This is a genomic window from Rhizobium sp. RM (assembly GCF_013390595.1).
Lineage (GTDB): Bacteria > Pseudomonadota > Alphaproteobacteria > Rhizobiales > Rhizobiaceae > Agrobacterium.
Window position 1 is genome coordinate 229,608 of sequence record NZ_JACAWV010000023.1, and the last position, 115,343, is coordinate 344,950.

104 protein-coding genes and 1 riboswitch (1 of these 105 only partly in view) are annotated in these 115,343 nt (G+C 57.0%); of the genes, 40 read left to right on the forward strand and 64 right to left on the reverse strand.

The window, feature by feature from the left end:
• From HWX89_RS23705 to HWX89_RS23715, 3 genes are all read left to right on the forward strand, one after another.
• A protein-coding gene (locus HWX89_RS23705) for a membrane-bound PQQ-dependent dehydrogenase, glucose/quinate/shikimate family (protein WP_210271519.1) crosses the window boundary here: on the forward strand, positions 1-631 show its end. 2,000 nt of this gene lie to the left of the window's left edge; only the last 631 of its 2,631 coding nucleotides appear in the window; its start codon lies off the left edge, out of view; its stop codon occupies positions 629-631.
• Between the two features lie 228 nt (positions 632-859).
• Entirely contained in the window at positions 860-2,035 is a 1,176-nt protein-coding gene (locus HWX89_RS23710; protein ID WP_138792767.1) for a S41 family peptidase, read from the forward strand.
• 304 nt (positions 2,036-2,339) lie between these two features.
• Entirely contained in the window at positions 2,340-3,194 is an 855-nt protein-coding gene (locus HWX89_RS23715) for an alpha/beta hydrolase (RefSeq protein WP_138792768.1), read from the forward strand.
• A gap of 75 nt (positions 3,195-3,269) precedes the next feature.
• On the opposite strand, the gene HWX89_RS23720 is transcribed toward HWX89_RS23715, so the two are convergent.
• On the reverse strand, positions 3,270-5,426 hold the full coding sequence (locus HWX89_RS23720) for a TonB-dependent siderophore receptor (RefSeq protein WP_138792769.1): 2,157 nt from the start codon (positions 5,424-5,426) through the stop codon (positions 3,270-3,272).
• Between the two features lie 175 nt (positions 5,427-5,601).
• Between HWX89_RS23720 and HWX89_RS26580 the strand changes: the two genes are divergently transcribed.
• From HWX89_RS26580 to HWX89_RS23740, 4 genes are all read left to right on the forward strand, one after another.
• Positions 5,602-6,627 (forward strand): AraC family transcriptional regulator, encoded by a 1,026-nt coding sequence (locus tag HWX89_RS26580; RefSeq protein ID WP_178340912.1) that lies wholly within the window; start codon positions 5,602-5,604, stop codon positions 6,625-6,627.
• A gap of 146 nt (positions 6,628-6,773) precedes the next feature.
• On the forward strand, positions 6,774-7,724 hold the full coding sequence (gene fepB / locus HWX89_RS23730) for a Fe2+-enterobactin ABC transporter substrate-binding protein (protein ID WP_138792771.1): 951 nt from the start codon (positions 6,774-6,776) through the stop codon (positions 7,722-7,724).
• A 5-nt stretch (positions 7,725-7,729) separates the two neighbouring features.
• Positions 7,730-8,770 carry a FecCD family ABC transporter permease gene (locus HWX89_RS23735; RefSeq protein WP_138792772.1) on the forward strand — a complete coding sequence of 347 codons (1,041 nt, stop codon included), beginning with the start codon at positions 7,730-7,732 and terminating at the stop codon, positions 8,768-8,770.
• Positions 8,767-9,828, forward strand: a complete 1,062-nt coding sequence (locus HWX89_RS23740) for a FecCD family ABC transporter permease (RefSeq protein WP_353505719.1) — start codon at positions 8,767-8,769, stop codon at positions 9,826-9,828. The genes HWX89_RS23735 and HWX89_RS23740 overlap by 4 nt, the downstream gene beginning before the upstream one ends.
• Before the next feature lie 7 nt (positions 9,829-9,835).
• Here the strand turns inward: HWX89_RS23740 and HWX89_RS23745 are convergent, their stop codons facing one another.
• The 3 genes from HWX89_RS23745 to HWX89_RS23755 form a co-directional block, all read right to left on the reverse strand.
• Positions 9,836-10,669, reverse strand: coding sequence for an ABC transporter ATP-binding protein (locus HWX89_RS23745; protein ID WP_138792773.1), 834 nt, complete (start codon positions 10,667-10,669; stop codon positions 9,836-9,838).
• Between the two features lie 147 nt (positions 10,670-10,816).
• The gene (locus HWX89_RS23750) at positions 10,817-12,208 is read right to left on the reverse strand and encodes an amidohydrolase (protein ID WP_138792774.1); all 1,392 of its coding nucleotides are present in this window, start codon (positions 12,206-12,208) and stop codon (positions 10,817-10,819) included.
• A gap of 9 nt (positions 12,209-12,217) precedes the next feature.
• Positions 12,218-13,441 (reverse strand): MFS transporter, encoded by a 1,224-nt coding sequence (locus tag HWX89_RS23755; protein WP_138792775.1) that lies wholly within the window; start codon positions 13,439-13,441, stop codon positions 12,218-12,220.
• Positions 13,442-13,558: 117 nt separating this feature from the next.
• Here HWX89_RS23755 and HWX89_RS23760 point away from each other — a divergent pair, with 117 nt between their 5' ends.
• Positions 13,559-15,481 carry a GAF domain-containing protein gene (locus HWX89_RS23760; protein WP_178340913.1) on the forward strand — a complete coding sequence of 641 codons (1,923 nt, stop codon included), beginning with the start codon at positions 13,559-13,561 and terminating at the stop codon, positions 15,479-15,481.
• Positions 15,482-15,490: 9 nt separating this feature from the next.
• Here the strand turns inward: HWX89_RS23760 and HWX89_RS23765 are convergent, their stop codons facing one another.
• The 11 genes from HWX89_RS23765 to HWX89_RS23815 all read right to left on the reverse strand — a co-directional run bounded on the left by HWX89_RS23765 (position 15,491) and on the right by HWX89_RS23815 (position 27,795).
• Complete coding sequence (locus tag HWX89_RS23765) at positions 15,491-16,201, reverse strand: HpcH/HpaI aldolase family protein (protein ID WP_138792777.1); 711 nt, start codon at positions 16,199-16,201, stop codon at positions 15,491-15,493.
• Positions 16,201-17,013, reverse strand: a complete 813-nt coding sequence (locus HWX89_RS23770) for an SDR family NAD(P)-dependent oxidoreductase (RefSeq protein ID WP_138792778.1) — start codon at positions 17,011-17,013, stop codon at positions 16,201-16,203. The genes HWX89_RS23765 and HWX89_RS23770 overlap by 1 nt, the downstream gene beginning before the upstream one ends.
• A gap of 9 nt (positions 17,014-17,022) precedes the next feature.
• Positions 17,023-18,699 carry a hydantoinase B/oxoprolinase family protein gene (locus tag HWX89_RS23775; protein WP_138792779.1) on the reverse strand — a complete coding sequence of 559 codons (1,677 nt, stop codon included), beginning with the start codon at positions 18,697-18,699 and terminating at the stop codon, positions 17,023-17,025.
• Positions 18,700-18,709: 10 nt separating this feature from the next.
• Positions 18,710-20,773, reverse strand: a complete 2,064-nt coding sequence (locus tag HWX89_RS23780) for a hydantoinase/oxoprolinase family protein (protein WP_138792780.1) — start codon at positions 20,771-20,773, stop codon at positions 18,710-18,712.
• 150 nt (positions 20,774-20,923) lie between these two features.
• Positions 20,924-21,862, reverse strand: coding sequence for a nitrogen assimilation transcriptional regulator NAC (gene nac, locus HWX89_RS23785; protein ID WP_138792781.1), 939 nt, complete (start codon positions 21,860-21,862; stop codon positions 20,924-20,926).
• Positions 21,863-21,937: 75 nt separating this feature from the next.
• Positions 21,938-23,146, reverse strand: a complete 1,209-nt coding sequence (locus HWX89_RS23790) for an aspartate transaminase (RefSeq protein WP_138792782.1) — start codon at positions 23,144-23,146, stop codon at positions 21,938-21,940.
• A gap of 41 nt (positions 23,147-23,187) precedes the next feature.
• Positions 23,188-23,931, reverse strand: coding sequence for a branched-chain amino acid ABC transporter ATP-binding protein (locus HWX89_RS23795; RefSeq protein WP_138792783.1), 744 nt, complete (start codon positions 23,929-23,931; stop codon positions 23,188-23,190).
• Positions 23,921-24,694 (reverse strand): ABC transporter ATP-binding protein, encoded by a 774-nt coding sequence (locus tag HWX89_RS23800; protein WP_138792784.1) that lies wholly within the window; start codon positions 24,692-24,694, stop codon positions 23,921-23,923. The genes HWX89_RS23795 and HWX89_RS23800 overlap by 11 nt, the downstream gene beginning before the upstream one ends.
• A complete protein-coding gene (locus HWX89_RS23805; RefSeq protein WP_138792785.1) occupies positions 24,691-25,677 on the reverse strand; it encodes a branched-chain amino acid ABC transporter permease in 987 nt (328 codons plus the stop codon). Before HWX89_RS23805 ends, HWX89_RS23800 begins: the two co-directional genes overlap by 4 nt.
• 42 nt (positions 25,678-25,719) lie before the next feature.
• Complete coding sequence (locus tag HWX89_RS23810; RefSeq protein WP_138792786.1) at positions 25,720-26,592, reverse strand: branched-chain amino acid ABC transporter permease; 873 nt, start codon at positions 26,590-26,592, stop codon at positions 25,720-25,722.
• Between the two features lie 21 nt (positions 26,593-26,613).
• Positions 26,614-27,795, reverse strand: a complete 1,182-nt coding sequence (locus tag HWX89_RS23815; protein WP_138792787.1) for an ABC transporter substrate-binding protein — start codon at positions 27,793-27,795, stop codon at positions 26,614-26,616.
• 300 nt (positions 27,796-28,095) lie between these two features.
• Here HWX89_RS23815 and HWX89_RS23820 point away from each other — a divergent pair, with 300 nt between their 5' ends.
• On the forward strand, positions 28,096-28,236 hold the full coding sequence (locus HWX89_RS23820) for a DUF1127 domain-containing protein (RefSeq protein ID WP_138792788.1): 141 nt from the start codon (positions 28,096-28,098) through the stop codon (positions 28,234-28,236).
• Between the two features lie 176 nt (positions 28,237-28,412).
• Here HWX89_RS23820 and HWX89_RS23825 read toward each other — a convergent pair whose 3' ends face one another.
• The 10 genes from HWX89_RS23825 to HWX89_RS23870 all read right to left on the reverse strand — a co-directional run bounded on the left by HWX89_RS23825 (position 28,413) and on the right by HWX89_RS23870 (position 39,946).
• Positions 28,413-29,243 (reverse strand): carbohydrate ABC transporter permease, encoded by an 831-nt coding sequence (locus HWX89_RS23825; protein WP_138792789.1) that lies wholly within the window; start codon positions 29,241-29,243, stop codon positions 28,413-28,415.
• On the reverse strand, positions 29,240-30,118 hold the full coding sequence (locus HWX89_RS23830; protein ID WP_138792929.1) for a carbohydrate ABC transporter permease: 879 nt from the start codon (positions 30,116-30,118) through the stop codon (positions 29,240-29,242). Before HWX89_RS23830 ends, HWX89_RS23825 begins: the two co-directional genes overlap by 4 nt.
• Positions 30,119-30,182: 64 nt before the next feature.
• Positions 30,183-31,451 (reverse strand): extracellular solute-binding protein, encoded by a 1,269-nt coding sequence (locus HWX89_RS23835; RefSeq protein ID WP_138792790.1) that lies wholly within the window; start codon positions 31,449-31,451, stop codon positions 30,183-30,185.
• Positions 31,452-31,519: 68 nt separating this feature from the next.
• Positions 31,520-32,590 (reverse strand): ABC transporter ATP-binding protein, encoded by a 1,071-nt coding sequence (locus tag HWX89_RS23840; RefSeq protein ID WP_138792791.1) that lies wholly within the window; start codon positions 32,588-32,590, stop codon positions 31,520-31,522.
• Positions 32,591-32,598: 8 nt separating this feature from the next.
• Entirely contained in the window at positions 32,599-34,110 is a 1,512-nt protein-coding gene (arfA, locus tag HWX89_RS23845) for an arabinosylfuranosidase ArfA (RefSeq protein WP_138792792.1), read from the reverse strand.
• A gap of 136 nt (positions 34,111-34,246) precedes the next feature.
• Positions 34,247-35,179, reverse strand: coding sequence for an ArsR/SmtB family transcription factor (locus HWX89_RS23850; protein WP_138792793.1), 933 nt, complete (start codon positions 35,177-35,179; stop codon positions 34,247-34,249).
• A gap of 147 nt (positions 35,180-35,326) precedes the next feature.
• Positions 35,327-36,460, reverse strand: coding sequence for an NAD(P)/FAD-dependent oxidoreductase (locus tag HWX89_RS23855; protein WP_138792794.1), 1,134 nt, complete (start codon positions 36,458-36,460; stop codon positions 35,327-35,329).
• Positions 36,461-36,504: 44 nt separating this feature from the next.
• Positions 36,505-37,512, reverse strand: a complete 1,008-nt coding sequence (locus HWX89_RS23860; protein ID WP_138792795.1) for a Gfo/Idh/MocA family protein — start codon at positions 37,510-37,512, stop codon at positions 36,505-36,507.
• A gap of 22 nt (positions 37,513-37,534) precedes the next feature.
• Positions 37,535-39,043: an amino acid ABC transporter permease/ATP-binding protein gene (locus tag HWX89_RS26490; RefSeq protein ID WP_138792796.1), complete on the reverse strand. Its 1,509-nt coding sequence runs from the start codon at positions 39,041-39,043 to the stop codon at positions 37,535-37,537.
• A 63-nt stretch (positions 39,044-39,106) separates the two neighbouring features.
• Positions 39,107-39,946 (reverse strand): ABC transporter substrate-binding protein, encoded by an 840-nt coding sequence (locus HWX89_RS23870; protein WP_138792797.1) that lies wholly within the window; start codon positions 39,944-39,946, stop codon positions 39,107-39,109.
• 228 nt (positions 39,947-40,174) lie between these two features.
• Between HWX89_RS23870 and HWX89_RS23875 the strand changes: the two genes are divergently transcribed.
• Positions 40,175-41,260 carry a LacI family DNA-binding transcriptional regulator gene (locus HWX89_RS23875; protein WP_138792798.1) on the forward strand — a complete coding sequence of 362 codons (1,086 nt, stop codon included), beginning with the start codon at positions 40,175-40,177 and terminating at the stop codon, positions 41,258-41,260.
• Between the two features lie 42 nt (positions 41,261-41,302).
• On the opposite strand, the gene HWX89_RS23880 is transcribed toward HWX89_RS23875, so the two are convergent.
• The gene (locus tag HWX89_RS23880) at positions 41,303-41,770 is read right to left on the reverse strand and encodes a BA14K family protein (protein WP_138792799.1); all 468 of its coding nucleotides are present in this window, start codon (positions 41,768-41,770) and stop codon (positions 41,303-41,305) included.
• 342 nt (positions 41,771-42,112) lie between these two features.
• On the opposite strand from HWX89_RS23880, the gene HWX89_RS23885 reads away from it, so the two are divergent.
• Positions 42,113-42,379, forward strand: coding sequence for an acyl carrier protein (locus tag HWX89_RS23885; RefSeq protein ID WP_138792800.1), 267 nt, complete (start codon positions 42,113-42,115; stop codon positions 42,377-42,379).
• A gap of 22 nt (positions 42,380-42,401) precedes the next feature.
• On the opposite strand, the gene HWX89_RS23890 is transcribed toward HWX89_RS23885, so the two are convergent.
• Positions 42,402-43,307, reverse strand: coding sequence for a helix-turn-helix domain-containing protein (locus tag HWX89_RS23890; protein ID WP_138792801.1), 906 nt, complete (start codon positions 43,305-43,307; stop codon positions 42,402-42,404).
• Between the two features lie 116 nt (positions 43,308-43,423).
• On the opposite strand from HWX89_RS23890, the gene pobA reads away from it, so the two are divergent.
• Positions 43,424-44,596, forward strand: a complete 1,173-nt coding sequence (pobA, locus tag HWX89_RS23895) for a 4-hydroxybenzoate 3-monooxygenase (RefSeq protein WP_138792802.1) — start codon at positions 43,424-43,426, stop codon at positions 44,594-44,596.
• On the opposite strand, the gene pcaQ is transcribed toward pobA, so the two are convergent.
• Complete coding sequence (gene pcaQ, locus HWX89_RS23900; protein ID WP_138792803.1) at positions 44,575-45,525, reverse strand: pca operon transcription factor PcaQ; 951 nt, start codon at positions 45,523-45,525, stop codon at positions 44,575-44,577. The two genes, pobA and pcaQ, sit on opposite strands and share 22 nt — an antisense overlap.
• Positions 45,526-45,617: 92 nt before the next feature.
• Here pcaQ and pcaD point away from each other — a divergent pair, with 92 nt between their 5' ends.
• The 11 genes from pcaD to aroQ all read left to right on the forward strand — a co-directional run bounded on the left by pcaD (position 45,618) and on the right by aroQ (position 54,032).
• Complete coding sequence (gene pcaD / locus HWX89_RS23905; RefSeq protein ID WP_138792804.1) at positions 45,618-46,415, forward strand: 3-oxoadipate enol-lactonase; 798 nt, start codon at positions 45,618-45,620, stop codon at positions 46,413-46,415.
• Positions 46,416-46,418: 3 nt separating this feature from the next.
• Complete coding sequence (gene pcaC / locus HWX89_RS23910) at positions 46,419-46,829, forward strand: 4-carboxymuconolactone decarboxylase (RefSeq protein ID WP_138792805.1); 411 nt, start codon at positions 46,419-46,421, stop codon at positions 46,827-46,829.
• Entirely contained in the window at positions 46,826-47,566 is a 741-nt protein-coding gene (pcaH, locus tag HWX89_RS23915) for a protocatechuate 3,4-dioxygenase subunit beta (protein ID WP_138792806.1), read from the forward strand. The genes pcaC and pcaH overlap by 4 nt, the downstream gene beginning before the upstream one ends.
• Before the next feature lie 2 nt (positions 47,567-47,568).
• Complete coding sequence (gene pcaG / locus HWX89_RS23920) at positions 47,569-48,189, forward strand: protocatechuate 3,4-dioxygenase subunit alpha (RefSeq protein ID WP_138792807.1); 621 nt, start codon at positions 47,569-47,571, stop codon at positions 48,187-48,189.
• Positions 48,190-48,210: 21 nt separating this feature from the next.
• The gene (locus tag HWX89_RS23925; protein ID WP_138792808.1) at positions 48,211-49,272 is read left to right on the forward strand and encodes a 3-carboxy-cis,cis-muconate cycloisomerase; all 1,062 of its coding nucleotides are present in this window, start codon (positions 48,211-48,213) and stop codon (positions 49,270-49,272) included.
• Positions 49,273-49,639: 367 nt separating this feature from the next.
• Positions 49,640-50,308, forward strand: coding sequence for an amino acid ABC transporter permease (locus HWX89_RS23930; protein ID WP_138792809.1), 669 nt, complete (start codon positions 49,640-49,642; stop codon positions 50,306-50,308).
• 10 nt (positions 50,309-50,318) lie between these two features.
• Positions 50,319-50,969 carry an amino acid ABC transporter permease gene (locus tag HWX89_RS23935; protein ID WP_138792810.1) on the forward strand — a complete coding sequence of 217 codons (651 nt, stop codon included), beginning with the start codon at positions 50,319-50,321 and terminating at the stop codon, positions 50,967-50,969.
• Between the two features lie 70 nt (positions 50,970-51,039).
• On the forward strand, positions 51,040-51,879 hold the full coding sequence (locus HWX89_RS23940; protein ID WP_138792811.1) for a transporter substrate-binding domain-containing protein: 840 nt from the start codon (positions 51,040-51,042) through the stop codon (positions 51,877-51,879).
• Between the two features lie 13 nt (positions 51,880-51,892).
• Positions 51,893-52,654, forward strand: a complete 762-nt coding sequence (locus tag HWX89_RS23945; RefSeq protein ID WP_138792812.1) for an amino acid ABC transporter ATP-binding protein — start codon at positions 51,893-51,895, stop codon at positions 52,652-52,654.
• A 68-nt stretch (positions 52,655-52,722) separates the two neighbouring features.
• Positions 52,723-53,592 carry a shikimate dehydrogenase gene (locus tag HWX89_RS23950; protein ID WP_138792813.1) on the forward strand — a complete coding sequence of 290 codons (870 nt, stop codon included), beginning with the start codon at positions 52,723-52,725 and terminating at the stop codon, positions 53,590-53,592.
• Positions 53,589-54,032, forward strand: a complete 444-nt coding sequence (gene aroQ / locus HWX89_RS23955) for a type II 3-dehydroquinate dehydratase (protein WP_138792814.1) — start codon at positions 53,589-53,591, stop codon at positions 54,030-54,032. Before HWX89_RS23950 ends, aroQ begins: the two co-directional genes overlap by 4 nt.
• Here aroQ and HWX89_RS23960 read toward each other — a convergent pair.
• Positions 54,004-54,690 carry a TetR/AcrR family transcriptional regulator gene (locus HWX89_RS23960; protein WP_138792815.1) on the reverse strand — a complete coding sequence of 229 codons (687 nt, stop codon included), beginning with the start codon at positions 54,688-54,690 and terminating at the stop codon, positions 54,004-54,006. The two genes, aroQ and HWX89_RS23960, sit on opposite strands and share 29 nt — an antisense overlap.
• A gap of 81 nt (positions 54,691-54,771) precedes the next feature.
• Here HWX89_RS23960 and HWX89_RS23965 point away from each other — a divergent pair, with 81 nt between their 5' ends.
• From HWX89_RS23965 to HWX89_RS24020, 12 genes are all read left to right on the forward strand, one after another.
• Positions 54,772-56,709, forward strand: coding sequence for a bifunctional sugar phosphate isomerase/epimerase/4-hydroxyphenylpyruvate dioxygenase family protein (locus tag HWX89_RS23965; RefSeq protein ID WP_246705267.1), 1,938 nt, complete (start codon positions 54,772-54,774; stop codon positions 56,707-56,709).
• A 159-nt stretch (positions 56,710-56,868) separates the two neighbouring features.
• Complete coding sequence (locus HWX89_RS23970; RefSeq protein WP_138792816.1) at positions 56,869-58,041, forward strand: ABC transporter substrate-binding protein; 1,173 nt, start codon at positions 56,869-56,871, stop codon at positions 58,039-58,041.
• An 83-nt stretch (positions 58,042-58,124) separates the two neighbouring features.
• Positions 58,125-58,988, forward strand: a complete 864-nt coding sequence (locus HWX89_RS23975) for a branched-chain amino acid ABC transporter permease (protein WP_138792817.1) — start codon at positions 58,125-58,127, stop codon at positions 58,986-58,988.
• Between the two features lies 1 nt (position 58,989).
• Complete coding sequence (locus tag HWX89_RS23980; protein WP_138792818.1) at positions 58,990-59,997, forward strand: branched-chain amino acid ABC transporter permease; 1,008 nt, start codon at positions 58,990-58,992, stop codon at positions 59,995-59,997.
• Positions 59,994-60,758: an ABC transporter ATP-binding protein gene (locus HWX89_RS23985; RefSeq protein WP_138792819.1), complete on the forward strand. Its 765-nt coding sequence runs from the start codon at positions 59,994-59,996 to the stop codon at positions 60,756-60,758. Before HWX89_RS23980 ends, HWX89_RS23985 begins: the two co-directional genes overlap by 4 nt.
• Positions 60,739-61,455, forward strand: coding sequence for an ABC transporter ATP-binding protein (locus HWX89_RS23990; protein ID WP_138792820.1), 717 nt, complete (start codon positions 60,739-60,741; stop codon positions 61,453-61,455). The genes HWX89_RS23985 and HWX89_RS23990 overlap by 20 nt, the downstream gene beginning before the upstream one ends.
• A 121-nt stretch (positions 61,456-61,576) precedes the next feature.
• A complete protein-coding gene (locus HWX89_RS23995; RefSeq protein ID WP_138792821.1) occupies positions 61,577-62,392 on the forward strand; it encodes a MurR/RpiR family transcriptional regulator in 816 nt (271 codons plus the stop codon).
• Positions 62,393-62,561: 169 nt separating this feature from the next.
• The gene (locus HWX89_RS24000) at positions 62,562-64,478 is read left to right on the forward strand and encodes a bifunctional 5-dehydro-2-deoxygluconokinase/5-dehydro-2-deoxyphosphogluconate aldolase (protein ID WP_138792822.1); all 1,917 of its coding nucleotides are present in this window, start codon (positions 62,562-62,564) and stop codon (positions 64,476-64,478) included.
• Positions 64,475-66,295, forward strand: a complete 1,821-nt coding sequence (gene iolD, locus HWX89_RS24005; protein ID WP_138792823.1) for a 3D-(3,5/4)-trihydroxycyclohexane-1,2-dione acylhydrolase (decyclizing) — start codon at positions 64,475-64,477, stop codon at positions 66,293-66,295. Before HWX89_RS24000 ends, iolD begins: the two co-directional genes overlap by 4 nt.
• A gap of 1 nt (position 66,296) precedes the next feature.
• Positions 66,297-67,205 carry a myo-inosose-2 dehydratase gene (iolE, locus tag HWX89_RS24010; RefSeq protein WP_138792824.1) on the forward strand — a complete coding sequence of 303 codons (909 nt, stop codon included), beginning with the start codon at positions 66,297-66,299 and terminating at the stop codon, positions 67,203-67,205.
• Positions 67,206-67,320: 115 nt separating this feature from the next.
• Positions 67,321-68,133 (forward strand): 5-deoxy-glucuronate isomerase, encoded by an 813-nt coding sequence (gene iolB, locus HWX89_RS24015; RefSeq protein WP_138792825.1) that lies wholly within the window; start codon positions 67,321-67,323, stop codon positions 68,131-68,133.
• Positions 68,134-68,174: 41 nt separating this feature from the next.
• Positions 68,175-69,302, forward strand: coding sequence for a Gfo/Idh/MocA family protein (locus HWX89_RS24020; protein WP_138792826.1), 1,128 nt, complete (start codon positions 68,175-68,177; stop codon positions 69,300-69,302).
• A gap of 56 nt (positions 69,303-69,358) precedes the next feature.
• On the opposite strand, the gene HWX89_RS24025 is transcribed toward HWX89_RS24020, so the two are convergent.
• From HWX89_RS24025 to HWX89_RS24040, 4 genes are all read right to left on the reverse strand, one after another.
• Entirely contained in the window at positions 69,359-70,183 is an 825-nt protein-coding gene (locus HWX89_RS24025; RefSeq protein WP_138792827.1) for a TIM barrel protein, read from the reverse strand.
• Between the two features lie 56 nt (positions 70,184-70,239).
• Positions 70,240-71,271, reverse strand: a complete 1,032-nt coding sequence (locus tag HWX89_RS24030; protein ID WP_138792828.1) for an ABC transporter permease — start codon at positions 71,269-71,271, stop codon at positions 70,240-70,242.
• A gap of 30 nt (positions 71,272-71,301) precedes the next feature.
• Complete coding sequence (locus tag HWX89_RS24035) at positions 71,302-72,843, reverse strand: sugar ABC transporter ATP-binding protein (RefSeq protein ID WP_138792829.1); 1,542 nt, start codon at positions 72,841-72,843, stop codon at positions 71,302-71,304.
• A 73-nt stretch (positions 72,844-72,916) separates the two neighbouring features.
• Positions 72,917-73,846: a sugar ABC transporter substrate-binding protein gene (locus tag HWX89_RS24040; RefSeq protein ID WP_138792830.1), complete on the reverse strand. Its 930-nt coding sequence runs from the start codon at positions 73,844-73,846 to the stop codon at positions 72,917-72,919.
• A 347-nt stretch (positions 73,847-74,193) separates the two neighbouring features.
• Here HWX89_RS24040 and recQ point away from each other — a divergent pair, with 347 nt between their 5' ends.
• The gene (gene recQ, locus HWX89_RS24045; protein WP_138792831.1) at positions 74,194-76,065 is read left to right on the forward strand and encodes a DNA helicase RecQ; all 1,872 of its coding nucleotides are present in this window, start codon (positions 74,194-74,196) and stop codon (positions 76,063-76,065) included.
• Positions 76,066-76,177: 112 nt separating this feature from the next.
• The gene (rpsU, locus tag HWX89_RS24050) at positions 76,178-76,408 is read left to right on the forward strand and encodes a 30S ribosomal protein S21 (protein ID WP_138792832.1); all 231 of its coding nucleotides are present in this window, start codon (positions 76,178-76,180) and stop codon (positions 76,406-76,408) included.
• A gap of 93 nt (positions 76,409-76,501) precedes the next feature.
• On the opposite strand, the gene HWX89_RS24055 is transcribed toward rpsU, so the two are convergent.
• From HWX89_RS24055 to HWX89_RS24130, 16 genes are all read right to left on the reverse strand, one after another.
• Positions 76,502-77,944: a M20 family metallopeptidase gene (locus HWX89_RS24055; protein ID WP_138792833.1), complete on the reverse strand. Its 1,443-nt coding sequence runs from the start codon at positions 77,942-77,944 to the stop codon at positions 76,502-76,504.
• A gap of 119 nt (positions 77,945-78,063) precedes the next feature.
• Complete coding sequence (locus HWX89_RS24060) at positions 78,064-79,608, reverse strand: ABC transporter substrate-binding protein (RefSeq protein ID WP_138792834.1); 1,545 nt, start codon at positions 79,606-79,608, stop codon at positions 78,064-78,066.
• Between the two features lie 30 nt (positions 79,609-79,638).
• On the reverse strand, positions 79,639-80,481 hold the full coding sequence (locus HWX89_RS24065; RefSeq protein ID WP_178340914.1) for a serine hydrolase: 843 nt from the start codon (positions 80,479-80,481) through the stop codon (positions 79,639-79,641).
• A 13-nt stretch (positions 80,482-80,494) separates the two neighbouring features.
• On the reverse strand, positions 80,495-82,129 hold the full coding sequence (locus tag HWX89_RS24070; protein WP_138792835.1) for a dipeptide ABC transporter ATP-binding protein: 1,635 nt from the start codon (positions 82,127-82,129) through the stop codon (positions 80,495-80,497).
• Positions 82,126-82,944: an ABC transporter permease gene (locus tag HWX89_RS24075; RefSeq protein WP_138792836.1), complete on the reverse strand. Its 819-nt coding sequence runs from the start codon at positions 82,942-82,944 to the stop codon at positions 82,126-82,128. The genes HWX89_RS24070 and HWX89_RS24075 overlap by 4 nt, the downstream gene beginning before the upstream one ends.
• A complete protein-coding gene (locus tag HWX89_RS24080; protein ID WP_138792837.1) occupies positions 82,941-83,885 on the reverse strand; it encodes an ABC transporter permease in 945 nt (314 codons plus the stop codon). The genes HWX89_RS24075 and HWX89_RS24080 overlap by 4 nt, the downstream gene beginning before the upstream one ends.
• A 181-nt stretch (positions 83,886-84,066) precedes the next feature.
• Entirely contained in the window at positions 84,067-84,972 is a 906-nt protein-coding gene (locus tag HWX89_RS24085) for a LysR family transcriptional regulator (protein ID WP_138792838.1), read from the reverse strand.
• A 172-nt stretch (positions 84,973-85,144) separates the two neighbouring features.
• Complete coding sequence (locus HWX89_RS24090; RefSeq protein WP_138792839.1) at positions 85,145-86,089, reverse strand: isoaspartyl peptidase/L-asparaginase family protein; 945 nt, start codon at positions 86,087-86,089, stop codon at positions 85,145-85,147.
• Positions 86,090-86,122: 33 nt separating this feature from the next.
• Positions 86,123-87,661 (reverse strand): hydantoinase/oxoprolinase N-terminal domain-containing protein, encoded by a 1,539-nt coding sequence (locus HWX89_RS24095; RefSeq protein WP_138792840.1) that lies wholly within the window; start codon positions 87,659-87,661, stop codon positions 86,123-86,125.
• Positions 87,658-88,734, reverse strand: a complete 1,077-nt coding sequence (locus HWX89_RS24100; protein ID WP_138792841.1) for an S-methyl thiohydantoin desulfurase family protein — start codon at positions 88,732-88,734, stop codon at positions 87,658-87,660. The genes HWX89_RS24095 and HWX89_RS24100 overlap by 4 nt, the downstream gene beginning before the upstream one ends.
• A 151-nt stretch (positions 88,735-88,885) precedes the next feature.
• Entirely contained in the window at positions 88,886-90,481 is a 1,596-nt protein-coding gene (locus tag HWX89_RS24105; RefSeq protein WP_178340915.1) for an ABC transporter substrate-binding protein, read from the reverse strand.
• A gap of 39 nt (positions 90,482-90,520) precedes the next feature.
• On the reverse strand, positions 90,521-91,654 hold the full coding sequence (locus HWX89_RS24110; RefSeq protein WP_138792843.1) for an S-methyl thiohydantoin desulfurase family protein: 1,134 nt from the start codon (positions 91,652-91,654) through the stop codon (positions 90,521-90,523).
• The gene (locus tag HWX89_RS24115; RefSeq protein ID WP_138792844.1) at positions 91,647-93,203 is read right to left on the reverse strand and encodes a hydantoinase/oxoprolinase N-terminal domain-containing protein; all 1,557 of its coding nucleotides are present in this window, start codon (positions 93,201-93,203) and stop codon (positions 91,647-91,649) included. Before HWX89_RS24115 ends, HWX89_RS24110 begins: the two co-directional genes overlap by 8 nt.
• A 17-nt stretch (positions 93,204-93,220) precedes the next feature.
• Positions 93,221-94,867 carry an ATP-binding cassette domain-containing protein gene (locus HWX89_RS24120; protein WP_138792845.1) on the reverse strand — a complete coding sequence of 549 codons (1,647 nt, stop codon included), beginning with the start codon at positions 94,865-94,867 and terminating at the stop codon, positions 93,221-93,223.
• 3 nt (positions 94,868-94,870) lie between these two features.
• Entirely contained in the window at positions 94,871-95,752 is an 882-nt protein-coding gene (locus HWX89_RS24125; protein ID WP_138792846.1) for an ABC transporter permease, read from the reverse strand.
• The gene (locus HWX89_RS24130) at positions 95,752-96,780 is read right to left on the reverse strand and encodes an ABC transporter permease (protein ID WP_138792847.1); all 1,029 of its coding nucleotides are present in this window, start codon (positions 96,778-96,780) and stop codon (positions 95,752-95,754) included. Before HWX89_RS24130 ends, HWX89_RS24125 begins: the two co-directional genes overlap by 1 nt.
• Before the next feature lie 132 nt (positions 96,781-96,912).
• On the opposite strand from HWX89_RS24130, the gene HWX89_RS24135 reads away from it, so the two are divergent.
• Positions 96,913-99,267, forward strand: coding sequence for a helix-turn-helix transcriptional regulator (locus tag HWX89_RS24135; RefSeq protein WP_178340916.1), 2,355 nt, complete (start codon positions 96,913-96,915; stop codon positions 99,265-99,267).
• A gap of 11 nt (positions 99,268-99,278) precedes the next feature.
• Here HWX89_RS24135 and HWX89_RS24140 read toward each other — a convergent pair whose 3' ends face one another.
• The 4 genes from HWX89_RS24140 to HWX89_RS24155 form a co-directional block, all read right to left on the reverse strand.
• Positions 99,279-100,037, reverse strand: a complete 759-nt coding sequence (locus HWX89_RS24140; protein ID WP_138792848.1) for an ABC transporter ATP-binding protein — start codon at positions 100,035-100,037, stop codon at positions 99,279-99,281.
• A complete protein-coding gene (locus HWX89_RS24145) occupies positions 100,031-101,098 on the reverse strand; it encodes a FecCD family ABC transporter permease (RefSeq protein WP_138792849.1) in 1,068 nt (355 codons plus the stop codon). The genes HWX89_RS24140 and HWX89_RS24145 overlap by 7 nt, the downstream gene beginning before the upstream one ends.
• The gene (locus HWX89_RS24150; RefSeq protein ID WP_138792850.1) at positions 101,099-102,235 is read right to left on the reverse strand and encodes an ABC transporter substrate-binding protein; all 1,137 of its coding nucleotides are present in this window, start codon (positions 102,233-102,235) and stop codon (positions 101,099-101,101) included.
• Between the two features lie 100 nt (positions 102,236-102,335).
• On the reverse strand, positions 102,336-103,469 hold the full coding sequence (locus HWX89_RS24155) for an ABC transporter substrate-binding protein (protein WP_138792851.1): 1,134 nt from the start codon (positions 103,467-103,469) through the stop codon (positions 102,336-102,338).
• A gap of 110 nt (positions 103,470-103,579) precedes the next feature.
• On the opposite strand from HWX89_RS24155, the gene HWX89_RS24160 reads away from it, so the two are divergent.
• Entirely contained in the window at positions 103,580-104,395 is an 816-nt protein-coding gene (locus HWX89_RS24160) for a class I SAM-dependent methyltransferase (protein ID WP_138792852.1), read from the forward strand.
• A 56-nt stretch (positions 104,396-104,451) separates the two neighbouring features.
• On the opposite strand, the gene HWX89_RS24165 is transcribed toward HWX89_RS24160, so the two are convergent.
• The 5 genes from HWX89_RS24165 to HWX89_RS24185 are packed head-to-tail and all read right to left on the reverse strand — an operon-like array spanning position 104,452 to position 108,491.
• Positions 104,452-105,234: a class I SAM-dependent methyltransferase gene (locus HWX89_RS24165; protein WP_138792853.1), complete on the reverse strand. Its 783-nt coding sequence runs from the start codon at positions 105,232-105,234 to the stop codon at positions 104,452-104,454.
• Positions 105,231-105,674, reverse strand: coding sequence for a pseudoazurin (locus HWX89_RS24170; protein ID WP_138792854.1), 444 nt, complete (start codon positions 105,672-105,674; stop codon positions 105,231-105,233). The genes HWX89_RS24165 and HWX89_RS24170 overlap by 4 nt, the downstream gene beginning before the upstream one ends.
• A complete protein-coding gene (locus tag HWX89_RS24175) occupies positions 105,671-106,471 on the reverse strand; it encodes an ABC transporter ATP-binding protein (protein ID WP_138792855.1) in 801 nt (266 codons plus the stop codon). The genes HWX89_RS24170 and HWX89_RS24175 overlap by 4 nt, the downstream gene beginning before the upstream one ends.
• Entirely contained in the window at positions 106,468-107,496 is a 1,029-nt protein-coding gene (locus HWX89_RS24180) for a FecCD family ABC transporter permease (RefSeq protein WP_502707616.1), read from the reverse strand. Before HWX89_RS24180 ends, HWX89_RS24175 begins: the two co-directional genes overlap by 4 nt.
• Positions 107,493-108,491, reverse strand: a complete 999-nt coding sequence (locus tag HWX89_RS24185; RefSeq protein ID WP_502707618.1) for an ABC transporter substrate-binding protein — start codon at positions 108,489-108,491, stop codon at positions 107,493-107,495. Before HWX89_RS24185 ends, HWX89_RS24180 begins: the two co-directional genes overlap by 4 nt.
• Positions 108,492-108,699: 208 nt before the next feature.
• Positions 108,700-108,935, reverse strand: a riboswitch (cobalamin riboswitch).
• Between the two features lie 251 nt (positions 108,936-109,186).
• Between HWX89_RS24185 and HWX89_RS24190 the strand changes: the two genes are divergently transcribed.
• Positions 109,187-109,636, forward strand: coding sequence for an RrF2 family transcriptional regulator (locus HWX89_RS24190; protein ID WP_138792857.1), 450 nt, complete (start codon positions 109,187-109,189; stop codon positions 109,634-109,636).
• 13 nt (positions 109,637-109,649) lie between these two features.
• Here HWX89_RS24190 and HWX89_RS24195 read toward each other — a convergent pair whose 3' ends face one another.
• The 6 genes from HWX89_RS24195 to HWX89_RS24220 all read right to left on the reverse strand — a co-directional run bounded on the left by HWX89_RS24195 (position 109,650) and on the right by HWX89_RS24220 (position 115,311).
• Positions 109,650-110,591, reverse strand: coding sequence for an acyl-CoA dehydrogenase family protein (locus HWX89_RS24195; protein WP_138792858.1), 942 nt, complete (start codon positions 110,589-110,591; stop codon positions 109,650-109,652).
• Positions 110,592-110,660: 69 nt separating this feature from the next.
• A complete protein-coding gene (locus HWX89_RS24200; RefSeq protein WP_138792859.1) occupies positions 110,661-111,206 on the reverse strand; it encodes a flavin reductase family protein in 546 nt (181 codons plus the stop codon).
• A gap of 179 nt (positions 111,207-111,385) precedes the next feature.
• On the reverse strand, positions 111,386-112,552 hold the full coding sequence (ssuD, locus tag HWX89_RS24205) for an FMNH2-dependent alkanesulfonate monooxygenase (RefSeq protein ID WP_138792860.1): 1,167 nt from the start codon (positions 112,550-112,552) through the stop codon (positions 111,386-111,388).
• A 194-nt stretch (positions 112,553-112,746) separates the two neighbouring features.
• Positions 112,747-112,944: a hypothetical protein gene (locus HWX89_RS24210; RefSeq protein WP_138792861.1), complete on the reverse strand. Its 198-nt coding sequence runs from the start codon at positions 112,942-112,944 to the stop codon at positions 112,747-112,749.
• 172 nt (positions 112,945-113,116) lie between these two features.
• A complete protein-coding gene (locus tag HWX89_RS24215; RefSeq protein WP_138792862.1) occupies positions 113,117-114,298 on the reverse strand; it encodes a YeeE/YedE family protein in 1,182 nt (393 codons plus the stop codon).
• 83 nt (positions 114,299-114,381) lie between these two features.
• A complete protein-coding gene (locus HWX89_RS24220) occupies positions 114,382-115,311 on the reverse strand; it encodes a sulfurtransferase (protein WP_138792863.1) in 930 nt (309 codons plus the stop codon).
• Positions 115,312-115,343 lie beyond the last annotated feature (32 nt).

The following is a 115,343-nucleotide window of genomic DNA, read 5'->3' on the forward strand; positions in this document are numbered from 1 at the left end:
CTACCCGGGCTATTATGGTGGTTTCAACTGGGGTGGGGGCGCGATCGATGCCTCGACGGGCACGCTTATCGTCAATGATATCCGCATGGCGCAGTGGGGCCGGTTTATCAAGCAGGACGAAGCCAAACGGATCGGTCTAAAGCCCTCCACCGAAGGTGAATACTCCGAACAGCTCGGGACACCCTGGGGCGTAGAGCGTTCGATGTTCGTCTCCCCACTCGGTATTCCCTGCTTCAAACCACCTTTCGGCTCGATGACAGCCATCGATCTCGCCACCGGCAAGACGAAATGGCAGGTGCCGATGGGTTCGATCCAGGACGCACCGGTTCGCGGCGTCGTTCCAGGCGTCGTCATCCCACTGGGCATGCCCACCATGGGTGGCCCGCTGGTGACAAAGGGCGGGCTGACGTTCTTCCACGGCACGCTCGACTACTACACCCGCGCACTCGACAGCGACACGGGTGAGGAACTGTGGCGTGGACGCCTGCCTGTTGGTGGCCAGGGCGCTCCGATGAGCTACGTCGGCAAGGATGGCAAGCAGTACATCGTGGTCGTAGCCGGTGGTGCAACCCGCACCGGCACGAACGACAATCGCGGTGACTACGTGATCGCCTATTCACTGCCGAACTAAAGTCACACAAGGACTATGCCGGCCTGTCACACGCAGGCCGGCATATACCGAGGTCCCAATTATGCCGCACCGAGCCTTGCACCGGTGTCCCTGACGAGGCGAATGGCAAAAGGTACCGGCTGAGAATGAAGCTTTAAAACGCGGCCGCTCACATCCTGCGCGGCGATTTCGGGCAATCAGCCCATATTGGAGGTTGCGTCATCCACGAATACACGTTTTCATACTTCGATGATCGAAGACCTACAGCAAATAGTGAAAACGGTCCTGCCGGTTGACCCCAGCTTCCGATCGATTGGACGCGAGGAACTGGATCGTCACATCAACGAGGCCCGTGAGAGAGCGCTCGCGAACTCGAAGGATGATTTCCTGCTTTCGCTGATGCGCCTTCTCGCACTTCCGGCGAACGGGCATACACGACTGATCCCAAACGATGCCATTTCGGTTCTCCCCCTGCGGTTCGTGGCAATCGGCACCGCTACACGCCTGCTCGATGCCACGTCAGAGTATTCAGAAGCGATAGGGGGCGAGTTGATATCCATCAATGGCGTTCCCGCAGGCGAGATCGAACGATCTGCAGAGACATATCTGGCGGGGACACCGCAACGAAAACGCGTTATCGGCGCCATCCTTTTCGCCTGGCCAGGCGCATTGCAGCGCCTGGGCGTTTCTTCGGGTAGCGACAAAATCACGTACAAGATACGCGACATTGCCGGACGGATGAGCGAGCTGTCTCTCGACGCCGCAAATCTGGTTCGTACATCCACATTCTACCCGCGAAATGAGCATGGGAAAGCCGAGGCAACCTGGCTGCCCAGGCCCTATTGCAGGGTCAAAGACTTTGGCCAACCCGGGATGCTCATGATCCTCCCGAGTTTTTTCGATCCCGGAGAAACTGAACTTTCGGGTGCGATGGCCGAGGCGGCAGAACGCGTCAGTTCGCGCCCAGGCAGCCCCCTGCTCATTGACATTCGCGGAAATACCGGCGGCGACTTTCTTCGCACCATGCCTTTGATCGACGCGATCTCGCGCGGGTCTGAAGATCGCCGGGTCGGTTTGCTTGTCGACAAATTCACCTTCTCCGCCGCGGTCGTCTTTGCCGCTATCTTGAAGGACCGTCTGGGAGAGCGTCTCGTGCTTATCGGGGAAGAGATGGGGGACGGGCTGACATTCTTTGCAGAAGGTGGAACAATCGACCTGCCTTCAAGTGGAGCGGTCGTTCGATATTCTACAGCCTTTCATGATTGGGCGAGTGGTCGCATTGACGAGACGACTCCGGCCGACATCGCTCAACGAATTGTCTCTATCGGAGACCTAAAACTGGACCATCCCTGGGTCGCGAATTCGGATGATACTGAAACGCTCGAGCGGTTCTGCCTGAAGGTTTTCGACGGTCTGAACACCTGAACGGCCGCTTGATCCAGCATTGCTTCCGCCCGTCCCCCGGCATTATTTGCGTCATTCCGACATCGGCATAACGCACAGAGTCGGTACACGGTCTGGATGCGCGAAGAGTAACAGGGAGGTGACACCAAAGGGCGTTTCAGACGCTTTGCCTCGCTCTCAATCCGCAGTGTAAAACTGCTAACTTCGATAAACAGAAAGATATCATAACCCACTGATCTCTGATAGGTTTTGGCCAAAACCGGCTCGGTCGGACTTTGTCTGCCTGGGCCAGTCTAGGACACCAGATCGGACGAAGATTAGCGCGATGATGCAAGACATGGGCGAATGGCAACCGGTTCAGCTTCCGGCTGCACGAACCTTCGAAATCCGCTCGCGGCGCACCGGTGAAACCTATCGCGTGCTTGTGCGCCTTCCATCCGAGCCACCTCCCCCATCCGGCTATCCCACTTTGTGGATGCTTGACGGCGACGCAAGCTTCCCGCTCATCTTCAGCCAACCGGCGCACGGCCTGTTTCCCAAAACGTCAGCCGGCGACAGGCGCGGTCTTACAGTTGCAATCGGCTTTCCCGGAGGCGCGCCCTTCGACGCCCCGGCAAGATCGCGCAATTACACGCCGAAACCTGATCAAGAGACGGGCGATCTTGTCTCGAGCGGATTTGGTGGCGCCGATGATTTCCTGCATTTCCTTACAGAAGAGCTCAGACCTGCCCTTTGCGAGCACTATCCGCTGGATCCAGCGCGGCACACGCTGTTCGGATTTTCCTACGGTGGGCTGTTCACCGTCCATACGCTGCTCCACTGTCCATTCTATTTCCAGCGTTATTGGGCAGCCAGTCCATCGCTCTGGTTCAGCGATGCGATGATGATGCGCCGTTTAAGGCAAGATGCAGGATCGTTGACAGCAGAGCGCGTGGTTCTCACTGTAGGCAAGGACGAGCAATATGCGACACATGCCTTGCCGGCGGGAAGGCAGGATCACCTGTCCAAACGGGCCATGGTCGACAATATTTCTGAGGCTGCCGAGCTGATCCGCAAGGCCAACCCCGCCTTGAAAGTTGAGCTTACCGTTGCTGCCGATCACGACCATTTCGACATGCTCTTGCACGGCGTCAGGCGCGTAAAGGCGATGGCATTCGGCGAAAGCGAGATCGACGGATAAAGTTTGGATATTGAAAGCAAACGACCCGAAACCTTGGTTCCGGGTCGCTTTATTTCAGCTTCGCTTCTGATGAAATCAGAAGGTCGTACCGATCTTGAAGACGAAGCTGCGCGGTTCACCGTAGAAGTTGAACACCGAGGTACCGCCGACACGTTCGTAATAGGTCTTGTTGAAGACGTTATTGACCGTCAAGCTCGCCGTGACATGGTCGTTGAACTTGTATCCGGCCTGCAGATCAACCACGCCATAGCCCGGAGCATTGATGGTGGTTGCGCCGCCTGCAGCAGTTCGCGACACGTTTTTGAATGACGAGAAGAGCTTCACACCACCGCCAACAAAGAAACCATCTGTCCAGTTACCCGTGCCTTCAAATGTGTATTTGGTGAAGAGCTGTACCATGTGCTCAGGTGTGTAATATTCGGAACCTGCTGCGCGTGTCGTGTTCTTGTATTCTGTATCCGTATAGGTGTAACCGGCCATCGCTTCCCAATTCGGAAGGATTTCGCCATTGACCTCGAATTCGATGCCGCGCATGTGCGCTTTACCGAGGGCGAGGTAATAGTTGGTATTGTTCGGATCGGTGACGGCACGGTTTTCATCCGTCAGATCGAACCAGGCAAGCGAAGCATTCAGACCATCGGTCAGTTCTGCCTTCAGGCCGACTTCATACTGTTCGCCGGTACGGGGATCGATGATCGCACCGGACGCGTCGACTGCCGACTGTGGCTGGAAGATCTGGGTATAGCTCGCATAGGCCGACAGACGGTCGGTCAGATCGTAGACAATACCGGCATAAGGTGTGAACTCGCCGTTGACCTTGACCTCGCTGCTACCAGACTGCGCGTCATACCAGCTAAAGCGACCGCCACCGATCAAAGTCAGCCTGTCGATTGGCTTGATACGCCATTGGCCGTAAATGCCGTACTGATCGCTCTCGGTTTCCGTCGCGCTGCCGAACGTGACTGTCGGCTTGGCCAGATGGGTGTTCCAGTTATAAAGGTTTTGAGCGCCGGCAATCACGCCTGTCGCTGATCGCAGGCTGTCATCGCTGCCGCGATAGTCAACACCGGCAATGATGTTGTTTTCCAGACCAAAGACTTCGAATGGGCGGCTGATGTGGGCGTCGAGCGAAACCGAATCCTGCTCATAATCGCGTGCCAGCCAGCGCGTGCCGGTGCTGACGACGCCAGATGCGTTTGCTGCACCGGCCGCATAGGCATAAAGGAAATCGACATCGACGTGCGAATAAAGGGCTGAAACCTTTGCATGGCCGCCATCTTCAAAGCGGTGTTCGATTTCAGCGATGTACTGCGTGACGTTGTTTTCGAAGGTGTTCCAATCCGCTCCGGTGTAGGTCGAGCGCGGCAAATCGAGCAGTGTGCCGTTCGCCAGTGTCGGCAATCCGTTAAACGGCGAGATGTCACGTTGCGTATGATTGATACTGAGCGTTGCTGTCGTATTTTCCGTCAGATCGGCCTGGATCGTGCCGTAGAGGACACCAACCTTGTTATCGACGCCATCGACAAAGCTGTCCTTGCCCGAGAGCACGCCGACGAGGCGACCGCGGACACGGCCGGACTTCGTCAGGGGTCCGGTGATGTCACCTTCGACGCGTTTGCCGTCCCATGAGCTCATGATCGTATTGATGCTTGCCTTGTACTCGTCCGACGCCTGTTTCAGACGCATATTGACGGCACCGGCCGGTTCGCCTGCACCACCAAACAGACCCGAGGGGCCACGCAGGATCTCGATGTGATCAACAACCGCCATGTCAGGCTGCGTGCCATAGATCGAAGAAACCGGTGTCGACAGGCCGTTCATGTAGAGCGTGTCAAATTCGAAACCACGCGAATAGAGGCTGGAACGGCCGTCATCGTTGGTCAGAACGACGACGCCGGGCGTCTTGCGCATGACAGTATCGAGCGAAGAGAAGTTTCCATCATCCAGGCGCTCACGGGTGAGGACCGTTGTTGATTGCGGAACCTCGCGCAGGGTGCGGGTATCCTTGTCGCCGACGCTGATCTGTTTGGTCGTATAGCTGTTCGTGCCTTCAGTCTCGTATGTCGCACCCTCGAGCACAATCGGCGCAAGTTCGGTGGTGTCGCTCTGGCTGCTCGTGGCATCCTGCGCACTCGCACCTGCTGCCATTCCCGTTAGCACGGTGGTTGCCATGAGAATGTGTGCCAGCCGCTTCATGGTTGGCCGTTGCACGCTGATCTTAGTTCCGTTCATTTCATACCCCTGGACGACTGGCTATTTCCACACGATTGTCGCGCCTGGAGCGCCAAAGAGTACCGGACGTCCCCCGTCGCGGCTATTCTTGAGTGTGTATTTCATGTATTCGTATAGGCGGTTTTGAAAGTGCCCGCTTTCGTTAACCGCGCATAAACTTATGCAGGAGACCTCTGTGAACAGAGCCATTGCCCCTCTTCCGCCCGTAGCAGCAGATCCAAACCCCATCCTGACGCGACGCGAATTGCGCAAAAACGGCGTACGCGTGCTTGATGGCGGCGACCAGGGTGACGCCGTTGTTGCTTGCGGCCTCGTTGGAAAGGTGCGGATGGACGGCATTCATGCCAATTTCGGGCGTCGTATGCAGGTCGATGACCTGGAGATGGAAGTTGCAGTTGATGCGCAGGTTTCGATCAAGATATTCCTCGAAGGCTTTGTCGAGGCATCGTTGAACGGTGTGCCTATGCCAATGCCGCAACGGACCGAACAGGGCCGGTGGCAGTCCTCTGCAATTATCGTTTCCCATGGAAATGGAGCGAGGCTGCGCCGGCGTGCACGCAAGGGCCAATATCTTGACAAGATGGTCATCGGAATGTCGCGCGAATGGTTGCAGCGGTTTTCCGAAAGTGCTGAAACGCCGGAAAATTTCAGGGCCCTTCTGTGCGGAGAACCTGGCTTCTGGCAGTGGCAGCCGAACCGAAAGGTCGAGTTTCTGGCCCGGCAGATGTTTGATATTGCCGCACGCAAGCCGCCGTTTTCATCCGTACTTCTGGAGAGCCATACTCTTGCCATTGTCTACGAGGCCTTGACGACCGCGTTTGGCACAAGCCCGGAGGCAGTGATGCCACCGACCAATCTGACTGCTGCGGAGCAACAGCGGATCTATGCACTGGTGCGCTACATTGACCGCCATTCGGCACAGGAGCTCTCCGTGACGGACATGGCAAGCGAACTCGGCGCCAGTCAGGCAACATTACAGCGGCTGGTGCGCAAAGCGCATAATTGCTCTCTCAACGAGTTCATCCGCAATCGTTGGCTTGATGAAGCGCGTCAGGCGCTTCTCTTCAGCAGCCGCAGTATTTCCGACATCGCCTTCGAAGCCGGATATGTTCACCTTTCGAATTTCACCGCAGCCTTTCGCAAGCGCTTCGGCTATCCACCGTCGTCGCTTCGCAGGCACGCGGGTCCAGCCGAAGGCTGAGGCGCGCCATCGGATTTATCCTGCCGGTCGCACTCATATTTTTGTTGGCGAGCCTCTGTCAGCGATGCTAATGCTGCCGCCCGCACGGGCCAGGAGCAGACGGTAAAGCCCCTGCCCCTTTTACGCCGTCAGCGGAGAATTCAGCCATGGGCATTGCGAAATCAGGCCGTCTCGCAGCGAAATTCATCACCGCGGCGATTGCATGCCTCCTGTTTTGCTCAGTTGCCACGGCAGCCGAAAGCTGGCCGCGCAGCTTTACCAATGTCGATGGCAGCAAGACGGAAATTCCTGCGAAACCGCAAAAAATCCTCTCAACCTCGGTATCGCTGACGGGAACGCTTCTCGCGATCCATGCACCCGTCGCTGCCAGTGGTTCGGCAGCAAACGGCAAGTTTTTTGCACAATGGGCAGACGTGGCCCGCGAACGCAAGGTCGAGAACGCATGGCCGGCCGGCAAGGTCGATCTCGAAGCCGTCTATGCGGCACAACCCGATCTGATCGTTGTGACGGCAAGTGGTGCCGGTTCGGTCAAGGACCAACTAGACGCATTCCGTCAGATCGCCCCGACCATACTCGTCGACGACGGTGCACTCTCCTGGCAGGATCTGGCGACCGAGCTCGGGCGCGCGACCGGCCTTGAAGCGGATGCGGCCGCATCGATCGCAGATTTCGACGCTTACGTCGGATCAGCACGCGCAAAGATCAAAATCCCTGCCGGAAAGGCCAACATCATCAGCTTCAATGGTGCCGGCCAGAGCAACCCTATTGGCCGCGTCACGGGTCCGCACGCAGCCCTTCTTGCCTCGCTCGGCTTTGACATCGAAGACCCAAATCCGGCGTGGCATACGCAGGCAGAAAGCCGCGACGATTTTGTCTGGGCAAATTACGAACATCTGGTCGATCTCAAAGCCGAGACCACCTTTATCCTGCGTGTGGATGACGCCAAGGCCGCCGCCTTCCGCAATGATCCGGTTCTTGCCAACGTCCCCTCGGTAAAAAGCGGCCGCGTCTACGGACTTGGTGCCAACTCCTTCCGCATCGACTACTACAGCGGCAAGGAAATCGTCGATGGCGTTGTTGCCAATTTTGGACACTGACGCCGTTGCAGGACCAGGTGGATGCCAGAGCGACACTGAACCGCACAACCGGGCGTAACCGGTTGATCGGGCTTGGGACGCTTTTCCTTTTGCTTGGTTTGGCCATCATTCTTGGCATCGCCGCCGGAGCGCGACCGATCCCTCTTGCGACCACATGGGATGCGATCACCAATTTCAATCCGTCAAACAGCGATCATCTCCTGGTGCGCCTGCTGCGCATCCCGCGCACACTGCTCGCCATCGTGGTCGGCGCAGCACTTGGCGTTGCCGGCACCATCATGCAGGCCCTGACGCGCAATCCGCTTTCCGATCCAGGGATCCTCGGCATCAATGCTGGAGCGGCGGTGGCAATCACCTGTGCTATCGCTCTTTTCGGGATCACGTCAGTCACGGCCTATATGGCGCTTGGCATGGCCGGTGCTGCTTTTGTCGGTGCGGCCGTTTACCTGCTTGGAAATCTTTCACGCGGCGGCAATCCGGTCCGCGTCGTGCTTGCCGGTGCAGCCCTTTCCGTCGTGTTGATGTCGCTGACGCAGATCGTGCTGGTGAACAGCGAGGAGCATGTCTTCGACCAGTTTCGCAACTGGTCGGTCGGTTCGCTGCAAGGTCGTGGCTACGGGGTATTGTTCCCGGTCCTAGCGGTCGCATCACTTGGCATTGCCATTGCGTTCACACTCACAAAGGCGCTCGATACGGCAGCCCTTGGAGCCGATCTGGCCAAGGCACTGGGTGGCAATCCACTTCGCATCTGGGGTCTATCGGCGCTCGCCGTCATCATCCTTTCGGGGGCCGCGACGGCAGGGGCTGGGCCGATCGGTTTCGTCGGGTTGACAGCACCGCACATTGCCCGCCTGATAACCGGCCCCGGCCATCGCTGGCTGTTACCCTATGCGATGCTGATCGCGGCCCTTCTTACTGTAAGTGCCGATGCGCTGGGGCGCATTATAGCGCCGCCCGGTGAAGTCAGCGTTGGCATCATGCTGGCACTCATCGGTGGTCCGTTCTTCATAGCACTTGTTCGCCACCACCGGATATCAAAGCTGTGACCCGCCCTGCACGCCTTGCGTCCTCTCGTCCACGGCGCCTTGTCTGGCGCAGCCAGCGCATGTCATTTGCGCTTGAGACGCGTCCCGTCACGGTCTGCCTGCTCCTTCTCGTAGCAACGCTTGTCGCAGCCGTTTTCGCGATGACCCTTGGACGTGTTCCAGTCCCCTTCGTGGACGTCATCGGCGCGGTGCTGGGAAATGGAGAAGGTGGTATGCGCCAGCAGATCGTCTTTAACCTGCGTCTGCCTCGGGTACTCGTTGCTCTGTTTGCTGGAGCCTCGCTTGGTGTTTCAGGCTCAGTGTTCCAGTCCGTGTCGCGCAATGCGCTTGGTTCCCCCGATGTTATCGGTTTTACCACCGGCGCTGCGACGGGTGCGTTGGCACAGATCGTGATCTTCGGCGGCGGGCCGCTTGCGGTTGCTTTGTCTGCGATGCTCGGCGGACTGATAACGGCAACACTCGTCTACCTCCTGTCGTTCAAGCAGGGCGTCACGGGTGGTTATCGGCTGGTTCTGACCGGTATTGGTGCTGGAGCAACGCTCAACGCGCTCAACGGCCTGATGCTGGTCAAGGGTAGTCTCGACAACGCCATCTCCGCCAATCTCTGGCTTGCCGGTTCACTTGATGCACGCAGCTGGGATCACGCCTTGACCGTCATGGCTGGCGCATCATTCCTGATCCCGATTTCCGCTTTTGCAGTAAACAGGCTCAGGATGATCGAGATGGGCGACGATATTGCCCGCCAGCTCGGTGTCCAGGTCGAACGGACAAGATTTGGGATGATTGCCTGTGCGGTGCTGCTTGCTGGTGTCGCGACCGGTGCGGCTGGGCCGATCGCCTTCCTGGCACTCGCCGCTCCGCAACTTGCAAGCCGGCTGACATCAACCCGTGGCATACCGGTTTTGAGCTCGGCGATCATGGGCGCCTTCCTGCTGGTTTCAGCAGATCTGCTCACCCAGCTCTTTGCCAATGATCTGGTGCTACCGATCGGCCGGACGACGGGTCTCGTCGGCGGTCTCTATCTTCTCTGGCTATTGACCCGCTCGAAACAAAAATGATGCGGCTTCAAGCGGATGGAGCGGGATCGTCAAGCGGTACGACCATGGGATCGCCGGTCACCGGATCGTCAATCACGACGGCCGCAAGCCCGAAGACTGTCTGCACGAGATCAGCCGTCATCACGCTGCGCGGATCTCCCTCCGTGATGATACGTCCATCGCGCATTGCAACGATATGATCGGCGTAGCGGCACGCCTGATTGAGGTCGTGCAGCACGGCAACAACGGTATTGCCCTGGCGCCGGTTGAGGTCTCTGAGCAGGTTAAGCAGCTCAATCTGATGCGCGATATCGAGAAATGTGGTTGGCTCATCGAGAAGGAGAAGCGGCGTTTCCTGTGCCAGGACCATCGCAATCCAGACACGTTGGCGCTGCCCGCCCGAAAGTTCGTCAACCGCCCGCGATGCGATTTCTTCCACCCGAGCCGTTTTCATAGCCCAGGCGACGGCGTCTTCATCCGCCTGGCTCCAGCGCTGCAGGAACGACTGGTGTGGATAGCGACCGCGAGCAACCAGATCGGCTACGGTAATGCCGTCGGGTGCGACCGAACTTTGCGGAAGAAGGCCAAGTGTGCGCGCAACTTCGCGCGCCGGTATGCGCTCGATCTGCTTGCCATCGAGAACGACATGACCGTTATTGGGCCGGATGATACGTGCAAGCGCCCTCAAGAGCGTGGATTTTCCGCAGGCATTGGGACCGACAATCACGGTGAAGAGGCCATCAGGCACCTTGAAGGTCAGATCACGGGAAATCGTCCGTTCGCCGTAGACCAGCGTCACGTCCCGCGCTTCGAGCCGCGCTTGCTCGCCTTGCGGCACTGATTTTGAAACAGGCGCGACCATGAAACCTCCAGCTTTGCGTCGGCTCCTTTTGGCCGAGTGGCCGAAACATCGTCAAGTACAAATGCCGGTTTCAGAAAAATCTGCCGGACGCAATCGGACCGGCGACAGATGTCAAAAAAGGGCGAGGCTCTAGCCTCGCCCTTCAATTCAACGGAGACGTTGCGGGAGAGTGTCCGCCGGTATCAGCGGTATGTAACTCTCGCCACCAAGCTGCTCCAGGTGTTCTTTCCTCGCGACAGCAATCAGCTCCGGGTCCGTCAGTGCCCTCACCGCGGATGCCGCCAGCACCTTTCCGGCCTGCAGCATGCCCTTGTGGGCATAACCCGATGTGCCCTGAGACACCATCTGCCAGGTGTGCGGCGGCGTTCCATAGGCCTCTGTTGCGACATAGACCTGACCGGTCGGCACGAGCCAGCTCACATCACCGACATCGGTGGATCCGTGCAAGAACGTCGGCACCTCTTCAAACGCATTCAGGTCTTCGGAGAGGATTTTTCCGCGCTTGGCGATCCTCGCCTGCACTTCACTTGAGAACGTCTTCTGAATACTTCCTGCGAAGTCCTTCTCACTGTTGGAGAAATTGGCAACGCCGAACTTCTCGAACTCCTGGTGCATCATGCGAGCAAGGGTGACATTGGGAACGAGGTCGGCGGAAGCCGCATCGAAGGTAATTTCGAGTTCCGTCCCGGTCATCAGGGCCGCACCTCGGGCAACATCCTTCACCCGCTCGGTAATGTCACGAACCTGATCCATTCTGGGGGCTCGCACCTTGTAGAGCACCTGCGCCTGCGACTGCACGACATTGGGCGCTCGACCACCGGTATCGGTGATCGCATAGTGGATGCGGCCATCCTGGATGATGTGCTCACGCAAGTAATTGCAGCCCACATTGGTCAGTTCGACGGCATCGAGTGCCGAGCGTCCAAGGTGCGGTTCAAACCCTGCATGGGCGCTTGTCCCCTTGAAGGTGAAATAGAGCTGGTTGGTAGCCAACATCCGGGCATTATAGGCAAGGTTCTCATCCCAGGGGTGCCACGTGAAGGCAACGTCGACATCCGAAAACAGACCTTCGCGGGCCATGTACGCCTTGCCACCACCGCCTTCTTCGGCTGGGCAGCCGTAAAAGCGGATCGTGCCGGTAAGACCCAGTTCATCCTTGCATGCCTTCAGCGCCAGAATGGCGGCAAGTGCGCCTGTTCCAAGGAGGTTGTGGCCACAGCCATGGCCGTTACCGCCAGCAACAATTGGATCGTGTTGGGTTACACCACTCTTCTGGCTCAACCCTGTCAGCGCATCGAATTCACCAAGGATTGCAACGACGGGCTGGCCTTCTCCGTAGCTTGCGACGAAGGCGGTTTCGATGTTGCCGGCATTGCGCGTGACATCAAAGCCGGCCTTTTCCAGTTCATCGGCCAGAAGGGCTGCAGACTGCGTTTCTTCATAGCGGATTTCGGCAAATGACCAGATTGCGTCGGAGACCGATTTCAGATTGTCGGATTGGGACGCGACTGTCCGTTCGATGATATCGAGATAAGTCATAATATTCCTTCAGGCGGTCTGTTCGACAGGCTTTTTGCCGTGGACGGCGGGAAAGGTTGTGGCGATGGCGCAGACAATGACAGCGCAGCCGACGATCACGGAAAACGCGATACCGTAATTCTGGTTGGTTGCCGAAAGGACAGCACCGATCAGCATCGGAGATGCGAAGGAACCGAGCTGTGCAAGCGAGTTGATCAGGCCGGTCGCGGTTCCAACCGTATTCTGCGGGAAATGCTTCATGATGCTGACGAAGACGCTGATCGAGATCGCATTCAGGAAGACGTTTGAGACGGAGAGATAGGCGAAGGCGAGCGGAATGGATTCCTCATTGGCCATGAGGTAGATGAAAACAGCCGAGACAGCCGAGCCAATGCAGATGAGGTATTTTTCCTTCTGGTGGAAAAATCGGTCGAGCAGCCAGCCGCAGGTCAGGAACGAAATGAAGCCAAGGGCCGGCGGGATCATCGAATAGGCTCCCATCTGCACCATGCTCATACCCTTCACCTTCACCCAGTAAGATGGCAGCCAGGACTGAAGACCCCAGAAGACGATATTGGTGAAGAAGTAGACCAGCGTGATTTTCCAGGTCAGCGAATTCTTGAGCAGTGCGCCGATGCGCTTCTTTTCTGAGACCTTTTCGACCTTTTCCTTGACGACAGGCTGATCGTTCGTCGGTTTCATGACGTAGAAGAGAGCAACCGAGAGCAGCAGTCCCACTGCGCCGAGGACATAGAACATCATTTGCCAGCTATGAGCGGCGATCAGCGCGGTGATGACGATCGAGCCGACGGCAAAGCCCACGGAGGCACCCGATTGCAGGACTGACTTGGCGCGGGCCATCTGCGATTTTTCGAAGTGCTCGGTAATGGCCACGGATCCACCGGCAGGAAAGACTGCCTCACCTGCACCAGTGACAGCACGTGCGGCTGCCAGCCCAACGGCATTGCTGACGGCGCCCGAGACGGCGGTCCCCAACGACCAGACGGCAACTGCAGAGCTCAGGACGCGACGGGCACCAAAACGGTCTACCAGATAACCACCGATAAGCTGTGTCATCGAATAGGCGAGAAAGAAGGCGCTGATGATCATGCCCTGATGGTCGGGGCTAAGACCAAACTCTTCACTGATCGGGATGATTGCGATGTTGATTGCCGTCTTGTCGATAAAGCCGACGACCCAGCATATGAATAGCATTCCTATGATGACGTGGCGACGTTGTATGTTTGAAAACATGTCGGAAGTTCCCCTTGTTTAGACTTTCCTCTTTTGTCGCACCGCTTCCGAAGAATGATATGGTGATTGCCACATCTTTGATTGAATTTTTATATGCGTTGCCACATAGTTTCTAACATGAAGATTGATTTCTTTTCGAATTCTGCGTTTCGCGAGTTGGCCCAGTCTGGCGTTGTCAGTTGGGAGGACCGGCAGATCGCACCAACTGGATCGACAGGCGAGATTGGCCACACGATCGTCAGCTATGATCACAGCCTGCAGCTTATCGTCGATCATTCGCATTTCACGGCTCACCAGAGCGAATTCCGCATTCGGGGCGATGATCGGCAGAGCGTGGCTGATCTGGTGTTGCGATCGGTCGAGGCCTCGATCATCGCACTGCAGTCCCGTACCATTACGAAACTTGGATCGGTCAATGCGGCCGTCATCAACTCTCTCGATGACAACGAGATCGTCCATAACGTTTTGCGCGAAGTCATGAACGTCCTACCGCATTCGGACGCTGGCGTGTTCAGGCTTTTTGACGAAAAGACTGGCCTTCTGATCCCCGTCTCCTATGACGGACTGCCAGAGGATTATGCGCATTATCGGCTTCAACCGAACGAATCCGTATCAGGCGAGGTGTTTTCGACTGGTCAGCCTGCCATCCATAACGGACGGCAGAACATCATTGATGCTCACAGGGTCATGCGGCCCGAAAGCCAATCCTTCATGGAGCGGTCCAATATTGCCAATGCCCTGCTCTGTGTGCCCGTGATGGCAGAGGGACGGCGTCTTGGAACATTGACCACGCTGTCCTTTTCGCCTGACGGGGCCTTCTCGTTGTTCGATCAGACCATTCTCGAACTTCTGGCGAGCCAGGTGGCCGTCGCATACCAGCGTTCACTGACCTATCAGAACACCCTTGCCGCATCCCGCCGGCTCGAGCAGATGCGCAGTGATCTTGCCGACAAGAATAGAGAGCTCGATCGCGCAGTCGATCTACATGAGAGCCTGTTGCGCATCTTCTCGACCGGTAGCAGCCAGAGCGAGCAGCTTGAGGCCGTATCCAGACTTTACCACGCCGAATTCATATTCGAGAACGTGCTCGGCCAGGATCATCGTTCATCTGGCTGGAATGAAGACGGCGATGTCGTGCGACAAGCCGTAGAGGTTGCAGAAGTCAGCGTCGGGCACTTCCGTTATGATGGCTCCGTCGACACCGCCTTCCGGCGCGCACTCTTTGGAACACTTGCCGCCTTTGTCGCCCTCGACTTTGTTCGCGACATGTCCCGGATTGATGCCATGAATGTCCGGAAAAAGGCCTATTTCGACACGCTTTTCTCAGCGGGAGACACCAGAGACCGCCGCGCCAATTATGGCTTCCGACCAGACAGGTTCAACCAGATCTTCGTCGCATTGACGCCTGGGGGTGAAGCAACTGCGAATGCCAGCCTCACCCGCCAGAAGACAATTCTTGATCTGCAGAAGGTGATGACACTCCCCAATGCCCTGATCTTCCACGAAGATGATGAGATCGTTGTCCTTGTTTCCGCTCCGACCTCTGCAGCACTCGAGCGCAATCGTCAGGTTATGGCAGAGGCCATATCACGACTGGATATTCGCGTCGGCGCAAGCAACCCCTACGAAGAGGCGGCAAGCCATCAGCAGGCGCGAGCCAAGGCAAAACAGGCTGCAGAGGCGCTCCAGCGCCGTGGGAAGGCCGGCCTGCTTCAACATGCGCAGATGGGGCTCGACCTGCTTTTAGGCGGACAGGGTCGCGATGAGGTGCTTGATTTCGCGACGCAGGTCCTTCAACCGCTGCTTCAGGACCCGAAACATCTCGTTCTATTCGAGACGTTCGCACACTATATGCTCGCAGGAAAATCACCTGCAAAAACGGCTGACGCACTGAGTATCCACCCGAATACCCTCTATCAGCGTCTCGCAAAGGTGGAGAAGCTGACCGGCCGCGATCTTGACGATGCGGCCGATTACACGTTGCTCTGCGTCGCAAGCCAACTCTACCGCACCTATACGTCTGGCAAGCCGGACGGCTAGAGCGGGCGCTCACGCGTGGTGCGCGACAAGCGTCTGTTTCACACTCGCAATACCGCGGCGCAGGAACGGGTCTGTGTGAATGTAAAAATACTGCACCCCCTTCTCGAGCCAATAGGGAAGTTCGTCAGCCGTCACCAATGTGCCGGCAATCTTGCCTGCTGCACGTATTTTCTCCACGGCAACGGCCACCTTCTCCATCACTACGGCCGGGCGCGGTTCGCCGAACGGCGGCGCAGGCGGATAGCCCATGTCCTGCGAGAGGTCGCCAGGGCCGATGAAGAACACATCGATACCTTCGACCTTCAGCATATCTTCCAGCCGGTCGATGGCATCAGCCGTCTCGATCATTGCAACAACAAGGCGTTTTTCGTAATCGGCCGGCAGCGCATAACGCACGGCATCGACAACCGCCCGTGCCTGATCGGCATTGTCGATCATCGGCACCATGATGCCGTCAGCACCGGCGTTCAGATAACGGATAATCACCGGCCGTTCGTGAGAATGGGGGCGCACGATTGCAGCGCCGCCGACGGAGCGAACGATCTGACCGGTTTCCCGGACATCTTCAAAACTCCAGGTGCCATGTTCGCAATCGACGAAGACGCAGTCACCGCCAAGTTCGATCAGGCGCCCGGCGAGACCTGATGAAACATGATGCGTGTTGTACATGGTGACAGCCTCGCCAGCCAAAAGCCGAGCGCGTAGCTTCGTTCCGTTCATCACTTCCTCCTATGTTCCGGCAGATCCGGAGTATCAGCAGGCGCTCCCACCCAGCGTGCGATCTCGATGTCAGCGGACGTATCGCGCATGTAGGTCGGGCAGATATGGAGCTCCGGGATGACGGCGCTCTTGTTGAGGCTTGCGCAGAGCGCTATGGCACGTGCGACGTCAATCGGGTCCATCATCACCGCACGCTCCTCCTCAAGTGGCGGGCGGGCACGGTTATCCATGATGGGCGTGTTGGTTTCGCCAGGCAAAATGGTGGTCGCGCGAATGCCCTGATTGCGATAGGTGTTGTGCAGGAACGTCATGAAGTTCTTCACGCCTGCCTTGGCCGCCCCGTAAGCGGCTCCCCCTAAGAGATTGGGATTGACCGCGGCGAGTGACGACACGGTGATAACGGTGCCATCACCTCTGGCGATCATGTCTGGAAGAACCGCCTGGGTCAGGTTGAACACGGCTGTCAGGTTGACATTGAGGGTAGAGTTCCACTCTTCCTCGCTAAGAAAACGGGCATTCAGCACCTTGCTGGCGCTCCCGGCATTGTTGACGAGGATGTCAACAGGACCAATACCGTCCTTGATCCACTTCACCGTTTCGAAGATGTCATCGCGCTCTTCGATATTCAGAGCGCGGGCAAATGCCCGCCCTTTTGCCTTTTCGATCAGTTTTGCAACATCACGAAGCGGCTCCAAGCGACGCCCCGTCAGGACGACGGTCGCGCCGTCCCTGGCCAGAAGCAGCGCGGTCTCGCGGCCAATGCCCGAACCCGCGCCCGTGACCAATGCGATCTTTCCTTCAAGACGTCCCATGTCTCTTCCCTATTCCGCTGCAACTGCCGGTGATCCGGTATAGCCATAGATATCCTTGGCTGCCTTCGCCGTAACCAGATTTTCCGACAGATCGTGCGTTATGAGCTCTTGAGCGCGCTCGGACGCACGGCCCCAGCCGCCGCCGCCGGGCGTTTCGACTTCCAGCTTTTCACCGGTTTTCAGGACAACCTTGCCCTTGGGGAAATGCGGTTTGCCTTCCTTGAGGACCTTGCCGGCCGATCCACTCTGACCTTCGACGACACCGAAGCAGGGATGGCGAACACGTTCGGAGGCAAGGTAGATATTCATCGGGTTCTTGCCGAGATTGCGCAGGATGACCCGCTGGCCGAGACCACCGCGATATTTGCCCGCACCGCCGGAATCGGCGATCAGTTCCTTGCATTCGGTGAGCGCCGGAACAGCAACTTCGAACATTTCGATCGCAGTAACCTTGCAGTTTGACGGGAAGCTCAACGTGTCGAGCCCGTCGAATTCCGCGCGTGCACCCTGCCCGCCGTGGAAATTCTGCACCGAACCATATTGAGAACCGTCGTTCCTCTGGCCGACGCAGTTTGCGGCCCAGATCGGAGCTCCACCGCTGTCCCCCATCACCTTGTCAGGCACAACACCTTCAAGAGCCTTGAAGATCAATGAGGGAATGACGTGACCGATCAGGTTGCGCGAATTTCCTGCCGTCCATTGTTGCGGATTGAGGATCGATCCGAGTGGCGCTTCATCGGTGATCGGAATGATGCAGCCTTCATTGTTGGGGGTTTCAGGATCAAGAAGGCACTTCAGCGCATAGACAGAATGCGCATAGCGATAGTTGGTGCGGCAATTGATCGAATGCAGGACCTGATCCGATGTCCCGGTATAATCCACATGGACCGAGTCATCCTTGACGATGACAGATGCCTTCAGGGTCACGTCGACATCGTAGCCATCAAGCAGAACCTCGGCGCTATAGGTGCCATTTGGCCACTCACGAATCGCATTACGGGTCTGCGCTTCCGAGCGAGAATGGATCGCCTCAGCCAGCCCTTCAACATCGTCCAAGCCGTATTCATCGAGGAATTTGACGAGCTCTCGCCCCATGACATTGTTGGCAGCAATCATCGATTCCAGATCGCCGCGAACTTCGGTTGGGAGGCGGACCGATGCTTCTATGATGTCGAAGACGTCCTCGTTCGGAACGCCCGCGTTCAACAATTTGACGATTGGGAAGCGGATACCTTCTGCGAAGATGTCGCTTGCTTCCGAATGCAGTGGCGCACCACCAATATCAGGCAGGTGGGCGATGGAGCCAGCATAGGCAACAACCTTGCCGTTCTTGAAGATCGGGGTGATCATTGTGACGTCTGGCAGGTGACCCGTGCCGATTTCCGGGTCGTTGGTCGCCAGGACATCGCCCTCCACCAGCTTTTCCGCCGGGAATTTCGGCAGAAAATACTTCTGGGCCGCAGCCGGAAGAGAGGTGATGAATACCGGTATGGACCAAGTGCATTGCGCGAGCGCTTGGCCCTTGGCATCCAGGAGCACCGTCACATAGTCGTGGTTTTCCCGAACAATCGGCGAAAAGGCGGTTTTTCCGAGAACGTTATCTGCCTGATCAGCGATGAAAATCAGGCGATTCCACATGACCTGCAGATTGATCGGGTCGTTGAAATCGGTAGCGGGTTTCGACATCGTAGAGCCCTCAGAGAATGTTGATGACGAGATTGCCATGGGCGTCCACATGGAAGACGCCACTTGGGCCGACCACTGCGGTCGATTCGCGCTGTTCGACGATTGCGGGGCCCTTCACAGCCTCGCCGACGGGAAGCTTGTAGTGATCGTAGACCGATGTCTCCACGTAGCCACCGGCTTCCTGGAAAAACACCTGCCGGCTTCCCTTACGGGCATCGGCAACCACGGTTTCATGCGGGCGCGTGACCTGATCCTTGTCGCCACTGGCGCGCAGGCGCCAAGTGATGACTTCAAGGGGCGCCGCAACCGTACGGCCGAAGAGCTCGCGGTAAAGCTTGAAAAAGGCATCACGTAGTTCCTGAAGGAACGTCTCCTTCGGCAAGGAGCGATCCGGCAGGACAACCGTGATTTCGTGGCCCTGACCGACATGGCGCATGTCGACGGTGTAACGGTTGGTGATTGTGTCCTTCGGCACGCCTGCAGCAGACACAACCTCCGCACCCTGTGCGGCGAGGTCATCGAGCAGGCGGTTCATGGCATCGATATCCCAGCTCTCAAGTCCCATCGGATGACTTGCGGAGAGATCGACCGCAACCGGCGCGATCAGCAGACCGATTGCCGAGCTGACGCCTGCGCCTGTCGGGCAGATGATGCGATTGATGCCGAGCTTGCGAGCGATGCCGTAGGCGTGAACCGGACCTGCTCCACCGAAGGCAACCATAGGCAGGGACCGTGGATCGACGCCAAGGTCGGTCGCATGCATGGCCGCAGCCTTGCTCATCGATTCATTGACGAGATCGTGGATGCCCCAGGCGCATCGTTCGACAGAAACGTCGAGCGATGTCGCGAGTTTGGCCATGGCATCGCGTGCGGCATCCTTGGAGACCTTGAATGAACCGCCAACGAAGGAGCCCGTTCCCATGTAGCCGAGAAGGATATCCGCGTCGGTCACGGTCGGCTGGGTGCCGCCACGCTGGTAGGCCGCAGGTCCTGGCATGGCACCGGCAGAATGTGGACCGACGTCAAGCAGACCAAGCGGGTTCTTGGCGGCAATGGAACCGCCGCCAGCACCGATCTCAATCATCTGGATTGACTGAATTTTCAGAGGGAAGCCGGAGCCCTTGCGGAAACGCTGGTAATGGGCGACCTCGAGGTCCGTTCCGACATTCGGCTCACCATTCGGGATCAGGCAAAGCTTGGCGGTTGTTCCACCCATATCGAACGAAAGAACACTGTTTTCACCGGCGGTCCGTCCAAATTCCGCAGCAGCGACCGCGCCGGCCGCAGGACCTGATTCAATCAGACGCACCGGCAATTCAGCGGCGCGACGGCTCGGTACAAGGCCACCCGACGAGGTCATCCACAGGACCTGGCGATCAATGCCCTTGGCCGAGAATTCGCGCTGCAAATGCGCCACGTGACCCGCCATTTGCGGGCGGGTATAGGCATTTACCACAGTGGTCGACGCACGGTCGAACTCCCGCATTTCCGGGCACACTTCAGAAGACAGCGAAACGAAGACGTCGGGATATTCTTCGCGAAGCAACGCGGCAACGCGCTGTTCGTGCTGTGGGTACTTGTAGGCGTGCAAGAGGCACACGGCCACTGAGCGGATACCCTTTTCCTTCAATCGCACGGCGATATCTCGAACTGTCTCTTCCTTGAGTTCGGTCATGACCGATCCGTCGGCGGCGATACGCTCTCTCGCACCATAGCTGTTGGCACGCGACACCAGTGGATCGGGGTATTTGATGTTGAGGTCGTAGAGGTCGTAACGGCCTTCGTTGCGGATGCGCAGCATGTCCTGAAAGCCATCCGTGGTGACGAAACCGGTTTCCACACCCTTCCGCTCAAGGACTGCGTTGGTGACAACGGTGGTTGCACCAAGCACCTGGAGGTTTTCGATCGAAATGGTGTCTGCAAATTTTTTCAGCAGTTCGGAAACACCCTGTACGACGGCTTCGGCCGGATTTTTCGGGGTGCTCAAGACCTTGTGCAGGTGAAGATCGCCCTTGTCGTCCAGGAGCGCGAAATCGGTAAAGGTACCGCCGGTGTCGAAAGCAAGTTTTGCCATGTTTCCCTCAGTGCGACGTGACCAGCGGCTATCCCGCTGTGAAGGGGCCGATCTGTTGCGACCCTTTGTCTGTCATGAGGTTAGGCGACGGCTGGCTGCATTGGCCAACACAACTACGGTCTGCCGCCATATGGTTTGCTTATGACGAAGTCAGATTGAGCGTATGCCCGGATGATGGCTGCCAAGCAGTTTGCCGACGATTTCGACAAGGATGGAGCGCGCTGCCAGAGCGGGTTCTGAAAGCGGCAGATGATCCGAGACGCAGAGTGAAACAGTCGCGTCGATCACCGGCGTTGTCAGAGGCCGAACCTGGGCACCTGCAAAGCTGGAAGTTTCCGAGACCACAGAGGCCGGCAGGATCGTCGAGCCGAGGCCATCGAGCACCGCAGCACCAAGTGCCGGAATGGATTCGATTTCCGACAACACGTCTGGGACCGAGCGGGCCCGGTTCAGGGCATCGTCAATCAACCGGCGCAGAAAGTGGTTCTTGCTGGGCAGCAACAAGGGGTGGCCATTGAGCGCGGAGAGTGGAAGCGGCTGTCCGGCCTCACCTGGAAGCTCCATGTCGGCTGGAGACACCAGGAACATTTCTTCGCGGAACAGCGGCTGCAGCGTCACGCCCTTGATCGGGTTGGACGTATAGATCAGCGCCATGTCCATCTTGCCGGTCATCACGAGCTCGCTCAGGATATGACCGAAACTGTCGTTGATGTGGACGATGATCTGCGGGTACTTCGCACGGATTTCCTTGAGGATCGGCAGGGACAGAGCACTCGACGACGAATAGGTGGCAAGCCCGATCGATACGCGCCCTGCGACCGATTTGGCCGATTGTTCAATGTCGGTCTGTGCCTGGTCGATCTGACGCAGCATGATCTGTGCGTGGCGATAAAGGATCATGCCTGCTTCTGTCGGTGTAATACCAACATTGCTACGGATCAGAAGCTGGTGGCGAAAATGGGCTTCAAGGGAGGCGATCTGTTGCGACAGAGCCGGTTGGGCAATACGCAACAGACTTGCCGCTCTCGATACGCTACCGGTATCGACGATCTTGACGAAGCTTTTCAGTTTTTTGAAATCGACGCTCATGGTTCCCAAGCCTTTGGCCGGAACCTAAGGCCAGCAGGACGCAAATTGCAAGGCCTCCTGCCGGCGTAGCAGCAACTACTGGAGTTGCGTCACAGCCCGCTCGATACGGCTGCAAGCCTCCTGAATAACCTCCATGGAGGTTGCAAATGACAGGCGGAAATGCGGAGAGAGCCCATAGGCTGCCCCTTGCAGTGCGGCAACGCCCACGCCATCGAGAAGGTAGAGGACGAAATCGAGATCGTTCTCGATCACCTTGCCATCCGGTGTCTTTTTCCCGATGACGCCGCTGCAGTTTGGATAGAGATAGAATGCTCCATCTGGCACGGCGCAGGAAAGTCCTGGAATAGCGTTGAGCTTGGCGCAGGCATAATCGCGCCTTTCCTTGTAGACATCGGTGCTGTCAGCAATAAACCGCTGGTCGTCGGACAAGGCATGAGCGGCTGCCGCCTGACTGATGGATGAGGGGCAAGATGACATTTGTGACTGAAGTTTGTTGATGGCAGCAACGAGTGGCGCCGGTCCTGCTGCGTAGCCGATACGCCAGCCCGTCATGGCGTAGGATTTGGAGACACCGTTCGCCAGAAGCACTCGGTCCTTGAGCGCAGGCACGGCCGCCACAAGTGTGGTCATCGGCTCATCCTTGAACCAGACCTGATCGTAGATGTCGTCGCAAAGCACAAAGACGTGGGGGTGGCGCAACAACACGGCACCGAGCGCCTCAAGTTCACGTCTGGTATAGGCAGCCCCCGTCGGATTGGAGGGTGCGTTGAGGATGAGCCAGAGCGTTTTCGGCGTAATTGCCATTTCGAGCGCTTCCGGCGTCAGCTTGAAACCCTTGTCCTGCGGGCACTCGACGATGACAGGCTTTCCTTCATTGGCGATGACCATGTCGGGATAAGACACCCAGTAGGGTGCCGGGATGATGACTTCAGCATCGTTTTCGACACTCGCCATCAGGGCGAGAAACAGGATCTGCTTGGCACCTCCACCAACACAAATCTCGTTGTCGGCATAGGTCACACCAAGACGGCGCGCAAAATCACCGATGATCGCCTTGCGCAGCGCCGGCGTTCCGTTGACGGCGGTATATTTCGTCTCACCGCGATCGATTGCGGCGTGCGCTGCGGCCTTGACGTTTTCCGGGGTGTCGAAGTCCGGCTCTCCAACCGTGAGATCAACGATATCTCGGCCAGCGGCCTTCAATTCCCGGGCGCGTGCTGCAGCCGCCGTACTGGGCGATACTTTTATCCTGGACACGCGTGTTGCAGGCACGAATGTGCTCATTGGAACTTCCTCAGTCTTGTTGGTCAGGGAGTTACGAAGCGTCAGTGGACAGCTTCGGTTTCACCGCGCATTTTTCCGGTCAGGAACAATTCGCCGAGTTCATCGTGGGTGATGTCTTTGGGAAGGCCATCCCAGATCACCTTGCCGAGACGCAGAATGACAGCGCGTTCAGCGACTTCCATCGCCTTCTTCGTGTTCTGCTCGACCAAAAGGATCGTCATGCCATCGGCATGCAGCCGCAGCAATTCGTCAAAAACGACCCCGATGGCTGCCGGTGACAGGCCCACCGACGGCTCGTCGACGAGCAGGACCTTCGGCCGCTGGAGAACGGCCATCGCCACTTCCAGAAGCTGCTGCTCGCCACCCGACATGTTGCCGGCAAGCGTGGAGCGACGGGTCTTCAGGATCGGGAAAAGATCATAGACGTAGTCACGATCCGCCTTCACCTTGGCATCACGGATCGTATAGGCCGCCATTTGCAGGTTTTCATCGACGGTCATCACCGGGAAATTACAACGTCCCTGGGGAACGAAGGAGATACCCTCCCCCAGAATGGCACGAGACTTTGCACCTGCGATATCCTTGCCGCGCCAGTCAATGCCGCCACCCTTGACGGTCGTCATTCCATAGAGGGTTTTGAGAAGCGTCGATTTCCCGGCGCCATTCGGACCCATCAAGGCAACGAACTGGCCTGCCGGAATATCGAGATCGACCCCGTTCAGAATATCGAGGTTGCCGTAGCCTGCACGCAAGTCACGGATGAGGAGATTGGAGTTAGCCACCAAGATAGGCCTCCCTGACACGCTGGTCCTGAATGATGTCGTGTGGTACCCCCTCGACAAGCTTCGTGCCCTGATCGAGGACAATCACCCGCTGACAAATGCTCGTCACCACATCGATATTGTGTTCGATGACAAGGAAGCTGACGCCCAGCGACTTGTTGGCATAGAGGATCGTGTCGACGACGCGCTCGATAATCTTCGGATTGATGCCTGCCATCGGCTCGTCCAGCAGGATGAGTTTCGGCTCAGGCATCAACATCGAGGCAAACTGGATGAGCTTCTGCTGACCGCCCGACAGATTGCCGGCCGGCTGGTGACGGACGTCCCAAAGGCCTGCCATCCTGATCAGTTCCCGTGCACGCTCCCGCAGTCCGTCGATACGGCTTTTCGAAAGCTTGCCAAGCCCGAAGGTCGAAGCAAGAGTGGGAAACGTAAACATCTGGCCGGCGATGATCAGATTTTCTTCCACATCGAGCGACTTGAATGTCACCGTCTTCTGGAAGGAGCGCAACATGCGCCCCTCGCGGGCAATCCGGTTGAGCGACCAGCCGGTGATATCCTGGCCATCGAGAATGACCGTGCCGGAATCAGGCCGGGCAAGACCCGAGCTGCAGTCGAAGAATGTCGATTTTCCTGAACCGTTCGGCCCGATCAGACCGGCAATCTCGCCCCGGTTGATATGGATAGAGACATCGTTGACCGCGCGGATGGCGCCATAGGATTTGCAGAGATTGCGGATTTCCAGGATCGGCAGATGACTGGTCATTTTGCACCTCCGATCATATTCCAGAAGCGGTTGATGAGCGGCGCACAGCCATTCTTGAACCAGAACACGAGAACCAGAAGGCAACCGCCATAGGCAATCATGCGCAACTCAGGGGTAATGCGAAGTGCCTCGGTCAATCCGACGAACAAGAGGCTGCCGAACACCGTACCTGAGATCATTCCGGCACCTCCACCGAGCACAATGATCAGCATGGTGGTGGAGTAGTACATCTGAAAGGTCAAAGGGCTGACAACCGTAAGGTAATAGGCATAGAGGCAACCGCCGATACCGGCAAAGACAGCACTGATCATGAAGACGATCAGTTTGTAGCGCCAGGTGGGCACTCCGAGAGATTCGGCCAGCGTTTCGTTTTCACGGATCGCCACCATGTTGCGCCCTGCCGGAGAGCGGACAAGGGCCCAAGCAGCAAGCGTTGCCAGAACACCGATTGCCAGAGCGAGGTAATAGAAGTTCGTCGTGCCGCTGACGGTGAACGACCACGGGCCGAGCTCAAAGTAGGGCTTCGGAATACCGGACAGTCCCATGTCGCCACGCGTGACCGATACCCAGTTCTTTGAAATTGCCTGACCGATAATGACAAATCCAAGCGTACACATGACGAAAGAGGTCGAGCGAAGGCGCAAAGCCGGGATGCCAAGCGGGAGGGCAAGGGCGCCGGAGACGACACCTGCGGCAATCAGATTGACGTAGAACGGTGTTTCGAAATTGACGGCGAGCAAGCCTGCCGTATAGGCGCCGATGCCGAAGAATGCCGCCTGAGCAAGCGAAAGAAGACCCGTATAGCCAACCAGCAGGTTAAGACCATGCGCGGGGAGCATGAAGATCAACGCGATAATAAGAGCGTGGGTGACGTATCGTGTTCCGATGAAGGGAAACACGAGGGCCAGAACGACCAGGAGAACGGCAAGCGGGATACGAAGATCGCGCCGGCGCAGCTTGCCTGCTGTGTCTGTGAGTGACATGTCTAGTCCTCAAAGTTCGAGTACATGCGGCGGGCGCGGCTATCAGAAGCGCGCCTGCGTCGAGAAAAGACCGTGCGGACGCCACATCAGCATCAGGATCAGCGTTGCAAAACCAACGGTGTCTCTGAATTGCAGGCCGATATAGGTCGCGACAAGGCTTTCGGCGATGCCGAGGATCATGGCGGCAAACAACGTGCCGCGAACGTTTCCAAGACCGCCCATGATGATGATCGGAAGCGTCTTGAAGGTGATGAGTTCGCCCATGCCACCGTAGACACTGACATTGACAGGTGCGGTCAGCACACCGGAAAGTGCTGCCAGTGCGGCACCGAGAATGAAGGTGCGCAAGACGACCTGCGGCACATCGATACCGACAACCCCGCAACATTCAACGTTCTGCGACACGGCGCGCATCGCCATTCCGAGACGGCTATAGGTCACCATGAGTTCGAGGCCGATGAAGACCATGATACAGACGATGAGAATGAGAATGCGTTGCTGGGCGAGGCTGAAACCGAGGATCGAGATTGGCTCGATGTAGCCGCCGGAGAAGAACTTGTAGCCGCCACCGAACACGAAGATCACCGTGTTCTGCAGGATCAGCGCGATGCCGAGGGTGGCAAGCACCCCCGATTCCGGAGGTGCGCCAACCATGCGCCGCATGACCAACTGGCCAACGACATAGGCAACGACGATCGTCGCAAGGACCCCAACGACGATCGACGCTTCGTAGGACAGACCAAGATAGTCGATCGCAAACCAAGCTCCGAACGTGCCGAGCATGTAATATTCGCCATGGGCGAAGTTGATGGCCCTCAGCACGCCAAAGATCATGGTCATGCCAACGGCAACGATCGCATAGACGGAACCGGTGACAATCCCGTTTACGACCTGCTCGAGAATGGTCGAGAGCATAGTTTCATTCCTCCCAGCGACTTAGTTGGCAGGATACTGGATGTCCGCCGAGTATGCGCCTTTGATACTCGGTACGCCATTTTCGATCTGCAGGAGGATCATCGGCAAGCGAGCCTGGTTGTGGTCGTCAAAGGTCACCTCACCGACAGGGCTTTCGTATTTGATCCTGGAAAGCGCGTCGCGAACTGCAACCTTGTCGGCGCTTCCGGCCTGCTTGATCGCCTGGGACAGCAAATTGACGGTGTCCCAATGCACGTAAGCGTGGTTGTTCGGGGCTTCGCTATAGGTCGTGGTGAACTTTTCGACAAAGGCCTTGCTGGCGGCGGAGTCATATTGCGGAAGCCATGCAGCCGCCTCGACGGCACCTTCCATCGCCTTCGGCGCGGCCTTGATTGTCTTTTCCGTATTGAATTCGCCATTGCCGATCAGTGTGACCTTACCGGCCATCCCAAGCTCAAGCATCTGGCGGGCAATGATTGGCGTGGTGTCTGCAAGGCCGTACATGATGATGGCCTGCGCGCCATTGTCGCGGATCTTTGCGAGGACACTGCGGAAGTCGACTTCGCCTTCCTTGTAATAATCTTCGCTCAGGATCTCGCCCTTGTAGTCGGGCAGATATTTCTTGGTAAAGGTGATCGCGGAGCGACCGTAGTCGCTATCAACAGACAGGACAGCGAACTTGGTGAAACCACGCTGTTCTGCCGCATATTTGGTGATGACGAGGGCTCGGTTCTCATCTGTCGGATAGTTGCGATAGGTCCATTTGAAGCCACCGACACCCGCCTGATAGGTGATCTTCGGGTTGGAAGAAGCAGCGTTCAGGAGGAGGACTTCCGCATCTTCCGCGACCGGTTGCATGGCAAGGGTAACAGAGCTCGATACGTCGCCGATGACGAAATCAACGCCGTCCTGATCGATCAGGCGACGGATCGCCGAAACGCCTTCTACAGGCGTCCCCTGGCTATCGGCATTGAACAGTTCGATCTGCATGCCATTGACGCCGCCGGCAGCATTGATGTCTTTCACAGCAAGTTCGGCACCATGCATGGAAAACGCGCCATAGCGGGCGTTCGGGCCGCTCATCGGTGCAACAATTCCAAGCTTGATGGTGTCTGCAGCCTGAACCGGAGCTGCAAAAGCACCGGCGACAGATAGGATCGCGGTCGAGATGCAGAGCATCCTGCGAGTAAACTTGTATGTCATGTTCCCACTCCGTGTGTCGGATGACGTCGTCCGGCTCCATGCCGTGCGCGAAATGCCGCTTTTGCGGTTCTTCTTAGCCAGTCTTCATCCCGGCTTATGTCACAGTAGGTTCATGCAGGCTTGCTTGGCCAACACAACTCCTTTCTGCCGCCATAGCGTTTCGTTATAGCGAATTGTCGTATCGGGAGTGTCCAAAGGTCGACCTGCGTCAAAAGCATGCCTGCCGTGAAAGCAAATGCATTCATTTTCAGCATCGATAAGACTAAATAATGCGCATCACACAAACACATGGACAAGATGATGCGTATCGGCAGAAAACTGAAGACCTACCTGGAAAATCGTCGCGCTATCCGCGAACTGTCGGAACTTGACGACCGCGCACTGAGCGACCTCGGCGTTTCCCGCCACAACCTTCGCGCAGCCGTCGAAGGCCGCCGCTAAAGGCCAGATGAACGTTGCCGCACAAGACATGACGGCACGCTCACCCACTACGGTTCGTAGAGAAATCTTCGAAACGAAAAATGGCAAGCGCTCTTCTGGAACGCTCACCGTTAAAAGCCTGACGCAGCCTTACTATGGAACAGGCTGCGCCAATGGCTTCAAGAGATTGTTGTCTCTTATCCTTTGACGCCCGAGGAAATCATAACAGCCTCGGTAACCTTCTTCTGAAAGATCAGATAGGCGATCGCGACCGGCATAGCGCCCAGTAGCGCGACCGACATCAGCCGTGCGTAAAAGACGCCGAAGGCATCGTTCACCTGGGTAATCCCGACAGGAATGGTCATTTTGCTTTCGCTTGTCACGGCAAGGAAAGGCCAGAAGAACTGGTTCCACGCCATGATGAAGGTGATGATCGCGAGCGCCGTCGTGATACCCCAGTTCAGCGGCAGATAGACCTTGAAGAGCAGCGTGTAGTCGCCGCCACCATCCAGCACCACCGCCTCGCGCATCTCCTTCGGCACAGCATCGAAGAACTGTTTGTAGACGATGATGACGACAGGTACGATCAGCTGCGGCAGGATGATACCGGCCCAGGTGTTGATCAGCCCAAGATCATTGATGAGGATGAACTGCGTCACCACAAGCGCCTGTGACGGAACCATGAAGCTTGCCAGCACGACACCATAAAGAATGCGCCGGCCCGGAAAACGAAGCTGGGAAATTGCGTAGGCGCACATCATTCCCGAGACAATCACCGTGGCGGTGATGATTACGGCCGTACCGATCGAATTGATGTACCAGTTGACGATGTTGGTATTCCAGAGAATATCGACATAGGCCCCGAGATTGAATTCGTCCGGCATGACACCGGCGGCATCCGAGACAACCCGCTCTTCCGAACGGACAGACGTGATGAAAGCCCAGTAGAGCGGGAATATCCAGATCGCCGCGGCCAGGAACGTGCCGAGCGTCAGCACCCAGTTTTCAAAGAACCTTGCGGATTTCATCGACGCCCTCCGGCACGCAGAAGCTGGAACTGCAACACTGAAAACACGGCGATCACGACAAACAGCACAAGTGCGATTGCAGAGGCGTATCCGCCGTGATTGAGCTGGAAGGCTTCACGATAGACCATCAGCAGCAGGACATAGGATGAATTGAATGGCCCACCGCTGCTGAGCAGGTAAACCTGGTCGAATATCTTCAGCTGCAGGATCAGTTGCAGTGTCAGAACGAGGCCCGTGACCGGCCATAATAGCGGCCAGGTCACCCTGGTAAATTTCTGTATCCGTGTCGCACCGTCGAGTGCGGCGGCCTCATAATAATCCTTGGAAATGTTTCTGAGCCCGGCAATGAACAGCAGCACATTAAAGCCGTTGGTCCACCAGATTGTCACGGCCGCAACAGTCGGCATTACCCAATAGGGGTTCTTGAAGACCGGGACGGGTTTGCCGTTGAAAAATGCGATGACCGGCTGGAGGACACCGAACTGGAAGTCGAGCATCCACATCCAGATCTGCGTTACGACCGAGACGGGCAGGATGTATGGCAGAAAGAATATCGCCAGTGCCAGTGCCTGCAACGAGCCCCGAAGGCGCGTGATCAGCAAGGCGATGCCGAGCGCGAGCGCCGTCGTCGGCACAACCGTCAAAAGCACGAAATATCCGTTGTTCTTCAGAGACGTCAGAAACAGCTTGTCAGATAAAAGCCGCTTGAAGTTATCGAGCCCCACCCATTCCCCCGGACCAATCAGGGGTGAGTTTGTCAGGCTCAATTCAACGAGCCTTATCGTCGGGTAGAGAAACACCAGCACGAAAGTCACGACGAACGGCGCCACGAGGGTCGCAGCCACGGCAACTTCCTTGCGCCGGTTTGTGAGCATTGCCACGTCACCAACCTCCCAGAAAAAGACAGGCCGCGCTTAAACGCGCGGCCTTCGCATCGGCTTACTTGAGCTTGTCCTGCAGATCCTGCTTGATCTGTTCTGCTGCAGCCATCGGCTCGGCATAACCGTGAATGGCTGGCGAGATGATGTTGATGGCCGCGTCATAGGCGGGCGATGCCACACCTGCGATCGGTGAGCGAGGATCATAGGAGGCCGTATTGGCGAGCGCCGAATAGGTCGCATTCGGCTCCATCTTCTTGAATGCTTCGCCCTCCGCGACTTCCTTGTAGGCCGGAATATGGCCGGCCTCGGCCCATGAGAGCGAGTTCTTTTCCATCCAGCCGATCACCGTCATGACGGCCTTACGTTTTTCTGGCGTCATCTTGTTGTTTGCCGGGATCGCAAAGGCATGGGAATCCGCCCATGTGGTTTGTGTTCCCATCAGGTTCGGCACCTGAACAGCACCCCACTCGTATCCGAGCGATCCTTTTTTCGCGAGGTCGATCATGGTGGGCACTTCCCACACGCCGTTCAGCGAAAAGGCAGACTTGCCAGATGTAAAGAGCGCCACGGACGCTTCGTACTCCGCCTGCTCGGGCTGCCAGCCCTTGTCGGCCCAGGTCGTCATGACTTCAATTGCCTTGGCGGCCTTTTCCAGATTATCGCCTGCAAGGACCTCTTTGCCGGTGATCAGCTCACCGCCCTGTTGGCGCAGCAGTGTATAGAACACACGGAAAGTGCCGCCATCGTCGCCGGTCGCATATGACACCGGCGCGGCGGCACCCTTCTCCTTGGCGAGCGCCAGAGCTTCCTCAAAATCCTTGAGATTATTGATGCCGGTCAACTTGCCATCGGCGTCGAGGAACTTCGAACCTTCCAGATAGGACTTGTTGTAATAGAGGACGATGGAGTGAATATCGAAAGGCATGGCATGCAGCTTGCCATCATCGGAGCTAGCTGCCTTGACAGACGCCGGGAAGAAACTTTCCTTCGTGACGCCTGCATTTTTCAGATCTTCGTCGGTGATCTCATCAAGCACGCCCTCTTCCAGACCAAGCGGGAGGCGTGAAAGATGGTAGGTCATCACATCGGGCCCCTGCCCGACAGCCACGGATGTGCGAACCTTGGTGTAAAAGGGAATACCCCACTCCAGCGTCGTGCCGGTGATCTTGATGTCTGGGTGTTCTTCATTAAAGCGCGTGATCAGCGCTTTCATACGCACACCGTCACCACCACTCAGGAAATCCCACCATGTGACATTTTCCTGGGCCATTGCGGGTATCGCCATCAGGGCCATAGCCGTCGCTGCAAGCAGACTTCTGTATCGCATGCCCATTTCCTCCTCCTGAAAGCCACCCTTCTCCCGTCGGTGGCGGTTGAACCAATTCACTGCGACGCTCAGCGAAGCCGTTGCCCGTCCTCTGCAAAAACAAGGATGTCACCGGGCGCCACGCCAAGAGAGATTGTCTGGCCGTCGAGGCTATCGCGGCGCCCGCGCGTCTCGACAACAATTGGCCGTCCGTCTGCAAGCCGCGTATGCAGGTAGGAGACACCACCGAGGTCCTCCTCCATGTCGACGGTTACAGGAATACCGTTATCCACCGTATGCAGGTGTTCCGGCCGAAGCCCGACCCTGACGCGGGTTCCATCAGCGACATCGTTGGTGATCTCAGCTGTAAGCTCCCTGTCTGTTCCATCGATACCAATCCGCAAACTACCGTCCGTGCGACCGAGCACCCTGCCCGACAGGAAGTTCATCGCGGGCGAGCCGATAAAACCGCCGACGAACTGGTTGTCGGGATTGTCGTAAAGCTGCAAGGGTTTGCCAGCCTGCTGGACCACCCCGCCTTTGAGGACGAATATCCGGTCCGCCAGGGTCATCGCTTCCACCTGGTCGTGCGTGACATAGATCATCGTCGCGCCGATCTGCTTGTGAAGCTTGGCCAATTCGAGCCGCATCTGTACACGAAGCTCAGCATCCAGATTGGACAGCGGCTCATCAAACAGAAACACCTTCGGCTGGCGAACGATCGCCCGCCCGATCGCGACGCGCTGGCGCTGACCACCCGAAAGTTCGGATGGCCGTTTCTTGAGGTGATCTTCGAGGTGAAGGATGCGTGCTGCCTCGTTCACCATCTCATCCACCTTCGTCTTGGCCGTCTTCTTCAGCCTCAGGGAAAAGGCCATGTTTTCGAAGACTGTCAGGTGCGGGTAGAGTGCGTAGGACTGGAACACCATCGCGACCTCGCGCTTGGCTGGCTCCACGTCCGTAACATCCCTGCCCTCGATGGTGATCTTGCCCGCCGTTGTGTCTTCCAGTCCTGCAATCATGCGCAAAAGCGTGGACTTGCCACAGCCGGAAGGTCCGACAAAGACTGCGAAGTCACCGGTGGGTATTTCCATGCTCACGTCATGAATGACATCCACCGCGCCGAAGCTCTTTTTGACATTGCTGAGTGTGATGCCCATGCCAGGCCTCAATTCAGCTTGAGACGGAAGACGTGGTAGGAAAGCGGTGCAATTGCGCCCTTGAGCTTGCCGTCTTCCACACCAACACCCGAACCAGCCTTTGGAACTACATGATCTGGCCGGTCAGGGCCGTTGGTCTCGTTCAGACCGTAACCTTCCATTGCATGGTGCTCTGCAAGAGAGAGATCGGAAAAGCCGGTCAACCCGACGTCAAGCTCGGCCTTCTCCGTCAGGTGACGGTTGACGACGAACAACGTCAACATGCCCTCGTCCCTGTTGTAGACGGCGGAAACATCGAGGTAGGAGACATCGTCCGCAACACTGCAGTCGTAGGTCGGTGCATCAACAGCGACGTTCAAAGCCTGACCGCGGCCATAGATCGAAGCAAAGCGATAGGGATGATAAATCGTCTGGCGCCATGCGGGGCCATTCTTTTCAGCGCGGATTGGAGCAATGACGTTCACAAGCTGCGCGATGCAGGCAATACGAACACGGTCCGAGCGACGGATGAATTCATTGAGGAGACCCGCAACAAACAGCGCATCTTCGAAATTGTAGGTTTCCTCGAGAAGTGCCGGCGCTTCCGGCCAGTCCCAGGTGCGCCAGCGATGGCTGTCCTCGTCGCGAATGTGATACCAGACGTTCCACTCGTCAAAGCAGATATAGACGTCGTTCTTGGCTCGTTTCTTCGCCTTCACGTAGTCGATCGCACCGGCAATCGTCTGAATGTATCGGCCGGTCTCCTCGATCTTGCCGAAGTAGTTCAGCGTGTCCTTGCTCTTGTTGCCGAAATATTTGTGCAGCGAGATGTAGTCGACATTCTCATAGCACTCCTCGAGAACCTCGCGTTCCCACTCGGGATAGGTCGCCATTCCGTCGTTGGAGCTGCCGCAGACGATCGCCTCAATGTCCTTGTCGAAGCCCTTGAAGGCCTTTGCGGTCTCATTGGCCAAGCGGCCATATTCGGTTGCGACCTTGTGTCCGATCTGCCAGGGACCATCCATTTCATTGCCCAGGCACCACATCTTGACATCATGGCCATTCGGCTTGCCATGCGAATGACGCAGATCACTCCACGTCGTACCGCCCGGGAAGTTGACATATTCAAGGAAATTGCGGGCGTCTTCCAGTCCGCGCGAACCGAGATTGACCGCAAGCATCATTTCGATGCCGGCCATTTTGGACCAGTCGGCAAACTCGTTGATGCCAATCTGGTTGGTCTCCTTCGAACGCCACGCGAGATCGAGACGAACAGGACGGTTCTCGCGCGGACCGATACCGTCTTCCCAGCGGTAGGCCGATACGAAATTACCACCGGGATAACGAATGGCGGGGATTTTCAGATCCTGCACGAATTTCAGAACATCCTTGCGGAAACCCTGGGCGTCAGCCTGCGGGTGACCCGGCTCATAGATACCACCGTAGATCGCCCGTCCCATGTGTTCGATGAAGGCCGAATACAGCCTTTCATCGATGTCGCTGATCTTGAAGTCGCGATGGACGGCTATACGAGCCTTCATGAATGTCTCCTCCATAACAATCAATTATTGCGATATGCATCGTAATTTTCGATATACTTCGACAGAGGCGGACGCGTTGTCAATGGGGATATTGTGCTGCACTGCGAAGCGAGACCTGAAAGAGGTCTCGCTCCCGTTACTCGCTCAGAGTTTTCAGCCGAAGGAGAATGTCCTGATCGTAGTTGCCGAAGCCGCGACCAAAAATGTTGATGCCGCCTGGATGCTTGCTGTCTGCCTTGACTTCCACACGCAACCGCACGGATCTGTGCTCGTTGAGCCCGAGATCGCTTGCCTTGATATCGGAAATCTTGTGCCCATCGACAAAAGTGCCGCCAGGTCCGACGGACCAGGTCTTGAGCATGCCGTATTGGGACCCCTGGAGCTTCCACCATGCCGGGGTGTATGTGCCGCGCCGATCTCCGAAATCGCCCGGAGAGGTCCATACACCGATTTCAACACCGTTGATCGACAAGACGATGTCGGAAGGCCAGTTCGCAAGCGTCCCGGGCACCTCCGAACTGACCTCCATCACGACATCAACGGATTCGATCAACTCCCCGCGAAGCTTGGCATTATTGGGAAACTGGTATTCAACAAATCCGCTCGTGAACCACAACAGGCTGGTTTTCATGCGCTCCGGGTCCATGTAGGTTTCCGGAACGTCGAGGAGGCCGATTATCCCTTCCGTCGAACAAATGCCGCAAGGTGCGGTCACCGCGTTGCTGGTGTAAAGCCCAAGCGGCATTGAAACTTCGATGACATTGTCGCGAATTGCTTCGGGAGCAGGCTGCAGCGTCACGATCAATTCGTCATAGACGGCAAAACAGACCTTCTGATTTCCCTTTTTTGCCCGTCTCGATTCGGTACGAATAAGACCGGCTTCTTCCAGGATCTTGAGGTGGGACGAGACGGATGATTGCGGAAGCTCGGAAACTTCGGCAAGTTCATTGACGTTGATGCCGGGATGATTTGCGATTTCCTGCAAAAGCTGGATGCGAGGAAGAGCAAATATCCCCTTCAAAGCACCCAGGTCCTTGCGAGGATCAATCACCAAGAATTTCGAACTCATCATAGCTCCCAACATCAGAATATGGGATCTATATCAGTTTTTCCGATAAATATGTAGATGTCTTTTGTCGTAGAATTTCGCTGCGGCGGCAGGGAAGACCGGAGAGACGTGCAGGACAGCCTCTCCGGGTAGGAGAACGTCGGGCGTTTAACCGCGCTGCTCGAAACGTTCCGGCCGGAAGGTGGCCAGCATGGGGTGTTCTTTACCGGTGGCGATTTCATAGGCCAGCAATTCACCAATGATCAGGCCAAGCGTCGCACCGCTGTGACTGAAAGCAACATAATAACCAGGGATACGTTTTAGCGCCCCAACGACCGGCTCACCGTCGCCTGGGATAGGTTTGCCACCAACACCGATGGACGCCACCTCGAGCTCCGGATTGCCTTCCAAGACCTTGGACGCTTCCCTGAGCAAGGCCTCGACGACCGAATGGTCGATCTCGTGACTTCCATCTGCCTTGATCTTGACGCCTTCATCGGCAGCCCAATCCGCATCAATCGAAAACGTCCCGCCTGGCGCTGGCCGTACGGCGACACGCGGCGTGTTCAACACCGCCGCAAGGGGGTGGTCGAGCGGCTTTGTCTGTACCAGAAGGGCAATCGGGGTATCGTCACCGATTGTCAAACCTGATTCCGCCGCCATTTTTGGCACGTCAGGCCCCGTCGCCAGAACAACCACATCCGCGCTGAACCGGCTGCCCGACGTTGTCACCACGCCAACGGCACGCCCTTCCTCGACTATGACGCTCGCCTTTCCCTGATCAGTGACGAGCACGCCGCCAAGAGCGGAAAATTCCTCCAGAAGATGACCGATCAGTCGCGGCAGATCGACCCAGCCTTCGCCAGGATTAAAGATCGCCCCCGGCGCCGTCACCGCCCGCGTATCAACACCTGGCGTCGAGTTTGCAATGGCCTGAGAAGACAGGTGCCTGGCGTCATAGCCGATCGAGGTTTCATATGCGAAGGCGCGTTCTATGCCGTTGCCTTCGCCTTCTGCATCCCAGGTGAGACCACCTTCGAAACGCAACCAGTCCGCATCCTGATGACGGGCAGCAAGCGTGCGATAGCGATCGATCCCTGCCATCCGCAAGAGATGATAAGGCTCGGAGCGCATTCTGGCCGAGTTCAACCAGGAGAGTGAACGGCCAGATGCACCGTTTGCCGGTGGCCCATCATTGACGATGGTGACCTTCACGCCGCGACGGGCGAGCTGCAAACCGGTGGAAACGCCAAAGATGCCGGCGCCGATGATGATGGCTGAAGTGATGATGGTGTCGCTCATTATCGTGTCTTTCGATGGTTGTTCGTCAAGATCGGTAAAAATGATCAGGGGCTTTCCCAGCGTCCGCTCGTCGTCGAGCGCATCAGCGCGTCTATCGCCTTCATGTTGGCGACAGCGTCGTCGAGGCCTTCGGAAAGCGGCGTTCCTGTCAAAATGGCAGATGCGAAGGCATCGACCTGTTCGCGATACTGGTCGACGGGATCGATAATGATCTCCTCGCATCCGCCGCCGGAGAGATCACGCCCGTCATCAATCGCGATCACCGTCACCTCATCTGCCGGGGCGTTGAACGGCACCTTTATCTCGATACGACCGCGGGTCCCCAGGATCGTTACTTTCTGGGTCAGCGCCAGTTGCGTCGCGCAGGTGAAAACAAGCTGGCGCGCGCCTGGAAACTCCATCAGCCCGCTCGTCAGCCTATCTGTGCCGAACGCCGGATCACGCTCCATCAAGGCGATGGCGCGCAACGGCTCGGCATCAAACAGAAAACGCGCTGTATTGATGGCGTAACAACCGACGTCGAACAGCCCACCGCCACCAATCGATGCCTGGTTTCGAACATTCGCTGGATCATCGAGATAATAGGAAAAGATCGTCTGGATCGCCCTGAACTCTCCGATGCGCCCCTCCGCAATGAGAGCTTTCGCCCGTTTCCACTGCGGATGGTGACGCACCATAAACGCTTCAGCGACAGGAAGCTGCGCCTTAGCCTGCGCTTTTGCCAACACCGCGGCTTCTTCTGCATTGAGTGCGATCGGCTTTTCGCAAAGCACAGGTTTGCCACGCTCCAGCGCCTTGAGGGTCATGGGCACGTGAAGGTGATTGGGGAGCGGATTATAAATGGCATCCACCTCTGGATCGGCGAGCAACTCCTCGTAGCTGCCATAGGGCTTGGCAATCCCGAAAGATGCCGCGGTTTCCTCGGCCTTGGTCAGGTCACGCGACGCAATCGCTGTGACCCTGCCAAGACGACTGGATTGAATGGCCGGGATAACGGCCTTGACCGCAATCCCTGCACAGCCAAGCACACCCCATCTAATTGTCTTTGTCATTGTCTTCTCCTGCGCGCCGATCTCACAGCACTTCCGCAAGGAAGCGCTGAAGGCGCGGGCTTTGCGGATGATCAAAAATTGCTGCGGGCGTTCCTGCCTCGACAACACGCCCCTCATCCATGAACACAACCTGGTCCGCCACACGCCGGGCAAAGCCCATCTCATGGGTCACGACGATCATCGTCATGCCCTGTTTTCCAAGGTCGGCCATGAGGTTGAGAACACCCTTCACCAGTTCCGGATCGAGAGCACTTGTCACCTCATCGAACAGGATGACTTCCGGCTCCATCGCCAAGGCACGGGCAATTGCCACGCGTTGCTGCTGACCACCAGAAAGACCACCTGGCCGATGGTGCTGACGGCTCGCCAGACCGACATCGGCAAGGCGTGCCTTGGCGATACGCTCGGCCTCTGCCTTGGACATGCCCTTGATCTTCGTGAGCGACAACATGACGTTTTCAAGCGCTGTGTGATCGGGGAAGAGATTGAAATGCTGGAAAACCATACCGACACGACGGCGCAATCGTTCCGGCTTCATCGCAAGAATGCTCTGCCCGTCAACCAGGATGTCGCCGCTTTTCGGCTCGACCAGACGGTTAAGGCAGCGCAGCAGCGTCGACTTTCCAGAACCGGACGGTCCAATAATGCATGTGACACTTCCGGCCTTGACCTGTAGATCGACGCCTTTCAGGACATCGAGGTCACCATAGGCCATATCGAGCTGGCGAACATCCACACTACCGCCCGTGAACGACGATTGGGTGGAGCGAGAGGCGCTGTCGAGTTCACGGACCTCTTCAAGACCGCTGGTGATCGCTGTTGGGCGTTGTTTACCGACCCGAAGACGAAAGTCGATCGCGTTGACGACATGTGTCAGCGGAACAGTAACGACGAGATAAAAGATGCCCGCGAGCAAGAGTGGTGACAGGTTGCCGGTTACGACAGCCTGGTCCTGGCCAACACGGAAGATTTCCCGTTCCGAGGCCAATAGCCCCAGAAAATAGACAAGGCTGGAATCTTTCACATTGCCGATAAACTGGTTGACCAATGCCGGCAGCACTCGGCGCACACCCTGCGGCACCACGATCAGCCGCATCCCCTGCCCGTAGCTCATGCTGAGCGCCCGGCAAGCCTCCATCTGCCCGCGCTCGACGCTCTGGATGCCAGACCGGAAAATCTCGCCAATGTAGGCGCCAGCAATCAGGCTGAGCGCAAGGATGCCAAGCGGGTAAGGCGATGGGCCGAACAATTCGCGCCCGAGGCGGGCAAATCCCTGACCGATCAAAAGAATGGTCACGATGGCTGGAAGTCCGCGAAAGATATCCGTGTAGATACGGGCAGGTATACGCAGCCACGCAGAGCGCGATATGCCCATGATAGCGAGTATCATGCCGATCACGACACCGAGCACCGTCGATGCGGCAGCCAGGATCAGCGTATTCTTCAATCCAACCGTAATCATGGTCGGCAGGACTTCTGCCATAGCATTCCAGTCAAGGAAGCTGCGACGTAAGTTCTCGAGCCAGTTCATCTGATATTCCCCTGCATGAAGAAAAGCCGGTCCGACCCCGGGGAGCCGGACCGGGAGGTGGCATCACTGCTTGGGAAGATAAGCTTCTGGCATCGGCGTACCCGGGAACCACTTCTCGTGCAGCTTCTTCCAGGTGCCGTCCTGCATTGCGGCATGCAGTTCCTTGTTCAGCGCGTCGCGCAACGCATCGTTGCCCTTTCGGATGACGAAGCCGGCAGGCGCATCGAAGCTTGGAACATTGACAGCAATCTTGAGTGCCGGGTAACGGCCGGAGTAATCCTTCGCTGCCTCGTAGTCGAGGAAGTGGGCGTCGATCGTGCCATTGTTGAGGGCCGAGACGGCCGTGTTGTTATCGGGGAATTTTACGAGATCAGCATCTGCGAAGTTCTTCTGGGCATAGATTTCCTGCAGGGTCCCCTGCACGACACCAAGGCGCTTACCCTTGAGACCGGCTGCATCCTTGATGCTTGCCTCCGGTGTCAGCACAGTGAGATAACCGGCGAGGTAACCATCAGAAAAGTCCACAGTCTCCTTGCGCTTGGCGGTCGTTCCGATTGCGGCAGCGGCAACATCAAAGCGGCTGTTTGCGACTGACGGCATGAGAGCGGCAAACTCCTGGCCGGTAAAGATGACCTGATCTTTCTTGAAACCGAGACGCTCGGCGACATTGAGGAAGAGCTCGATATCAAAACCGGTAAAACTGCCGTCTGCGGTGGTGAAGGCGTAAGGCTTGGCGTCGCCCATCGTGCCAACGCTGATTGTACCTGCGTCGATCAGGCCATAGGGATTTTCTGCAGCATGGGCCGGGATGGCACTGACCGAGGCCGAAAGACCAACGGCAAGTCCCAGAATGGCTGCACGAACTCTGGTGAAAGGTGACGTTATTGCTTGTGAAAATGTCATTGGTTCATTCTCCTCTGGTGGTAACGTTTTGCGATTTTTGAAGCCACACGGGTCCCACCCGGACGAAGACATTGCAGCTCGCGTCCGGACCATGTGATCACATGCCGATGAATTAGAAATTTCATTATGAGACCGGTCTCTTTCTCTATTGAGACCGGTCTCTTTGATTTCAGTCAATTGTTATCTTCGCATTTGCTACTCGTCAATATCTCTTGTAAGGCTTGTTTCATGGAACCGAATTCGCCCCAAAACAGCTCCGTGACCGTCGCCGATGTCGCCCGCAAGGCAGGCGTCTCGAAAGCGACGGCGGCGCGCGTCCTGGGCGGATACGGAACCGTCAGCGAACGTGTTCGCGAGATCGTCACGGAAGCTGCCCGTGCGCTGGACTACCGTCCGAACGAACTCGCCCGCAGCATGACGACAGGACGCTCGGGCACGATCGGGGTTGTCGTCGGGGATATCGAGAACCCGTTCTTCAGCCTCGCCATGCGCGGCATCACCGATGTCGCTCGCCAAGCCGGCTTCACGGTTATTCTCATCAATTCAGGCGAGGACGTCAGCGCGGAAAAAGAAGCGATCCGCACACTGCTCGCAAAGCGCGTCGATGGCCTGATTGTTTCACCCGCCAAGGAAAGCGACGTCGAGCACTTGCGGGAGGTTGCCCGTTCAGGACGCCCTCTCGCCTTGCTTGATCGGGCAATAGAGGCCTTCGAGGTCGATACCGTAATCGCCGATGATCGGAATGCTGCAGAAGGCGTCACACGCCAGCTGATCGCCCTTGGACATCGGCGCATCGCCTATCTGACCGCCTGCGACACGCCTGACCATATGTTCCGCTCACCAGGCGACATCAACACCGGATCGGTCCGTCGCCGCGTTGAGGGTTACCTCGACATCTGTCACGACGCAGGCTTCAGCAAAAGCGAAACAACTGTTCAGATGGGCGCATCGACGCCTGAACTTGCCAGTGACATTGCAAGGGCGATGCTTGAAGCGAAGGATCGTCCGACTGCGATCATTGCATCTGATAGTGTTATCGGACTTGAAGTGTTCAAGACGGCAAGAGCAATAGGCCTTTCGATCCCCGACGATCTTTCTCTCATTTCCTTTCATGACGCCGATTGGACAGCGGTCACCTCTCCGCCTGTCACAGTGGTACGCCAACCTGTCTACCGGCTTGGTGAGATGGCGGCAAAGCTGCTTGTCGAACGCCTTAGCGGATTTGATGCCGCAGCCCGACGCGTGGTGCTGGAAACAGAGGTGATCCAGCGTGCCTCGATTGCGAGCCCCTTGGGAACATCCGTTTCTTCGTGAAGCCGCCCCGGCGATCGTGCCGGGGCCTGCTTCTTTGAGCAATCAGTTGAAAGGCGACAGGCATTGTGCGCGCACACCGGCATGCGGCACGTAGGAATTGTCCGCAGCCCGGTAACTCCTGTATCTTTTCGCGCACCATGCATAATGATCCGGGGAAAGCGCCCGCTCGTCTATATGCCTTGCTCCCGGCGGCGGCAGTGGAGGCGGATTTCCATTGTCTGGGGGCGGCGGCATTTCCTGCGCGTTACCGGCGACGGCTCCGCCGACGATCGCGCCGGCCGCAAAGGCAGCCAGAGGATACCACCATCCGTCGGGCCCACGTCTGTAACCGTCACGCCCCTCGCGGAGGCCGTGGTAACCGTTCCACTCGCCGGGCGCGTTTTGCGCGACCAGGATTTCAGTCCCATGCAGCAGATCAAAAGGCGCAGCCATCGCAGGCGGCGTCATCACAAATGTCACGGTGACCATGGCGGCAAACGCGAGGCTGGCTTTCCTGCCAAATTGTTTCATTCCATTCTCCTTTTTTCGGTCGGCTAAGAAGCGGAAGAAAACGAGGGTATTCGTGGCGGGAGAGTGGCGATTTCGGGCGGGAAACAACTTATAAAAAACCGGCAAGTTTCAGATACGGAAACTGCCGCCACGCAATTTTTGATATACAATACATTACCAAATCATCGTTGCCGTACTCGATGTCCGAAGCCTAGTGTGCCGTCTTGATCTGTTAAATCGAGAATGCAATGTCGACCTTTGGTAGCCTTATAATCCTCGTTTTTCTGGCAATTGGTATTTTCGCCTTCTATCGGTGGGCATCATGCGACACCGGGAGGCAAGATTAGAACTGAGGTGACGATAATGAATGTTCCGAACCAAATTGAACCTGCAAACTACGACGTTGCGGCCCGCGTGACGCAGATCATCGTAGAGCAACTCGGGGTGGACGCCGACAAAGTCACCAACGAGGCGAGTTTTTCCGACGATCTGAATGCAGATTCCCTCGAAGTCGTACAGATCGTCATGGAAATCGAAGAGGCGTTCAATCTTGAAATTCCGGATAAGGCGGCAGACAAGATCATCACCGTCGGAGATGCCATCCGTTTCATAGAAACGGCCAAAGGCTGAACGGTAGACTGAAACTCACGATTTACGGCGTCATATTGGTTTCTAAAGCCTTGGCCGAGACCGCCATTTTCTGCTGCTCGGCCAGGCGCCAGGCTTGAGGCGACATACCCGTCTCGCGCCTGAAGAACCGATTGAAGTAGGCCGGATCGGCAAAACCCAGACCCTCGCCAATCATCCTTGCTGTCGAGGCTGTAAAAATCAGTTCCTGCTTGGCGACTTCGAGTTGTCGCCTGGCGACAAGTCGTTGCAGGCTCAAGCCGCAGGCGTTTCTGACAAGCCGGTTGAGATGCGTTTGAGAAAGGCCAAGCCTTTCCGCATAAAAGGCAGCCTGACGAGGTTCGCGTACATGCCGAGCGATCAATGAAAGCAGAAGGTCGAAGCGCTTTTCCGTGACACCGTCTCTCCTCTCCAGGCTGATCGGACGGGCAATCCTGGCAAGCCAGGTCGCAACGACAGCAAGCTGCCCTTCAATCATTGCGTCCCAGCCCGCCTCATGCGCGATGTACTCTCGTGAAATGGTTTGGAAGGCTGACTGAAGCAAATTAAGCTCCGGAATGTCTTTCAAGGCCATGAGCTTGGGGCTTGCGAAATTACGGCGCAGCACGGCTTGCGCAGAGGTTGAAAGCGCTCCCGGTAAAACCGTAACGATCACGCCTTCAATCGTTCGCGAAAATCTGAAACCGTGCTCGAACCCCGGTGGGACGACAATCGCGACCGGCGGATTGATCGGCTCGACCCGCTCCTCGAATACGGCGTCACCTTCACCGCCGGAAATAAAGAGTATCTGCAGAAAACCTGTATGCCGGTGCGAACCGATCTCGAACCGGTGCAGGCTGCTTCTCGAATAAAGCGTTTCGCAATGAAACCGAAACTCGCTGTCTGGTGCCAGCTCCTCCCCGTAAAGTCTATCTCCCATCGCAGCACGCATTCAATTCGGCCTCCCCTCCGATGGTCGGATTGTGCAATCATTGCGTCGAAAAGTCCATTGAGAACCTGCTTTGGCAACGGCAATTTCTTGACCGGAGACAATTTCGGGAGGAAACAATGCGCACGCAGGTCGTCATTATCGGCTCTGGCCCGTCGGGCCTTTTGCTCGGCCAGTTGCTGGCGAAGTCCGGCATCGACAACATTATTCTGGATCGCGTCAGCAAGGACTATATTCTTGGCCGCGTTCGCGCCGGCGTCCTGGAAGAGGGCACAGTCCACCTCCTCGAGAAGGTCGAGGCTGCGAGACGACTGCACCGGGAGGGCTTGCCGCATGACGGATTTTCTCTGGCTTTCGATGGCCGTGACCACCGCATCGATCTCTTCGATCTGACGGGCGGCAAACGCGTCATGGTCTATGGCCAGACAGAGGTTACACATGATCTCATGGATGCGCGCGAGAGCGCCGGCGCGACCACAATCTATGACGCATCAAACGTCATCCCCCACGATTTCGATGGCGAAAGTCCCTATGTTACCTATGAAAAAGATGGCTTAACGCACCGCATTGATTGCGATTTCATCGCGGGATGCGATGGCTTTCACGGTGTCAGCCGCAAGTCGGTCCCGCAAAAGGCCATCCAGGAATTCGAGCGTGTTTACCCGTTTGGCTGGCTCGGCATTCTGGCCGATGTGCCGCCAGTCAGTCATGAACTGATCTATGCCAACCACCCGCGCGGCTTTGCACTCTGTTCCATGCGCTCGGAAACACGCAGCCGATATTACATTCAGTGCTCACTGGACGACAAGGTTGAGGACTGGAGCGATCAACGCTTCTGGGACGAGATACGCACCCGACTTCCCGAGGAACATGCGCAAGCCATGACGACTGGCGCCTCCTTCGAAAAGTCGATCGCTCCTTTGCGTTCCTTCGTTTCGGAGCCGATGCGCTTTGGCCGTCTCTTCCTGGCAGGAGATGCCGCGCACATCGTGCCACCAACCGGGGCCAAGGGTCTGAACCTCGCGGCAAGCGATGTCCACTACCTGAGTGAGGCATTGATCGAATTTTACAATGAACAGTCAGAAGCAGGCATCGACGCCTATTCGCAAAAAGCACTCGCCCGCGTCTGGAAAGCGGTCCGCTTCTCCTGGTGGATGACAACAATGATGCACCGGTTCCCCGAAACCGGAGATTTCGGGCAACGCATTCAGGAAGCCGAACTCGACTATCTGACGCATTCGCGTGCTGCTTCCACGTCGCTCGCGGAGAATTACGTCGGCCTGCCGTTCTGACCGGTGGGTTCGGAAAGTAGGTCATTCGCCGTCTCACGAATGGCCTGCATGAGCAATGCCAGCGGCAATGACGGTTGCGTATCTGCACGCACAGTCAGTCCAACGGGGCCGCTGGTATCGCCGGTATCCACGGGCAGGATCGCCAGAATCCCATCGGCGATATCCGCTGCGACAACGCCTTCGGAAATGATCCAGACGGCATCACTGGTTCTCAGATAGGCGCGTCCAAATGCATCGGAAACCGTTTCGATGCGGATGGGCAAGGCCGAAACGCCATTGGCGATCAGGAATTGCTCGACAACAGGACCAATAACCGATTGCCGCGTCGGCATGAGCACCGGAAACTCGTGCAGGCGCTCGAAAACGGAGACGCCTTCACCAAGAAGCGGATGGTCTGCACGGACGACGAAACGGACCTTTTCGGAGTAAAGGTGTTCGAAGGAAAAACCGGCCATTTTTTCCGGCGCAGCCAGACGACCGACAACGAGATCGAGATCCCCGACCCTTAGCTGTTCCAGAAGGACAGCGTTTTCCCCGGTGACGATCTTGACGGGACTTCCGGTTTTTTCCGCGAGAAAACCGTCCATCGCCTTTGGCATGATCCTGACCGAGACGGTTGGAAGAGCTCCTATCCTGACCGGGGGTCCTGCCCGTCCAGCTTCCTGCGAAACGGAATCGACAGCCTGCCTGAGCGCGGTCATCGTCGCACCTGCATGCCGCAGAAAGATCTCTCCGTAACGGCTTATTCTGATACCGCGCCCTTCGCGATCAAACAGCGATACACCGAGGATTTCTTCCAGTTCACGGATGGTTTTGGTAACTGCCGGCTGGCTCACATGGAGAATTTCCGACGCTCGGATGACGCTTTTCTGGCGCGCAACCTCCACGAAGGTCTGCAAGTGTCGGAACTTTATGCGCTGATCGACCATCAATCCATAATCCAGAGGTTATCATTTTCATCGATAAACTCATTTTACTTAACCGTATGGCACTTGCAATATCGCCGGCAGGAGGAGTCATCATGAATTTTCTGCGTTCTGGCGACAACGCGATCCACTTCCGCGCCACGGGACTTGGCAGCGGAAAGCCAGTCATCGCCTTTATCAATTCGCTTGGAACAGACTTTCGCATCTGGCAGCCCGTCATTGATGCGCTTGGCGAAAACTACGCCTTTGTGCTGCACGACAAGCGCGGACATGGTTTGTCCGATATTGGCGCTACGCCCTACTCGATCGACGATCACGTCGATGACCTGATCGCGTTGCTCGATCATCTCGGCGTCAAGAAGGCGATCATCTGGGGTCTATCGGTTGGTGGCCTGATCGCGCAGGGCCTTTTCGCCCGCCGCCCCGATTTGGCGCAGGCACTCGTGCTCAGCAACACGGCCCACAAGATCGGCACAGCCGACATGTGGAACGGCCGCATCGAAAAGATCTCCGCCGATGGCCTGTCATCTCTGATCGACCCGGTCATGGAGCGCTGGTTCACACCGGCATTCCGCGATCCGTCGAACGTGATTTACGCCGGCGCACGCAACATGTTGGCCCGCCAGCCGGCAGAGGGCTACAGCGGCACCTGTGCAGCAATTCGCGACGCGGACTTTACCGAAGCCACTCGCCGCATCTCGGTCCCGACACTCTGCGTCGCGGGCGATGGCGACGGCTCGACGCCGCCTGAGCTGATAGAGACGCTCGCTAGCCTGATACCGGGTGCACGCTCCATCACCATTGAGCAATGCGGCCACATTCCCTGCCTTGAGCAACCGACGGCCTATGCAAAAGCCGTCAGTGATTTTCTCAATACCTTGCCGGAGGCCTAATCGATGGCTGAAAATAAAGACAGATTTGAACGCGGCATGAAAACGCGTCGCTCGGTTCTGGGCGATGCCCATGTCGATCGCGCTGAAGCTGTGACCACCCCGTTCGACCAACCTTTCCAACAGCTTATTACAGAGTCCGCTTGGGGAACCGTGTGGTCTGGCAACCATTGGACAAAACGTGAGCGTTCGATGGTCACCATCGCTTTGCTTGCAGCGCTTGGACAGGATGAAGAACTTGCAATGCATGTGCGCGCAACCGTCAATACCGGCGCGACAGACGAAGACATTCGCGAGGCGTTGTTGCATGTTGCAATCTATGCCGGGGTTCCTGCCGCAAACCACGCCTTCAAGATCGCCAAGCTTGCGCTGGCAAGCATGCGCGCCGATAGTTCTCGTGAGGAGGAGACGAAATGAGCAACACACCGCCCGAAACTGGGCCGTTCTTCGCACGTGACCGAGACATCCATCCACCAGCTTTTGCACCGGGCTACAAGACCTCGATCCTGCGGTCACCGCAGCGCGCGCTGATTTCGCTGGATGGCACCAAAAGCGAGATCACCGGGCCGGTTTTCGGCCATAACATGCTGAACGAACTGGATAACGACCTCATCCTCAACTATGCGCGGCCCGGCGAAATGCCGATCGGCCCCCGTATTCTTGTTCACGGCCGGGTTATCGATGAACGAGGCCGTGGCGTCGAAGGGGCGCTTGTCGAATTTTGGCAGGCCAACGCAGGTGGACGTTACCGTCACAAGAAGGAATCCTATCTTGCGGCGATCGATCCAAATTTCGGTGGTGTTGGCCGCACGATTACTGACGAGAATGGCTATTACTGGTTCAAGACGATCCAGCCCGGCGCCTATCCCTGGCCAAACGGTGTGAACGACTGGCGTCCGGCCCACATCCATTTCTCGGTCTTCGGCCACGGTTTTTCACAGCGCCTGATCACACAGATGTATTTCGAGGGCGATCCGATGATCTGGAATTGTCCCATCGTCAAAACCATTCCTGACGAAGACGCGATCAGGCGATTGATTGCACCGCTCGACATGAATTCCACTATCCCGATGGATATGCGTGCTTACAAATTCGATATCGTGCTGCGCGGTCGCCGTTCGACAGTATTCGAGAACCGCATGGAGGGTAACTGACCATGGTTCAGCCGCTCAACTACTTCAAAGAAACCTCCTCGCAGACGGCAGGGCCCTACGTTCACATCGGTTGCACACCGAACTTCGTGGGTATTGAAGGCATCTTCGAAAAAGATCTTGGCTCGGGCGCGCTCTATAACGACAATGCCCTCGGCCAACGCATCACCGTGCGCGGCACGGTCTACGATGGCGGCGGCAATGCGCTCAAGGATGCCTTGATCGAAATCTGGCAGGCGGATTCGAACGGGCTCTACAACAGTCCGAGCGAAACGCGTGGTGCCGCCGATCCCAACTTCATTGGCTGGGGGCGCTCGCCGGGCGACATGGACACCGGCGAATTCGTGTTCGAAACCATCAAACCAGGCCCTGTCCCCTTCAAGGGGGGCCGCGTGATGGCACCGCATATCACGTTCTGGATTGTTGCACGCGGCATCAATATCGGACTGCATACCCGCATGTATTTCCCGGAGGAGCAGGAAGCCAATGCCGCCGATCCGGTGCTTGCCCGCGTCGAGCATAAAAGCCGGCTTGCAACACTGATCGCCACCAGGGAAGAAGGGAACACCTATCGTTTCGACATTCGCCTGCAGGGCGAAGGCGAGACCGTGTTCTTCGATATCTGACCAGACATACCGGAACCAGACATGAGCCTTCTGCCTTTCGAACATCCGTTTTTATCCGGCCTTTTCGGAGACAGCGAAATTATCGAGCTGTTTTCTGCGAGAGCCGATATCGACGCGATGTTGCGCTTCGAAGTCGCACTTGCTGAAGCAGAGGCGGAGGCCGGTCTCATTCCAGCAGATGCGGCGGCAACGATCGTCACCGGCCTGTCTGCATTCTCCGCAGACATGACAGCGCTTCGGGACGGCGTTGCAAAAGATGGCGTTGTCCTGCCCGAACTGGTTCGGCAGTTGCGATCGGCAGTCGGTGGTCCCGCGGCAGATCAAGTTCATTATGGTGCGACCAGCCAGGACGCGATCGACACCAGCCTGATGCTTCGGCTGAAAGCGGCGTCGGAAATTATCGTTTCGCGGCTGGGGCGCCTTGCCGATGGCCTGGATGCCCTGTCGTCGCGTGACGGCAAAGAGAGGCTGATGGGATATACGCGGATGCAAGCGGCAATACCCATCACCGTCGCGGACCGCGTGCGGAGCTGGGCTGAACCACTGGAGCGTCATTTTGTCAGGCTGGAGACCTACGCGCAAAATGGTTTTGCGGTTCAGTTCGGTGGTGCTGCCGGCACGCTCGAAAAGCTCGCAGACAAGGCTGAAACCGTGCGCGCCATCCTAGCGACGCGGCTCGGCCTCACCGACAAGCCGCAATGGCATAGCCAGCGTGACGGGATTGCTGAATTCGGTAACCTGCTTGCACTGACAACCGGGAGCCTCGGTAAGATTGGACAGGACATCGCGCTTCTGGCCGAAATGGGTGGGGAAATTCGTCTGTCCGGCGGCGGCGGCTCCTCTGCCATGCCGCATAAACAAAACCCCGTTGCAGCCGAAACGCTTGTGACGCTCGCACGATATAACGCTGTGCAGCTTTCAGCGCTGCATCAGTCGCTCGTTCATGAGCAGGAACGATCCGGCGCGGGCTGGATGCTGGAATGGTTGGTACTGCCGCAAATGGTTACAGCAACCGGAAACGCATTGCTTGTTGCCGAGCGGCTTGTCACGCAGATCGACAAGCTGGGTAGCACTGAAAGCTGACGAAAATGCCCGCAGGCGTTCGACGAAAGACACCTGCTGGCACATTTAAAGCGCATCACGCGACGGTCGCCTCGTGCATCGTGAAACCGTCTGCATTTATCGTCGCTACACATTGAAATAACACATCTTTTACGGATCGCAGCAAAACAGAAAAATCGTGAAAATCAGGGTTTTTCAACAATCGAAATGCTTGACACAAAAATGAACTAACTGGTACAAACAAACTTAACGGAGCCAGAATGCGCGAGAGGAGACTGCGCTTCAGGCGAGACAAAATACCGGATGGAGGAGTTTGGGGCCGAAAGTCTCAAAGCGCAGTGGACAGAGCCCCCAGGCACTGGTCCGCACCGGACGGGTTGGAGGAAGAATGTCATACAGTCTCGATTTTTCGGCGGTTTACGAACGCCTGCCTGAGTTGCTGGTCGCGTGCCTGGCGACGATCGGCCTTGCAATCGCCGGCATGTCCCTTGCCACCGTTATCGGCGTCCTCGGCGTCATCGCGCGCAGGTCTCGTTTCAAGCTTTTGCGTGGCATTGTCATCGGCTTTGTCGAAGCGATCCGCAACACCCCATTTCTCGTGCAGATCTTTTTCATTTTCTTCGCCCTCCCGCAGATTGGCATCAAGCTAAACCCGACTGTCACCGCGATCATCGCGCTCGCCTTGAACGGTGGAGCCTATGCCATCGAAATCATTCGCGGCGGCGTCGATTCCATACCGAAGGGTCAGGTAGAGGCCGGACTGGCACTTGGCCTGCACCGCTCGCAGATCTTCCGGCACATCGTCATCAAGCCGGCTTTGCGCGCCGTATACCCCTCGCTCACTAGCCAGTTCATCATGCTGACTTTGACGACATCGGTCTGTACGTCGATTGCGGCGTACGAATTGACGTCCGTCGCGCAAAAGATAGAGGCTGACACCTTCCGCTCCTTTGAAGTCTATTTCTCGATCACGCTGCTTTATCTGGTGATTTCGTCGCTGATGATGGGTGTCTTCGGCCTCATCTCCCGCATTTCCTTCAGCTATCCGGTCAAGTGAGGCGACGACAATGGCATCCATCGGCCCCAACGAACTGTTTTTCCTGCTACAAGGTCTGAAGTGGACACTTGCGCTGACAATCATCGGCTTTATAGGCGGTGGCGTCTTCGGGCTTTGCGTAGCGCTTGCCCGCACGGCTGAAAGTCCCCTCGCCCAGCGCGTCACGACCGGATACATCGCCGTCTTCCAGGGTACTCCCCTCCTGATGCAGCTCTTCGTCGTTTATTATGGCGTGGCGCTTGCTGGCCTCAATGTCGACGCCTGGATTGCAGTTGCCATTGCCTTCACCCTGCATGCCAGCGCGTTTCTTGGTGAAATCTGGCGTGGTGGCATTCAGGCAGTGCCGAAGGGGCAGACCGAGGCCGCTAAGGCACTTGGGCTGCACTACGGCTCCATCATGAAGGACATCGTTTTGCCGCAGGCTTTCAAAATCGCTCTGCCTGCCACGATCGGCTTCATGGTGCAGCTCATCAAGGGCACCTCGCTCGCAGCCATAGTCGGTTTCGTTGAGTTGTCACGCGCAGGCCAGATTGTCTCAAACCAGACATTCCGCCCGCTCACCGTCTTCGCGCTCGTCGGCGTGATCTATTTCCTGATCTGCTGGCCGCTTTCCCTTTGGGGCGCCGGCGTTGAAAGACGACTGCAGACCGCGTCTCGCTAACCACCGCTTTTATCCACGCATTTCCCTTCGGAAATGCACCATTCATCAGCTTTGTAAGGAGGAGCAAAAGATGAAAAACACCAGGACGACATTTTCACGCCGAACCCTGCTCGCGCTCGCCGCAGCAACGGTCGCCCTGCCATTCGTGGCACCGGTCGATGCGTTCGCGGGTACCGTTGAAGAAGCAAAAGCCAAGGGCAAGGTTGTCATCGGCATCCAGGGAGACAATTCGCCCTGGGGTTTCGTGAACTCAAGCGGCGTACAGGACGGACTTGACGCTGATATTGGCAAGGCTTTCGCGGAATATCTCGGGGTCAAGGTAGAGTTCGTGCCGCTTGCGGTCGCAAACCGCATCCCGGCGCTTCTGACTGGCAAGGTCGATGTGCTTTTTGCGACGATGGGCATGACGGCAGAACGCGCCAAGACGATCCAGTATTCGAAGCCTTACGCCGGCAACGTTCTCTCGGTTTATGGCCCAAAGGACAAGAAAATCGCCGGCTATGACGATCTTACCGGCGTTGCAGTTGGCGTTCCGAAGTCGAGCGCCATGGATACGTCCATCACGGCCGGAGCAGGAAGCAAAGCTAACATCCTGCGCTTCGACGATGACGCTGCCAACATCCAGGCGCTTATTTCCGGTCAGGTCGAAGTTGTCGGCGGCAATCAGTTCTATGGCGACCGCCTGAATGCGGCGGCCAAAGACAAATACGAACCGAAGTTCGATTTGACGACGCTCTACAACGGTGCGGGTACACGTCCCGGTGAGAAAGACTGGAACGAGACCATCAATACTTTCCTCGACAAGATCAAGTCGGACGGACAGCTCGCCAAGATCTACGACAAGTGGATGAAGCGCGAAGTTCCGAGTTTCCCGGATTCTCTGCCCGACATCCCCTTCACAGTGAAGTAATCAGGAGGCTCCCATGCCGCAATCCGCCGCAACACAGGTTCCGCTTATAGCCCTTGAAGGGGTTGGCAAGTGGTATGGAGCCTATCATGCACTCAAAGACGTCAACCTCACGGTCCGCAAAGGCGAAAAAATTGTCCTTTGCGGCCCGTCGGGATCGGGAAAGTCGACGCTGATCCGCTGCATCAACCATCTGGAGGAAATCCAGGAGGGAAAGATCACCGTCGAAGGCAACACCCTCTCGGATTCGAGCCGCGCCATCGACGCTGTCAGGCGCGAGGTTGGCATGGTGTTCCAGAACTTCAACCTTTTCCCGCACAAAACCATCATGGAGAACTGCACTCTCGCTCCGATGCGTGTGAAAGGCCTGCAGAAAAGCGAGGCAGAAGCAACCGCCCGCAAATACCTGGAACGGGTTCGAATTCTCGATCAGGCACACAAGTTCCCCGCCCAGCTATCGGGCGGCCAACAGCAGCGTGCAGCAATTGCCCGCGCGCTGTGCATGGAGCCGAAAGCGATGCTCTTTGACGAACCAACATCTGCGCTTGACCCGGAGATGGTCAAGGAAGTGCTCGACACCATGATCGGGCTTGCTCGGGACGGTATGACGATGATCTGCGTCACCCACGAAATGGGCTTTGCCCGGCAGGTTGCCGACCGCGTCGTTTTCATGGCGTCCGGTGAAATCATCGAAGAGGGCCCTCCGGACGAATTTTTCCGCGCTCCCAAGCATCAGCGCACCCGCACATTCCTGGGTGAAATTCTCGCCCACCATTGAGTTCGCGAACCGAACGGGAGGCGGATTAATCCCGCCTTCTCTCCCACGCCGACGAGCGACACCGGATCATGACAGACCCAACTTCCTTCAAAGTCGGCCTGATAGGCGCCGACATTCAGCTTTCCAAAACACCCGCACTCCACAGACGCGAAGGTGCAGCCCACGGGCTCGACTACGCCTACGAACTGATGGACATTCATGCCCTTGGTCTCTCTGAGAGTGCATTGCCAGACCTGCTCCGCGACGCGCAGGATCGGGGATTTGCGGGCGTCAATATCACACACCCTTTCAAGCAGGCCGTTATACCGCATCTCGATGACCTGTCTGACGACGCCCGCATGTTGGGGGCTGTAAACACGGTTGTTTTTCAAGACGGAAAAAGAACCGGCCACAACACCGACTGGTATGGCTTTTATGAAAGCTTCATACGTGGCCTGCCCGATGCAAAGCGGGACCGCGCCCTGTTGATCGGAGCAGGCGGCGCAGGTGTTGCCGTGGCACATGCCGCCCTGAAGCTCGACATTACCCACCTCGATATATTCGATTGCGACAATAGCCGAGCCGAGCGCCTTGCAGGCGAACTTAACGCTCGTTTTGGTGAAGGCCGCGCTTATGCCACACAAGATGCGGGGGTGTCATTGTCTTCTGCCGATGGTCTGATCCACGCAACGCCGATGGGCATGCCCGCTCATCCTGGCATGCCAATTTCTGCAAGCCTGATGGAGCCCCGTCACTGGGTTGCTGACATCGTCTATATGCCGCTTGTCACCGAACTCCTGGCAACAGCAGAAAAAAAAGGGTGTCGGACACTGCCGGGCGGCGGCATGGCGGTATTTCAGGCGGTTGGCGCCTTCCGGCTGTTTTGTGGTCGTGAACCTGATGCCTCCCGCATGAGCGCCCATTTCACCGAACTTTGCATGGCAGAGGGGGTCGCATGAGCCTTTTCACCGTTCTAAGTGGCCCGAACCTCAATCTTCTTGGACAACGCCAGCCGGAAATCTACGGTTATGAAACGCTCGCCGACATCGAAAAAGCGTGCCGAAAGATCGCGGATGCCGCGGGGCACGATCTCTTTTTTGCGCAGAGCAACCGGGAATATGAGTTAATCGACTGGATTCATGAGGCACGCGGAAAATCGGCTGGGATTGTCATTAACCCCGGCGCTTTTACACACACATCGGTCGCGATCCTTGACGCGTTGAATGCCTTCGAGGCACCGGTCATCGAGGTTCACATTTCCAATATTCACAAACGCGAGGTTTTCCGCCACCACTCCTATGTGTCGACCAGAGCCGAGGGGGTCGTCGCCGGCCTTGACATTGAAGGCTATGAAGTGGCTCTACGCCACCTCATCGGCCGCTCTTCCCGACAAGCGTGATATGGTCGGCGCTCAACACATAACGAAGAACCATCTCGGCCACGTGGCGCGACAGCGTATCCTGGCCGCCCGGCGTGAAAAGCTCGTCGCCAAAAATGTAAGAAAAGGTCGCGACGTTGGAGACATTGAAAAACGAAAGTGCACTGATCTGCCAGTGAAGTTCGAGTGCATCAATGCCTTCGCGGAAGACACCACTCTGTTGCCCCCTTGTCAGAACACTCTCAAGAGCTTCGATCGCGGGTCGATTGAGCTGCCGGATTTTTCCCGACATTTGCATGTGCCGGCCGTGATGAATGTTTTCGATCATGACCATCCGAATAAAAGCCGGATTGCGGCGGTGATGATCGAAGGTGAAACGACAGAGCTTGTCGAGCGCTGCGGCCGGCTCAAGATGATCCAGCTCCAGGTTGCTCTCGCCGCCACGAACCTTTGCATAGGCCTCTTCAAGAACGCGCTGGTAGAGGCCCTCCTTGTCGGCAAAGTAATAGTAGATCATGCGTTTCGACGTGCGGGTCCGAGCCGCTATTTCATCGATCCGCGCGCCCGACAGGCCGTTTTGCGAAAACTCTTCCATCGCAACGGCCAGAATATCGCGACGGACACCTTCCGGATCCCGTTTTGCCGGGCGGGTTTCCTTCGAGGTTGCCCTTGCTATCATAACTCATCCATCTGCGAAGCGGCCGCCATCGAAGCGCCCATTATTAACCAATTAGTACATAGTGTTGAAAGGGAACGCAACATGATCAGCTATGACACGGGCAAACAAAACATGCCATTGCGCACATCGATCGCGACCGTTTCCATCAGCGGGGAGTTCCCAGAAAAGCTTGCCGCAATCGCCAAAGCAGGGTTCTCAGGCGTCGAGATTTTCGAAAATGATTTCCTGACCTATGACGCATCGCCACGCGATGTGAAGCGGATGGCGAGTGATTTCGGATTGGACATCACGCTTTTCCAGCCATTTCGCGACTTCGAGGGGATGCCGGAGCCGCATCGCACCCGCGCGCTTGAGCGAGCGGAGCGGAAATTCGACATCATGGGCGAACTCGGCACCGACCTTATGTTGATCTGCTCGAACGTATCGCCAATTTCGCTTGGCGGAATTGACCGGGCTGCTGCCGACTTTCACGAGCTGGGCGAACGTGCTGCCAGGCACGGTGTCCGGGTTGGCTATGAGGCGCTGGCCTGGGGTCGCCACATCAACGATCATCGCGACGCCTGGGAGGTAGTTCGTCGCGCCGATCACGCCAATGTCGGCATTATCCTCGACAGTTTCCACACCCTGTCCCGCAAGATTGATCCGAATTCGATCCGCTCCATTCCCGGCGACAAGATCTTTATCGTGCAACTCGCCGATGCGCCGTTGATTGACATGGATCTCCTTTACTGGAGCCGTCACTTCCGCAACATGCCGGGCGAAGGCGATCTCCCCGTGGTCGATTTCATGCGCGCTGTCGCCGCCACAGGTTATGCAGGCCCGCTGTCGCTTGAAATCTTCAATGACCAGTTTCGCGGTGGATCGGCCCGCCTGCTTGCCGAAGATGGTCATCGCTCGCTCGTCTACCTCATGGACCAGGTGCAACGGCTGGAACCCGACATCCGCATCAAGGCACCAGATATGCCGGAGCGGATCATCACGCAGGGCGTGGAATTTGTCGAATTCACCACAGGAACCCAGGAAAAGGAAAATCTCGAAACGCTGCTTGCTGCGCTTGGTTTCAGCCGATCGGCTAGACATCGTAACCGCGATGTCGATCTTTACACACAAGGCGACATCCGCATCGTGATCAACACTGACAATGCAGGCGACAGCTTTGCCGGTGCATCCTACTCTGTACATGGCACCAATGCCTACGCCTTCGGCCTCAAGGTGGACGACGCCGAGGCGGCATTGAAACGCGCAGCCGGTCTCGGCGCACCGACCTTTGCAGAACCCCGTCAGCCAGGTGAAGTTCCTATTCCGGCCATCCAGGGAGTCGGCAACGGTGTCATCTATTTCCTCGACGCTTCGCCGAAATTATCGTCGATTTGGGAGCAGGAATTCACTCCCTTCAAGACCGGCGTCGTTCAATCGGGTGCTGGACTTTCCCGTATCGATCATCTCGCGCAAACGACGCATTACGATGAAATGCTCACATGGCTTCTTTTCTACACCTCGATTTTCTCGACCCGCCGGACGCCGATGGTCGACGTCGTCGACCCCGGCGGCCTTGTCCGCAGCCAGGCGATAGAGAGCGCACCGGATCCACGTTTTCGCCTGACCATGAATGGCGCAGACAGCCGCAAGACCTTCGCAGGAAAATTCCTGGCTGAAGGTTTCGGTACGAGCATCCAGCACATCGCATTTGCAACAAGCGACATATTTGCGACCGCAGATAGACTGCACGCGCTCGGTTTTCAGGCTCTGCCGATCTCTCGCAATTACTACGATGATCTGGAGGCGAGGTTTGGTCTTGAACCAGCATTCTCAGACGCGTTGCGCGCGGCCAGCATCCTCTACGATCGTGACGACAGTGGAGAGTATTTCCAGATTTACAGCCGTACGTTTGGCGAGGGTTTCTTTTTTGAAATCGTCGAGCGTCGCGGCAATTATGCAGGCTACGGCGCCATGAACGCTCCATTCCGAATTGCCGCACAGCGACGACTTGATCGCCCGGAGGGAATGCCGAAACAATAAGCGAAACCGGGACCCACGACAAAAGCCACAAAAGTTGAGAAATGATAACTCCACGGTTATCATTGATCATTTCTTTTTCATTTTACTTTCCACGCTGCAAACAGCAACTTCGTGCAATCGATCAGTGCGGAGGAACCGCTGGTCACGTGGGAGGAAATCATGAAGTTATTGCTCACCGCTGCTTTTGCAGCCATTTGTCTCGGCTCTGTGGCCCATGCTGACACCCTCAAGGTTGGTGTCGTCGGCCCGTTCTCCGGTCCCTTTGCTCTTCAGGGTAAAAACTTCAAGGCAGGGATCGATGCATGGTTTGCCCTGAACTCTAACAAGGTCGGCAACGATACGATCGAGGTTATCTATCGCGACGTGCCACAGGCCGACCCGGCCCAGTCGAAGGCGCTGGCTCAGGAACTGGTGGTCAAGGAAGGCGTGCAGTATCTCGCTGGCTTCTACTTCACCCCGGATGCCATGGCGGTGACGCCGCTGTTGAAGCAGGGCAACGTGCCGATGGTGGTCATGAACGCTGCAACGTCAGCCATCGTTACCAAAAGCCCTTATGTGGTGCGCACATCCTTTACCACCTGGCAAACCTCGACCCCGATCGCCAAGGTCGCCTTTGATGGTGGCGTCAAGAAAGTCATTTCGCTCGTGAGCGATTACGGCCCGGGCGTTGACGCGGAAAATGCCTTCAAGGCCGCATTCACGGCGGCAGGAGGTGAAGTCGTTGAAAGCATCCGCATGCCACTCTCCACCAACGATTTCAGCCCGATCATGCAACGTGTCAAGGATTCGGGTGCGCAAGGCGTTTTCGCCTTCCTGCCATCGGGTCCAACAACCCTCGGTTTCGTCAAGGCATTCAATGACAACGGCCTGAAATCCAGTGGCATCAAGCTGTTTGCCCCGGGCGATCTGACACAAGAATCCGACCTGCCGGCACTCGGTGAAGCGGCGCTCGGCATGCAGACCACGTTTCACTACGCCGTCTCGCACGACTCGGCCGAAAACAAGGCATTTGTCGAGGCCGCGTCCAAAGCCATCGGCAATCCCAAGGAACTTTCCTTCCCGGCGGTCGGCGCTTTTGATGGCATGTATGTCATCAGCAAGATGATCGAGGCGACCGGCGGCAAGCAGGACGCTGAAAAAGCTGTCGACGCCGTAAAAGGTCTGTCGTGGACAAGCCCGCGCGGCCCCGTGACGATTGATGGCGAAAGCCGTCACATCACGCAGAACATCTACCTGCGCGAAGTCGCCAAGGCTGACGATGGCACTTACTACAACAAGGAAGTCCAGACCTTTGAAAAGCAGGGTGATCCTGGCTTGGCAGCAGCGAAGTAACAATACGCCGCAGCAAGACTTGAACCGCCCTTCGGGGCGGTTCGCATAGATAAGGCCGAAATCGGCCGGAGGAGCTTTTCCACATGCAGACGGTTTTCAGCATCCTCGTCGATGCGCTCGCCTATGGCATGGTCCTTTTCATCATTTCCATCGGACTTTCGGTAACGATGGGATTGATGCGGGTCGTCAACCTGGCGCACGGCGCCTTTGCCATGATCGGCGGCTATCTAGCATCATACGCAGCACATGGCCTCGGTCTCGGATATGCGGCTGCCATTCTGATTGCGATCGTTGGAACCATCATCATTGCGATACCTCTCGAGCGCTTTCTCTACAGACGCATTTACGGGTCGCCGGAACTGACGCAGGTCCTGATGACGATCGGCATCACCTTCTGCATTATCGGGATCGCCAACTATGTCTTCGGCCCAACCCTGAAAACCATCCCGCTCCCGCAGCAGCTTTCGGGCGCAGCCGATCTCGGTTTCCGGACGATTGCCACACATCGCATCTTTGCAATCATCTGTGGCCTCCTGGTTGCAGGTGCGCTTTGGTTCACATTTGAGCGCACCGCCTTTGGTATCAAGTTGCGTGCTGCCGTCGACAACGCCGCCATGGCTGCTGCTCTCGGGGTCAGGACCGAAGTGATCTACGCCATCAGCTTTGCGATCGCCGTTGGCCTGGCGGCCATGGGAGGTGTTATTGGCGCTGAATTGCTTCCTGTCGAGCCATACTACGCGCTACGTTACATGGTGACGTTCCTTGTGGTCGTTTCAGTGGGTGGTGCAGGTTCTATCCCCGGCGCGCTGGTCGCTTGTCTGTTGCTCGGCGCTATCGACACCACCGGCCGCTACCTGGCCCCCGAATATGGAGAATTCTTTTTCTACCTCGCGGTCATCGTAATCATCACGATTTTCCCGCGCGGCCTGATGGGAAGGCTCAAGTGAAATGGCGGTTCTCATGAATGATGTAACAGCACCTGAAAAGACCGCGGCAAACCGATCCACCCTGCGTGCGCTGGCCGGCCCGGTTCTCATCATCGCAGCCGCGATCGCCGGGTACTTTTTGTTTCCGGACAACCTGGCACTTCTGACTCGGATCATCGCAATTGCGCTCCTCGTCCTGTCCATCGACCTTGTCACGGGTTATTGCGGGGTCGCGACGCTCGGGCATGCGGCATTGTTCGGCGCTGGCGCATACGCGGCAGGCATTGCCGCGGCCCATTTTGAAATCACGGACCCGTTTGCCATGACGCTCATCGGAGCTGCGGCAGGTGGCGTCGCTGGCCTCCTCTCGGGCACAATCCTACTGAGGGCCCACGGCCTGCCGCAACTTGTCCTATCGATCGCCGTCATCCACCTGTTCCACGAAGCGGCGAACAAGGCATCCGGGTGGACGGGCGGCAGCGACGGTCTCTCCGGTGTCTCGCCAGACGCAATTTTCGGCACCTTCGAATTCGACCTCTACGGCCGCACCGCCTATGTCTATGGCGTCTGTCTCTTGTTGGTGGTTTTCCTTGCCCTGAAGGTGGTGGTGAATTCGCCCTTCGGCATGCTTTGCCGCGGCATCAAGCAGGATAGCATTCGTATCAAGGCAATGGGTGGCTCGGTCAACACAACTGTCCTCAAGATGTTTGTCATCTCGGGTATTGTTGCCGGCATTGGCGGTGCGCTCAACGCAATCTCCACTCAGGTAGTAGGACTGGACAGCCTGAGCTTCACGCTCTCGGCAGAGGCCCTGGTAATGCTCGTTCTTGGAGGTGCAGGATCGCTTTACGGGGCGCTGATCGGAACCGTTACCTTCATGTGGTTTGAGGATGTTGTCTCGGCCGCAAACCCGTTCCACTGGCTGACCATTGTCGGGCTTTTGCTGATTGCTGTCGTCCTCTTTGCTCCAAGGGGATTGTACGGAGCTGGTGAACAAATTCTCGGACGTCTGAAAGGAGGCCGCAAATGAAGCCAATCTTCGAAGTCTCCGGACTGCAAAAAAACTTCGGCGGTCTTCTGGTCACCAACGATGTATCGCTCACGCTGTCCCCCGGTGACCGCACGGTCCTGATCGGCCCGAACGGGGCGGGCAAGACAACGTTCGTCAACCTGGTGACCGGAAATATCCAACCATCAGCCGGAACCGTCCGCATTGCAGGTGAAGATGTGACGGGCCTCAGCGCTGCCCAGCGGGTAAAACGCGGCCTTGTGCGCTCATTCCAGGTTACTCGGCTTTTCCAGGACATGACGCCTGAAGAACATGTTGCACTGGCAATCCTGCAGCGTGAAGGAAAGACGGGCCGGATTTTTGGGCGCTACCGTGCCATGCCTTCTGTCATGCAGGAAGTCCGCGATATTTTAGGGACGCTCGGTCTTCTTCCACTGGCCGGAACACGTGTGCGCGAAATCGCCTACGGCCAGCAACGCCTGATCGAGATTGCACTCGCCATGGCTCTCAAACCCAAAATCCTCCTTCTCGACGAACCGGCAGCGGGGGTACCTTCAACAGAGACATCCCGCATCGAGCAGGCGCTCGACCGACTGCCGTCCGACCTCGCAATATTGATGATTGAGCACGACATGGATCTCGTGTTCCGCTTTGCCAAGCGCGTTGTGGTTTTGGCCGCTGGTGCCGTCATTTTTGACGGCTCGCCTGAAGAGGTCACCTCCAACGCCGAAGTTCGCCAAGCCTATCTGGGAAGTTACGCCGATGCCCGCAGCGCCGCTTGAAATCTCCAACCTGTCCGCAGGCTACGGTCCGACCCGTGTGATAGAGAGCCTGTCTCTGTCCGTTCCGTCAGGCTCTCGCCTTGCCGTTCTTGGACGCAATGGCGTTGGCAAGACGAGCCTGTTTGCGACGCTCGCCGGCCAGACAAAACGGTTCTCCGGCGACATCCGCCTTGGCTCACAGGACATAACTGGCCTGCCGAGTGCCGCGCGTGCGCATGCGGGCCTTGGTTATGTCCCCCAAACCCGTGATGTCTTCCCGACCCTGACGGTCGAGGAAAACCTCTTTGTTGGTCTCAAGGGTCGACCCAAATCCGCAATTGAAGAGGCCTACAGCCTTTTTCCGCGATTGAAAGAACGCCGGCGCAATCTCGGCTCGCAGTTGTCGGGCGGTGAGCAGCAGATGCTGTCAACCGCGCGCACCATCCTCGGAAAGCCGAAGGTTCTGCTTCTGGACGAGCCGCTGGAAGGTTTGGCGCCGGTTATCTGCGAAGAGCTTATGGCAGCGTTTTCGAAACTGGCACAATCAGGTGAAATGACCATTCTTCTGGTTGAACAGCGCATCCAGATGGCCATCGATTTTGCTGACCACGCCATCATCATGGAACGTGGGCGTATCGCCTGGCAGGGCTCTTCGAGCGAGCTTTCTGATAATCCTGATATCATCGACACGTATCTCGGCGTTGGAGGTCTTCACTAGAGGCTCCAGACCACCCGAAAGCTCAAGCCGACGATGCGAACGACATCCCGTCGAAAAACGACGTAGAATAAAAATTCCATTCCGCTAAAGTGAATTTTCATCACGAGGAATAGGAAGAAAAATGACCGTCAATGAGGCTCCGGGTTCGGTAAAGGCATTCGAGGAAAGGCTGCACGAGGTTGCCGACAGCCTGCCCAAGCGTTTGCGGCAATGCGCCGATTACGTTGCTTCCAACCAGGACCGAATTGCCGTCTCCACGGTTGCAGAAATGGCTGAGGGTGCGGGTGTGCAGCCTTCAGCCTTCATGCGCTTCTGTCAGATCATGGGCTTTTCCGGGTTTTCGGAAATGCAGCGTCTTTTTCGAGAATCCTATGTGGGCGGTTGGCCCGATTACGCCACGCGTCTCGATCATCTGCGCGAGAAAGGCGACGAGAGCGCATCCGGCCTGCTTGCAGAGTTTGTGGAGGCTGGCAGAGCATCGCTGGAATCACTCCTGAAGTCCGTGGATACCCGCCAACTCGATGACGCTGTTTCCACTCTGGCAAAAGCGAGAACCGTTCATATTGTTGGGCTACGGCGCTCGTTCCCCGTTGCGAGCTACCTTGCCTACGCCTTCGAAAAAATGAAGGTTCCAGCGGTTCTGCACAGTGCCGTCGGCGGCCTCGGCAACATCAGCGCAATTTCTCCTGACGACGCGCTGATCGCGATTACATTTTCTCCCTACTCCTCGGAAACGTTGGAGCTCGCCGATGCTGTGCGAGCAAAAGGCGTTCCAGTCGTTGCCCTGTCTGATTCGGCGGTTAACCCGCTTCGCAAGGGGGGAGCTATGCTGTTGACGGTGACAGAGATCGACTTCGGTGCTTTCCGTTCACTTTCTGCCACGCTTTGCGTTGCGATAACGCTTGCGGTTGCCGTGGGAGCGCGCAAGACCGGCTGAATATTTTTATTGAAAACACAGAAAATAGAATTTATGCTCCAAATTAATGAAACGGCATTCTAAGCCAGCCGTTTTGTCAAAGCGCCAGATCCTGGCGGAAAAGACAGGTGAGCAGAGGAGGCTCATCTGAGAACGGCGGCCTAGTTCTCAGCCGCCAAGGAGGAGCCTTTTGAAAAAACTCGATCTCATTACGATTGGGCGTTCTTCTGTCGACCTTTACGGCGCACAGGTGGGCGGACGTCTGGAGGACATGGCCTCCTTCAACAAATATATCGGTGGTTCGCCGACCAATATTGCAGCCGGCGCCGCACGGCTTGGCCTCAACAGTGCCGTCATCACGCGTGTTGGCGATGAGCACATGGGCCGATTTATCCGCGAACAGCTCGTCCGTGAAGGCGTCGATGTCCGTGGTGTCAAGACTGACGCTGAAAGGCTGACCGCCCTCGTTCTCCTGGGTATCCGCGACCAAAACCAGTTCCCTTTGATTTTCTATCGCGAAAACTGTGCTGACATGGCGCTTTGCGAAGACGACATTGACCCGGCATTTATTGCAGAAGCTGCCTGTGTATGTGCGACAGGAACCCATTTGTCGCATCCCAAAACCGAAGCAGCCGTCCTCAAGGCTCTCACGCTCGCCCGCGAAAATGGCGCCAAGACCGCACTCGACATCGACTACCGACCCAATCTCTGGGGTGTTGCAGGTCACGGCGATGGTGAAAGCCGTTTTGTCGAGTCAGAGAAGGTAACCGCCAAACTCCAATCAACCCTGCACCTCTTCGACCTGATCGTCGGAACGGAAGAAGAATTCCATATCGCCGGCGGCTCGACCGATACATTGGCGGCTCTGAGAGCTGTTCGCGCGGTCTCCAAGGCAACCCTGGTCTGCAAGCGCGGACCGATGGGAGCTGTGGTCTTTACCGGTGCGATACCAGACAATCTCGATCACGGTGAATCCGGTGAAGGTTTTCCGATTGAAGTGTTCAACGTCCTTGGTGCAGGCGATGGCTTCATGGCCGGGCTTTTCCGGGGATGGCTCAGAGGCGAGGATTGGCCGACAACGCTGAAATTTGCCAATGCCTGCGGCGCATTTGCGGTCTCCCGCCACGGCTGCACCCCAGCCTATCCGAGTTGGGAAGAGCTGCAATATTTCTTCCGCACCGGCATTCGAAACAAGGCGCTGCGCAAGGATGAAGCTTTGGAGCAGGTGCACTGGTCGACCAACCGCAAGGGCGACTGGAACACGATGCGTGTCTTTGCTTTCGATCATCGCATGCAGTTGGAGGCGATGGCAGACGAACTCGGTGTGGACCATAGCCGCATCGGTGACTTCAAGAAACTCTGCCTGGCAGCAACTCGCCAGGTTGCGGGAAACGAAGACGGGTACGGCATTCTCTGCGACGGCCGGCTTGGACGGGACGCTCTCTATGAGGCAAGCGGATCTGGCCTATGGATTGGCAGACCTGTTGAATGGCCAGGATCGCGCCCTCTGACACTGGAACCGGCACTGGGGGCGGACTACGGCGGCCTAGCGGAATGGCCGGTGGAAAATGTCGTCAAGGTACTGTGCTTCTATCATCCCGACGACACAGACGAAATGCGCAGCGAGCAGGAGCAGACCGTCACTCGCCTGTTCCAAGCCGCCCGTCGCAACCGGCTGGAAATGCTGCTGGAGATCATTCCATCGAAGGTCAATCCGACCGATGACACGACAGCGGCCCGCATCATCGATCGCTTCTACGAAATCGGGGTCTACCCGGACTGGTGGAAACTGGAGCCGATGAAAACCGAGGCGGCCTGGAAAAATGCCTGCGATGCGGTCCGACGCAACGATCCTTATGTCCGAGGTATTGTTGTTCTCGGTCTGGATGCCCCACAGAGCGAACTGGAGGAAAGTTTCCGTCTCGCGGCCGGCTTTGATCTGGTCAAGGGATTTGCGGTGGGACGTACGATCTTTGCGGAGGCTGCCCGTGCGTGGCTCGGCGGCAAAATGACAGATGCCGAGGCAATCAAGGACATGGCACAACGCTACAGCAGCCTGTGTCGCATTTGGGATGAGGCGCGCGCCAAAAAGGGAGAGGCAGCGTGAAAACAGTAAGATTGACGGCTGCGCAGGCGATGGTTCGTTACCTTGCCGCGCAGATGAATGAACACGGAGAAACCTACATTGCCGGTGTCTGGGCCATATTCGGCCACGGCAATGTCGCTGGTATCGGCGAAGCGCTATACGGCATTAAAGATGAATTGCCGACCTATCGCGGCCAGAACGAACAGTCGATGGCGCATGCGGCAATCGCCTATTCCAAGCAACTGCGCCGCCGGCGCGCCATGGCGGTAACATCGTCGATTGGCCCCGGCGCAACCAACATGGTCACGGCAGCCGCACTGGCCCATGTGAACCGTCTGCCGGTTCTGTTGATCCCCGGTGACGTCTTTGCCAATCGCGGACCCGATCCGGTGCTGCAGCAGATCGAAGATTTTGGCGATGGCACGATGACGGTCAATGACTGCTTCCGCCCGGTGAGCCGATACTTTGATCGCATCGTGCGCCCCGAACAATTGCTGACCGCCCTTCCCCGCGCCATGCGAACGATGACGGACCCAGCAGATTGCGGTCCGGTCACCCTTGCGTTCTGCCAGGATGTCCAGGCGGAAGCCTACGATTATCCCGAAAGCTTCTTTGAAAAACGCGTCTGGCGCCAACGCCGGCCCGAACCCGATGCGACAGAATTCGACAATGCGCTCGCTGCGTTGAAGGCTGCCAAGAACCCCGTCATCGTTGCCGGTGGCGGCGTTCATTTTTCCGGCGCGACAGGCGCCCTGAAGGCATTTGCGGAAAAACATTCCATCCCGGTCGTGGAAACACAGGCGGGCAAGTCCGCGCTCGCTTGGGATCATGACCTGAACTTCGGCCCTGTCGGTGTGACAGGTGCGGAATGTGCCAATATCGTCAGCGAAAAGGCCGATCTGGTGTTTGGCGTGGGCACCCGCTTCCAGGATTTCACGACGGGGTCTTGGGCACTCTTCAAAAACCCGAACCGAAAGATCCTGGCGCTCAACGTCCAGCCCTATGATAGCGCCAAACACGGTGCGATCGGCCTGACGGCTGACGCAAAGATTGGACTTGAAAAGCTGTCAGAAGCCCTTGGAGATCATCGTTTTGCCTCTCCCGACGCCAAGCTCAAGGCATCGTGGTTCCAGAAGGCCGACAGCTTTACGAACCCTCCAGGTGATGCAAACAGCCTGCCAACCGACATGCAGGTGATCGGCGCGGTGCAGCGAGCCTCTCGTGATAACACAGTCGTCATGTGCGCGGCCGGAACCATGCCGGGCGAACTCCACCAGCTGTGGAAATCAAAGCTGCCACTGTCCTATCACATGGAGTACGGCTTTTCGTGCATGGGATATGAGGTCGCTGGTGGCCTCGGCATCAAGATGGCGGAGCCGGATCGCGACGTCATCGTCATGGTTGGTGACGGCTCCTACATGATGATGAACTCTGAGCTTGCGACCGCTGTCGCGATGGGCATGAAGATCACGCTCGTTATCACCGACAACCGGGGCTACGGCTGCATCAACCGGCTGCAGATGGGCACCGGTGGTGCAGAGTTCAACAACCTTTACGCCCATACCAACGTCAACCCGATTGCCATCGATTTCGCCGCGCATGCCGGCGCCATGGGCGCGGATGCCAAGAAGGTTTCGACCATCGCAGAGCTGGAAACGGCACTGGACGCCGCCCGCGCTTCGGCGCGCACGACGGTCATCGTCATCGACACCGATCCTTACCCAACACCTGAAGCTGGCGGCTATTGGTGGGATGTGGCCGTTCCGGAAGTATCCAAGCGCCAGGAAGTCAGTGACGCACGCACTCGTTATGAATCCGCATTGAAGGAAAGACAGTAAGATGATCCGTTACGGAACGAACCCGATCGCCTGGTCCAATGATGACGACCGCACGCTCGGCGCGCACATCAGCCTTGATCAATGCCTGAACGAGACAGCGAAGATCGGCTTCGACGGTATCGAGAAAGGCCACAAGTTCCCCCAGGACCCGGAGGGACTGAACGCAGTGCTTTCTCCAAGGGGCCTGTCCTATGTCTCCGGCTGGCATTCACTCAATCTTCTGACGGATGATATCGAGACCGAGAAGAAGGCTATGCAGCCTGCGCTCGATTTGCTCAAAGCCATGGGTTCGAAAGTCATCATTGTGTGCGAGACCTCCAACGCCATCCACGGTAACGATGAAACGCCGCTCGTTGACCGTCCACGGCTGAAGGAAAGCGACTGGGCTTCATTCGGCGCGGGCGTAGAGGCGCTTGCCGCCCATGCATCTGAGCAGGGCATCACACTCGTCTATCACCACCATATGGGAACCGTCGTCGAGAGCGAGGAAGAGATCGATCTCTTGATGAAACACACCGGCCCGAAGACGCGTCTGCTGCTCGACACCGGCCACTGCCTGTTTGGTGGCGGGGATCCGGTTCGTGTTGCGAAGAAATACATGAACCGCGTCGGCCACATCCATGCCAAGAACGTGCGGCCCGCTATCGCTGAACAGGTTCGCAGCGAACGCCTCTCGTTCCTTGAAGGTGTCCGGCGTGGCGTGTTTACCGTTCCAGGCGACAGCGAAGGCGGTGTCGATTTCCCGCCAGTGCTTAGAGTCGCGGCCGAGCATGGTTACAGCGGCTGGCTGGTGATCGAAGCGGAACAGGATCCGGATGTCCGCAATCCCTTCGAATATCAGAGCCTTGGCCTGAAATCCTTGAAGTCATTTGCTAAGGAAGCAGGGCTGGACAAAGCGGCTGCCGCCTGAAGCAGCAAGGACAGCGGAAAGATTGTCCGAGCTCTTTCCGCTCTCCACATCCCTCCGATAGACGAAGGCCGTTATATGCCCTTCGACGTATGCTCAAAATATAGGGAGAAACACCATGACCTCACTTCTGCGCAAGCCGGTGGCGAAGACCGGCAAGGTGCATGACATCACGCCCCAAAGCGCGGAATGGGGTTATGTCGGCTTCGGCCTCTATCATTTGGGTCCGGGCGAAACAGCAGCGGAAAAGACCGGAAATACGGAAGTCATTCTTGTTCTCGTCGAAGGAAAGGCAAAAATCTCAGCGGGTGGCAAGGATTTCGGCGAACTCGGTGACCGGATGAACGTCTTTGAACGCAAGCCACCCCATTGCGTCTATGTCCCTGCCGGGTCCGAATGGTCACTTGAAGCGACCACGAACTGCACGGTCGGCGTATGCACTGCTCCGGCTGATGCTGGTACCCGTGAAGCACAGCAGATCGGTCCGGCTGGCGTGGCGTTGACCGAACGTGGCAAAGGCGCAAACACACGTTATATTTTCCCGATCGCCATGGAAGAGCGAGATGTCGCTGATAGCCTGCTTGTGACAGAAGTCTTCACGCCGTCTGGAAACTGGTCGTCTTACCCCCCTCATCGTCACGACGAGGATAACTTCCCCGATATGACCTATCTGGAAGAAACCTATTATCACCGGCTGAACCCGTCACAGGGTTTCGGTTTCCAACGCGTCTTCACTGAAGATGGATCGCTGGACGAAACCATGGCCGTTGCGGATGGCGATGTCGTACTCGTTCCCAAGGGGCATCACCCTTGCGGCGCGCCTTATGGTTACGAGATGTATTACCTGAATGTCATGGCAGGCCCGATGCGCAAATGGCGCTTCAAGAACCATCCTGACCATGACTGGATTTTCAAGCGCGACAACCCCTGATCGCGTCGGACAAGCATTCACGATTTCTGGAGGAGGAAACGATGGCCGCTTTGGGTGTGGGCCTCATCGGCACCGGCTATATGGGCAAATGCCACGCACTTGCCTGGAACAATGTCGCCAGCGTTTTTGGAGACGTCGAACGACCGAGGCTCGTTACCCTCGCCGAGATAAATCCGGAACTGGCTCGTCAAAAAGCACAGGAATTCGGGTTTTCCCGATCGACGGCAAACTGGCGCGATCTTTTGTCCGATCCCGATATCGATGCGATCTCGGTGACCACGCCGAATGCGTTTCACCCGGAAATGGCAATTGCCGCCCTTGAGGCTGGCAAACACGTCTGGTGCGAAAAACCAATGGCACCGGCGTTTCAAGACGCGGTCAAGATGCGCGATGCAGCACGAACCTCGGGCAAGACGGCAGCCATGGGCTACAACTACATCCAGAACCCGGTGGTGAGGCACATGCGCCGCCTGATCGATGAAGGGGCAATCGGCACGGTCTACCACGTACGTGCGGAGATGGATGAGGATTTCATGGCCGATGCCACCGCACCGTTCTATTGGAAGAGCGAGGCATCATCCGGTTACGGCGCATTGGACGATTTTGCAGTTCATCCGCTTTCACTGCTCTACGCCCTATTCGGCCACGTCGAAAGCGCGATCGCAGACATGGTGAAACCCTACGCGACGCGGCCACTCGCAAGCGGTGGCACGCGGGCTGTCGAAACCCACGATCTTGCCAGTGTGCTGCTGAAACTGGAGGGCGATATTTCCGCCGTCCTGATGGCCAACCGCTCCGCTTGGGGACGAAAGGGGCGCATTGCCATCCAGATTTTTGGGTCAACCGGCTCCATTCTCTACGATCAGGAGCGGATGAACGAATTCCAACTTTATACCACCGACGGCCGACCGGAAGAGCAAGGTTTCAGAACCGTGCTGACGGCACCGCATCACAAGCCCTATGACCGGTTTATCCCGGCGCCCGGCCATGGCCTCGGCTTCAACGACCTCAAGGTTATCGAATGCCGTGAACTGCTGGCGGCAATCGGGGGACAGAACGCACACATCATTGATTTCGAGAACGGCCTTCGCATCGAACGGAGCATCCACGCGATGGCACGTTCGTTCGCAGAGCAGCGTTGGGTGACCGTGAACGAGGTCCACGAATAGTATCGGCGAGGCGCCCCTGCGACTGGCATCGCGCCAGTCGCAGAGACCTTTAAACACTAGCGTGCTCCGTCAGATGCACCGGTGATATGTGATAGGGACGCCATCAGTGCTGCGCGCGGATCATCAAGCGAATGAACCGTTGCAGCAAAGGGCTCGAAGGAAAAGAAGCCTCTGTAGCCGTGGGAGACAAGGGTCTTGAGCTGCTCGATATTGCCAAGCCTGTCGTTTTCATCGACCAGCACGCGGTGCGCATCCAGCATGTCGGCGACCGGCACTTTTGCGTCTGTAACTCCAGAGATATGCACCAGGCCTGTTCTGTCGGCAAAGAACTCCGGTTCACCGGCGAGGTGATGATGGAACGTATCATGGACGAGGCGGAAAGTGCTGTCTGCGCCAATATCCGCAATCGCTTCGACAGCTTCACGCTTCGAACGCAGTGAGCAAATGGCAAAACCGAGCGGCTCGACCAGGCCGACAATTCCCGCATCAGCCAGAATCGGCAACAGTTCCTTGAGCGCACGGCGCAAGTTCGCCTGACGCGCACCGTCTCCACAACCGGACCCGTCATTGACCGGTACGAGGACAAGTCCTGCTGCACCGCAATCCCGCGCATAAGATACAAGCTCACGGGCTTCCTTATCCCGTTCAGAAGACCACTCATTGAACCGTTGAAGCGCGTTGATCGACAGGATCGAGATTTCGGCCGAAGCTGCGATATCCCGTATTCTTTTCGCTGGCGTTCCATCAATGATGGCATTGCCTGCGAGATCGTTGCGGATTTCGACAGCTTTAATACCGAGCTGTCTGGCGAGATCGAAGAACGCTTCGGCAGATTTCTGTGGCGCGACCATGTGGTTCAGCGCAAAGCGGAGAGATGTCATGAGCTTTTCCAAAAAAATCGGCAGGATCGCTCCTGCCCCAGGTCTGGGAGGAAAGACTAGCGTTTTGCGCGCTTCTTCTGACGGTAAACGTCGGCGACAACCGCTGCGACAATGATGAGGCCTTTGACGATCTCCTGATAATAGGCATCGACACGCAGGAACGTGAAACCCGAGGTCATGACGCCAAGAATGATCGTTCCAATCACCGTGCCGGTGATACGGCCGGCGCCTCCTGCAAGCGATGTGCCGCCAATAACGGCCGCCGCAATCGCATCAAGCTCATACATCACGCCCATTCCGGCTTGAGCGGTTTGCGCGCGGGCCGCCGTAACGACGCCGGCAAGCCCTGCCAGCATGCCTGCAATGGCATAGACCTTTATGAGATGCGCTTCGATATTGATACCGGAAACACGCGCCGCCTGCTGGTTGGCACCGATCGCGTAGGTGAACTTGCCGTAGCGGGTATAACGAAGCGCGATGTGGAAGATCACGGCAACGGTCAGGAATACGACAACTGGCCAGATACCGGAACCGATGAAGTTAAACCCATCAGTCAGGCCCGAAATAGGCTGTCCTTTCGTGTACCACTTCGAAATACCGCGCGCCGTCACCATCATGCCGAGCGTTGCGATGAATGGCGGAATTTTCGTTCTGGCAATGAGCTGTCCGTTGATGAAACCCGCCAGCATGCCAGCGAGAATGCCAACAGCGAGAGGAATGACAAATGGCAGGTCGGTCAGTCCGGGATAAAGCGCCCGCGGCCAGGTCGACGATTGACCGACGCTTGCTGACAGCATTGCTGTCATGCCCACGACCGAACCCGAGGAGAGATCAATGCCCCCCGTGATAATGACCTGCGTTACTCCGACAGCGATGATGCCGATAACAGAGACCTGCAGGATCATGATCGTCAGTCGCTGCTGGTTCATCAAAAAGCTCTGACCGATCAAAATCCAGCCAAGTATCTCATACACGAGAGCTATGCCGATCAGAACGAAGAAAATATTGGCTTCCGGTGGCATGCGACGATGCGGCTTACGCCCCGATTTGACGTCTTGCTCGCTCTTTGCCGCGATGTTGGTATTCATCAGTTATCCTCCCAAAAATCTCGCCCCGCCTTAACGCGATGCAAGATCCATAACCTTGACCTGCGTGGCTTCGCTTCTTTCGAGAAACCCTGTAACCCGGCCTTCATGCATGACCATGATGCGGTCACTCATGCCCAGAACTTCAGGCATTTCCGACGAGATCATGATCACCGCGACACCGCGACGGGCCATTTCGCACACCAGCTTGTGAATTTCCGCTTTGGCACCGACATCGATCCCGCGTGTTGGCTCATCGAGGATCAGGATGCGCGGATTGGTCAACATCCAGCGACCGATAAGCACCTTCTGCTGATTGCCGCCCGACAGATTTTCGATCCGCTCCTGCAAATTGGGGGTTTTAACGCGCAATTTGCGGCACATATCCTCGCAGGCGTCGGAAAGCCCTTTTTCCTGCACAAATCCGTTGCTGACGAATTTGTCCTGCAGAACAGCGATCTGCATGTTTTCGAGTATGTCGAGGATCAGAAGGCAGCCAGTGTCCTTGCGGTCCTCCGTCAAAAACGCCATGCGGTTGCGAATTGCCTCCGTCGGGCTTGTGATCGCCACGGGCTTTCCATCGATCTCAACCTTGCCGGATGAGGCAGGCGTAACACCAAAAACGGTCTCCGCCACGTTCGAGCGGCCAGAGCCGACCAGGCCTGCAACACCGAGAATTTCGCCGGCCCGGACGTCGAAGGAAACATCCTGGAACACGCCGTCCAGGCTGAGGTTCTTTACAGACAGCACGACCTCACCGATCGGCACGTCTTCCTTCGGGAACATTTGCGTTATCTCGCGCCCGACCATCATGCGGATGATGTCATCACGGGTAACGTCGGTCGACGCATGCGTCCCAATGTATTTGCCATCGCGAAAAACCGAAAATTCATCGGCAATCTCGAACAGCTCGTTCATCTTATGGGTTATGTAGACGATGCCTATGCCACGTTCGCGCAGGTCACGGATGATCCGGAACAGATGTTCCACTTCGCGCTCTGTCAGAGCCGAGGTCGGTTCATCCATGATGAGAACATCGGAATCGTAGGAGACGGCCTTGGCAATTTCCACCATCTGGCGGCTGGCGACAGAGAGCTCCTTAACCGGAGTTTCTGGATCGATATCGATCCCCAACCGCTCCAGAAGGGCCTCCGTGCGGCGATACATTTCACCGTGATCGATGAAGCCGAGGCGGTTCTTCGGTTCGCGGCGAATCCAGATGTTCTCCGCAACTGTCATATAGGCCATCAGGTTAAGTTCCTGATGGATCATGGCGATGCCGTTCTCGAGCGCGTCGAGTGGGGAATCCAGCCGGATCGGAGCACCTTTCAGGCGGATTTCACCTTCATCGGGCTGATAAATACCGGAGAGAATTTTCATCAGCGTGGACTTGCCCGCGCCGTTTTCTCCCATCAGCGCGTGGACACTTCCTCGTTTGAGACGGAACGACACATCATCGAGCGCAATCACGCCCGGAAACTCTTTTCGGACACCTTCCGCCGCAAGAAGAAATTCGGCATTCGGTATGGCACCGCTGGCGCGCACAGCGGCCATCGTAGACGGACTGACGACCATCTCATCCTCCACAAGACAAGGAATTTATCAGAGGAAGGGGAAACGATTAACGACCCCTTCCTCCCGGGAGGTTTTAGTTCTTAGCCACGTAGTCCTTGACGTTTTCAGGCGTCACGAGCTGGAAAGGAATATAGACCTTCTTTTCCACCTTATCGCCCTTGGCAAGTTTGAGGGCGGCATCAAGAGCGCCCTTGCCCTGCCCGGCTGCGTCCTGGAAAACCGAGACGTCAAGGTCACCGGCCTGCATGGCGGCGAGAGCATCCTGGGTCGCATCCACGCCGGCAACGACATAATCCTTCATGTCCTTGCCCGCAGCCTTGAGGGCCTGAATGGCCCCAATCGCCATTTCATCGTTATTGGCGATCACAGCATTGAATTCGATGCCGCTGGAGAGCCAGTTCGTCACAAGGTCCGCACCCTGTGTGCGCTGCCAGTTTGCTGTTTGCTCCTCGACGATCTCGATGCCCTTGCATTCATCGGTCTTCACAACGTCATGCACGGCCTGCGTACGCATGCGCGCACCCTGGTTGGAAAGCTCGCCCATCATGACGACAGCTTTGCCTTTCCCACCAAGAAGGCGGCAAACTTCCTTTGTTTCCAGCGTTCCGGCAACAACCTCTTCGGAGGCGACGAAAGCCTGTCCGTCAGGAAGGCTGTCAACATTCACTGGCTGGCGGTTGACATAGACGAGCGGAATTTTGGCTTCAGCTGCCAGCTTCGACATGGCAGCGGTCGCATCAGTGTCGACGGGATTGACGATGATTGCATCGACTTTCGACGCAATGAAGTTCTGGATCTGGCTCTGCTGCTTGGCCACGTCGTTCTGTGCATCCTCCACCTGCAAGGTCACGCCGTTCATTCCCTTCGCATAGTCCTGCATGCCGTTGCGCAGAACCGTCAGGAAGTTGTCGTCGAACAGAGCCATCGAAACACCAACGGTTTCGGCATGCGCCGCGGTACCGAGCAGCAACGACATAGCCGCGCTGATAATAAGCTTTCTCATTGTGGTTTTCTCCTCCTCAGTGTCCGGCGCCACCTCTCCCAGCCGGAAGCGAACTCGAGTTCGCCGCTCCTCCTCACATCAAAAAACGGAATAATGAAACCGATTTAACTGATGTACGGTATATTTATTCTATTTTTAGACCAAACGTCAATCTTTTCTTGGTGAGTATACGGTCACGTTTTGTTGGGGCTCCGCTCATGGCGACCACCTGATCGCAAGGGCGCCGTAGCACTGGTGTCGCCACACCGCGCACACGCTCCTTTCGACCCACCGATCGAGAGAACGAATCGTGATAGACAATGAAAAATGCATCCCCACCCGAACACGACCGACGGCAAGATCTGAACATGCCCGCATCAATATACCAGTCCGCCACACAAGCGCTTTTCGACCGCAACGCGATAGAAAAACCCCTCGACGCACTCAGGCGTATCTGGGGCTACCAGGATTTTCGCGGCAAGCAGGAAGACGTCATCGCGCATATCATGAGTGGCAATGATGCCATGGTCCTTTTCCCGACCGGCAAGGGCAAATCCCTCTGCTTCCAGCTTCCCGCCGTATGCCTTCCCGGCGTCACGGTTGTGATCTCTCCCCTGATCGCCTTGATGAAAGACCAGGTGGAAGAATTGAAGGCTCTGGGCGTTGAGGCAGATTGTCTCTGGTCCCAGCAATCGGAAGAGGAAGCGCGCGAAGTCAGAGCCAAGCTTCGGGCCGGAAAACTGAAGCTCATCTACGTGACGCCTGAACGGGTGGTGCTACCGGGCTTCGCAGACCTGTTTGGTAACGTCGCAATTTCACTGATTGCCATTGATGAATGCCACTGTGTCAGCAGTTGGGGACACAATTTCCGCAAGGATTACCTCGGGCTTGGAAGGCTGAAGGAGCTGTATCCCGGCGTGCCTCGCATCGCCCTGACGGCAACAGCCGATCCACATACCCGCGATGACATTATACGTCAGCTCGATCTCGATGACGCGACCATTTTCGTCGACAGCTTCGACCGCCCCAATATCAGCTATCACATCGCAGAGCGGGACAATGCCCGCACACAGCTTCTAAGGTTCCTTCAGCGCCATGAAGGGTCGAGCGGCATCGTCTACTGCCTGTCACGCCGCAAAGTCGAAGAGACAGCCTCATGGCTGAATGACCACGGCATCAAGGCGCGTGCCTATCACGCAGGAATGGACCCGCAGGTCAAAGCCGATAATCAAGATGCCTTCCGTATGGAAGAAGACCTTTGCCTGGTTGCCACTGTTGCGTTCGGGATGGGTATCAACAAACCCAACGTCCGTTATGTCGCGCATCTTGAACTGCCTTCATCTGTCGAAGGCTATTATCAGGAAACAGGGCGCGCCGGCCGTGACGGGCTGCCATCGGAAGCCTTCATGATCTATGGCATGCACGACATCGTCCAGCGCCAGAGGATGATCGATGAAGGCGAAGCTACAGACGACATAAAACGTATCGAGAGGGCAAAGCTCAGCTCACTTCTCGGTATCTGTGAAACAGCTGGATGCCGGAGAAAGGCTATCCTCTCCCATTTTGGGGAGGCGGCCCCTGCCCGCTGCGGAAATTGCGACACCTGCAATAGCCCGGTCGAGACCTGGGATGGCAGCGAAGCCTCCATCAAGGCACTCGCGGCTGTCTATCGGACCGGAGAACGGTTCGGTACAGGCCACGTCATCGATGTTCTTCTCGGCAAGGTCACTGAACGAACCACGAAATTCGGCCATGACAAACTGGCTGTCTTTGGGGTTGGCAAGGAGTTGACCGTCCACGCTTGGCAGTCGGTATTCCGGCAACTTCTTGCTCTCGGCTATATTCGCGTAGCCCATGACGAGTTCGGAGCCTTGAAACTCGAACCATCGGCGCACGCAGTGTTCAAGAAAGAAGTCGCCGTTATCCTGCGCAGAGACACGATTGACGCCGTACGAAAGCGTGAGCGCGGCAAACCGGCGGCCTCTGCAGCAAGGACAGGTATGAGTGAAAACGACGAATCGCTCTTCCAGGCATTGAGAGCCGAACGGATGGCGATCTCGAAATCACTCGGTGTTGCGCCGTATGTGGTCTTTCCAGACACAACTCTGATCGCTTTTGCGACCACTCGCCCAAGATCTGAAAGGGAAATGCTCGCAATTTCAGGGGTTGGAGCCACCAAATACGAAAGATATGGCGAGCAATTCATGGCGGTTATTGACGAGCACGAAGCAGATCGATAAAGAGAGGCACAATTCATCCGAAAAGAGTCCATTTGGCGCGAAGGCGCTCTTGGATTTTGCGTCAAAATGAGTATGGTGGCGCACCATTTAGATTCGACCTCAAGAGGGGCATATGCAGGTTTTAGTTCGCGATAACAATGTTGACCAGGCGCTGCGCGTTCTCAAGAAGAAGCTTCAGCGTGAAGGCATTTTCCGCGAGATGCGTCTTCGTGAAGCTTTTGAAAAGCCTTCCATCAAGAAGGCTCGCGAAAAGGCAGAGGCTGTCAGCCGTCAGAGAAAGTTGGCACGCAAGCAGTTGCAGCGTGAAGGCCTTCTTCCTTCGAAGCCTAAGAAGGCTCGTTAATATCGGCGCTCCTATGGGAGTGTAAAGCAAAACAATAACGGCGCTGGAATGTTCATTCCAGCGCCGTTTTTCTGTTGGCGTAGTTCCCGCCTCTTATTGATGTGCACCCGGCATGACATCGTCTGGAATCGGGCAAACATAGGCTTTGCCGCCGGTCTTCTCACGCCACTCCATCTTAACGTTCTCAAGCAGCTTAGGTGACGTCATCAAAGACAATCCAGTTGCCGCCAAGGTTTTGGCTGCATGGGCCATCGCCTTATGGGCTGCAGCGCTCTTGCCCTGCGCAACCACTTGCCACGTGTGCGGATTGGTCCCTATCGCCCATGCCGGTGTCCAGCACTGAGCAGTCGGCGTTACCCAGCTCACATCGCCGACATCCGTCGATCCGGCGCGGAAATGAGAGTGGCCTTCAAACTCCCGCAATCCCCTATGTAGGGGTGTCGACCCATCCAACTTGTCGTTCAGGAACACATCGCCGCTGATATGATAGAGCTTCACACTACTCTTGATGGCTTCTTCCGAAAACGTCGACTGGATCGACTTCGCAAACGCGATGTCTGCTTCATCGAATGCAATCGGTCCCAAGGCGACCATGTTGGCATGCATAGCGCTCTCGAGCGTTAAGTTGGGTAGAAGATTTGTCGAGGCCGTGTCGAAGACGATTTCAACGTCCGTTTCCGTCATCATAGCCGCACCGCGCGCGACCTTGTCGACCCGTTGCGCGAGAGCCAGCGCCTGCGACATCTCGGGCGCCCGAACGAGATAAAGAACCTCCGCCTTTGCCTGAACGACGTTAGCCGCCTTGCCGCCCGTGTCAGTGATCGCATAATGCACGCGGCAATCCTGCGGCATATGCTCGCGTAGAAAATTGACGCCGACATTCATCAACTCCACGGCATCCAGCGCCGAGCGCCCGAGATGTGCAGCATTCGATGCGTGGGCGGCGACACCCTTGAAGCGGTAGTAGTACTCAAGAACCGCGAGGTTGTTGGTGGAGCGGACACCGTTGAAGGGCGCCGGATGCCACGTAAGCGCGGCATCGACATCATCGAATAGCCCTGCCCTGACCATGAAGGTTTTACCCGAGCCGCCCTCTTCTCCTGGGCAGCCGTAATACCGGATAGTGCCGGTCAAACCATTCTCCTTCAGGTGCTTGGAAAGCGCAATCGCCGCCATCAACGATCCGACCCCGAGAAGATTGTGGCCGCAGCCATGCCCGGTATCGCCAGAGCGTTCGGATAAAGGTTCAGCAACATTCGCCGTCTGGTTCATACCTGCCAGCGCATCGAACTCGCCAAGAAGCGCAATCACCGGCTTTCCAGAGCCAAACTCACCGATGAATGCCGTATCCATACCGGCAACACCTCGACGGACGGCAAAACCGTTTTGCTCGAGCGTGTTTGACAGCATGGCAGAGGAGCGTGTCTCTTCGAATTTCAGTTCCGCGTAATCCCAGATGCTGTCGCTGATACGCGCAAAATCCGGCTTCATTTTTTCGATCGCCGCCGCAATCGACATAACGGCATCTTGGTCCATGGCTTGTCCTCGCATTTCACTTGCCCGAAATCGGGCGCAAAAAATCCCCCGGCGGCAAGACCGCCGGAATCCTGTTCGTAAAAGATGAAAAGTCCGCGTCAGGTGTCTGGACGGAAGGGTTAGTTCTCGACCGACACTTCCCAGAGGCGGGCATTGGATTGCCACACAGGCTGGCCCTTCAACTTTTTGGTGGCTCCCCAGACATCGACCATGTCGTAGAGGAAGATGCCGGGCATTTCCTTCAGCATCAGTTCGTGGAACTCGTCGAAAATCTTGCCGCGCTTGGCCGGATCGGCCTCCAGATAGGCGGCATTCATCAGTTCGACTGCTTTCGGATCATCCCACATCAAAGATGCGTTCTTGTCCTTGTTGCCGACGTAGAAGGAATACATGAGCGCAGGATCAAGGCGCGGAGCGACAGACTGCGAGATCACCTGATAGTTGCCCGAACGGCGGCGATCGACCTGTGTTGCATAATCGAGCACTTCGATCTGAACGTTGAGCCCGACCTGTTGCATCATGGCCTGCGCCATGACGGCGGCCGGGAAGCTTGGAACGTTGCCGCGCTTGTTGGCGATGATGGAAATCGGCTCGCCCTTGTAACCGGCAACTTCAAGTTCCTTTTTGGCGGCTTCAGGATCGTAAGGCAGCCGCTTCTTCTGGGTATCGTCAAAGTAGACGGAATCCTGCGAAACCATCGAGCCGTTGGCTTCACCTGTTCCGTTCGAGGCCGCCGCCGCCAGTTCATCGAGATCGAGTGCCATGGCCATCGCTCGACGCACGCCCGGGTTGCTCAGGACCTTGTCGCGGGTCTGAATATAAAAGAGGTTCTTGCCGTTGTTGCGCGAAACTATGAGCTGGGTCTTGTCGTTCGACTGAAACTCCGGGATCAAGTCAGGTGAAATTTCGGCTGTGTCGAGAACACCCGATTCCAGACCGGCCTTGACCGTCGAGGCATCCGGAATGACCATGAACTTGATGCCATCCGCCAGCGGACGTTTGGAACCGACCATGCCGTCGGGTTTTCCATCGTTTTCAGGCGACACATACTCGGCGAATTTCGCCAGGCGGATATATTCCCCCTTCTTCCATTCGTCCCACTGGAACGGTCCGGTCCCGATGGGTTTGATGAAGCTGCCGTCTGCACCAACCGATTCAGGCGAAATGATGCCGGTATAACCGCACTCAGGGCGCGACATCAGACCAAGGAAAACCGCAGAGGGTTTTTCCAGCGTGATTTCAACCGTTCCCACGTCAACCGCCTTGACGCCAGTCACATGGGCTGCGCCCCCCTCGGCAAAATCGTTACGGCACGTCCACTTTGTTTCAGGCTTCAGGTAGCGCGTCCAGTTCCAGACGACATCATCCGCACTCAGGGCCTTCCCGTTGTGGAATTTTACGTCGGTCCTGAGCTTGAAGGTGTAGGTCAGGCCATCAGCCGACGTTTCAAAGCTTTTGGCGAGAAGCGGCTTGACCTCTCCACTGTTGGTATAGCCCACCAGGCCCTCGACGATATGGAGGATGACGCCATCGGTGTTGCCGTCGCGGTTAACGCCGGGATTGTTGCTACGCAGATCAGAACTCTGCGCAATTGTGATGTCGCGCGCCACAGCAATATTGGTGGTCACAAGCAGGGCGACCCCTGCCAAAAGAAGTTTTTTCAATGTTCTACCCTCTTTTTCTGTTGTTGGTTTTCAAGATTGAAATCCGGACCAGCAAACCTGCGAGAGCTTGCCGATAGTTTCGAGTGCCATGGTGTAACCCGGCGTTCCATCCGCCATCGTCTGGGGGACGTCGTCGGTGTAGGTGGTGATGATGAAGAACGGTGCGCCGTTTTTATAAACGATGCCGGCGTCCATCCTTCCTCGCTTGCCGCGACCGCTCTTGCTGGCAACGACTGCCTCAAACGGCAGGCGGGATCGAATCCCGTACCGCAGCACCTGATTTTTCAGTGTCTGTAGAGCCCATGCACAAGCCTCGGCGCTGCAGCCTAGTTTCTCCTGTGCCAGCTTTGAAGATTGGGCATCGAGAATGGTCTGCAGCAGAAGAACCTGGTCTGCGGCCGATGTGGTTGTGACGGTTTTCAGCGGATGATCAGCGGCAAGTGCCAATGGCGGGATCAGGAAACGATGGTGTGTGTTGGCCATGCCAAGCGACTTGCAATAGCCATCCACTTCCTCGAGCGTCAGCCGTTCGAGGACCATCTTCGTGCAGACGTTATCGCTTAGAACCATCATGCCTGTGACGGCATCACGCAACGAAATCACGATACCGGGTGTCATGTAGCGGAACATGCCGCTTGCAACTTCTTCCGCCAATCTCTTTTCGTAGGTGACGGGCTGATCGAGGTCGATCCGTCCTTCGGTAGCGGCTTTCAGAACCGCCATCATGATCGAAGTCTTGCGGGTGCTTCCGGACGGTGTTTCCACGTTTTCCCCTCGTCCAATCTCCTCACCCGTGAGGAGGTTGCGAACCATAAAACGTGTTACGAATGGCTGTTCATCACAGATCGCATTCAATTGAGCGGCCACGGTCATCGTCATTTCCCTGTCAAGCTTCATCTTCAAGACGCCATTTGAGTGTCACGCCGCCCTTTTCGTTCTGATCAAGGGCGGGAATGGCCGAGAGGAGCCGGCGCGTATAGGCCTCCTTCGGGCTGTCGAAAATCGTATCGCGATCCCCTTCCTCGATGATGCGACCGTCCTGCATAACGACGACCCGATCAGCGACCTGTTCGACGACACCAAGGTCGTGGCTAATGAACAGGCAGGAAAATCCGTAGCGTTTCTGGAGATCGGAGAAGAGGTCGAGCACCTGGGCGCGAACGGTCACATCAAGGGCAGAGACCGGTTCATCGGCGATCAGGAAGCGGGGGCGGCGTGCCACTGCGCGGGCAATCGCCACACGTTGACGCTGACCGCCGGAAAGTTCATGCGGATAACGGTTGGCATAGTCGGCCCCTAGCCCCACTTCCTCCAGCGTTTCCAGCGCCCTTTTGCGTTTTGCTGCGCTGTCGAGTCCTGGAACCTGGCGTAAAGCCTGCTCCACGAGCGCCAGAATGGTCATACGTGGATCGAGCGACGAGTAAGGATCCTGGAAGACCATCTGGCAATTGAGCCGGTAGTCCGACCAGTTTTCATTGCGCGCCTTGCCCTGGAACCGGATCTGGCCTTCGCTTTCACTGACCAGACCGGCAATGGTACGCCCGAGCGTTGTCTTGCCTGAACCAGAGCCGCCAACGAGGGCAACGACCTCACCTGCATGAATATCGATGCTGACACCATGCAGAGCACGCTTAGCCTTTGCCTTCTTCAACAGCGATTTCCGGCCAGCATAATCAACGACAATATCTCGAGCGGACACCATCGGCGTCTGCGACCTGTCGACAGAGCGCAATTCGCCTCGGAAGGGTAGCGAAGATAGAAGCTTTTTCGTGTACGGGTGCTGTGGCGCTTCCAGGAGGTCCTCGGTTCGCCCTTCCTCGACGATAGCGCCCTTTTCCATGACGACGATGCGACTGGTGTAGCGTGCGACCATTGGCAGATCGTGGCTGATGAGCAAAACGGCCGTACCTTCCGCTCGCGTCAGTTCGACCATCAGTTCCATGACGTCTCGCTGGATCACAGCGTCGAGTGCCGTCGTCGGCTCATCGGCAATAAGAAGCGCCGGCTTCAGCAGCATGACGGATGCCAACATGATGCGCTGGCGCATGCCGCCAGAAAACTCGTGCGGATAGGACGTCAGCGCGGCTTCCGGATCGCGAATGCCAACCCGTCGCAGCATATCGAGGATAAGGACCTTGCGCTCCTCCGCCGATGCCTTGGTGTGCAGAATGAGGCCTTCCTCAAGCTGCTTGCCAATCAGCATCGACGGATTGAGCGAGGTCATCGGCTCCTGGAAGACAACGCCAATCTCGGCGCCACGCAACCTGCGGAGGTCACCATCTGACAGGGACATGATGTCCTTGCCCTTGTAGGAAATCGATCCACCGGTCGTCCGGACAGCTGGCGGTAAAAGCGAAATCAACGCTCTTGTGGCCAGCGTCTTGCCTGAGCCGCTTTCGCCGACGATGCCGAAGATTTCTCCAGGGGCGATATCGAAGGAGATACCCTTGACGACCTGGTGACCCGTTCTTGCCACTTCGAGCGAAAGATCGCGAACGGTGAGAAGAGTGTTCGTGTTCATTTCAGACCTCTCATGCGCGGGTCAAGTTTGTCGCGAAGGGCATCGCCGAGGAGATTGATGCCAAGCAGCGTGAGGGCGATGCACAGGCCGGGGAAGAGGCCCAACCAGACGGCCTGCTGGATGAACGGACGACCGGCAGCCAGCATATTGCCCCACGTCGGCGCCGGAGGCGGAACCCCAAGGCCAAGGAAGGACAGCGCACTCTCTGAGAGGATTGCCCAGCCGAACATCGAGGTCGCGAGTACGGTGATCGGTGCCACGCAGTTCGGCAGGATATGGCGAAACATCGTGTAGAGTTCGCTGTTGCCCATCACCAGCGACGCCTCGATGAACTCACGTTCCCGTAACGATAAAACGGCGCCACGGACCACGCGGGCCATGGATGGCGTGTAGGCGATGCCGAGCGCAAAGATGATGCCGTATTGGTTGGCACCAAAAACTGCGAGCAATCCGAGCGCGAGCAGGATGCCTGGAAAGGCCAGGAGTGCATTGTTGGCGGCCATGATCACACCATCGACCCAACCGCGGGCATAACCGCTGACAAGACCTATAAGCGTGCCGAAGATGGTGGCAAATGCGACAGTCAGGAAACCGATCCAGACGCTGGCGCGCGCGCCAACCATGAGGCGGCTGAGGACATCACGGCCGAATTCGTCTGTGCCGAGCAGATGGGCACCCCCGGGGCCCGCAAGCCGTGCGGTGAAGCTGAGCTTCATCGGATCGTAAGGGGTCCAGAAGAGGCCGATCACGGCGGTGAGAAGAAGTAGGGCGATCAGGAAGCCACCGATGAGCCCGTTGAAGGTAAACTTTTTCATTCGGCAACAACACGCGGATCAAAGAGGGGATAAAGGAGGTCGACAACAAGGTTGACCAGCACATAGGACAGCGACACGAAAAGCAGGCATCCCTGGATGACGGGATAGTCGCGAGCAAAGATGCTATCGACCATCAATCTGCCGAGACCGGGAATGGTAAAGACTGTCTCGATGACGGCGATACCTCCGAGCAGGTTGCCAAGGATGAGACCGATCATCGTCCACGTCGGACCGAACGCGTTCTTGAAGGCGTGACGCCAAAGTACGGCGCTTTCGGAGAGGCCCTTGGCACGTGCGTGGGTGATGTAGTCGAGCCGCAAGACTTCAAGCGTCGATGCGCGTGCCATTCGGATCAAAACACCCATTTCATGAATGACAAGCGTCATTACCGGCAGAACCAGATAGAGCATGCCACCGACAATGTTGTCGCCGATGGAGACATATCCCAGCACGGGCAGCCAGCCGAGCTTGAGCCCGAACAGCAGCATCAGAAGAAGCCCAAGCCAGAATGTCGGGATGGACAGGAGAACTGTCGCCGTTCCGACAAGTGCGAGGTCGGTAAGGCTATTTTGCCGCCATGCAGCGATAACACCCGCAGGAACCGCGAGCAGACTTGCTAGGAAGACGGCAACAACGACGATTTCCGCGCTGACCATAAACCGGGAAACGACAAGCGGCAGAACCGCCTCGTCATTCACGATCGAACGACCGAAATCGCCTTGCAGTACATTTCCAGCCCAGATGACGAACTGCTGCGGCATGGACCTGTCGAGCCCCAGTTCGGTGCGCATCTGCGCGATCTGTTCCGGTTGCGCCATATCGCCCAGCATGAGGGCGGCGGGATCGCCAGGAATAAAGCGGATAAGCGCAAAGACCGTGATCGAAACGAGTACGATCGTCGGCAACGCCATCAGAAGGCGGCTGAGTATGAATCTAATCATTGGTTCCCCACGATTCGAAGCGGAGACAAAATCTGTCGCCTCTATCGGTTTCATTGTCAAAAACTATGACGGATTGAGATACGCTTCGCAATATTATGCGAAACCGTCATACCCCTATGCGGATTAGACAGGGTAACAGGGCGCCAATAATGACTGAAGAACCGGCGGTAGACTTCTGTTTTCAATCGTCTTTTTGCGAGAGCTGAATTTGCCGTTTTAATGCGTCACTCAGCGCCTGCGCGGCGATCGACAACGGTGCACCGGCCGCACGCGCCAGGCCAAACTCCTGCGTGGCCTGCGGTAGGAATGGTCGCGCGACGACAGGCAGATGCTTGTAGAGGTTTGCATAGAAGCTGCTAATGATCGTAACACCAAGCCCATGGGCTACGTAGGCGCATGCCGAACTGTTCGTATGTGTTTCGATCTTTACCAGCGCTTTGACACCGGCTTTCTTGAAGACCTGATCTAGCGCCATTCTGTTCGGTCTCTGACGACCAATCAGGATGAGTGGGACATTGCGGAGATCTTTTGCGGTAATCGCCTCGAACTCTGCAAGAGGGTGATCACGCCTGACGACGCACACGCTTTTGCCCGTCGCAACCTGTTCCACGTCTATCCCCGGTGCAGTCTCCCCTTCCATTCGCAAAAAACCAATGTCGATGACGCGTTCGTCGACAAGTTTTTGAATTGCGGTGGTCGTCTCAAAAAACGTCTCGATCTTGATACCGGGAAAATCCCTGGCGTAGTCGATCAGCATGGCGGGGGCAAAATTCTCCCACATGCTGCTTGGCAACCCGATGCGCACGGTTTCCGGGCCTGCTGCTCCATTGCGCAGGTCTTCTGCGTGGCCCGACATCCGGTCTATGGCAAGCAGAACATTTTCTGCGTCATTTGCAAGAATTGCCGCTTCCGGGGTCGGGATCAACCGGCCTTTGTCACGGGCAAAAAGGGTGAGCGCGAGGTCTTCTTCAAGCTGCGCAAGTAGGCGGCTCACACCCGATTGGCTAAGCCCCATCGCCTTGGCCGTGGCGATGGTCGACCCGGTTGAGAGAAGGGTTCGCAAGACTTCGAGTTGCTTGAAATTCATGATCCCCGCCCCTTTTGCATGCGAACCGCGCGGCTTCAGCCCTACGGTTATGGCACGTCTGTTCAGCGGCAGACACAATACCGCTGAAAAAACGCTATAGGATACGCCCGTTCCAGTCTCAAGCACCCTCGCCGCGGAGCATACGCACCAAAACCCAATGCGGCTTTGGTTTTCAGAGCGTTATCTCGAAAACCTTGTCGTGCGTCGCAACGAAGGCTTTGCCATCCGGCGCGACCCAGCCACGGAACATGCCGGCCGTATTGTAGGGGGCAGCGACCAGGCCGTCCTTGTCGATCGCAACAAGGCCAGCGCCGATCTTGTGCGGTGCAAGGTCTCCATGCACCAATCCGCCAGCCGCAGTTTCGAGATCCTGGCCGAGATAGGCGACACGGGACGCGATTTCGTGACCGACGACATAGCGGATAAAAAATTCGCCCTTTCCGGTACCCGAAACAGCGCAAACACCGTCGCGTGCATAGGTTCCGGCACCGATCACCGGACTGTCGCCGACACGGCCATCAGGCTTATTCGTGTAACCGCCAGTCGATGTCGCAGCCGCAAGATGTCCTGCCGCATCAAGTGCAACAGCACCCACCGTCCCATGTTTTTCGTTTTCAGTTGCCTCGGTCCCGGCCACTGCGTGAGCTTTCATAGCCTCGAGAGCCTCGAGACGTTTTTTTGTCGTAAAATAGCTTTGCGGCTCGACCGGGAGACCTTTTTCTTCGGCAAAACGATCTGCCGCAGCGCCTGTCAGATAAACGGCTCTTTCGTCCTCCATAAGGACACGGGCTGCCATGACCGGATTGCGGATGGAACGGGCTGCGCTTATGGCACCTGCGGCAAGCGTTGCACCGTCCATGATCGAGGCATCCAACTCGTGAATACCCTTCTCATTCAGCGCCGCACCGTGGCCTGCGTTGAAATGGGGACTGTCTTCCATCACTATAACAGCAGCCTCGACCGCCGCCAGAGCCGTTCCGCCATTTTTAAGGACCGCGTAACCCGCCCTCAGTGCCACGGCAAGATCGTCGCGTGCCTCGGACCACTCCTGTGCCGTCATACTGTCTTCCGGCATCACGCCGCAGCCACCGTGGATCGCCAATGCGATTTTCGTCATTGTTTCACTCCGTTACGGTCAGACCGTCATCCATCATGCGAAAGCGATATCGCCGATGACACGTACGCGCACGCGCCGCGCTCCGCCAGGCAAATAGGCAATCGGGATATCCTCTACCTCAAGTGTCTTGAGGCTGGAACGGTCAGCACCTGACGAAACTGCCGCATCCTGTGCCTCGGTTTCCGCCTTTGCCAGGGCCTCATCCCGGCTCATGCCCGAGAAGACCTGATCGACTTCTCCGGAAACCTGCGCCATGGCAGCACCAAGCGCGTTGGCGACGCCCGCGTTTTCGACACGCAACACTTCAGAGGCGCCTGGAACATCTTCCGGGATAAGAAACGCACCGCCGCCAACAGCAACGAGCGGGACATCCTCGGCAGAGGTCTTCATCTGGTCGAAACTGTCGGCGACCATGTCGCGGATACGCGAGAGCGTCGACTGAACGAAAACAGGATCGAGGTCCTTGACCCGGTCCCTATCGCCCATCTCGATCAGACCGGCAGCAACGGCAATGTCTGAAGTCGTCAGCGTGTTACCACCGAAGACGCGCGCTTCGGTCAGAATTCGATAACCGACCGAGCGGGGGCCGATCTTGCCCGTTTCGGGGTCTACGATCGTGCCGCCGCCAAGCGCGATCGGCAAAAGGTCCGGCATCCGAAACAGGGTTCTGACACCGCCGATATGCACGATGTTGTTTGCCTCTCTCGGGAAACCACCGACAAGGCAGCCGATATCGGATGTTGTTCCACCGACGTCCACCACCATGGCATCCGCGAGACCTGTCAGAAAGGCTGCGCCACGCATCGAGTTCGTCGGGCCGGATGCGAAGCTGTGAACAGGGTTTGCAGCAGCAATATCGGCGAGTGCAACAGTGCCGTCATTCTGTGTGAGGTAAAATGGCGCTGTAACGCCTGCTTCGGACAGGGCATCGGAAAATGCCTGAACGGTCGTCTTGCCGAGCGTCTGCAGGGCCGCGTTGAGAAGCGCCACGTTCTCGCGTTCGAGTAGGCCGATACGGCCCAAGGTGTGAGAAAGGGTGATGCGTGCATCCGGGATGACAGACCGGACGATTTCTGCGGCGCGGATCTCGCATTCCGTCGTCAATGGCGAGAAGGTCGCGGAAATCGCGATCGAGGTAATGCCGGCATCGCGGATCTTCATCGCCGCATCTCGGATTTCGCCAGGGATCATCGGCACCAGCGGGCTACCGTCATATTCATGACCGCCATGCACCATGAAGATCATCGGATCGACGGCGTCGTAGAGATCTTTCGGCCAGTCACACATCGGCGGCAGCGACGCCCCCGTTGGCAGTGCGATGCGAATAGCCGCAACGCGTTCAAGGCGGGCACGTTCGACGACCGCATTGGTGAAGTGTGTGGTGCCGATCATCACGGCATCGATTGGACGGTCAGCCGGGCCAACATAACCCGCAACGTGACCAAGCGCTGCCTTCACACCCGAGAGAACATCCTGCGTCGTCGGAACCTTGATCGACGCGACGATCTTTTCTCCATCAATCAGGACGGCATCCGTATTGGTGCCGCCAACGTCAATACCGATGCGTTTCATGGGAATACCGATCTGAAATCAATGTCATAACCGAAGGCGCGCGGACCGACGGCGGCGATGCCCGCAGGCGTCGTCAAAAGCTCAGGTGCCGGCAGAGCGACAACCGTCACACGCTGACCGTAACGAACGGATTCCGTTCCGATGGCACTGCCAGAGATAGTATCGAGCAGGCACAACAAATCCGGTGTCATGCCAACCGGTTCGCCATCGCGAAATGCCACAGCCCATTCATTCTGAAACGCAAGTTCCATGCGTGAGCCCTTGTCGGCATCGATACCTTCAATGATCGTCTTGCCGCGCAGGAAGCCGCCGGTCGTTTCGCGGGCAACGTCGATCACCTTGCCACGGAACAATTGCTTGCCACCTTCGTGGTCGAGAACCGCTTTTACCGGATCGTCATGACGGGCACGAGCCTCCATCACAGCCCTGCCTAGCGCCGTTGCCTTGGTGACGGTGTAGTGGATGCCCCACTCTTTTACTTCTTTTCCGGTGCGCGGCGCCTTGCAGGTTGCCGCCGTCGATCCAACCTCGGTGCAGACCTTGCGCGATATCCGCTCCATCCATTTCCAGGAAGCAGCACGGGTTACGATGACCTCGTTATCACGTACGTCAACGAGCGATAGCGGGAACATAGGCAAGTTTCCGATGGCAAAAGACGTCATCTGCGCTTCTGGATAGGCACGACCCATTGCATCGGCATTCACCACAGGCCGATCAAGCATGGCGGCAGCGAGGAAAGATGAGAGCGCGTTCGATCCACCGATTTCGACGCTCATGATCGCCCGGAACGGCCGTCCCAGATAATCCTCCATGACCTCGACAGCGCGAGCGAGGTGGGTAGGATCACCCAAACGCTCCTGGCCGACGAGTGGCGCACCCATCTTGGAGACGACCGCAACCATATCATCGTCCTCAAGCGCCATGGGGTCCATGACCTGAACCCGGCGTCCTTCGGCATAGAGGCGACGGAGATTGAGCGTCGAGATGTACGGGTTGCCGCCACCTCCCGTACCCAATATCCACGCACCAGTGGCTAGAGGTTCGATATCGTCTTCGGAAAATTCCTGGAACATGCGTCACCCTGAAGCGTCGCGCATCCAAGGGATGCGACAGCGACGCCCTATCCTTTTTCAGATTGCGCACCGCATTCAGGCGCGTGCGCAGGAACGTTTGGGGGTTGGTCCCGCCCGATCGGCGAGACCAAGTGTCGTCAAAGGAAAGCGATCAGTTCGCCTTGCAGTCCCAATGGAAGTTGGAGAAATTCAGATCCCAGCTCTGCATCGGAATAAACTCGTAGCCCTGAAGGCACTTGTTGGCACCGTAACGACGGTTCGGGGAAACCGCCCATACATCCGGCTGAAGATCGGCTATCTTGGTCTGCAATTCCTTGTAGGTCGCATTCTGCTCGGAAACGTCGGTTGTCGAGCGGACCTTATCGATCAAGCCGTCGACCTCTGCGTTCTGCAGCCATTCCATGGACATCCACGTACCCGATGCCTTGGAATGATACTGGTTGTAGAACATCGCATCCGGCGACGGATAGGTCGGCGAAATGTTCACCTGTGTCGAGGCAGGCGTGGTTTCCGGCTTAGAGGAGAGTTCCACGATGCGGTTCCACGGCTCCGGCTTGATGTCGAGCGTAATACCGATCTGCTCCAGGCTGGATTGCAGCAGCAGGGCCACTTCCGCCTCAAAGGCAAGCGACGCGACGTAGCTGTTGACGAGCGTGATCTTCTGCCCGGCATATTTCGACTTCGCGAGTTCTTCCTTGGCTTTTTCAAGGTCGTAAACGCCCGGCTGAATGTCGCCGTTGTGGGCATCCTTGAATGCTGTGGAAAGCGGACCCTGCATGTCGAAGCCGGGATAGATTACTTCCTGGATCGTCTTGTAGTCGGTCGCATAGGCAATTGCGCGGCGAACGTGAACGTCATCAGTTGGGTAAACCTTGGTGTTGAGCTTGATGACAAAGCCGCCGGACGTGCGGGTCTGGATCAGCTTATAGCCATCCATCTTGCCAATGGACTCGTAGGTGTCGTTGCCAAGGCCGTGGGAGGTGAGGCCGAGTTCACCCTTTTCAGCCAACGCTTTAACGGTCGCATCGTCGCTTGTCTGCACAAACCGGACTTCATCGATCGGCTTGCCCTTGTTCCAACCAAGGAAGTAATCCGGGTTACGGTCGATCACCATGTCGGCCGAGCGATTGTAGCTGACCAGCTTGTAAGGGCCGGAACCGGCAGAATGCTCACCGACATAAGCTTCGCCCCACTTGTCGTCAGGCTTTGCGTTGGCTTCGATCAGCGTTTTGTTCAGTGCCATCATCAGTGGGGTCGCTGCCATGAACGGCGAGAACTGGCGCTCGATCTTCATGACAACGGTCTTTTCGTCCGGAGCAGTCACGTTTTCGGGTTTCAGCACGCCGACGATAAGGTTCGACGGTCCCTTGTTGATGCCAACCAGACGCTGAACGGACCAGACGATATCCGATGCCTTGACCGCAGTTCCGTCCTGGAATTTCGCATCGTCGCGCAGGTGGAACGTATAGGTCAGGCCGTCTTCAGAGATGTCCCATGACTTGGCCAGATGTGGAACGATCTCACCCTTGGGATTAACAGTCGTCAGGCCGTCATACATGTTCACGATGGCCATGTAACCGGTGTAGTCCGTTACCTTGGCCGGGTCGAGGGAGCTGAAGATCTGCATGGTGTTGACCGCAATCGACACCTTGTCTTCCGCTGCCTTGGCAGAGAAAGCCATGGGCAACGCAAGCGCCGTACCGAGCGCAAGCACGGCAAGACGGGAATGAAGGGCAGGCACTTTCATTTTAGTTCTCCTCTTTATGCGGGATCATCCCGCTTATGATCAGGCGGCCTTCCGCGTCAGCGCGGGCAATGGCGAAAAAGCGATTTCCGGATAGCCAAAAGCAGCAGGACCCACGACGTCGAGTGCACGTGCAGTCCGCAAGAGGTCGTGGCAGGGAATGGCAACGACAGCCACGCGCTGGCCGTAGCGCAGAACTTCTGTCGTGATCGGATAGCCGGTATCAACATCGAGCAACACGATGAGATCGGGCACCGTTACTTCAACCTTGCCATCGCGGCTGAACAGCAGGAATTCATTCTGGATGGCGACGCCTGCGGTCTGGCCGGCGCAGTCATCGAATCCTGAGAGTTCGATATCGCCAACCGCAAAGCCGCCGCGCAGATGACGTTTCAGATCAGTGATCTTGCCGTTGAAGATACGGCGGCCACCTTCCAGCGCGCAGATGGCTGCAATCGGGTCCTGCTGTTCTTTCCGGGCACGGATTACCGCCTCACCGAGTGCAATCGCCTTGGTGTAGGTTTTCGGGATACCGTACTGGTGCACGTAATGCGCCTGCATTGGCGCGGTCGCCAGCATTGCGCCACCGCCCTGCGCCACGACGCAAGCACGCGCCATACGCTCGTGCCACACTTCGGAAACAGCGTGGCTGAAGATAACGGCGTTGCCGTGCAGATCACACATGACAGACGGCGTGGAACTGTGGCCGTAGATCGAGAAGGTGGTCATCTGCATCTCAGGGAAGGCACGCCCCATGCCGTCGCAATCGAGAATTGGCAGACCACCGAGCGCCGCCGTTACCAGCGGGTTCATCGAGTTGGAACCACCAATTTCCTCACAGACGATCGCATCGATCGGCGTGCGGATCAGCTCTTCCATGGCGCGCAGGCAACGCAGCCCTTCACGGCCTTCGCGAATGCGCTCGACACCAACCACCGGCGCGCCAATGCCCCCGATAGACATGCAGAGTGCATCCGGCTCAATGGCATCTGTCGCGAGAATTTTCATCTCGTAACCGGCTTTCATCGCCTCAAGCGCCAGCAGCTTGCCCTGGTAGGGATTGCCGCCACCGCCAGTACCGAGAATACCAGCACCGATTTCCAGCGCATCCAGATCCTCGACCGTCAGCGTACGCAATGCCGCCTCGTCATATTTGAGCTTGTGCGTCTCAGCCATGATAGGCTCCCATTTCTCCAACGACTTTCACATGAATACGGGTGGCATTGCCCGGTAGGTAAGCGAGCGGCATATCCTCGCGCTCGATCACCTCAAGCGTTTCTGCAGAAGCCCCTGCAGCAATAGCCTTCTCGCGGGCTTCCGCTTCCGCCTCGGCGAGTGCACTCTCACGTGTACGACCATCGATCAGCGAGAAGACGCGATCTGTTTCACCGCTGATCTGGGCAATGGCTGCACCGACAGCGTTGGCAACGGCAAAGTTTTCCGGACGGATAACCTCGAGCTCACCGATGCGATCAGGCATCAGGATCGATCCCCCACCAACAGCAATAACCGGCACCGGTGAGGAGGAAATGCGGCTCCGCTCGACGCAGGATTCCAGCATGGCATTCATCTTGGAAACAGCGGCTTCGACCAGAGACGTATCGAGACCCGAAACGAGCGCCTTGTCACCCACGTCAGCCTTTCCGGAGGCGACCGCAATGTCCGTGGCCGTCAGTGTCGAGCCACCAAAGCAGAGAGCGTCTTTGCGAACGCGGTAACCGACCGATTTCGGGCCAACGGTCAGTCCGTGATCGCCATTGACGACAAGCGAACCGCCGCCGAGGCCGATCGAAAATACATCCGGCATACGGAAGTTTGTGCGAACACCGCCGATATCGACCGTTGTCGAAGCCTGCCGCGGGAAGCCGTGAGCGAGAGAACCGACGTCCGATGTCGTACCGCCGACATCCACCACAACCGCGTCTTTGAGGCCCGTCAGGAAGGCTGCACCGCGCATGGAGTTTGTCGGGCCGGACGCAAAGGTCAGGACCGGGAATGCTCGAACAACGTCTGCCGCCATCAGCGTGCCGTCGTTCTGGGTAATGTAAAACGGGCATGTGATGCCCGCTGCTTTCAGCGCCTTGCCGAAGGCTTCGACCGTGCGATCGGCAAGCGACAGCAGGCTGGCGTTCATGATCGCCGCACTTTCGCGTGCCAGGAGACCGTGGCGACCGATATCCTTGGACATCACCACAGGCAGGCCCGGGCAACGCTCTTGCAGAATTTCCTTGGTGCGCAGTTCCATCGCGTCATTGATGCCGCTGAACACGCAGGTTACGGCGGCAGCCTTGAGGCCCTTGGCGCGAATGTCGGATGCAATGCGGATAATGGCGTCTTCATCGAGGGGCGCAATTTCGCGCCCGTCGAACTCATAACCGCCCTTCACCTGATAGCCGTGATTACCGACGATTTCTTTGAGATCATCAGGCCAATCCACCATCGGAGGCAAACCCGCTCCAGACGGCAGACCGAGGCGGACAGCCGCCACCTGGTCCATGTGTCGGCGCTCGATCACCGCATTGGTGAAATGGGTCGTGCCGATCATCACGGCACCGATCGCAGCCCGGTCTATACCGGACGCTTCGATAACCTTTTCCAGGGCCTCGATGACACCCGTGGTCACATCTTCCGTCGTGGATGCTTTCACCCCCGCCAGAACGGTTTTTTCCTGTAGCACGACAGCATCAGTATTCGTGCCGCCGACGTCAATTCCAACGCGATACACGTCAGGCTCCTCTTTCATCAATCGGTCGATTTCACAAGGAAGCGCATGCGCTCTTCCTCTGTCACAGTGGGCTTCAGACGCTCCTCCTCATCCGTCACGACGGGGATCGCGGCAATCAGCGCACGGGTATAGGGGTGCTCAGGGCTGGCGAAGACCTCGGGGGTTGCGCCCTCCTCCACAATTTCGCCACGCAGCATGATGGCAATGCGCGAGCAGAAATTCCGCATCAGCGAAAGATCATGGGAGATCATCATGTATGTGAGCCCGAGTTCCTCGCGAAGCTGCAAAAGCAGGTCGATGACCGTCTTCTGCACGGAGACATCGAGTGCCGCAGTCGGTTCGTCGAGGATCAGAATTTTCGGTTCGGCAGCCAGAGCACGGGCAATTGCAACACGCTGCTTCTGCCCGCCTGAAAGCTCGTGCGGATATTTTCCGAGATAGGATTTCGGCAGGCGCACGAGTTCCATCAGTTGCGCCATGCGGGCGTCCCGTGCGGTCGCATCCATACCGATGGATTTCAGCGGCAGCGTCAGTGTCTGCTTAACGGTGCGCTTCGGATTGAGCGACGTGCCGGGGTTCTGGTAGACGATCTGCGTCAGGCGTTTGCCGCGGCCAGGATCTGCCGCATCGATCACGAGACTGCCCGAGGATGGGCGAGACAAGCCCATGACCATGCGTGCCACGGATGTCTTGCCAGATCCGGACTCTCCGGCCAGGCCAAAAATCTCGCCTTCGCGCAGCGTCAAGGTGACGTCGCGCACGGCATGGTAACCGTTGCGACGGCCATAGACCTTGTTGAGCTTGTCAATGGTCACGATGGGAGCGCGCGTGCTTTGCGGTACCTCGGCAACACGCGGGCCATAAAGTGGCGGCACAGCATCAAGCAGTGAGCGTGTGTAGTCGCGGCTCGGTTCGCGCAGAATGTCCTTGCATGGCCCGGTTTCCACGATATCGCCGTGATGCATGACGACCACGCGGTCGGCAACCTTTCGGACCACACCAAGATTGTGGGTGATCATCAGAAGCGCCATGTTTTCTTCGGCAACAAGCTGATTGATGAGATTGAGGATCTCATCCTGCGTTGTGACGTCGAGCGCGGTTCCGGGTTCATCGGCAATCAGCAGCTTCGGTTGATGCAGAAGAGCCAGACCGATCAGGACACGTTGCCGCATCCCGCCGGAAAGTTCGGACGGATAGGCATTCATCACGCGCTCGGTATCGCCGAGCTGCACACGCCGCAGGACGGCTGCGATACGTTTGCGGCGTTCGGCCTTGTTGGAGGAGATCCCGTCACGCCGATCGGAAAACCGCATGACATCATCGAGATGCGTGCCGATCTTGAAGACCGGATTGAACGAGGAAAGCGGGTCCTGCATAATGAGCGAGAAGGCTGTACCCTTCAGCGCTTCACGCTCAGAGCGGGGCATGGCCAGGACTTCGCGTCCTTCGATGACAATCGACCCGGAGGTGATGGCAGCATTTTTCGGCAAGGTGCCGATGATTGCCTTCGCCGTGACAGACTTGCCCGATCCGGTTTCCCCGATCAGCGCCACGCGCTCACCGGCGGCAACCGTGAAGCCAACATTGCGCAGCACCTGCCTCGTACGGCCATAATTCGTGAAGGTAACGTTGAGGTCTTCGACCTTGAGAAGCGGTTCAGTCATTGCTCAGCTTTCCACGTCGAACATATCGCGCAGGCCATCGCCCAGGAGGTTGAAACCGAGCGTCACATAAAGAACGGCAGCACCCGGGCAGAGAACTTCCCACCAGAAGTCCGGCATGAACTGGCGCCCATCGGCGACCATTGAGCCCAGATCCGGGATCGGTGGCTTGACGCCAAAGCCGAGGAAGCTCAGCGTCGCACCGAACAGAATGACGAAGGCCGCATCCAGCGTCGTCTTGACGGAGATGACCGATACGCAATTGGGGAGGATTTCACGAAAGAGGATGTGCATCGGTCCGGCACCGGCAAGACGGGCGGCTTCGATATAGTCTTCGGAGGCGATGGATTTCGAGACGGAGTAGATCAGACGTGCGTGCCAGGTCCACCAAAGAAGCGTGATGGCAATCATCGCATTCATCAGCGTTGGCTCGAGCAGGTTCGATACGGCAAGCGCCATGACGAGCGGCGGCATAGCCAGCATCACATTGGTCAGGCCGCTGATGACTTTTTCGACCCAGCCACCGAAATAACCGGCAACGAGACCGAGAACAGTACCGACCGGGACCGAGATGCCAAGCACCCCGATGACCAGCAAAAGCGAGATACGCAGCCCGAAAATTGTACGCGAGAAGATGTCGCGTCCGGCTTTATCTGTGCCGAACCAGTGGTCGAGATCCGGCGGCATGTGACGCGCACGAAAATCGACGACGGCACCGATATGTTTCGGATAAGGTGTCAGCCAAGGTGCGAACACCGCCAGAATGACAACTGATAGAAGGATCAGCGAGCCGATCACCGCAGCCGGATTACGGCTGAAACGGTACCACATCATGTAACCGGTGCTGAGATCGCGGTCCGATTTGTCGAGAATATTGATATCGGCCATCAACGGGCCTCCTTGCGACGCAGGCGCGGGTCGATGATCGAAATCAAGACATCCACGATCAGGTTGGCAACGATGAAGAACAGCCCGGCCACCAGAACGACGGCGGTTACGGCATTGAGGTCTTTCTGAAGGATCGCGTTCAAGCCGTAGGATGCAAAACCACCCCATGCAAAGACCATCTCGATCACGAATGCGTTGCCAATCAGCGATGCGAATTCGAGCCCCATGATGGTCAGCGGCGCGATGGAGGAGAGCTTCAGCAGATAGCGGAAGATGATGACACGCTCAGGCACACCGAAGCTCTGCAAGGTCAAGACATGGTCCTTGCGCTGATTTTCGATCATCGAAGAGCGAGTGATGCGCGTGATCTGACCGATCCCTGCCATAGAGAGGGCGAAAGCTGGCAACGCAAGATGCTGGAATGCGTTCAGCATAACATCGAAACGGCCAGCCAGCAGGCTATCGAGCAGAATGAAGCCCGTCGGGCCACCTTGCCAGCCAAGCGAGTGGTCGATGCGACCGATGATCGGCCATCCCGAAAGGAAACGGGCTGCAAGCAATTGCAGCGTGATCGCGAACAGGAAGCTTGGAATGGTCACACCGGTTAGCGAAAGGATGCGGCCGATGTGGTCCAACGACCGATCACGATAATGGGCAGTGATAACGCCGAGCGGGATCGCGACCGCGAACATGAAGATAACGGATACAAGCACCAGTTCCACGGTCGCCGGGACGGTTTGTGCAAGATCGGTCGTTACGGGACGCTGGGATACGAGCGAGAAGCCGAGGTCGCCATGAAGGGCGTTCTTGACGTAGTCGACGTACTGCACGGCGAGTGGCTTATCGAGACCCATCTGGCCTCTCAGTGCGTCAACTTGCTCCTGCGTTGCCGCGGGGCCAAGCGCCATGCGGGCCGGGTCGCCAGGCACCACGCGGGCCAGCACGAAAATCATGATGGACAGGGCGACCATGACCAGCACGAACGTGCCAAGCCGGTTCAAAATCGCGACCAACGGATGTTGCTGCATCGGCGGGAAGTTCCTTGTGCATCAGTTGTCTGACCGCAACTTTTCACCGCTTCCAATTTCGAACAATCTCAAATTAGTATAGTTTTTTGAAGAAATGGTATAGGTTTTGGTTGCAGTGCAACAGGACCACTCATGACGCAGCTACTTCCCCGCCCTCACCTCTGCGACCGCATCATTGGCGAGAGGTCGGGCATCATTTTCTTGCGCGCGCCGGCAGGTGCGGGAAAAAGCGTTTTGCTGGATTTGCTGGCAATGCGCTTGGGGAAAGCCGTGTGCCGGACGCAACAGCCGCGCATGGTTGACGCCACTGGTGGATGGTTGCTGTGGGATGTGCCAACCCATGTCCGTGCAGCGCGGCTTTCCGCCAATATCCTGGATGCGGAGCAACATGTTGTCATAGCCTGTCGCCCGGATCAACGCATCAGCGGGCTTGCACGGCAGATCCTGCATCGGGGTTCGGCCAGCGTTACCGCTCAGGATCTGGCATTCACCCAGGCGGAACTAATGGCCCTTCCAGCCGATGAGGCGCAAACAGCGTTTGAAATCTACGCCGGCTGGCCGGCATTCCTACCCCTTTCATCGACGCCTGACGAACAATTATGCGCTGACTATCTGCGCGAGAATTACCTGCCACATCTGTCGCCATCTCAGACGGTCGCGCTTTCTCTCTGGCTTGATAGCCCCCAGACCGAGCCGGACAAGGAATGGGCCGAACTGCTACCACCGTTCCTGACCCGCAACCCGAGGGATCACCGACCGCTGATGCGGCTTTTGACCATGGCGGTGCAGGAGCGCCTTGCCGCACTTGAAGCGGGAAGTGCAGTGATGGAGATTGGAGCCGCGCTCGAAAAGGAGGGGCACTCGCTTTCTGCAATGGCGATGTTGCTCGGGCACGGCTACGAAACGCAAGCCGCGCAGATTCTGGAACGTGCTCACGGGCGCGAACTGATCTACCGGAGCAGTGTCACCACCTTCCGCGACATCATCATGCAGTTTTCACAAGAGATGATCGCCGCCAACGAGACGGTACTGTTTGCCGTAACACGCGCTTTACTCAAACAGGGTGAGCTGCAGCGTGTGCGGCATTTGCTCGGCAAGAACCTGGGGTCCGATTTTCTTGACCCGCTCAAGGTGTTGACGCGCGGTTCGCGTTTTTCATTTGCCGCACGAACCTTCCGCCTCAACCTGATGATTGCAGAAGACTTTACACCCAACGACGCGATCATCCAGCGTCTCGGTGAGTTCATGGCCGACTATCCCATGGACGATCACGGCAAATGGGCGGCCTATTACAATGCGCTGCTTGAGTTTGAAATCCGTCGCCGCAATTTCCGGGAGGCTGAAGCGGCGGCCGCACGTGCGCTGATCTACCTAAACAAAATGGGTGGACAACCACTTCTGGAGTTCTTCATCCATCTTCATCAGATCGTTCTCCGGCTGATGAGCGGCGATGTCCTTCTGGCTCGAAGGGCAGCGCAGGATGCCCGGCAAAAGCTGGAGCAGGTCCCACATGATGCTGTGCAGGAATTCAGAATGCTGCGTCTTGCGGAAGCCTGCCTTGCCTATGAGACAGGGCGACCGCGCGATCTCCTGGCCTTCGTGCAACAGGAGTTCGAGCACTTCGCAGCTGCGGAAATCTGGCCGAGCCTCATGCAGTTTGCGCTCCAGTACGCGTCACAGGTTCTGATCGACCACTTCCCCATGACGGTCCGTCCCGGCTTCCTCGACGGATTGTGGATCCATCTTTCCGAGGGGCTACAATTCCACGCCATGATGGAGATACGTACGGCAATCGCTTATCAGAATGCCAATCGCTGGTCAGAAGCCGCCGCCACCCTATCGGCAATTCGCATGCCGATGGGACGTAACTGGGTGGAAAGCGCCACAGACGATCTGGCGCGTCTGACGCGACGCGACGAGATCTCATACGTCATGGCCTGGTTACGTGATGCCGTACGACTATGGACGCCACGCCCCTATCTTTCGCGCCAGATAGAAGCCCTGTTGGCCAATCCGAATGTGACCAACCGCGAAAGGGTCGCTTTGCAAATCTGGCAAGGTTACGCGGCGCACCAGCGGCGGGACAATGCCGCCGCCCGTGGTCACCTGTTGTCGGCTCTCGAAGCTTCGACCAGGCTTGGCTGCAATGGCGTGCTCTCAGAAGAGAGGCTGTTCCTGTCACCACTTTTGAACAACCGGCGTATCCGCAGTTTCATCGAAACATCCTCAGACGTCAGAACTGCACTTGCGATCTTCGCCTCAGCAGTCAACTCGCCGCAGGCGCGCGCCCTGCACGGTGGGCTTTCTCAGCGGGAAGCGCAAATGCTGCAATTGCTGGCGAGTGGCATGCCAAACAAGAAGATCGCCCAGACGCTTAATATTTCCGAGGTGACGGTCAAATTTCACCTCGGAAACCTTTTTCGCAAACTTGGCTGCAGCAAACGCGCCGAAGCCATTCGCGGTGCCAAGGCGCTCGGCTGGCTCTAGAGCCGAAGCGCTTATTCGTAGATCGCACCGTCCACGATTACCATTGGCCGCCCCTGCGAACAGGGTTCGATGCGCGCGTCGATGCGATAGATATCGCGCAGCATCTCCGATGTTATGACGTCTTCGGTCGTACCGCTGACCACCATTTCACCTCTTGAGATGACCATGGTGTTTTCGCAATATCGAAGCGCGTGGTTGAGGTCGTGCAGCGCAATGAGGACGATCATACCGGTCTTGCGGGCGAGTTCCTGCACGAAGCTAAGAACTTCAATCTGCCGATGAAGATCGAGTGCGGATGTCGGCTCGTCCATCAGCAGGACCTCAGGCTTGCGCGCCAAAGCCTGCGCCAGCGAAACGAGCTGGCGCTGACCACCGGAAAGTTCGCCAAGACCACGGAACGCCAGATTTTCGATTTTCAGCGCCTTGAGAATCGCGTCGATCTCAAACAACTCTTCATCGTTGACCCGCCAGCCACCACCCTGCTTCGCCGAAAGAAGAATGGATTCATAGACCGTCAGGACAGCATTCGCGCCGGTATCCTGGGGCATATAGCAAATGCCGCGGCTGCCTCTGGCCGTATCTGACAGTTCAACAAGACCCGGACCGGAAATAAGGCTCGCAATCCGTTTGAAAAGCGTCGACTTGCCCGCCGCATTCGGACCGATCACAGCCGTAACGCTTCCGCTCTGCAATGTATCGATACCAACTTTCGAAAGAACGACGACACGACCGTAAGCGGCGCCGACGTCCTTGAGTGCCAAGGCTACCATGCGCGCCTCCTGTTGGAGAAGATGAGAATGAAGAAGAACGGAACACCGACAAGCGCCGTAATCACACCGATCGGCAAAATGGCGCCGGGGATCAGCATCTTGCTCACGACAGACGTGACAGACAGCAAGAGCGCACCGCAGATCACCGAACCTGGCAGGAAGAAGCGCTGGTCTTCACCAACCACCATGCGGGCAATGTGCGGACCGACGAGGCCAACGAAACCGATCGTACCGACGAACGAAACGGGAATTGCGGCGAGCAGGCTGACCGTCAGCATGGTTTGCAGACGCAGACGCCGAACATTCACGCCCATGCTGGCGGCCTTGTCATCACCAAGACGAAGCGCAGTCAGCGCCCAGGCGTTTTTCATGAACATCGGCACCGTGACGAGCAGGATGGCGCCGGTCACAAACACTTTGCTCCACGTGGCCTTTGTCAGGCTCCCCATGGTCCAGAACACAACGGCTGCCAGCGCCTGTTCGGAGGCCAGATATTCGAGCAAAGAGAGTGCGGCATTGAAGGTAAAGACCAATGCGATACCGAGGAGAACGATGGTCTCAACGGTGACGCCGCGCATTGTCGAGGCAAAATGAATGAACATTGCTGCCAGCATCGCCATCAGGAACGCATTGATTGGGACCATATACTCAACGGCACCGGGAAAAATCGCGATCCCGCCCACCAGTGCCAGGGCTGCACCGAAACTCGCAGCAGCCGAAATGCCGAGCGTAAAAGGGCTTGCAAGCGGGTTTGAAAGGATGGTCTGCATCTGCGCACCGGCGACCGAGAGCGATGCGCCGACAGTCACCGCCATCAGGGCAATCGGCATACGGATGTCCCAGATCACGACGCGAAGCTGGTTGGTGACAGCTGCCGGATCGAAGATCGCGCCAACAACTTCAGAAAGTGTGTAACGCGCCGGTCCAAGCGCCATATCGGTTGCCAAACTGAGGCAGAGTGCGACCACAAGACCGATGAGGATCAGTATTCTGCGTGCGGCAAGAGCGCGATACTGATCGCGCCCTGTCGTCTTCACGTCGGTTTCACCAATGGAAGCCATTTAGTTCGCACCTTTTTCGAGTGAAACGAAATATCCCGGCTTGTAGGTCACGGGTAGAAACGTCTTGTGGAATTCCTCGAAATTCTTCTCCGGGTCAAGGTCAGCAAACAGCTCGGGGTGGAACCACTTCGCAAATTGCTGGATCGGGAAAAACTCGTATGGCGCCCCATAGAACTGGTGCCATGCAGCGTGAACATTGCCTTCCCTGACCGCCTTTAGCGTCGGGAACGGTGTGCGTGTCATCAGATTTTTAAGACGTTCACGAGCAAGGGTCATATCGGCACCGCGTCCAACCGGGACGAACTGGTTGATATCGGATTCCGCCGCCCAGTTGGAGCCTGTAACAATAACATGGTCCGGATCGGCCACGACGAGTTGCTCCGGATTGAGATCACCAAAGGTCGTCTTGATAACGTCGGCGCCAATATTGTGGCCGCCTGCCTGATCCACCATCGCCCCGAAATTGACAGGCCCAAAGGTTCGGCAGCAGTTGTTTTCGCCGGAAATACCTGGCGAACGCTCGATAAACACGTTTGGACGCTTGAGGTCCTTCACCGCGGCAAGCCTGTCAGTCACCAGTGCGATCTGGGCGCGGCGATAGGCAATGAAATCTTCCGCACGCTGCTCCGCCCCGAAGATCTGGCCGAGAATACGGATCGAGTTTTCACTGTTCTTGTCGGGATTGATACGGAAATCGAGATAGACGACCTTGATGCCTGCAGCACCAGCCTTGTCCTCGAAGCCACTTTCCTTGGCGCTTTTTTCCGCTTCCAGATTGAGCGTGATGATGTCGGGAGAAAGCGCGATAGCCGTCTCGAGGCTGAAATCGCCCTGCGGCACATAACCGAAACGCGGCAGCTTTTCGATCTGCGGGAAGCGCTCCACATACGCCTTGTAACTGTCCGGGTCCTTGGTCAGCAGGTCATCGCGCCAGCCGACGATCGTGTCGAATGTCTTTTCGCCGCGCAGTGCTGCGATCACGTGAATTTGCCGCGCCTCGCCGACAATGACCCGCTTGGCGGGCAGATCAAGTTCAACCGTGCGGCCTGCCGCATCGGTGATCTGCGCTGAAAGAGCCGGTGTCGCAATCATCGCCAGAAATGCGAAAGCGATATGTTTGACCAGGTTGAACCGCATGGGCGGGGTCCTTTCGTTCTTCAAACAAAGATGGCGAAGCCGTGTTTTACGGCTTCGCCTGTTCCGCCAGCGCCCCCCATGCGCCGCCAGTCCTGTGCTGTTACTTTTCGTCCTTCAGAGAGACGAAGTAACCAGGCTTGTAGTCGAGTGGCAGGAAGCGCGCGTGCAGTTCCTTGAACGTTGCTTCCGGATCGAGATCCGCGAAGAGCTCCGGATGCAGCCACTTCGCCATCTCCTGAATGGCGACAAACTGATACGGATTGTTGTAGAACTGGTGCCAGATCGCGTGGACATTGCCGTCCTGAACCGCCTTGACTCCCGTGAAGGCAGGGCGCTTCGTAAGGCCTTCGAGCTTGCGGCGCGCTTCCTTCAGATCAGCACCATAACCGACGCCAACCCACTTTCCGCCAGGAACATAGGCGTCCCACTTGCCACCGGTGACGATGATCTGGTCCGGGTTGGAGGCGATAACCTGCTCCGGGTTGACCGTGCCGAACGTGCCGGGAATGATGTCCTTGGCCATGTTGATGCCACCGGCGATCTCGACCATCTTGCCAAAGTTCTCGTTACCGAACGACATGCAGCAATCGTCCGAATAACCGCCTGCACGTTCGACGAAGACCACCGGCTTCTTCGGATTTTCCTTGTCAAGAACGTCCGTGACACGCTTGATGCTGTCAGAACGGAACTTGATGAAGTCTTCAGCCAGCGCCTCCTTGCCCATCAGCTTGCCCATGACGCGCATGCTCGGCTCGGTGTTTTCCATCGGCTTCTCACGGAAGTCGACATAGACCAGCGGAATACCTACCTTGCCGAGCTTTTCGATATAACCGGCTTCTTCCGTTGCGGTCTTCGCATCGATGTTCATTAGGATGACGTCGGGCTTCAGCGCAACGGCCTGTTCGATGTCGAACGTGCCGTCCTTCATGCCGCCAAACGTCGGCAGCTTGGCAATATCGGGGTATTTCGCCAGATAGGCGTCATAGGTTTCAGGATCGGCCTTCGGCAGATCGTCACGCCAGCCGACCACGTGCTTGAAAGGATTTTCCTTGTCGAGTGCGGCCAGGAAGTAAATCTGACGCCCCTCCCCGAGGATAACGTTGGAAACGGGGACATTGACCTCCACGTCGCGACCCGTCACATCCTTGACGGTGATCTTTTCGGCAAATGCCGGCCAGACGGCGGAAACAAGAAGGCCAAAAGTAAGCGCAGCAAATTTACCTGGGACGCGCATCGGATTATCTCTCCAGTGATGACTGTGCGGGCCTCTATTCTTTTATGACTGCCATAGTCAACATTTATGTTTTAGAGCGGTTCTCAACTACCGACACGAAAGCCAGAAAAATGCACGAACTTGCCGAGCACGGACGCAACGACAGTCTTCGAGACGAGATAAAGGCCTATTGGTCGGGACGGGCTGCGACCTTTGACCTGTCCCCCGGCCACGAAATATTTTCCGACATCGAACGGGAGGCCTGGCACGCCCTGGTTCTGAAGCATCTTGGGCCGGGAGACGGCCGTGCAGCGCTTGATCTGGCGAGCGGCACGGGCGTCATTTCGCATCTGATGGACGATCTCGGCTATCGCGTTACAGGCATGGACTGGTCTGAGGACATGCTGCAACTCGCACGGGCCAAGGCGAAGTCACGTGGCCGAAATATCCGTTTCTTCGTCGGCGACGCAGAGAGAACCATGGAACCGGATGAAAGTGCTGACGTCATCATCACGCGGCATCTGGTCTGGACGCTTGTCGATCCGAAGGCCAGTTTTGAGGAGTGGTTCCGTGTTCTCAAACCCGGTGGACGCCTGCTCATCATCGACGGCGATTTCGTCAACACAGGTTTGCGAGAGCGCCTCGTCAAGAAGCTCGCGGCAATCCTTGAACGGACAGGCTTCATCAAAGCCGATCAGCCACACAGGCCGGCAGACAGCTCCAATACCTTCAACAGCATTCTTTCTCGTGTCTACTTTGCGAAGGGCGCTCGGGCCCCTGACGTCGCCGCCCTGCTTCGCAGCACCGGTTTCATGCCTGTCACCATCGACCAGGACCTGCGTGCGATCCACCGCGCACAGGCCAAGAACTTCACCTTCTTCAAAGGCGTTCTACGGGGCCTGCAACATCGCTACGCGGTTGTGGCCGTGAAACCCGATTCAGCCTGAAAGCCTGATGGTTTCGTCCGCGAGCCATCAGGAGTTCGTAGCCGTGCCGCAGCACTTCACGCCTTGCGGCACGATAGAATGAAGCGGCGATAGACATAGGTTCGCAATCTGTTGCGCAGATCTGCCGTCTTTCGTTGGGCCGCGGCGATCGGAGCATGCGACGCCGTCTGGACGTCGACGAAACCCGCACCCTCAATGAAGGGTTGCAGCTTTTCAACACTCAGACCGTCTCCGAACGGCAGTCGCGCCATGATATTCTGGTGGCGATCACTCAGCGCGCCGTCATAATGGTGATCCTTACCAAGCACCCGATCAATCATGCCAACAGCCAATAGTGCGAGACGCCCAAACGGCGCGGGCTTTGCCCAATCACCGTCAAAAATCAGAAGTTTACCGCCCGATCTCAAAACGCGATGCCAGTCAGAGAATGCACGTTCCGCATCCGTCAGCGTCCAGACTAGATGCCGGCAGACAACTGCATCATAGTCGCCGTCCGGCTCCATCGTATTCTCCGCATCGGCGAGAATGAAGCGCGCTTTGGGATTACCGGCATGTTTGCGCTTTGCAACTGCGAGCATATGCTCCGAGAAGTCGAGCGCCGTGACCTCATGTCCAAGTGACAGCAAGACATTCGTCACTTCCCCGGTTCCGCAGGCAAGTTCAAGCACCCGCAGCGGTTTCGTGCCGAGATGCTGCCTGGCAGCCTGTGCCCACGCATCCAGTTCGGGTCCCGGGGGTATGCGATGTCCAAAAGCCAGATCAAAGGTCTTTGAACGCTCTGACCAGTAGTCACGGATGTCTTCCTTCAGACCGTGGTTGATGCCGAATGCCTCGCTCAATTTCCCACCTCACCCGCACGCTGGAAGAGTGCATCCATCCGAGGCTTGGCCCGCCCCGGCACATCGATCGTCTTGTAGCTTTCCGGCAAGGATGCCTCGCCGACCTTGATGAGCATGACCATTCCCATCCCGTAATGCGGTGAGCATTTGATCCCGTAGAAACCGTGGGTCTCGAACGTCGTTACGAATTCGTCGTTGATCTTGCTCTTGAAACCTTCAACGCCATCCGGAACCATTCCGTCAATCGTCGCCGCATTGTGGCTTTTATGCGTGGGAACAAAGCGTACAACGTCGCCGGGTGAAATTTCCAGGAAATCGGGCTCGAAGACCATGGAGCCGTTTTCGCCGCGATTGAGCATCTTGACCTCAAAGGTTTCCGCCATCGCCTGCATCGAGAGACCGACTGTAAAGCAAAGCCCGAGCGTGATTGCCCTGATCATATGATTGATACCCTTTTCGGTGAATTTTCCTGCCTGTGCGCAGGCAAAAAGCGAATGTGACAAAAGCCGCTCTCGTCTGTCGTGACCACAGCCTCGACACCAAAGACTGCGCCGATACGCGCGGCGGTGAGAACCTCGTGCGGTGATCCAATGGCGACAATCTGGCCCTTATCCACGACGGCAATCCGGTCGCAGAACATCGCCGCATGATTGAGGTCGTGAAGAGCTGCGACCACCGTCAACCCCTGCTTGCGCACGAGATCGAGGAGGCCGATCTGATGACCGATATCGAGATGGTTGGTCGGCTCGTCCAGGAGCAGTATCCGGGACTCCTGCGCCAGTGCGCGTGCAATGTGCAGTCGCTGACGCTCGCCGCCTGACAGATGGTGCCAGCTCCGTTCGGCCTTATCGGACATATCGACGTCCGAGAGCGCCGTATCAACGATGGCATCATCCTTTTGCGACCAGCCTGAAAGCGGCCCGAGATAGGGTGTCCGTCCGAGTTCAACGGCCTGCCGCGCGGAAATTCGCTCCGTGGTTTCAGCTTGCTGCTCGACAAGTGCCAGTTTCCGGGCAAGTTCACGGCGACCGAAAGATAAAAGCGGACGGCCTTCCACCATTACGTTACCACGACGCGGACGGCGTATTCCCGCCAACATCGACAGGAGCGTGCTCTTGCCGGACCCGTTCGGTCCGATGATCCCAAAAAACTCGCCGGAACGCACATCAAATGATGCTCCGCGTACGATCTCGAGACTTCCGGCGCTCCAGTGCAAATCGTTCGCTGAAATGTTCATCGCCCAACCCTCTTCTGTCCAAGAAGGAACGCGAAGGCAGGCGCGCCAAACAGCGCCGTGATAACCCCGATCGGCAAAACCTGCCCGGGAATAACGATGCGGGATAGAATGTCGGCGATGATCATGAAGACCGCACCCGTCAACGCGGTTACAGGCAGGAGAATGGCGTGGCGAACACCGACGAGCATGCGCGCGGCGTGCGGAATGACCAACCCGATAAAGCCGATTGAACCGACCAGCGACACCATCACGGCCGTCATCGTGGCCGACACGCAGATCAATACGGCATAGACACCGCGGACAGGAACACCGAGAGATGCGGCTGCATTCGCGCCGAAGGAAAATGCATCGAGTGCTCGCGCATGCCACAAGCAGACGGCAAGCCCAACCAGGCAGACCGGGAGCGCCAACCAGACATCAGGCCAGCGAACACCGGAAAGGTTTCCAAGCAGCCAGAACATGATGCCGCGTGCCTGTTCAGCGTTTGCGGATTTTGTCACGACGAATGACGTAAGGGCATTAAAGAGCTGCGAGCCCGCGACACCAGCCAGGATGATGGCGCTGTTGCCATGTCCCGCCCGAATTGCGAGCAGGCTGACGAGCGTGAAAGCAATGAGAGCGCCGATCAATGCACCGACAGGCATCGTCAGCATCCCAGCCCCGAAACCGAGCAGGGCGACGGCGACAGCCCCGGTCGATGCACCCGCGGAAATGCCGAGGATATAGGGATCGGCAAGGGGATTACGCAGGAGTGATTGCAACACGGCCCCTGCTAGAGCAAGCGAAGCACCGCAACAGGCAGCCACCACGGCCCGGCTTAATCTGTAACTCCAGACGATCCCCTCATCGAGTGGTTCGAGCGGATACCCTGCATGGAAAACCCGATTGGCTATGGTTTTGAGAACGACATCGAAGGGGATCGACGTCTCACCGATGGCCGCACCCGCAACAAGCGCGGCAATCAGGAGAACGAGTGCGGCAAGGGCCGCACTCACTCTGGTTGGATTGAGAAAACCCGGTCTCACTTGGCGAGGCCGGATGCGGCAATCGCATCAGCCAGCGTCTCGATGCCTTCGATCGTCCGGATCGTCGGGTTCATGGCCTGCGCATCCATGTCGAATATGTGGCCTTCCTTGACTGCGGGCATGATGCTTGCAACGGGATCGCTGGCAAGGAATTCGCGTTTCACAACGACATCATCTGCGGGGAAGCGACGGCGGTCCATCTTTCCGGCCACGATGATGGTCGGATTGGCCTTGGCCACGGTTTCCCAACCGACGGTCGGCCATTCCTCATCGCTTTCGATGACGTTTTTAATGCCAAGCGCAGACATGATGTAGCCCGGAGCACCCTTGCGACCGGCGACATAGGGATCGATATCGAGTTCGGCGCTGGAGAACCAGAAGACGGCAGAAAGCTTTCCTTCAGCCGACGCGATCTTCGCGCGTGCCACTTCCTCGCGCTTTTTCAAATCACTGACGATTTCTTCGCCGCGATCCTGAACATTGAAGATTCTCGCAAGATCGCGAACCTCCCGATAGATCAACTCCATCGTGAAAACTTCGTTTCGTACGCCGTCTCCACCGCCCGAATTGTCCTTGCCCATGCAGTCGGCAGGAGACGTGTAGACCGGAATGCCCAATTCCTCGAATTGCTCGGGGGTTGCAACGACACCTTCTGGGCCGATCTGCCACTGAAATTGTGTCGTCACCAGATCCGGCTTTTTGCCGATCACTGCCTCGAAGCTTGGATCGTTATCGGCCAATCGCTCAATCTTGGCATTGGCGTCCTCGTAGCCTTTTAGGACCGGGCCGATCCACAGAGCCGTACCGGCAACCTTGTCGGAAAGACCGAGCAGGTAAAGAACTTCCGTTGTACTCTGACCTACGGATACGGTGCGTGTCGGAGCCTGCTTGAAAGTGATCTCGCGACCGCAATTGTTGATTGTCAACGGATAGGTGGTTTCGGCGGCATGTGCCGGCTGCGCGAGGGGAAAAACAGCAATGGCAGATGCAAACAAGGCCGCGCCAAAGGACAAAGGTTTAAATTCGAACATGCGTTCTCCAGTCAGTGTGTTTGCGTCGTGTGATGGGAAAAATTGCAAAGCGTCAAAGCGCATTGCGACAAACGTCCGACATTCCTGGAAATGGAGAACAAGACACGGAACAAATGTCCGCGCGTGAAGGTATCATAACCTGCTCCTCTTCCGGGCATCCCCGCCCGTAATGATGGTCGTTGTTCTGACGGCAGGTCTCCTGGCTCACGAATATCTATCGTCCACCTACCTTCCCGCATCTCTTCAAGATGCAGTGGCATGACGCCTCAAGCGCCACGAGGATGGACGGTAATCCGCTTACAGTTGCGGGGGCAGCCATGGCATTGAACCGTCAAGCAGGTCCGCACCATGTTCCCTATTAATCCCCTCACCCTTTGGGTTCGAGGAACCGTCGTCCGTTGACATACGCAGCAACGCCCGGTGCGTCAATGCCTTGCCGGCATCCAGATGCTCCGATGAATTGCGTTTCTCTTCCTGGGGGAGAATGGAAAGAAATGTCTTGGCGTCGTGGAGCCTCGAAAATTCGAGCCGACGCCTGCACTTTCAGCGCGAAAAGCCCGATAAACAGGCTTGCAGAGGAATTCGCTAAAAACTACTTAGTAAGTTGAAAACAATCGATCCGGCATTTCAGAGTAAGCCGGTTGCACCCGGGCGGAACAATGCTGACGAAAAAAGGCAAATACGGACTGAAGGCTCTCGTTGATCTGGCACGCCTTCCGCCTGGTGAGACGGCCTTCGTGACCGAGATTGCAACGCGCAACAATATTCCAAAGAAATTCCTCGATACGATCCTTCTGGAATTGCGAAATACCGGCATTCTGCGTTCAAAAAAGGGTCCGAACGGCGGTTATTCGCTGTCGAAAATGCCAAACGAGATCATGATCGGACAGGTTATCCGGACGCTTGATGGCCCCTTGGCACCCATCCGTTGCGCCAGCCGCACCGCTTTCGAAGCATGCGATGACTGTGACGATCCGGATAACTGTCAGGTAAGGTTGTCGATGACAGACGTTCGAGACGCCATCGCAACCATCCTCGACAATATGACACTGGCCCAGTTCGTGGAAAAGGACGCCGCAAGCGCTCAATCCATCCCAGCCGGCAAATAAACGGCGTAACAGCCTACCGACTGAGCAGGTCACTACCGAGAACAGCGACCGGATGACTTGTGCTGTCTGTCACGGCGCTTCTCATTCTGGTCATCAATATCTCGAGAGCGGCGGCGCTATGCCGAACGGATTGAACAGTAACATGCTCAGCCCCGACCTGTGCCGCATCGATGATTGCTGCGACACGCGTGATTAGCGCCTTCAACAACTCGGTCCCAAGATAGGCCTCGCCGACTTCAAGCGCTGTGACACCTTCATTTGTCGGGCTGCGTTCAATCAGATCGGATAGGATGCACTGCGTCTGCCCAAGCAGAATTGCCGCGCGCAGCAGGGTTGCGACCGAAATCGGAAGGTTTTCTGCGCCTAAGGTGATCGGCAACACGTCATCGACGCGCAGGTCCGTCTCCACGGCAGCGGATCTCCGGTTTTTCACCACGACGAGCACGGGCTGGCGAAGATAATTGAGCGCGGGCATGACGATCCAGTCGACATCGGAACGAACAGACGTCAGCCGCGCATCGGAAACCCAAAATGACAAGTCGTCCCCGAGCAGTACCGGGTGCTCCGGATCTGGAGAATCTGCAACCAGAAAAAATGTCTCTCCAAAACCTGCCCGGGCAAAGAGCGCTCTACGTTGATCTTCACTCCCGGCATTGCGAACAAATTCCAGAGCTTTGAAGTGATCGGCAAGGCGGCCTGCAATATCCTCATCCGCTTCTGCAATGATCGTTACAGCCTGTGCCAGCAGATCGTTTGTCACATCCGCACCGCCCAGATCGCTCGGAACAGAGAGCGAAAGCAGTCCCGAATGCGACATCGCCTCGTGGACCCGGTCAGCAGTCGCCACGCCGCATCTACGGGCAATCGCGCGCGCTGCGGTCAGGATATCGTCGTCAGCGAAAAGTTGTGGCGGAACGGAGCGTATCTTCTCATTGAACTGCGTAACAGAACCCATGCTCAACTCCCTCAAAAGCTTCAAACACAGACAGCGGGATACTCATCTCGCGCGCAGCTTCACCAGGGCTTAGCCCAGCGCGTGATAGCGACCATTCTGGTAGACAAGCGAGGCACCATTGCCGATCCGGATTGCTTCCACCTTGCCGATGACGATGACATGGCTGTGCCGTTCGATGGCCTCTTCCACCGTGCAATCGATGGCCGCGACGGCGTCTTCCAATATCGGTGCCCCGCTGGCGAGCCTGGTCCACTCCGCGCCGCGATAACGCTCAACGCCCTTCAGGCCACCGATGCCGGCAAACTGGTTTGCAACGAACTGGTGGTGCTCGCCGATGATATTGATGGCGAAGTGGCCAAAGCGTTGAACAATCGGCCAGGTCGAGGAAGACCGGTTCAGGGCGACGAGCATTCTTGGAGGATCGACAGACAAGGCAGTGGCCGAGGTCACCGTTGCGCCAGTGCGCAACTCACCCTCACCTGCCGTCACGAGACTGACACCGCCGCCAAGCGCTCTCAGCGCAACCTTCAGACTATCGGCATCGGCGACACGATCCGAAACGCTCCCCTTTGCAGCCCTGAACTGTTCATCATTTGCGGCAAATTGCACTGTCATGGAAAGCTCCCGAAATCATTTGCATTGTCTAAACAGTTAGCGGGCCGGGCGATTTCTACACAGGCATTCTTTTTCATATTTGATATATTATATGGAATTAATGTTTTAATTGCTGACGACGCGCAGCGTCGCCATGCGCCTGTGCTGCGACGCGAAGCAATCTCCGCGCCGCCAATCGATCATGATCCAGATGCAAGCTTGATGTTGCCGCCATGACCTCCACCACCGAAGGCCTGTTGGGCGCCGAAGGATGAGCGGATTTGATTTCGTGGCGCGGCGAGACCAATTTCGGGGAATAGCAGTTCCGAAACGCGGTACGCTTCCTCTAGGTGGGGGTACCCGGAGGCAATCACAGTGTCGATGCCGAGATCCTGATATTCCCGCAAGCGGGCAGCGACGGTTTTGGGTGAGCCGACCAAAGCCGTTCCGGCGCCTGAGCGAACAAGTCCGATACCTGCCCATAAATTTGGAGAGACTTCCAGGCTGTCGCGTCGGCCGTTGTGCAAAGCCTGCATGCGCGCCTGGCCAACGGAATCGGATGCCTTGGAAAAGACCTCCTGCGCGGCGGCAATTGTTTCATCGGAAAGTTTTGAAATCAGTCTGTCCGCATCCGCCCACGCTTCTTCGTCGGTCTCTCGCACAATGAAGTGCAGCCGAATTCCGAACGTCACTTCGCGGCCCTGTTTTGCAGCGGCGGCGCGCACCTTGGCGATCTTTTCGCCAACCTGTGCGGGCGGTTCGCCCCAAGTGAGATATTTATCGGTTATGCCTGCAGAAAACTCGATCCCCGCGTCCGACGACCCACCGAAATAAATTGGCGGACGCTCCTGAACGGGCGGCAAGCCCAGTCTTGCATCATGTGCCCTGATGTATTTTCCGTCGAGATTGGCTTTGCCGGTTTCAATCAGCGAATTGAAAACCTCGAAAAATTCTCCAGCATGATCGTAGCGCTCGTCATGCGGCAAGAAGATACCGTCACCCGCCAGTTCCTGCGAACTTCCACCAACGACAATGTTGAGCAACAATCGCCCGCGAGAGACGCGATCAAGCGTGGATGCCATACGTGCATAATAGGCTGGCGAAGCGACACCCGGCCTTATGGCAACGAGAAACTTCAGTTTCTCCGTATGGGCAGCGAGATTGGCCGCGAGAATGAACGATTCCTCACATGCAACGCCTGTTGGAATGAGTACGCCGGAATAACCGAGGCGATCGGAAGCCTGTGCAATTTCCTTGAAATAGTCGGGATCAGCAGGGCGTGAGAGGTCGTCCGAGCCAAGATAACTCCCGTCACCCGAGGAAGGTATGAACCAAAGAAAATCGAGCGGCTTATCTGTCTTGCTCATTGAGAAACCTCTGCAGTTTGCCCGGCTGGGCTTCCTAGACCGAGGTAAAAGGGTAGCCATTTCTCCGAGGCATTTAAGAAATTTTGTTCCAATTTGCGATCAGGAGAGAGAGTTTCTCTCTACACAAGGATGTAATCACGTCGAACGCGGCACGACGGGTGCGAAGCCGATCCCGCCTGTCCCACCCTGCTTGACTAGAGCATCGGGTGGAAGCCGAACGTCGCAAATGCGATTTCGGAGATCTCTTTCCTCTCCAGTTCCAGATCGGTTTTCTCCTGCTCCTTTGCCAAGTCTCCGCTGACTGGTACGTCAAAGTCCGGCGATGGCTCCAAATGGGCCGTACCGTGCGAACCGATGAGATCAAACGCAAATGATTGCAGTGCTTGCAGCATGGTCAGTCTCCAGCAACGAAATCGTCATATCGTTAAGTGAAAGGCCCGGACCGTCAAGATTTTCCACTAAATCACTATTCTATTTTCGCGTTCGCACACGATGGTTTCAACCCGGAAAATTCGCAGCCGTGGAAGGCGGTTTCAAACGGGTGAGAGCAACCAAATTCACGTCCTATGGCAACGCAAAACGACGTTTGACGATAAGGCCACAAAAGGCGCCAAGACCGCAAAAAAGTAAGAACACCCAGCCGGACAAGGCGCCCGCGTGAATGCCTGATAGCAATACACCAATGGTGCACCCCAACGCGGTCATGCCACCCCAGCCCATTAGCACACCGCCGACAAATCGGGTCGCCAACCCACCTGGAGATGGCCATGATGGCTTGAACTTCTCCGAAACCAACGCGGAGGCGAGACTTGCAACAACAAGCCCAACAACGAAAATGCCGTTTGCAGAAAGCAGCGTGGTTTTGACCGCGCTTATGCAACCCCGCACCGTATCGAGCCCAGCCAGCGTTTCGGACATCCAGCCTTGCTGGGTGGAAACGGTTCTAACAATGCTTCCCAACTCAGCCGTGACGCCAATGGGTGCAAGCCGAAAATACGAGAATGCGCTGATAGACGCCACGAGGATGCCGGTGACGACAGGGGGCCAGCGGGCGATGAACACCCGTGTCAGTGCCTGATGCAACTTTGCGTCTGCCGCCTTTTCGGGCGGGATGTCGTTGTTGTTATCCGCGTAAAGAACAAGGGCAATCAGGATCGCGAGTACGAAAAACGACACAATGAACGTTGGACCGTATCCCAGGTAGTGCGGCAGCCACACAGGAATGTCGTCGTACACAGCCAGGCTGTAGAGAAAATTCCAACTGAGGAACGCCACGAAAAAACCGACGGCCGCACCGGCAAGCGCCAAAAGCGATCCATAGGCGCCCTCCCCGAGACGATAAAAATGACCGGAGAGGCATGAGCCCGACAAAGCGGCGCCCAAACCGAAAATCCATGCGGAAACCGCGAGCACCCAGCCGACAGGACCAACATGCGCGTTGGGTGGCAAACGACCCGGCTGTGGAACAGGGACCCAGGCCATCATGACAATCTGGTAGAATACGACCCCTACAAGCAAGGCTACAAAAATCGCGACAAGTCCATCAGAGCGCCTGTTTTCGACGAAATCGCGAAAATTGCAAAGAAAACAAAAGCGACCGCGCTGCAGGACAATGCCGAAGGCTGCCCCGGCAAGCAGCGCAAACCCCAATTGACGCCCCTCTACCAGCATGGAAACGCCGTAGAAGGTAAGAGCCAGTAAAGCTAACAGGGCAATGCCTGCCCAGCGATGGAACCGTAAATTCATGAGATGGCCAGGCAAATCTTTCAATTAACGTCGCCAGCACGCCTAACGCGGCGTGCTGGTCGTCGATGGGATATGATCAGTGGTTATTTGCCGGTCCAGACGGTTCCAGTCGGGTTGCTGATCGGGACGCCGACGGCATTGCCGTATTCCGTCCATGAGCCATCGTAGTTGCGGACATCGTATCCAAGTATTTTCTTCAAGGCGAACCAGGTGTGGCTCGATCGCTCACCAATACGGCAATATGTGATGACCGGAGCTGTACCGTCGATGCCCTTTTCGGCATAAATCGCCTTGATTTCTTCAGCCGACTTGAACGTTCCGTCCTTGTTGACGATGGTGCCCCATGGGACATTTACTGCGCCTGGAATATGGCCCGCCCGCACTGACAGTTCCTTGACGCCATCGGGCGCAAAGATTTTGCCGGAATATTCATCTGCCGAGCGGATATCGACGAGCTTGATATTGTGCTTACCTTCAGCCACAGCGACGACATCGATAAAACGGGCGCGAACTGACGGGTCGCGCTCCTTCAACGTCAGTGTTGTTGCCGTCGTTTTTGGCGCGGAGGTGTCCAGGGGCAGACCCTCAGCCTCCCAAAGCTTACGACCACCGTCCAGAAGTTTCACCCGATCGCCCAGACCATAGGTTTCGAAGATCCACGCTCCCCAGGCTGCGAACCAGTTGTTGTTATCGCCGTACAAGACAATCGTTGTATCATCGCCAATACCGGCCTGCTGTAGCAGGCTTTGGAAATGCTCTCGAGAGGCGATATCGCGACGTTCCTTGTCAACGAGATCGGTGTGCCAGTTCAGATTGGTCGCGCCGGGAATATGGCCACGCTCGTAAACGCCGGTGTCGACACTGACTTCGAAAACCTTGACTTTCGGATTTTCCAGATTTTGCTTTAGCCAGTCCGCCGTAACCAGCGCGTCCGACGCATTGGCCGATGCCAGACCGACCGTTGAAAGCAACAATCCCCCGAATACGGACGCCAGCAACTTGATATTGGACATTTCCCTACCCCTTCCTGATTTGATGACAATGG

Excerpts from the sequence above, each read along its gene's own strand:
- HWX89_RS24065 (WP_178340914.1), bottom strand. The coding sequence starts at position 80,481 with ATGACCGTGGCCGCTCAATTGAATGCGATCTGTGATGAACAGCCATTC.
- HWX89_RS24075 (WP_138792836.1), bottom strand. The coding sequence starts at position 82,944 with ATGAAAAAGTTTACCTTCAACGGGCTCATCGGTGGCTTCCTGATCGCC.
- HWX89_RS23945 (WP_138792812.1), top strand. The coding sequence starts at position 51,893 with ATGCCGCAATCCGCCGCAACACAGGTTCCGCTTATAGCCCTTGAAGGG.
- aroQ (WP_138792814.1), top strand. The coding sequence starts at position 53,589 with ATGAGCCTTTTCACCGTTCTAAGTGGCCCGAACCTCAATCTTCTTGGA.
- HWX89_RS24220 (WP_138792863.1), bottom strand. The coding sequence starts at position 115,311 with ATGTCCAATATCAAGTTGCTGGCGTCCGTATTCGGGGGATTGTTGCTT.
- HWX89_RS23930 (WP_138792809.1), top strand. The coding sequence starts at position 49,640 with ATGTCATACAGTCTCGATTTTTCGGCGGTTTACGAACGCCTGCCTGAG.
- HWX89_RS24080 (WP_138792837.1), bottom strand. The coding sequence starts at position 83,885 with ATGATTAGATTCATACTCAGCCGCCTTCTGATGGCGTTGCCGACGATC.
- HWX89_RS23755 (WP_138792775.1), bottom strand. The coding sequence starts at position 13,441 with ATGTTTTCAAACATACAACGTCGCCACGTCATCATAGGAATGCTATTC.
- rpsU (WP_138792832.1), top strand. The coding sequence starts at position 76,178 with ATGCAGGTTTTAGTTCGCGATAACAATGTTGACCAGGCGCTGCGCGTT.
- HWX89_RS24155 (WP_138792851.1), bottom strand. The coding sequence starts at position 103,469 with ATGCGCGTCCCAGGTAAATTTGCTGCGCTTACTTTTGGCCTTCTTGTT.
- HWX89_RS24055 (WP_138792833.1), bottom strand. The coding sequence starts at position 77,944 with ATGGACCAAGATGCCGTTATGTCGATTGCGGCGGCGATCGAAAAAATG.
- HWX89_RS23790 (WP_138792782.1), bottom strand. The coding sequence starts at position 23,146 with ATGAGCACATTCGTGCCTGCAACACGCGTGTCCAGGATAAAAGTATCG.
- pcaG (WP_138792807.1), top strand. The coding sequence starts at position 47,569 with ATGGTTCAGCCGCTCAACTACTTCAAAGAAACCTCCTCGCAGACGGCA.
- HWX89_RS23860 (WP_138792795.1), bottom strand. The coding sequence starts at position 37,512 with ATGACAAAGACAATTAGATGGGGTGTGCTTGGCTGTGCAGGGATTGCG.
- iolB (WP_138792825.1), top strand. The coding sequence starts at position 67,321 with ATGACCTCACTTCTGCGCAAGCCGGTGGCGAAGACCGGCAAGGTGCAT.
- HWX89_RS24145 (WP_138792849.1), bottom strand. The coding sequence starts at position 101,098 with ATGGCTTCCATTGGTGAAACCGACGTGAAGACGACAGGGCGCGATCAG.
- HWX89_RS23850 (WP_138792793.1), bottom strand. The coding sequence starts at position 35,179 with ATGAGTTCGAAATTCTTGGTGATTGATCCTCGCAAGGACCTGGGTGCT.
- HWX89_RS24135 (WP_178340916.1), top strand. The coding sequence starts at position 96,913 with ATGACGCAGCTACTTCCCCGCCCTCACCTCTGCGACCGCATCATTGGC.
- HWX89_RS24195 (WP_138792858.1), bottom strand. The coding sequence starts at position 110,591 with ATGGGTTCTGTTACGCAGTTCAATGAGAAGATACGCTCCGTTCCGCCA.
- HWX89_RS26490 (WP_138792796.1), bottom strand. The coding sequence starts at position 39,043 with ATGAACTGGCTCGAGAACTTACGTCGCAGCTTCCTTGACTGGAATGCT.
- HWX89_RS23925 (WP_138792808.1), top strand. The coding sequence starts at position 48,211 with ATGAGCCTTCTGCCTTTCGAACATCCGTTTTTATCCGGCCTTTTCGGA.
- HWX89_RS24105 (WP_178340915.1), bottom strand. The coding sequence starts at position 90,481 with ATGAAAGTGCCTGCCCTTCATTCCCGTCTTGCCGTGCTTGCGCTCGGT.
- HWX89_RS24200 (WP_138792859.1), bottom strand. The coding sequence starts at position 111,206 with ATGACAGTGCAATTTGCCGCAAATGATGAACAGTTCAGGGCTGCAAAG.
- HWX89_RS23810 (WP_138792786.1), bottom strand. The coding sequence starts at position 26,592 with ATGCTCTCGACCATTCTCGAGCAGGTCGTAAACGGGATTGTCACCGGT.
- HWX89_RS23770 (WP_138792778.1), bottom strand. The coding sequence starts at position 17,013 with ATGGGACGTCTTGAAGGAAAGATCGCATTGGTCACGGGCGCGGGTTCG.
- HWX89_RS23990 (WP_138792820.1), top strand. The coding sequence starts at position 60,739 with ATGCCCGCAGCGCCGCTTGAAATCTCCAACCTGTCCGCAGGCTACGGT.
- HWX89_RS24190 (WP_138792857.1), top strand. The coding sequence starts at position 109,187 with ATGCTGACGAAAAAAGGCAAATACGGACTGAAGGCTCTCGTTGATCTG.
- HWX89_RS23875 (WP_138792798.1), top strand. The coding sequence starts at position 40,175 with ATGGAACCGAATTCGCCCCAAAACAGCTCCGTGACCGTCGCCGATGTC.
- HWX89_RS23975 (WP_138792817.1), top strand. The coding sequence starts at position 58,125 with ATGCAGACGGTTTTCAGCATCCTCGTCGATGCGCTCGCCTATGGCATG.
- HWX89_RS24170 (WP_138792854.1), bottom strand. The coding sequence starts at position 105,674 with ATGATCAGGGCAATCACGCTCGGGCTTTGCTTTACAGTCGGTCTCTCG.
- HWX89_RS23765 (WP_138792777.1), bottom strand. The coding sequence starts at position 16,201 with ATGAACGGAACGAAGCTACGCGCTCGGCTTTTGGCTGGCGAGGCTGTC.
- HWX89_RS24215 (WP_138792862.1), bottom strand. The coding sequence starts at position 114,298 with ATGAATTTACGGTTCCATCGCTGGGCAGGCATTGCCCTGTTAGCTTTA.
- HWX89_RS23710 (WP_138792767.1), top strand. The coding sequence starts at position 860 with ATGATCGAAGACCTACAGCAAATAGTGAAAACGGTCCTGCCGGTTGAC.
- HWX89_RS24035 (WP_138792829.1), bottom strand. The coding sequence starts at position 72,843 with ATGGTCGTCAGTCCGTCTACGATGGCCGCTGTGCGCGCCAGCGGTGCC.
- HWX89_RS24150 (WP_138792850.1), bottom strand. The coding sequence starts at position 102,235 with ATGCGGTTCAACCTGGTCAAACATATCGCTTTCGCATTTCTGGCGATG.
- HWX89_RS24210 (WP_138792861.1), bottom strand. The coding sequence starts at position 112,944 with ATGCTGCAAGCACTGCAATCATTTGCGTTTGATCTCATCGGTTCGCAC.
- HWX89_RS24160 (WP_138792852.1), top strand. The coding sequence starts at position 103,580 with ATGCACGAACTTGCCGAGCACGGACGCAACGACAGTCTTCGAGACGAG.
- HWX89_RS23970 (WP_138792816.1), top strand. The coding sequence starts at position 56,869 with ATGAAGTTATTGCTCACCGCTGCTTTTGCAGCCATTTGTCTCGGCTCT.
- HWX89_RS23760 (WP_178340913.1), top strand. The coding sequence starts at position 13,559 with ATGAAGATTGATTTCTTTTCGAATTCTGCGTTTCGCGAGTTGGCCCAG.
- HWX89_RS23745 (WP_138792773.1), bottom strand. The coding sequence starts at position 10,669 with ATGGTCGCGCCTGTTTCAAAATCAGTGCCGCAAGGCGAGCAAGCGCGG.
- arfA (WP_138792792.1), bottom strand. The coding sequence starts at position 34,110 with ATGAAGGCTCGTATAGCCGTCCATCGCGACTTCAAGATCAGCGACATC.
- HWX89_RS23985 (WP_138792819.1), top strand. The coding sequence starts at position 59,994 with ATGAAGCCAATCTTCGAAGTCTCCGGACTGCAAAAAAACTTCGGCGGT.
- HWX89_RS24175 (WP_138792855.1), bottom strand. The coding sequence starts at position 106,471 with ATGAACATTTCAGCGAACGATTTGCACTGGAGCGCCGGAAGTCTCGAG.
- HWX89_RS23980 (WP_138792818.1), top strand. The coding sequence starts at position 58,990 with ATGGCGGTTCTCATGAATGATGTAACAGCACCTGAAAAGACCGCGGCA.
- HWX89_RS24090 (WP_138792839.1), bottom strand. The coding sequence starts at position 86,089 with ATGACGAAAATCGCATTGGCGATCCACGGTGGCTGCGGCGTGATGCCG.
- HWX89_RS23825 (WP_138792789.1), bottom strand. The coding sequence starts at position 29,243 with ATGAAATCCGCAAGGTTCTTTGAAAACTGGGTGCTGACGCTCGGCACG.
- HWX89_RS24085 (WP_138792838.1), bottom strand. The coding sequence starts at position 84,972 with ATGAATTTCAAGCAACTCGAAGTCTTGCGAACCCTTCTCTCAACCGGG.
- HWX89_RS23965 (WP_246705267.1), top strand. The coding sequence starts at position 54,772 with ATGATCAGCTATGACACGGGCAAACAAAACATGCCATTGCGCACATCG.
- HWX89_RS23830 (WP_138792929.1), bottom strand. The coding sequence starts at position 30,118 with ATGCTCACAAACCGGCGCAAGGAAGTTGCCGTGGCTGCGACCCTCGTG.
- HWX89_RS23715 (WP_138792768.1), top strand. The coding sequence starts at position 2,340 with ATGATGCAAGACATGGGCGAATGGCAACCGGTTCAGCTTCCGGCTGCA.
- HWX89_RS24130 (WP_138792847.1), bottom strand. The coding sequence starts at position 96,780 with ATGCAGCAACATCCGTTGGTCGCGATTTTGAACCGGCTTGGCACGTTC.
- pobA (WP_138792802.1), top strand. The coding sequence starts at position 43,424 with ATGCGCACGCAGGTCGTCATTATCGGCTCTGGCCCGTCGGGCCTTTTG.
- HWX89_RS24110 (WP_138792843.1), bottom strand. The coding sequence starts at position 91,654 with ATGGCTGAGACGCACAAGCTCAAATATGACGAGGCGGCATTGCGTACG.
- HWX89_RS23890 (WP_138792801.1), bottom strand. The coding sequence starts at position 43,307 with ATGCGTGCTGCGATGGGAGATAGACTTTACGGGGAGGAGCTGGCACCA.
- HWX89_RS23855 (WP_138792794.1), bottom strand. The coding sequence starts at position 36,460 with ATGAGCGACACCATCATCACTTCAGCCATCATCATCGGCGCCGGCATC.
- HWX89_RS24095 (WP_138792840.1), bottom strand. The coding sequence starts at position 87,661 with ATGAAACGCATCGGTATTGACGTTGGCGGCACCAATACGGATGCCGTC.
- HWX89_RS24040 (WP_138792830.1), bottom strand. The coding sequence starts at position 73,846 with ATGAGAAAGCTTATTATCAGCGCGGCTATGTCGTTGCTGCTCGGTACC.
- nac (WP_138792781.1), bottom strand. The coding sequence starts at position 21,862 with ATGAGCGTCGATTTCAAAAAACTGAAAAGCTTCGTCAAGATCGTCGAT.
- HWX89_RS23960 (WP_138792815.1), bottom strand. The coding sequence starts at position 54,690 with ATGATAGCAAGGGCAACCTCGAAGGAAACCCGCCCGGCAAAACGGGAT.
- HWX89_RS24100 (WP_138792841.1), bottom strand. The coding sequence starts at position 88,734 with ATGTTCCAGGAATTTTCCGAAGACGATATCGAACCTCTAGCCACTGGT.
- HWX89_RS24025 (WP_138792827.1), bottom strand. The coding sequence starts at position 70,183 with ATGACATCTCTCCGCTTTGCGCTGAACCACATGGTCGCGCCACAGAAA.
- HWX89_RS23800 (WP_138792784.1), bottom strand. The coding sequence starts at position 24,694 with ATGACCAGTCATCTGCCGATCCTGGAAATCCGCAATCTCTGCAAATCC.
- HWX89_RS23820 (WP_138792788.1), top strand. The coding sequence starts at position 28,096 with ATGCGTATCGGCAGAAAACTGAAGACCTACCTGGAAAATCGTCGCGCT.
- pcaH (WP_138792806.1), top strand. The coding sequence starts at position 46,826 with ATGAGCAACACACCGCCCGAAACTGGGCCGTTCTTCGCACGTGACCGA.
- iolE (WP_138792824.1), top strand. The coding sequence starts at position 66,297 with ATGATCCGTTACGGAACGAACCCGATCGCCTGGTCCAATGATGACGAC.
- fepB (WP_138792771.1), top strand. The coding sequence starts at position 6,774 with ATGGGCATTGCGAAATCAGGCCGTCTCGCAGCGAAATTCATCACCGCG.
- HWX89_RS24030 (WP_138792828.1), bottom strand. The coding sequence starts at position 71,271 with ATGAATACCAACATCGCGGCAAAGAGCGAGCAAGACGTCAAATCGGGG.
- HWX89_RS23775 (WP_138792779.1), bottom strand. The coding sequence starts at position 18,699 with ATGTCGAAACCCGCTACCGATTTCAACGACCCGATCAATCTGCAGGTC.
- HWX89_RS24140 (WP_138792848.1), bottom strand. The coding sequence starts at position 100,037 with ATGGTAGCCTTGGCACTCAAGGACGTCGGCGCCGCTTACGGTCGTGTC.
- HWX89_RS23995 (WP_138792821.1), top strand. The coding sequence starts at position 61,577 with ATGACCGTCAATGAGGCTCCGGGTTCGGTAAAGGCATTCGAGGAAAGG.
- HWX89_RS23835 (WP_138792790.1), bottom strand. The coding sequence starts at position 31,451 with ATGCGATACAGAAGTCTGCTTGCAGCGACGGCTATGGCCCTGATGGCG.
- HWX89_RS24070 (WP_138792835.1), bottom strand. The coding sequence starts at position 82,129 with ATGAACACGAACACTCTTCTCACCGTTCGCGATCTTTCGCTCGAAGTG.
- HWX89_RS23805 (WP_138792785.1), bottom strand. The coding sequence starts at position 25,677 with ATGTCACTCACAGACACAGCAGGCAAGCTGCGCCGGCGCGATCTTCGT.
- HWX89_RS24120 (WP_138792845.1), bottom strand. The coding sequence starts at position 94,867 with ATGACTGAACCGCTTCTCAAGGTCGAAGACCTCAACGTTACCTTCACG.
- recQ (WP_138792831.1), top strand. The coding sequence starts at position 74,194 with ATGCCCGCATCAATATACCAGTCCGCCACACAAGCGCTTTTCGACCGC.
- HWX89_RS24020 (WP_138792826.1), top strand. The coding sequence starts at position 68,175 with ATGGCCGCTTTGGGTGTGGGCCTCATCGGCACCGGCTATATGGGCAAA.
- HWX89_RS24125 (WP_138792846.1), bottom strand. The coding sequence starts at position 95,752 with ATGGCCGATATCAATATTCTCGACAAATCGGACCGCGATCTCAGCACC.
- HWX89_RS23780 (WP_138792780.1), bottom strand. The coding sequence starts at position 20,773 with ATGGCAAAACTTGCTTTCGACACCGGCGGTACCTTTACCGATTTCGCG.
- pcaD (WP_138792804.1), top strand. The coding sequence starts at position 45,618 with ATGAATTTTCTGCGTTCTGGCGACAACGCGATCCACTTCCGCGCCACG.
- ssuD (WP_138792860.1), bottom strand. The coding sequence starts at position 112,552 with ATGAGCAAGACAGATAAGCCGCTCGATTTTCTTTGGTTCATACCTTCC.
- HWX89_RS23815 (WP_138792787.1), bottom strand. The coding sequence starts at position 27,795 with ATGACATACAAGTTTACTCGCAGGATGCTCTGCATCTCGACCGCGATC.
- pcaQ (WP_138792803.1), bottom strand. The coding sequence starts at position 45,525 with ATGGTCGATCAGCGCATAAAGTTCCGACACTTGCAGACCTTCGTGGAG.
- HWX89_RS23935 (WP_138792810.1), top strand. The coding sequence starts at position 50,319 with ATGGCATCCATCGGCCCCAACGAACTGTTTTTCCTGCTACAAGGTCTG.
- pcaC (WP_138792805.1), top strand. The coding sequence starts at position 46,419 with ATGGCTGAAAATAAAGACAGATTTGAACGCGGCATGAAAACGCGTCGC.
- HWX89_RS23950 (WP_138792813.1), top strand. The coding sequence starts at position 52,723 with ATGACAGACCCAACTTCCTTCAAAGTCGGCCTGATAGGCGCCGACATT.
- HWX89_RS23880 (WP_138792799.1), bottom strand. The coding sequence starts at position 41,770 with ATGAAACAATTTGGCAGGAAAGCCAGCCTCGCGTTTGCCGCCATGGTC.
- HWX89_RS23720 (WP_138792769.1), bottom strand. The coding sequence starts at position 5,426 with ATGAACGGAACTAAGATCAGCGTGCAACGGCCAACCATGAAGCGGCTG.
- HWX89_RS23885 (WP_138792800.1), top strand. The coding sequence starts at position 42,113 with ATGAATGTTCCGAACCAAATTGAACCTGCAAACTACGACGTTGCGGCC.
- HWX89_RS23840 (WP_138792791.1), bottom strand. The coding sequence starts at position 32,590 with ATGGGCATCACACTCAGCAATGTCAAAAAGAGCTTCGGCGCGGTGGAT.
- HWX89_RS23750 (WP_138792774.1), bottom strand. The coding sequence starts at position 12,208 with ATGACTTATCTCGATATCATCGAACGGACAGTCGCGTCCCAATCCGAC.
- HWX89_RS23870 (WP_138792797.1), bottom strand. The coding sequence starts at position 39,946 with ATGACATTTTCACAAGCAATAACGTCACCTTTCACCAGAGTTCGTGCA.
- HWX89_RS23940 (WP_138792811.1), top strand. The coding sequence starts at position 51,040 with ATGAAAAACACCAGGACGACATTTTCACGCCGAACCCTGCTCGCGCTC.